The organism is Streptomyces sp. HUAS CB01 (assembly GCF_030406905.1).
GTDB classification, from domain to species: Bacteria; Actinomycetota; Actinomycetes; order Streptomycetales; family Streptomycetaceae; genus Streptomyces; species Streptomyces chengbuensis.
Window position 1 is genome coordinate 7123945 of sequence record NZ_CP129137.1, and the last position, 112932, is coordinate 7236876.

Genomic DNA, 112932 nt, shown 5'->3' on the forward strand with positions numbered 1-112932 from the left:
GGTCGAGGAACCCCGCAAGGAGTGGGAGCTGCGGATGGAGATCGCGGCCGCGCCCCGCTCGGGGTCGGTCGTGGCGACCCTCCGTGACGCGGAGGTGCGGCGGGGCGACTTCCGGTTCGGGCCGGTGTCGCTGCAGATCGACTGGGCCGACCGCGTCGCCGTCACCGGTGCCAACGGTGCCGGCAAGTCGACGCTGCTCGCCGCCCTCCTCGGCAGACTGACCCTGGACGCCGGGCACGCGGCCCTCGGCTCCGGCGTCGTCGTCGGCGAGGTCGACCAGGCCCGCCGGCTGTTCCACGGCACGGACTCGCTGCTGGACGCGTTCTGCGCGGCGGTGCCCGACACCGAGCCCGCCGACGTCCGCACCCTCCTCGCCAAGTTCGGCCTCAAGGCGGACCACGTCATGCGGCCGGCGGTGAGCCTGTCCCCGGGTGAACGGACCCGGGCGGCGCTTGCCCTGCTCCAGGGCAGGGGCGTCAATCTGCTCGTCCTCGACGAGCCCACGAACCACCTCGATCTGCCCGCCATCGAACAGCTGGAGTCCGCGCTCTCCTCGTACACGGGCACGCTGCTCCTGGTCACCCACGACCGGCGGATGCTGGACACCGTTCGCACGACCCGGCGCCTGGAAGTGGCGCACGGCAAGGTCACCGAGTCCTGAGGAAGGCCGAGCCATGACGACCGACCCCCTGAACCGGCTGCTGGAACTCCTCGACAGCCTCGAATCCGTCGACGAGGCCATCGACCTCGCGGACGCCGTCGCGGCGTCGGGCGACCGTGCGCTGCTGCCGCGACTGGAGGCGGCGCTGGCACGCTTCATCGACGAAGGGAACTTCTACGCGCGCGAGATGCTGGGCGGTGTGATCGCGTCCCTGGGCGGCGTCGTCACGCTTCCGCTGCTGCTCCGCGCCTCGGCCGTCGACCTCGGCGACGACCAGGACGGCCTGGCGACAGAGATCGTCGCCCTGGTGCAGTCCGATCCGGACGGGGCCCGCGCCCTGCTGGAGCCGCTGACGAAGGACACCGACCCGGTCGTCGCCGAACGGGCGGCCTGGGCGCTGCGCTTTCTGCCGGGGCCCTCGCACGCCTGACCGCGGGAGGGCGCCCTCCGGCGGGCAGCGGGTGGCGGTCTCGCCCTGCCGGGGGCCCGGGACCGACCGCTGCCCGTCCACGCCGGGACGCCCGTCACCGGCGGCCCCCGACGGCCCCGGCGCTGTGCAAGGCCGTGACGGACGCTCCCGGTCCCCGGACAGGACGCTGCCGACCCGCCCTGGACTGCGGAGACACGTAGCCTGATCCCGGCCTCCGGTACGGACGTGACACCCGGGCCGTACGCAGCCCCGTACAGCGGAACGCCGGGCTACGGGATCAGGCCGCCGTGGCGAGCAGTCCGCGCAGCGTGCCCCGGTGGAGGTCGGCGATCGGGGCCAGCAGGTCCGGGTGGCGCAGCAGCGGCGCCGCGCGGTGGTCGCGCTGACTGGGAACGGTCAGTCGTCGCGCGGCCCCCACCGAGCCGGCGCCGTGATGGGTGGCGGCGACGCAGACCGCCGCCGTGGCCGCGAGTTCCGCGTCGGCGAGCAGGCAGGCCGCCCAGCTGACGACGGTCTCGTCCACCCAGCTGCGCCAGACGCGTTCGGCCTCCTCCGGCGGGTGCACGTCGGCGCCGGTGATCTCGTCGAGTCGTGCGGAGCCCCCGGGACCGAGCAGGTGCATCAGCTCCGCGTCCAGCACCGTGGGGTAGCGCAGGGCGGCGGCGATGGTCGCCGCGTGTCCGGCCTGGGCCTCGGCCAGCGCACGGTCGAGCGCACCGGCCTCCGGCGGGAACGCCGAGAGCAGCCAGCGGGTGGCCGCTGCGATGACGGGGGTCAGATCACTGGGCATGCGGGGGAGACCGTCCTTGGCATGTGCTCGCCGTGGTTCTGCCGGGGCCGGCGAGCACCTCGCGCCGGGCGCGCGAGCGGCAGGCAAGCGTAAGGGCGCCGGCTCGCGGGCCGACAGGACGCAGGTCACAGCCGCCCTGCGTGCCCGTGTCGTCACGCGTGGTCGGAGGGACCGGAGGGGCGGGCGGAAGTACGTCACCCCGTGGTTCGCACCGTCGGCCACTGCCGACGTCAGGCGCGGGCCGTCGGGCATTCGCCCCGGGGGGACGCGCCCCGGCCGACCGCCGTCAGCCGGCCGGCGTCCGCGTTCCGTGCCCGGGCTGCCTTCACGGCCGACGGGCAACCGCCGTCCGTTACGTACCGGCCGCCGGGGCACCGCGTCCTGCCCCTCGCCCCAGCGAACCGGAACCGGTCCACGGGGACCGCTCCACGCCGGCGGTCCACGCGAACCTGTCCATCGGAACCGGTCCCTGCGAACCGGTCCCTGCGAACCGGTGCCTGCGAACCGGTGCCTGCGAACCGGTCCACGCGAACCTGCCCACCGGAGACGGTCCATCGGAAACGGTCCACCGAGGAAACGGTCCACCGGAACCGGTCCCTGCGAACCGGTCCCTGCGAACCGGTGCCTGCGAACCGGTCCACGCGAACCTGCCCACCGGAGACGGTCCACCGGAAAGGCGCCACCGGAACCGGTGCCGGCCAACCGTGGCCGCGCGGACCGGCCCCTGCGAACCGCTCCGCACGAACCCGTGGCCGCGTCAGCGCCCCCCGCGGCCCTTGTCGTCCAGGAGGCCGGCCCGGCGCAGGGCGTCCGCCATCGCGCTGTTGCCGGGGGGCGCCGCCTGGCGGCCGCCGCCCGTACCCGAGCCGGCACCCGCGCGGCGCTCGCGGCCGGCCTGACGCTGCTGCGGCGGCCGGCCGCCGCCCTGACCGCGTTCACGGCGCTGGCCCTGGCCGCCACCGCCGCCGGACTGCGCCGCGGCCTCGTCGTCCAGCCGCAGCGTCAGCGAGATCCGCTTGCGCGTGATGTCGACGTCGAGGACCTTCACCTTGACCACGTCGCCCGGCTTGACCACGTCCCGAGGGTCCTTGACGAACGTGCGCGACATCGCGGAGACGTGCACGAGGCCGTCCTGGTGGACGCCCACGTCCACGAACGCCCCGAAGGCCGCCACGTTGGTGACGACGCCTTCCAGGACCATCCCGGACGCCAGGTCGGAGATCTTCTCGACGCCCTCCTTGAAGGTCGCCGTCCGGAACGCGGGCCGCGGGTCGCGTCCGGGCTTCTCCAGCTCCCGAAGGATGTCCGTCACGGTCGGCAGACCGAAGGTCTCGTCGACGAAGTCGTCGGGGCGCAGCGACCGCAGCACGCCGGTGTTGCCGATGAGCGACGCGACCTCGCTGCCGCTCGTCTTCACCATGCGCCGCACCACCGGGTACGCCTCGGGGTGCACGCTGGACGCGTCGAGCGGGTCGTCGCCGCCGCGGATCCGCAGGAAGCCCGCGCACTGCTCGTACGCCTTCGGGCCGAGCCGCGCCACGTTCTTGAGCTCCTTGCGGGAGTGGAACGGGCCGTTCTGGTCGCGGTGGGCCACGATGTTCTCGGCGAGGCCCGTCCCGATGCCCGAGACCCGGGAGAGCAGCGGCGCGGAGGCGGTGTTCACGTCGACGCCGACGCCGTTCACACAGTCCTCGACGACCGCGTCGAGCGAGCGCGAGAGCTTCACCTCGGACAGGTCGTGCTGGTACTGGCCCACCCCGATCGACTTGGGGTCGATCTTCACCAGCTCCGCGAGGGGGTCCTGGAGGCGGCGGGCGATGGAGACCGCGCCGCGCAACGACACATCGAGACCCGGCAGTTCCTGCGAGGCGAACGCGGACGCCGAGTACACCGACGCCCCCGCCTCCGACACCATCACCTTGGTGAGCTTCAGCTCCGGGTGCCTGGCGATCAGGTCGGCGGCCAGCTTGTCCGTCTCGCGGGACGCGGTGCCGTTGCCGATGGCGACCAGCTCGACGGCGTGCTCCTTCGCCAGCCGTGCCAGCTTCGCCAGCGACTCGTCCCACTTGTTCGCGGGCACGTGCGGGTAGATCGTGTCGGTGGCCACGACCTTGCCGGTCGCGTCCACGACCGCCACCTTCACCCCGGTGCGGAAGCCGGGGTCGAGGCCGAGCGTGGCGCGCGTACCGGCGGGGGCGGCGAGCAGCAGGTCCCGCAGGTTCGCGGCGAAGACCCGTACGGCCTCGTCCTCGGCCGCCGTCCGCAGCCTCAGCCGCAGATCGATGCCGAGGTGCACGAGGATCCGCGTCCGCCACGCCCATCGCACCGTGTCCTGCAGCCACTTGTCCGCGGGGCGCCCGCGGTCGGCGACGCCGAAGCGCCGGGCGACCATGCCCTCGTACGTCGACGGGCCGTCCGTGGGCTCCTCGGGCTCCAGCTCCAGGCTGAGCACGTCCTCCTTCTCGCCGCGGAGCATCGCGAGCACACGGTGGGAGGGGAGTTCGGTGAACGGCTCGGCGAAGTCGAAGTAGTCCGCGAACTTCGCGCCGGCCTCCTCCTTGCCCTCACGGACCTTCGCCACCAGCCGGCCCCGGGTCCACATCCGCTCACGCAGCTCGCCGATGAGGTCGGCGTCCTCGGAGAAGCGCTCGGTGAGGATCGCCCGGGCGCCCTCCAGTGCGGCCGCGGCGTCGGCGACGCCCTTGTCGGCGTCGACGAACGCGGCGGCGGCCGCGAGGGGTTCGACCGTCGCGTCGCCGAGCAGACCCTCGGCGAGCGGCTCCAGCCCGGCCTCCCGGGCGATCTGCGCCTTGGTGCGCCGCTTGGGCTTGAAGGGGAGGTAGATGTCCTCCAGGCGGGCCTTGGTGTCGGCGGCCCGGATCTGCGTCTCGAGCTCGTCGGTGAGCTTGCCCTGCTCGCGGACGGACTCCAGGACCGCGGTCCGCCGCTCCTCCAGCTCCCGCAGATAGCGCAGCCGCTCCTCGAGCGTGCGCAACTGCGCGTCGTCGAGCATCTCGGTCGCTTCCTTGCGGTAGCGCGCGATGAACGGGACGGTGGACCCGCCGTCGAGCAGCTCGACGGCCGCCTTCACCTGCCGCTCCCGTACGCCGAGCTCCTCGGCGATCCTGCCTTCGATGGACGTCGTCACGGTTCCCGACTCGCCTTCCGATACCGGCTGTGCCTGGAGGCCGCGCGGACCGGTGCCCGCGCGATCTCTTCGGCTGCATTCTGCCGGGTGGGCGGGGGCCCTGTCGCGCGTCCCCCCTACGCGCGGCGCGTGCGTCGTCCGCGACCGGCCGCCGCGCCGCCGAAGAGTCGGGCCAGCAGTCGGAACGGGAAGGTGACGACGGCGGCGACGATGCCGCCGACGGTCCTGAGCGCGTCGGCGATGGCACGGAACACGGTTGGCCTCCTCGGTTCGGGCACGTTGTCGTGCTCGGTTCCGGGTTGCCGTGCCCCGTGCCGCCAAACGTCCTCCCGGCCCTCGCGACGGCCCGCGGCCGTGCCTGGCGTCAGCCCTTGCCGGTGAGTCCGTCGGGGAAGGCGCCGGCCGCGGCGGCCGCCATGAGGAACCCGCGGCCCAGCTCGGTGAGGCGTTCGACGCCCGCCGCGCCCAGGTGCTCGTACGGCGCGAGGTCGATCCGGTCGGTGTGCTCCTCCAGGTCGGCACGGAGCGCCGTGCCCGCCTCGGTCAGCTCGCCTCCGGCGTCGAGGAGGCCCCGCTCACGCAGCCGGTCGCAGGCGGCCTCCCAGTCGGTGCGCCGCCAGCCGCGGCTGGCGAGGATCCAGCGCGGTGACATGCCCTTGCCGGTCGCGGTGTGGCTGACCAGCGCCTCGAGCGGGTCGAGCCCGGCGGACAGCAGCGCGGTGAGATGGCCGTCGCCGCGGTGCTCGCGCAGGAGCGTCGCCGCGTGCCAGAAGGCGAGGTGCGGTGCCTCGGGCACCGGCAGGTCGGCGTGCGCGGCGTACAGCGGGCGGGCGGGCCTCGTGCAGGCCTCCGTGGCGCGCAGCGCCAGACGGGCCGCCTCCGCCATCTCCGGTGAGGCGACGGTGTCCTCGCCGAGCAGCCGGCGCAGCGTCGCGTCCACCGCCCGCAGCCGCGCGTCCAGCACCGTGGCGGGGGAGGCGGTGTCCCACACCGCGGGGAGGTGCCGGGCGATCAGCTCGTGGCTGAAGTTGTAGAACGTGGCCGCGACCGTGCCCGGTCCGACCGCGCCCAGGGCGGCGGCGCGGCCGGCGAAGTACGCGGCGCTGGTGTCCTCGACACCGATCCCCGCGAGCTCCTTCGCGTAGTCGGGCGAGAAGTACACGGTGGAGTGGAGCGGGTTGACGGCGTTGTGGCAGCGCCGCCCCGCGCGCGGTTCGAGAGAGCTCATGCCCCGCACGTTACCGACTGGTCGGTACGACGTGAAGACTCGGGTTCGCCTCCGAACCCCGATGGCAGGAAAGGTGGGGTGCTCGTCATTGCGGCCATGTGCCGGCTGCCAGGACGATGGAGGCATGCAGCAGCGAACCGTGCTCGTGGTGCTCTTCGACGGAGTGCAGAGCCTCGACGTCACCGGCCCGGTCGAGGTCTTCACCGGAGCCAACCAGGCTCCGCACGCACCGTTCCGGTACGCCGTCCGCACCGCCTCGCTCGACGGCCGGCCCGTGCGCACCTCCAGCGGGCTCACCGTCGTCCCGGACGAGGTCCTCGGCGACGGCGACCCGCCGCACACGCTGATCGTGCCGGGCGGGGAGGGCACGCGCCGGCCCGACCCCGCGCTCGTCGACTGGCTCCGCACAGACGCCCGCGGCGCCACCCGCCTCGTCTCGGTGTGCACCGGCGCCCTGCTGCTGGCCGAGGCCGGGCTGCTCGACGGCCACCGGGTGACCACCCACTGGTCCGTCTGCGACCTGCTCGCGCGTACCTATCCCGACGTGGAGGTCGACCCGGAGCCGATCTTCGTACGGGACGGTGCGCTCGCCACCTCGGCCGGGGTCACCGCGGGCATCGACCTGGCGCTCGCCCTGGTCGAGGAGGACCTGGGGCGCAGGACGGCGTTGACCATCGCCCGCCATCTGGTGGTGTTCCTGCGCCGGCCCGGCAACCAGTCGCAGTTCAGCGCCCAGTTGGCCGCCCAGAGCGCCCGGCGCGAACCGCTGCGCGACGTGCAGCAGTACATCACCGACCACCCGGACGGCGATCTGTCCGTGGACGCGTTGGCCGGCCTGGCCAGGCTCTCGCCGCGCCAGTTCGCCCGCGCGTTCCGCGCCGAGACCGGGACCACCCCGGGGAAGTACGTCGACCGGGTGCGCCTGGAGCACGCCCGCCGGCTGCTGGAGGACACCGGCCACGGGATCGAGGAGGTCTCCCGCGCCTGCGGTTACGGGACGCCCGAGGCGATGCGCCGCGCCTTCGTGAAGGCCCTCGGCACGGCGCCCGCCGAGTACCGGCGCCGCTTCCACGTACCCGCCCGCTGACCCCGCCGGCCGTCGGGACGGCGGGCACACAGGAGGACGACCACCGGACGGGCGCCGGACCGACCGCGAGAACGACCGCCCGGGCGTACCGGGATCGACCGCGAGACCGCGAGAACGACCGCCCGGGCGTACCGGGATCGACCGCGAGACCGCGAGAACGACCGCCCGGGCGTACCGGGATCGACCGCGAGACCGACCGCCGAAAGGACCCGCCATGCAGATCGCCATCGTGCTCTACGACGAGTTCACCAGCCTCGACGCCATCGGCCCCTACGAGTTGCTGTCCCGGCTTCCCGGAGCGGAGACCGTCTTCGTCGCCAAGGAGGCCGGTCCCGTGCGGAACGACCAGGGCACCCTCGTGGTGGTCGCCGACCGGGCGCTGCACGAGGTGACCGCGCCGGACATCGTGCTCGTCCCGGGCGGCCCCGGTTCACGGCGGGCCATGCTCGACGGGACCGTCCTCGACTGGCTGCGCACGGCCGACGCGACCAGCACCTGGACCACGTCCGTGTGCACCGGCTCGCACCTGCTGGCCGCCGCCGGGCTCCTCGAGGGCCGCCGGGCCACGTCCCACTGGCTCGCCCTGGACGACATCGTGCCGTTCGGCGCGGAGCCGACGGGGGAGCGCGTGGTCTTCGACGGCAAGTACGTCACCGCCGCGGGCGTCTCCGCCGGGATCGACATGGCGCTTCATCTGCTGGGCCGGATCGCGGGCGACGAGGTCGCCCAGACGGTCCAGTTGCTGACCGAGTACGATCCGCAGCCGCCGTACGACGCGGGATCGCCGGCCAAGGCCCCGGCGGGGATGGTGGCGCAGTGGCGCGGTCACGCGGGGCTGGTCCTGGGGCAGGACGCCTGAGCCCCGGCCGGGCGGTCCCGGACACCGGCCCGTCCCGGTCCCTCGCCGTCCCTCGCCTTCCCGGTCCGCGCCGTCCCGCGCCGTCCTGCGCCGTGCCGTGCGGCGCCGGTCCGTCCGTACGGCGGCCCCGCCGGATCCGGTCGTCCCGCCTCACACGCTCCAGGTGAAGCGGGGCGGCCTGCGCTCCAGGAAGGCGGCGATGCCCTCGGCGGTGTCGCCGCTGCCGCGCGCCTGCTCCGCCCAGTGGGCGTCGCGGTCGGTGCGCCCCGACGCGAACTCCTTCGCTGCCGCCTGCGTCAGCTGCGACCGGGACGCCAGGACGCGGGCGAACTCGGCCACCCGCCTGCCCAGTTCGCCCGTCGGCAGCACCTCGTCCACCAGACCGGTGCGCAGCGCACGCTCCGTGCCGATCAACTCGCCGGAGAACAGCAGGTACTTCGCGGTGGCCGGGCCGACGAGCGAGACCAGCCGCCGGGTCGAGGACGCGGGGTAGACGATGCCGAGCTTCGCCGGGGTGATCCCGAAGGAGGCGCCCTCCTCGGCGAACCGCAGATCGCAGGCGGCCGCCAGCTGGCAGCCGCCGCCCACGCAGTAGCCGCGGACAGCCGCCAGCGACGGCTTGGGGAACGCCGCGAGCGCCTCCTCGGCCCGTACGGCCAGCTCCTGCGGCGGCTCGTCCGGGGCGGGCGCGCTCAGGGAGGTGATGTCGGCGCCGGCGCAGAAGGTGCCGCCGTCGCCGGTCAGCACCAGCACCCGTACGGCCGGGTCGCGGCCCAGCCCGTCCAGCAGCCCGGGCAGTTCCCGCCACATCGCGGCCGTCATCGCGTTGCGCCTGGCGGGATGGCTGATGACGACGGTCGCGACCCCGTCCGCCACCGTGTGCCGCACCTCCGGCTCCGCCTCGTGCGCCTCGTTCGTCCGGTCCATGCGCCGGATGCTATCCGCCGGACCCGTACCTATGATCAAGAAGGGGTGCCGGCGCCGACGACCGGCGAGGGCAACGGTGATGACGGCAGTGGCGACGGAGCCGGCGCAAGCGGCGGAGACCGCGGAACCGGCGAGGACGACAGCGACCGGGGAGGGGCACGACGAGGAGGCACCCATGACCGGTCCCGCCCAGGAGGGCAGAAAGCTCCGCCGCAGCTTCGGCTGGCTGGCGGCCCTCGGGGTGATCCTCGTGATCGCCGGGATCGTGGGCCTCGTCTACGTCGGCGTCGCCACCCTCACGTCGATGCTGCTGTTCGGCTGGCTGCTGCTCGTCGGCGGGCTGGTCGGACTGCTCCACGCGATCGAGTCGCGCGGCAGCAGCTTCTTCTGGCTGGGCGTCGTCGTCGCCGCCCTGAACATCGCGGCCGGTGTGGTCGTCATCCGCCACCCGGAGGGCAGCGCCGAGGCGCTGACGATGTTCGCCGCGCTGCTCTTCCTCACCGGCGGACTGTTCCGGCTGGTGGGCAGCCTCGTCGTGCGGGGGCCGCAGTTCGGCTGGACCCTGCTCCAGGGCGCGTTCGGTCTGCTGCTGGGCATCCTGGTGCTCGTGAACTGGCCCGAGAGCAGCCGCTACGTCATCGGCACGTTCTTCTCCCTGGCCCTGCTCTTCGACGGGCTCGGGCTGATCGCCATCGGCGTGGGCGGCCGCCGGATCGCCGAGATGGTCACGGAGGGGGCAACCCAGGAAAGCCGGGGTAGCCGGGACAGCCGGTGAGGTGCCGGTTCGGCCGCCGCCGACGCGTCCGAGAGGCCGTCGGAAGAGCATCCGGATCGATCGAAGACCTGACCGGAACGCACTATCCCGGTCCGGAACTGTCGATAGAAGCTGACTTCTGGTCAGCAGCCCGGTATGGACCAGCGCGTTCCCAACACTCGTGTACACAACAGTTCCCAGCGACGTTTCACGAGGGTGGGTGCGGGACTATGGAGAGCCCCGGGAGCGTCCCGGCCCGGCCACTGTCGTACGAAGGCGTCTGGCGGTTCACCGCACCCGCACTCGACGTGTCCGTACCGCAGGCCCGGCACGCCGTCCGCGATCTGGTCCGCCGCCAGGGCGTACCGGTCCACGACGAGGTCCTGCAGGGACTGCTGCTGATCGTGTCCGAGCTCGTCACCAACGCCGTCCGGCACGCGGCCCTGCTCTCGCCGCAGGTGGCGGTCGAGGTCGCGGTCGGCCCGGAGTGGATCCGGGTGGCCGTCGAGGACAACCACCCCTACCGGCCCAAGGCCCTGGAGAGCGACTCCGCCCAGACGGGCGGCCGGGGACTGCTCCTCGTCAAGGAGATCACCCGGGAGGCGGGCGGGGAGTGCGACGTCGAGCACACGTCGAACGGCGGAAAGATCATCTGGGCCGCACTGCCGCTCGTCCCCGTGAGCGGCGCGGCACCCCTGTAGGGCGCCGCGCCGCGGGACCTCACACGGAGGTCCGGTGGGTCACCAGCCGCCGGCCGGGCCCGTGAGCTCCCTGATCGCCGGGCGAGCGGAGTCCAGCACCGTCATGAACCAGGCCGAGAACGTGTCCCGCGCATGCCGCTCCGTCAGCTCCGCCGCCGTCACGAACACCGTCTCGCCGACCTCTTCCGGGTCGGGGCGCAGCGGCGACTGCACCAGTCCCACGAAGAGATGGTTGAACTCCTGCTCGACCAGGCCCGAGGCCGGATCGGGATGGTTGTAGCGGACGGTGCCGGCCTCGGCCAGGAGCGACGGCGAGACGCCCAGCTCCTCGTGCGTGCGCCTGGCGGCGGCCGTGAACGGGGCCTCGCCCGGATACGGGTGGCCACAGCAGGTGTTCGACCAGACTCCGGGGGAGTGGTACTTGCCGAGCGCCCGCCGCTGCAGCAGCAGTCGCCCGTGCTCGTCGAAGAGGAACACGGAGAAAGCCCGGTGCAGCTGTCCCGGCGCCTGATGGGCGGAGAGCTTCTCCGCGGTGCCGATGGTTCGGCCGGTCTCGTCGACCAGTTCCAGCAAGATCGGTTGCGTGGTGCCGTTCGACGAGCTGTTCGGCGCGGTGGCGGGTGTGATCGGCATAGCCATCCTTCGCTTCGGTCCTCGGCCCTGAGGGGCGCACCCAGTCTGCCGTACAAAAGCGGCTTGTCCGCACTTCACCGCCCGTGGGCATGTCCGTGCCCGTGGTGCGGGGAGCACGACGGGCACGGACGGCGGCTCAGACCCCGAACGCCTCCGGGTACATGATCATGCCCTGTGGCGCCTCCGGGGAACCGTCCAGCACCATGGCCATCATCGCCTCGTCGGGGACCTCGAAGCCGGGTCGGATGCCGAGCCGTGAAGCGGGCCCGAATCCGAACCTCGGGTAGTACTCCGGATGACCCAGCACCACGACCAGCCGCTCACCCCGGACCCGGGCGGCGTCCAGCGCCGCCCGGATCACCGCCGAGCCCGCGCCCTGTCCCTGGTGCTCCGGGGCGGTGGCGCAGGGCGCCAGTGCCAGTGCGGGCTCGCCGCCGACCAGGCAACGGGTGAGCAGCGCGTACGCCGCGACGGAGCCGTCGGGCGCCTCGGCCACCCAGGAGAGGCCGGGGAGCCACGCCGAAGGGTCCCGCCGCAGCGCGTCCACGAGATCCGCCTCGTCCTCCGTGGGGAAGGCGGCGGCGTTGACGGCGTGCACGGCCCGTACGTCGGCGTCCGTCTCCGGCCGGACCCGCCAGCGCGGGTCCGCGGGCCGCAGCACGTAGCCGGTGTAGCCGTACTCCGCACCGTGGTCACGGCGCACCGCGATCTCCGCCCGGGTGGCCGCCAGGGCGGCGGTCGTCGCCCGCGTCGCCGTCTCCGGATCGACGGCGGCGGCCCGGGCGCCGAGCGGGCCGTAGTACTCCTGCCAGTCGCTCTCGGGCTGACGGTGCACCCCGGCGACGTGATAGCCGGCGCCGACCGCCGCGGCCGCGTTGGCCGCCGTCGTGCGCAGCGGACAGTGCTCGTCCCAGAAGGCACGGGCAGCCGGACTCGGTTCGGCGCAGGTCCACTCGCACTCGGTGAGGACCAGGACGCCGCCCGGTGCCAGCAGGCGCCGCCAGGAGCGCAGCGCCGTGTCGAAGCCGATCGCGTACGCCGAACCCTCGGCCCAGACCAGGTCGAACGACCCGTCAGGGAAGGGCGGTGCGCCCATGTCGGCGCAGACGGTACGGATGCGGTCGGCGAGACCGCGCGCCCGGGCGGCCTGCCTCAACTCGTCCAGGAACGGCTCGTGCAGATCCACGGCCGTGACCTCCGCCCCGGCCTCGGCCGCCAGCAGCAGCGCGGCACGGCCGGGGCCGCAGCCCAGGTCGAGCACCCGCGGGCGCGGAGGCACGGGGCCGGCGAGGGCCAGCAGCCGGCGGGTGGTGTCGTCGGAGCCCGGTCCCTGCCGGGGCAGCCCGTGGTGCAGGGTGAAGAAGGCGTCACGAAAAGCGTTGTCGGACAACGTGGGGAACCCTTTGGATGAGACGGGTCCCAGCCGACGTACGGATCAGGTCAGCGTACGGAGAATGACCGGTCGGGAACCCGGAGGTCGATGGTGGACGGTGCGCTGCGCGGGGCAGCGTCGACTGCGACCGTCATCAACCTCAGCTCCTCTCGGTCCCGTACGGACACGGCTGCGCCAATGTAGCAGCCCTCAGTGACAGTAGCCCGCCTCGTGCTCGGCGTGACCGCCGGGCTCCAACTGGAACGTGCAGTGCTCCACGTCGAAGTGAGAGCCGAGGCAGCTCTGCAGCTCGTGCAGCATCTTCTCGTGGCCCACCGCGTCCAGGAGGTCGGGCGCCACCACCACGTGCGCGGAGAGGACCGGCATGCCGGAGGTGATCGTCCAGGCGTGCAGATCGTGGACGTCCAGGACGCCGGGCAGGGCCTGGATGTGCTCGCGCACCTCGGCCATGTCCACCCCCTTCGGCGCCGCCTCCAGCAGCACGTTCAGCGTCTCCCGCAGCAGCTTCACCGTCCGCGGCACGATCATCAGGCCGATGACCAGCGAGGCGATCGGGTCGGCGGCCTGCCAGCCGGTCGCCAGGATGACGGCCGAGGAGATCAGCACCGCCACCGAGCCGAGCGCGTCCGCGAGCACCTCCAGATACGCGCCGTGCACGTTGAGGCTCTCCTGCTGCCCCCGCTTCAGCAGGAACAGCGACACCGCGTTCGCGGCCAGACCGACGAGGGCGAAGGAGACGGCGACCCCGCCCTTGGTCTCGGCCGGGGTGATGAAGCGCTGGATCGCCTCGTACAGCAGGAACCCGCCGACGCCGAGCAGCAGGACGCAGTTCGCGAGCGCGGCGAGGATCTCGGCCCTGGCGAGGCCGAAGGTGCGGCTCGCGTCCGCCGGCCGGTTGGCGAAGTGGATCGCGAGCAGCGCCATGGCGAGGCCCAGACCGTCCGTGGCCATGTGCGCGGCGTCGGCGATCAGGGCGAGCGAGTCCGCCAGCACACCGCCGGCGATCTCCAGGAACATCACGCCCAGCGTGATCGCCAGGGCGACGCGCAGCCGCCCCCGGTAGGCGGCGGCCGCGGTCCCCGCCGGCGGGCGACCGCCGTGCGCGTGTCCGTGGTCGTGCCCTGCCCCCATGCGACAAGCCTCCCGGATCACGGTGAACGATCTGTCCGAGTGGCCAGTGAACTACGGGTGGGGGGTACCGGGCAACATGACGGTGAACACCGTTGTCATATGCCCTGACCTGCGGATACGTCCGCAGGTCAGCGTGCCGGGCAGTCGCCGGCGCGGTCAGCGGCGGGCGGCCTCCGGGCGGTGCAGCAGCCAGCCCTCCCACGCCGACTCGACCATCTCGCGCACACCGCGCGAAGCCGTCCAGCCGAGCTCCTCGCCGATGCGCTCGACCGACGCGACGGCCCGCGCCGCGTCCCCGGGACGGCGCGGCTCGACCACCGCCGGCGTGCCGTGACCGGTCACCTCGGCGACGACACGGGCCAGCGTGAGCACCGAGACGCCCTCGCCGCGGCCGACGTTCACCGTGAGGTCGCCGGCCCCGTCCTGGCCGGCCAGCCGGCGGGCCACGGCCAGATGGGCGTCGGCGAGATCGGCGACGTGGATGTAGTCGCGGACGCAGGTGCCGTCGGGCGTCGGATAGTCGTCGCCGAAGATCCTCGGGGCGTCACCCCGGGTGATCCGGTCGAAGAACATCGGGACGACGTTGAACACCCCGGTGTCCGCGAGCTCGGGACGGGCCGTGCCCGCGACGTTGAAGTAGCGCAGACAGGCGGTGGCGAGACCGTGCGCCCGGCCCGCCGCCCGCACCAGCCACTCGCCGGCGAGCTTGGTCTCGCCGTACGGGTTGATCGGCACGGCCGGGGTGTCCTCCGTGATCAGCTCCACGTCGGCCATCCCGTACACCGCCGCCGACGAGGAGAAGAGGAACCGCTTCACGCCCGCGTCCACGACGGACTCGAGCAGCACGGTCAGCCCGTGGACGTTCTCCCGGTAGTAGCGCAGCGGCTGCTCAACGGACTCGCCGACCTGCTTCCTCGCCGCCAGGTGCACCACTCCCGTGACCGCGTGCTCGGCGAGGACGCGGTCCAGCAGCTCCCTGTCCAGCAGGGTGCCCCTGACCAGCGGCACCCCCTCGGGCAGCCGCTCCGCGTTGCCCGTCGAGACGTCGTCGAGCACGACGACCCGCTCCCCGGCGCCGGTCATGGCGTGCGCCACGTGCGCTCCGATGTACCCCGCCCCGCCTGTGATCAGCCAAGTCATGCCCGCCACCCTAACCAGGCGGCGTCCGGGGCGGCCCTGCCCCAGGGAGCGGGTTTGTGGGGTCGGCCACTGATCGACAATGATGATCTCGGTCGCGGCACCGGCGGCCGGTCCCGGTCCGGGCAAGGGACGCCCGGACCGAGGACGAGGCCGGCGGGACGAACGGGAGTGTCCTCACCGGGAAACCTCAGTGAACTCGTGCTTCCGTTCATCCGATAGCCTCAGCCGACATGCCGCCGCCCGGTCCCGGGCCGAGCCGCCGTGCCCACCCATCCGATGAGCGCCAAGGAGTGAGTCCGTCTGTCGACCGCCATCCTCACCGGTCCGCCGGTACCCGGATCGCCGCTCGAGGGCGATCTGCGGTCGCTGGGCTTCGACGTACGCATCGCCTCCGGGGCCGACGAGGCGGCTGACCTGCTCGCCGCCGTCCCGGCCGCCGAGCGGGCCGCGCTCGTGGACCCGCGCTTCGTCGGCCACCTCCACGCACTCCGCCTCGGCCTGACGGACCCCCGCTTCCCGGCCGCCGCGATCCCCGGCGCCGCCACCGCCCGGCCCGAGGCGCGCGCCGCCCTGCTCGCGGCCCTGCGGCAGGCGGCCCCGCAGTCCGCCGTGCAGTCGTCCCCCGACCCCGCGTCCCCGTCCCCCGGGGCCGCGGCCACCGACACCGTCCCCGCGGCGGCCGGCGTGCTCCCCGACCTCGTCGCCGATGCCCTCGCCGCCGAGGGCGCCGCTCCGCACCGGCCAGAGCTGGGGACGCTGGTGGCGACCGTGCCCGGCGACCCCCAGGCCCGCAACGAGGCCCGGCAGGCCGTGGCCGCCGTCGACGACGAGGACGTCCGGCTGCGCTCCGCGGTGAAGGCGCGTGACGGGTTCTTCACGACCTTCTTCATCAGCCCGTACTCGCGCTACATCGCCCGCTGGTGCGCGCGGCGCGGGCTGACCCCGAACCAGGTCACCACCGCCTCGCTGATCACCGCGCTCATAGCGGCCGCCGCCGCGGCCACCGGCACCCGGGGCGGCTTCGTCGCCGCCGGCGTGCTGCTGATCCTCTCCTTCGTCCTCGACTGCACCGACGGGCAGCTCGCCCGCTACTCCCTGCAGTACTCCACGCTCGGCGCCTGGCTCGACGCCACCTTCGACCGGGCGAAGGAGTACGCCTACTACGCGGGCCTCGCGCTCGGCGCCGCACGCGGCGGGGACGACGTCTGGGCCCTGGCGCTCGGCGCGATGGTGCTCCAGACCTGCCGCCACGTGGTCGACTTCTCCTTCAACGAGGCCAACCACGACGCGACCGGCAACACCAGCCCCACCGCCGCCCTCTCCGACCGGCTCGACAGCGTCGGCTGGACGGTGTGGGTCCGGCGCATGATCGTGCTCCCGATCGGCGAGCGCTGGGCCATGATCGCCGTGCTGACCGCCGTCACCACCCCGCGGATCGTCTTCTACGCCCTGCTGATCGGCTGCGGCTTCGCCGCCGCGTACACCACCGCCGGCCGCGTGCTGCGCTCGCTCACCCGCAAGGCCCGCAGGACCGACCGCGCGGCACAGGCGCTCGCCGACCTCGCCGACTCCGGTCCGGTGGCGGACGGCTTCGCCGCCGCGTTCAAGGGCTTCGCCCGTCGGCTGCCGTCGCTCGCACCGCCCGTGATCGCCGCGCTCGGCGCCGCGGCGGTCACCCTCACCGCGTGGCTCGCCCCCTACGGCAGCCCCTGGACGGTCGTCGCCGCCCTCGGCTACGCCCTCACCTCCGGCCTCGCCGTCGCGCGCCCGCTCAAGGGTGCTCTCGACTGGCTGGTGCCCCCGGTCTTCCGCGCCGCGGAGTACGGCACGATCCTGATCCTCGCCGCCCGGGCGGACGTGAACGGGGCCCTTCCCGCGGCATTCGGCCTGGTGGCCGCGGTCGCCTACCATCACTACGACACGGTGTACCGCATCCGCGGGGGCACCGGCGCGCCCCCGCGCCGGCTGGTCCGGGCGGTCGGCGGGCACGAGGGGCGGACCCTGGCGGTCGCGCTGCTGGCCACCCTGCTGGGCGCCCCGCAGTTCACGATCGCGCTGACGGTCCTCGCGGTCGCCGTGGCACTCGTGGTGGTCGCGGAGTCCGTCCGCTTCTGGGTCTCCTCCGGAGCACCCGCCGTACACGACGAAGGAGAACCCGCATGATCGGCCTTGTCCTGGCTGCCGGTGCCGGACGGCGTCTGCGCCCCTACACCGACACCCTTCCGAAGGCCCTCGTGCCCGTGGACGGGGACCTCTCGGTCCTCGACCTGACGCTGAAGAACTTCAGCGAGATCGGCCTCACCGAGGTCGCCGTCGTCGTCGGCTACCGCAAGGAGGCCGTGTACGCGCGCAAGGACGAGCTGGAGGCCACGTACGGCCTGAAGCTCACCCTGATCGACAACGACAAGGCCGAGGAGTGGAACAACGCCTACTCCCTGTGGTGCGCGCGTGACGTCCTCAGGCGGGGCGTGATTCTCGCCAACGGCGACACCGTGCACCCGGTCTCCGTCGAGAAGACCCTGCTCGCCGCCCGCGGCGACGGCCGGAGGATCATCCTCGCCCTCGACACGGTCAAGCAGCTCGCCGACGAGGAGATGAAGGTCATCACCGCGGACGGCCAGGGCGTCCGCCGGATCACCAAGCTGATGGACCCTGCCGGTGCCACCGGTGAGTACATCGGTGTCACCCTCATCGAGCCCGAGGCCGCCGAGGAGCTCGCCGACGCGCTGAAGGCCACCTTCGAGCGCGACCCCGACCTCTACTACGAGGACGGCTACCAGGAGCTGGTGAACCGGGGCTTCCAGATCGACGTGGCACCGATCGGCGACGTCAGCTGGGTCGAGATCGACAACCACGACGACCTCGCGAAGGGCCGGGAGATCGCGTGCCAGTACTGACCCGGCTCATCCCGTCGCCGGTCGTCGTCGACATCGGCTGCGGGGCGATGGACGACCTGGCCGGTCTCCTGGCCGACCAGCGCATCTCGGCGTCCGGCGAGCTGGCGATCGCGATCAGCAACGGCTCGGGGCAGGCCCTGCGCGAACGGCTGGCACCGGTGCTGCCCGGCGCCGACTGGTACGAGGTCTCGGACGGCACCATCGACTCGGCGGTCAAGCTGGCCGACGACATCAAGGGCAAGCGCCGCTACGACGCGGTCGTCGGCCTCGGCGGCGGCAAGATCATCGACGTGGCGAAGTACGCCGCGGCGCGGGTCGGGCTGCCCATGGTCGCCGTCGCCACCAACCTGGCGCACGACGGCCTGTGCTCGCCGATCTCCATCCTCGACAACGACAACGGCCGCGGCTCCTACGGCGTCCCCTCGCCGATCGCCATGGTGATCGACCTCGACGTGGTGCGCGAGGCCCCGGTCCGGTTCGTCCGCTCCGGGATCGGCGACGCGATCTCCAACATCTCCGCGATCGCCGACTGGGAGCTCTCCCGCAAGATCACCGGGGAGTCCGTCGACGGCCTGGCCGCCGCGATGGCCCGTACCGCCGGCGAGGCCGTGCTCCGCCACCCCGGGGGCGTCGGCGACGACGAGTTTCTGACGGTGCTCGCGGAGGCGCTGGTGCTCTCCGGCATCGCCATGTCGATCAGCGGTGACTCCCGGCCGTCGTCCGGCGCCTGCCACGAGATCAGCCACGCCTTCGACCTGCTCTACCCCAAGCGGGCCGCCAGCCACGGCGAGCAGGTCGGGCTGGGCGCCGCCTTCGCGATGCACCTGCGCGGCGCCGGGGAGGAGTCCGGCCTGTTCGCCGAGGTCCTCCGCAAGCACGGGTTGCCGGTCCTCCCCGAGGACATCGGCTTCTCCGCCGACGAGTTCGTCCGGGCCGTGGAGTACGCACCGCGGACCCGGCCCGGCCGCTTCACCATCCTCGAGCACCTCGACCTGTCCACCGATCAGATCAGGGACGCGTACGCCGACTATGCCAAGACCATCCGTAGCTGAGCTCCGTCCGGTCGTTCACCCCGCGGGCGTGAAGGACCGGCGCAGTGGCGAGCACTGGGGCGGCCGCCTGTACATGCGCGAGATCTCCCTCCGCATCACCCGCGTCCTGGTCGGCACCAAGGTCACGCCGAACCAGCTGACGTACCTGATGACCCTGGCCGGGGTCCTGGCCCTGCCGGCCCTGCTGGTGCCGGGCGTGTGGGGTGCCGTCCTCGGCGTGGTGATGGTCCAGCTGTACCTGCTGCTGGACTGCGTGGACGGCGAGGTCGCCCGCTGGAAGAAGCAGTACTCCCTGTCCGGCGTGTACCTGGACCGGGTCGGCGCCTATCTGTGCGACGCCGCGGTGCTCGTCGGCTTCGGCCTGCGCGCCGCGGACCTGTGGGGAGGCGGGCGGATCGACTGGCTGTGGGCCTTCCTCGGCACCCTCGCGGCGCTCGGCGCGATCCTGATCAAGGCCGAGACCGACCTGGTCGGCGTCGCCCGGCACCAGGCCGGGATGGAGCCGGTCAAGGACGCGGCGGCCGAGCCGCGCTCGTCCGGCATGGCGCTCGCCCGCCGGGCCGCCTCCGCGCTGAAGTTCCACCGGCTGGTCCTCGGCATCGAGGCGTCCCTGCTGATCCTGGTGCTGGCGGTCCTCGACCAGATCCAGGGCGACCTGTTCTTCTCTCGTCTGGGTGTCGCCGTGCTGGCCGGTGTCGCGCTGCTGCAGACGGTGCTGCACCTCGTGTCCATCCTCGTCTCCAGCAGGCTGAGGTGAGCCGTATGAAGCTCGGTGCCGTCATCATCACCATGGGCAACCGGCCCGACGACCTGCGCGCCCTCATCGACTCGGTCGCCAAGCAGGACGGCGACCCCGTCGAGGTGGTCGTCGTCGGCAACGGCGCCCCGGTCACGGGCGTGCCCGACGGTGTGCGCACGGTCGACCTGCCCGAGAACCTGGGCATTCCCGGCGGCCGCAACGTCGGCATCGAGGCGTTCGGCCCGGGCGGCGGCGACGTCGACGTGCTGCTCTTCCTCGACGACGACGGTCTGCTGCCGAAGACCGACACCGCCGAGCTGGTGCGCCGGGCGTTCGAGGAGGACCCCGCCCTCGGGATCGTCAGCTTCCGCATCGCCGACCCGGACACCGGCCTCACCCAGCGCCGGCACGTCCCGCGGCTGCGGGCGTCCGACCCGATGCGCTCCTCGCGCGTCACGACCTTCCTCGGCGGTGCGAACGCGGTGCGCACGAAGGTGCTGGAACAGGTCGGCGGGCTGCCGGACGAGTTCTTCTACGCCCACGAGGAGACCGACCTCGCCTGGCGGGCCCTCGACGCGGGCTGGATGATCGACTACCGCTCCGACATGGTGCTGCACCACCCGACGACCCCGCCCTCCCGGCACGCGGTCTACCACCGCATGGTGGCCCGCAACAGGGTGTGGCTGGCCCGTCGCAACCTGCCCGCGCCCCTGGTGCCCGTCTACCTCGGGGTGTGGATCCTGCTGACTCTCCTCAGGCGGCCCTCGGCCGCGGCCCTCAGGGCATGGTTCGGCGGCTTCAAGGAGGGCTGGACCACCCCGTGCGGGCCCCGCCGTCCCATGAAGTGGCGTACCGTGTGGCGACTGACGCGACTGGGCCGACCGCCTGTCGTCTGACGGTCCGGATCTGAGAGCATCGGGCGTACTCCGGGACCTGGCCGCCACCTGAGGCCCAAGCCGCGCATCTTGAACACGAAAGTCTCGACTTGTGAGTGACACAACCCACGACGGCGCGATCGCCACGAGCGCTCGGCCGTCTCCCGACGACGGTCTGACACCGGCGGAGCTGGCCGCCAAGTACGGCCTGTCGGTGAGCGGTGCCCGCCCAGGGCTGGTCGAATACGTCAGGCAGCTCTGGGGCCGCTGGCACTTCATCCTGGCGTTCTCCCAGGCGAAGCTGACCGCCCAGTACAGCCAGGCGAAGCTCGGCCAGCTGTGGCAGGTCGCGACGCCGCTGCTGAACGCTCTCGTGTACTACCTGATCTTCGGCCTCATCCTCGGCGCGGGCCGCGGGATGTCGAAGGAGGTCTACATCCCGTTCCTGGTGACGGGCGTGTTCGTGTTCACGTTCACGCAGACGTCGGTCATGGCCGGCGTCCGGGCGATCTCCGGGAACCTGGGACTGGTGCGGGCCCTGCACTTCCCCCGGGCCTCGCTGCCGATCTCGTTCGCGCTGCAGCAGCTCCAGCAGCTGCTGTTCTCGATGATCGTGCTCGTGCTCATCGTGGTGGCGTTCGGGAGCTACCCGTCGCTGAGCTGGCTGCTCGTGCTGCCGGCCCTGGGGCTCCAGTTCGTGTTCAACGTCGGCATGGCGCTGATCATGGCGCGGATGGGCAGCAAGACCCCCGACCTCGCCCAGCTGATGCCGTTCATCATGCGGACCTGGATGTACGGCTCGGGTGTCATGTTCTCGATCAAGGTGATGCTCGCGGACAAGCCCGCGTGGATCGCCGAGGTCCTCATGTACAACCCCGCGGCGATCTACATGGACCTGATCCGCTTCGCCCTGATCGACGGGTACGACTCGTCGAACCTGCCCTCGCACGTGTGGCTGGCCGGCGGGCTGTGGGCGCTGCTGCTGGGCGTCGCCGGGTTCGTGTACTTCTGGAAGGCGGAGGAGCGCTATGGCCGTGGCTGACCACCTCGAGGACCCGCGCGACGCCCGGGTGCCCACCGTCATCGCCGACGACGTGCACATCGTGTACCGCGTCAACGGCGGCAGCGGCGGCAAGGGCAGCGCGACCGCCGCGCTGAGCCGGATCGTCAAGCGCGACCGCGGGGAGTCCCGCGGCGTCCGCAAGGTCCACGCGGTCCGGGGCGTCTCCTTCACCGCCTACCGCGGTGAGGCGATCGGCCTGATCGGCACGAACGGCTCGGGCAAGTCGACGCTGCTGCGCGCGATCGCGGGCCTGCTGCCCACCGAGAGCGGCAAGGTCTACACCGACGGCCAGCCCTCCCTGCTGGGCGTCAACGCGGCTCTCATGGGTGATCTGACCGGTGAGCGGAACGTCATCCTCGGCGGCCTGGCCATGGGCATGTCGCGCGAGGAGATCCGCGCCCGCTACCAGGGCATCGTCGACTTCTCCGGCATCAACGAGAAGGGCGACTTCATCACCCTGCCGATGCGCACGTACTCCTCCGGTATGGGCGCCCGGCTCCGGTTCGCGATCGCGGCGGCCAAGAACCACGACGTGCTGATGATCGACGAGGCGCTGGCCACCGGTGACCGCAAGTTCCAGATCCGCTCCGAGGAGCGCATCAGGGAGCTGCGCCAGGAGGCGGGCACGGTCTTCCTGGTCAGCCACAGCAACAAGTCGATCCGGGACACCTGCGACCGGGTCCTGTGGCTGGAGAAGGGCGAGCTCCTGATGGACGGCCCGACCGACGAGGTCATCAGGGCGTACGAGAAGGAGACCGGGAAGTAGCCCGGTTCCCGCAGCGGGCGGAAGGGCCCCCGCCGGACCGCTCCGGCGGGGGCCCTCGCACGGCCGGCCCCCGCCGGAGCCGGCCGGGAAGCGGGGCGGACGGAGGTCCGCGCGTAGCCGACCGGCCGTCAGGTCCTGTTCCCTCCGGGGAGGTTGACGGCGCACCGCAGGTCGACTGCGGCGCGGCCGGTGCCCCGCTGAGAGTGGGGACGAGGTGGAACGTAAGCTGTACCGGTGCTGATTCACGGCAAGTGGGGCGATACGCCCTGAGGGATCCCGGCTGCCGGGCGGCGAAGCCCCTCGTCGGGACCGGCGGCGTGTCCGAAATAGGATGTATTGGGTCGGCAGTGTAGAACGGGAGATGTGACGGCCATGACGGAAGATCTCCAGCTCCGCGTGGGCAGTGCCGTCCCCGCACCTGGCAGCCCGCAGTGACAGGTACCCGGCAGGTGCGCCCCGACGCCTCCATGCGCACCACGCTCGCCAAGGCCGCGGACGAGAACTTCCCCGTGGCCCCCTTCTTCCTGCCCCGCGCCTGGCGCGACGACCTCATGGCCGTCTACGGCTACGCCCGGCTCGTCGACGACATCGGCGACGGCGATCTCGCCCCGGGCGGAGCGGACGCCCGCCACCTCGGCCTCGACCCCGCGCAGAGCGACGACCGGCTCGCGATGCTCGACGCCTTCGAGACCGATCTGCGGCGCATCTTCCCCGGCGGCGACGGAGCCCCGCGCCATCCGCTGCTGCGGGCGCTCGTGCCGACCGTGCGCCGCTGCGGGCTCACCCCGGAGCCGTTCCTCGGCCTGATCGAGGCCAACCGCCAGGACCAGCTCGTCCGCCGCTACCGGACCTGGGACGACCTCACGCGCTACTGCGAGCTGTCCGCCGACCCCGTGGGCCGGCTCGTCCTGGCGATCACCGGTTCGGCCGACCCCGAGCGGATCCGCCGGTCCGACGCCGTGTGCACCGCCCTCCAGATCGTCGAGCACCTCCAGGACGTCGCGGAGGACCTGGCCGCGGACCGCGTCTACCTGCCGGCCGAGGACATGGAGCGCTTCGGGGTCACCGAGGACGACCTGGCCGCACCGACCGCGGGCGCACCGGTACGCGCCCTGATCGCCCACGAGGCCGCGCGGGCCGGAACGCTGCTGGAGGAGGGCATCCCGCTCGTGGGCAGCGTCCACGGCCGGCTCAGGCTGCTGCTCGCCGGCTTCGTCGCCGGCGGGCGCGCCGCCCTCGCCGCGATCGAGGCCGCCGGCCACGACGTCCTTCCCGGGCCGCCCCGGCCCACCAGGCCCCGGCTGATGCGCGAAGTGGGAGCCGTCTTGCACAGAGCGCGCAGAGAGGGGTGAGCCGGGCCATGGAGGAGTTCACACACATGTCCGCGCCGGTCCGGGCCGCGTACAGCTACTGCGAGGCCGTCACCGGGACGCAGGCGCGCAACTTCGCGTACGGCATCAGGCTCCTGCCCGCCGACAAGCGCCAGGCCATGTCCGCCCTGTACGCCTTCTCCCGGCGCGTGGACGACATCGGCGACGGCCTCCTCGGCGAGACCGCCAAACGGGACCGGCTCGAGGGGACCCGCGAGCTCCTCGGCAGGATCCGGGACGGGGCGGTGGACGAGGACGACACGGACCCGGTCGCCGTGGCCCTCGCGGACGCGGCCCAGCGCTTCCCCATCCCCCTCGACGCCCTCGACGAGCTCATCGACGGCGTCCTGATGGACGTCCGCGGCGAGACGTACGAGACCTGGGACGACCTCAAGGTCTACTGCCGCTGTGTCGCGGGCGCCATCGGACGGCTCTCCCTCGGGGTGTTCGGGACCCTGCCCGGCGCGCGCGGCACCGAGCGGGCCTCCGAGTACGCCGACACGCTCGGACTCGCCCTCCAGCTCACCAACATCCTGCGCGACGTCCGCGAGGACGCGAGCAACGGCCGCACCTACCTGCCCGGCGACGACCTCGCCAAGTTCGGCTGCACCGGCGGCTTCCACCGCGCGATCCCGCCCTCGGGGGCCGACTTCACCGGCCTCGTCCACTTCGAGGTACGGCGCGCCCGGGGGCTGTTCGCCGAGGGCTACCGGCTGCTGCCCATGCTGGACCGGCGCAGCGGCGCCTGCGTCGCCGCCATGGCCGGGATCTACCGCCGCCTGCTCGAACGCATCGAGCGCGACCCCATGGCCGTCCTGCGCGGCCGGGTCTCCCTGCCCGGCCGGGAGAAGGCGTACGTCGCCGTGCGCGGCCTCTCCGGCCTCGACGCGCGGCACATCTCCCGCAAGGCCGTCAGGAGGCGCGTCTGATGGCACGGCCGACACCCCCTCGGCGCCGCACGGCCGCCGGGCCGCCCGCGGCACCCCGCCGCGCCGCGCACCCGGGTGCCCTCCCCGCCGGCGGGGAGGGCCCATGACGGACCGGGACAGCACCTCCGAGCGGCACGCCGTCGTCGTCGGGGGCGGGATCGCCGGGGTGACCGCCGCGCTCCGCCTCGCCGACGCCGGACTGCGCGTGACGCTCCTGGAGAACCGGCCCCGGCTCGGCGGGCTCGCCTTCTCCTTCCGGCGCGGCGAGCTGACCGTCGACAACGGCCAGCACGTGTACCTGCGCTGCTGCACCGCGTACCGCTGGTTCCTCGACCGCGTCGACGGCGCCCGCCTCGCACCGCTCCAGCCGCGCCTCGACGTGCCCGTGCTCGATGCCGCCCACCCCGGGGGCCCCCGCCTGGGGCGGCTGCGCCGCACCGCCCTGCCCGTCCCCCTGCATCTGGCCGCGAGCCTCGCCCGGTACCCGCACCTCTCCCTCGCCGAGCGGGCCGCCGTCGGGCGCGCCGCGTTCGCGCTGCGGGGGCTCGACCCCGCCGACCCCGCCCTCGACGGCGTCGACTTCGCGACCTGGCTGCGCCGCCACGGCCAGTCCGCGCGCGCCGTCGAGGCCCTGTGGGACCTGGTCGGGGTCGCCACCCTCAACGCCACCGCCCCGAACGCCTCCATGGCCCTGGCCGCGATGGTCTTCAGGACCGGCCTGCTCTCCGACCCCGGCGCGGCCGACATCGGCTGGGCCCGCGTCCCCCTCGGGGAGCTGCACGACACACTGGCCCGCAAGGCCCTCGACACGGCCGGCGTCCGCACCGAACTGCGCACGCGCGTCAGCGAGGTCACCCGCGCGGACGACGGGCGCTGGAACGTCACGGCAGGCACCGGCCCGCTCACCGCGGACGCCGTCGTCCTCGCCGTACCGCAGCGCGAGGCGCACGCCCTGCTCCCCGAGGGCGCCCTGGACGACCCCGACCGGCTGCTCGCCATCGGGACCGCACCGATCCTCAACCTGCACGTGGTCTACGACCGCCCGGTGCTGCGCCGGCCCTTCTTCGCCGCGCTCGGCAGCCCCGTCCAGTGGGTCTTCGACCGCACGGACGCCTCCGGCATGTCGGAGGCGGGGTCCCGGGGCGACGGCGGCGGGCGGCGGGCCGGACAGTATCTGGCGCTGTCCCAGTCCGCGGCCGAGGACGAGATCGACACCCCCGTCTCCGTCCTGCGCGAGCGCTACCTTCCCGAGCTGGAACGGCTGTTGCCCGCCACCCGCGGGGCGGAGGTACGGGACTTCTTCGTGACCCGGGAGCGCACGGCGACCTTCGCCCCCGCCCCCGGTGTCGGTAGGCTCCGGCCCGCAGCCCGTACCAACGCCCCCGGCCTCTTCCTGGCCGGGTCGTGGACCGCCACCGGCTGGCCCGCGACCATGGAGGGCGCCGTGCGGAGCGGACTGAGCGCCGCCGGTGCCGCGCTCGCAGCCCTCGGCCGCCGCCATGAACATCCGCTCGAGGAGGCGGCATGAGAACCACGTCCGGAACCAGAGGAGAGAAAGTGCCGACTGCGCCTTCGGCGAACCCGGCTGTCGACACCGCGGCCGTCACCGCGCTGCTTGAGCGTGGGCGGACGATGTCCACCCCGGTGCTGCGCGCTGCCGTTGACAGGCTCGCGCCCCCCATGGACACCGTCGCCGCCTACCACTTCGGCTGGATCGACGCCCACGGCCGTCCCGCGGACGGCGACGGCGGCAAGGCCGTGCGCCCGGCGCTGGCGCTGCTGTCCGCCGAGGCGGCCGGTGCGGCGCCCGAGGTCGGCATCCCCGGGGCCGTCGCCGTCGAGCTGGTGCACAACTTCTCGCTGCTCCACGACGATCTGATGGACGGTGACGAGCAGCGCCGTCACCGCGACACCGTGTGGAAGGTGCACGGCCCCGCCCAGGCCATCCTCGTCGGCGACGCGCTGTTCGCCCTCGCCAACGAGATCCTGCTGGAACTCGGCACGGTGGAGGCGGGCCGCGCCACCCGCAGGCTCACCACCGCCAGCCGCAAGCTCATCGACGGCCAGGCCCAGGACATCTCCTACGAGCACCGGGAGCGGGTCACCGTCGAGGAGTGCCTGGAGATGGAGGGCAACAAGACCGGCGCCCTGCTCGCCTGCGCCGTCTCCATCGGCGCGGTGCTCGGCGGCGCCGACGACCGCACCGCCGACACCCTGGAGTCGTACGGCTACCACCTCGGGCTCGCCTTCCAGGCCGTCGACGACCTGCTCGGCATCTGGGGCGACCCGGAGGCCACCGGCAAGCAGACCTGGAGCGATCTGCGCCAGCGCAAGAAGTCCCTGCCCGTCGTCGCCGCGCTCGCCGCGGGCGGCCCCGCGTCGCAGCGGCTCGGGGAACTCCTCGCCGCCGACGCCAAGGCGGATCCCGACGAGCGGCCTCCGGCCACGGGCGACTTCGACGGCTTCTCCGAGGAGGAGTTCGCCGCCCGGGCGGCGCTGATCGAGGAGGCCGGCGGCCGCGACTGGACGTCGCAGGAGGCCCGCAGGCAGCACGCCATCGCGGTGGAGGCGCTCGACCGGGTGGACATGCCCGAGCACGTCAGGGCCCAGCTCGTCGCCCTCGCCGACTTCGTCGTCGTACGCAAGAGATGAGCACCGGTGCGCGGACGGCGCCGACGGAGATGATCACGATCAATCGCATATGAGTTCGCAGTCGCCGGCCGGTGCCCTCACGGCACCGGCCGACGGCAGACCCGAAGCAGCACGTCCGACTGCACGAAGGGGAAGCCATGACAGCGACGACCGACGGAAGCGGCGGGACCCCGGCGTCCCGCGCAGCCTCGGCCAGCGAACGCACGACCGACCACCGTTCCGTTCCGGTGGACTCCGGGAGCCTCGGCACCACCGCCCTGCTGACGGCGCAGCGCTCCGTGGAGCACCTGCTCGGCAGGCAGGACACCCAGGGCTGGTGGAAGGCCGATCTCGAGACCAACGTCACCATGGACGCCGAGGACCTGCTGCTCCGTCAGTTCCTCGGGATCCAGGACGAGAAGACCACCGCAGCCGCCGCCGTGTTCATCCGGGGCGAGCAGCGCGAGGACGGCACCTGGGCCACGTTCTACGGCGGCCCCGGCGAACTCTCCACCACCATCGAGGCGTACGTCGCCCTGCGCCTCGCCGGCGACCGCCCGGACGATCCGCACATGGAGCGCGCCGCCGCGTGGGTCAGGGCGCAGGGCGGCATCGCCGCGAGCCGCGTCTTCACCCGGATCTGGCTGGCGCTCTTCGGCTGGTGGAAGTGGGAGGACCTGCCCGAACTGCCGCCCGAACTCATCCATCTGCCCTCGTGGTTCCCGCTCAACATCTACGACTTCGGCTGCTGGGCCCGCCAGACGATCGTGCCGCTCACCGTCGTCTCGGCCACGCGCCCCGTACGGCCCGCACCGTTCGCTCTCGACGAGCTGCACACGGACCGCCACCACCCCAACCCGCCCAGGCCCCTGGCCCCGGCCGCCAGTTGGGAGGGGATCTTCCAGCGCCTCGACCGGCTGCTGCACGGCTACCGCAAGGTGGCCCTGCGCCCGCTGCGCCGCGCGGCCATGAACAGCGCCGCCCGCTGGATCATCGAGCGGCAGGAGAACGACGGCTGCTGGGGCGGCATCCAGCCGCCCGCCGTCTACTCCGTGATCGCCCTCCATCTGCTCGGATACGACCTCGACCACCCGGTGATGCGCGCCGGGCTGGAGTCGCTGGACCGCTTCGCCGTGTGGCGGGACGAGACCACCGGGCCGGGCGGCCGTCCGGAGGGCCCGGCGAGGATGATCGAGGCCTGTCAGTCGCCCGTGTGGGACACCTGTCTCACCGTCATCGCCCTCTCCGACGCCGGAGTGCCGGCGGACCACCCGGCACTCGTCAGGGCCGCCGACTGGATGCTCGGGGAACAGGTCACCCGGCCCGGTGACTGGTCCGTACGCAGGCCCCGTCTCGCCCCCGGCGGCTGGGCGTTCGAGTTCCACAACGACAACTACCCCGACGTCGACGACACGGCCGAGGTCGTCCTGGCCCTGCGCAGGGTCAGGCACCCGGACCCGTCCCGTGTCGAGGAGGCCGTCGCCCGGGCGGGCAACTGGACGCTGGGGATGCAGTCGAGGACCGGCGCCTGGGGAGCCTTCGACGCCGACAACACCAGCACCTTGCCGAACCGGCTGCCGTTCTGCGACTTCGGCGAGGTCGTCGACCCGCCGTCCGCCGACGTCACGGCGCACGTCGTCGAGATGCTGGCCCACGAGGGACGGGCCCACCACCCCCGCACCCGCCGCGGAGTCGAGTGGCTGCTGCGCGAACAGGAGCCGAACGGCGCCTGGTTCGGCCGGTGGGGTGTCAACCACCTCTACGGCACGGGCGCGGTCGTCCCGGCGCTCACCGCGGCAGGGGTGCCCGCCTCGCACCCCGCGATCCGGCGGGCCGTCGGCTGGCTGGAGTCCGTCCAGAACGACGACGGCGGCTGGGGCGAGGACCTGCGTTCCTACCGCGACGAGGCGTGGATCGGCCGGGGGGTCTCCACCCCCTCCCAGACTGGCTGGGCGCTGCTGGCTCTGCTGGCGGCGGGGGAGCGGGACGGCAGGGCCGTCGAGCGGGGCATCGCGTTCCTCGCCGCCGCGCAGGGCGAGGACGGCTCCTGGGACGAGCCGTACTTCACCGGGACCGGCTTCCCCTGGGACTTCTCCATCAACTACCACATCTACCGGCAGGTCTTCCCGCTGATGGCCCTCGGCCGTTACGTGCACGGAGAGCCGTCCACCGGCCGGAGCGGGGGCTGAATGGCAGCCTCCCCGGGCACGCCGCCCGACGACGCCCCGGTCCCGCCGCTGCTGATCGCCTGCGCGCTCGGCATCGAACGGCTCGCCCTGCGCGCGGGCGGCCGGGGCGGCGCGCCGGGCCCGGTGACCGTACTCCGAACGGGTATGGGGCCGAAGAACGCGGAGCGTGGCCTCGCGCGGGCGCTGGGTGACGGCGTGGAGGGCGGGGGAGACCGTACCGGGACGGTGCCGGCGGCCGGGGTCATCGCCTCCGGTTTCTGTGCGGGGCTGGCTCCCGGGATGCACCCCGGTGACGTCGTGGTGGCCGACGAGACCCGCGGGCCCTGGGGCGTCACCCCCTGCACCGCCACGGATGTGCTGACGGAGGCCCTGGCCAGGGCGGTGCCCGGGCGGACCGTGCACACCGGCCCGCTGACCGCCTCCGACCACGTGGTGCGCGGAGAGGAGCGGACGGAGCTGGCGGCGACGGGGGCGATCGCGGTGGACATGGAGTCGGCCGCGACGCTCCGCAGTGCCCTGCGAGCCGGAGTGCGCCCGGTTGCGGCCGTCCGGGTGGTCGTGGACGCTCCAGAGCATGAGCTGGTCCGAATCGGCACGGTGCGCGGTGGAATATCAGCTTTCCGTGTCTTGTGTGCCGTAATGCCTGCTTTCTTCGAATGGCACCGTTCTTTGCTGCTCCCCAGGAGGTGAGCCAGATGGCCATGCCGCTCCGCCAGACCATCAGGGTCGGGACCTATCTCTTCCAACAGAAGCTCCGCAGGCGCGAGAAGTTCCCGCTGATCGTGGAGCTGGAGCCGTTGTTCGCGTGCAATCTGAAGTGCGAGGGCTGCGGGAAGATCCAGCACCCGGCCGGGATCCTCAAACAGCGGATGCCGGTCGCCCAGGCCGTGGGCGCCGTTCTGGAGTCCGGTGCCCCGATGGTCTCGATCGCGGGCGGCGAGCCGTTGATGCACCCTCAGATCGACGAGATCGTGCGGCAGTTGGTGGCGAGGAAGAAGTACGTCTTCCTCTGCACCAACGCCTTGCTGCTGCGCAAGAAGATGGACCGGTTCACCCCCTCGCGGTACTTCGCCTTCGCCGTCCACATCGACGGGCTGCGCGAGCGGCACGACGAGTCCGTCGCCAAGGAGGGCGTCTTCGACGAGGCGGTGGAGGCGATCAAGGAGGCCAAGCGGAGCGGTTTCCGGGTCACCACCAACTCCACCTTCTTCAACACCGACACCCCGCAGACGGTCGTCGAGGTGCTGAACTACCTCAACGACGAGCTCAGGGTCGACGAGATGATGATCTCGCCCGCGTACGCCTACGAGAAGGCACCCGACCAGGAGCACTTCCTCGGCGTCGAGCAGACCCGCGAGCTGTTCCGGAAGGCCTTCGCCGACGGCAACCGGCGGCGCTGGCGGCTGAACCACTCCCCGCTCTTCCTGGACTTCCTCGAGGGCAAGGTCGACTTCCCCTGCACCGCCTGGGCGATTCCGAACTACTCGCTCTTCGGCTGGCAGCGCCCCTGCTACCTGATGAGCGACGGTTACGTCCCCACGTACAAGGAACTGGTCGAGGACACCGACTGGAGCAAGTACGGCCGAGGCAGGGACCCGCGCTGCGCGAACTGCATGGCCCACTGCGGCTACGAACCGACCGCCGTCCTGGCCACCATGGGCTCCCTGAAGGAGTCGTTGCGCGCCGCGCGGGAAACCGTGTCGGGTAGCGGGAGCTGAGGCCGGACGGCGGACGCCGGCCGCCCCTGCCGGAGCAACGGATCAGAGAGGGGGCACGAGCGTGCCGATTCTGGAGCACATCCGGGAGCCGCGCGACCTCGAGGCGCTGACGGAAGGGGAACTCGGCGAACTGGCCGAGGAGATCAGGGAGTTCCTCGTCCGGGCCGTCGCCAGGACCGGCGGTCATCTGGGACCCAACCTCGGGGTGGTGGAGCTGACCATCGCCCTGCACCGGGTCTTCGACTCGCCGGCCGACCGGATCCTCTGGGACACCGGTCACCAGAGCTACGTGCACAAGCTGCTGACCGGCCGGCAGGACTTCTCCAAGCTGCGTGGCAAGGGGGGCCTGTCCGGCTACCCGTCGCGTGCCGAGTCCGAGCACGACGTCATCGAGAACTCGCACGCCTCGACGGTCCTCGGCTGGGCGGACGGCCTGGCCAAGGCCAACGAACTGCTGCGGAGGGACGACCACGTCGTCGCGGTCATCGGTGACGGGGCCCTCACCGGCGGCATGGCCTGGGAGGCGCTGAACAACATCGCCGACGCCGAGGACCGCCCGCTCGTCATCGTCGTCAACGACAACGAGCGCTCCTACGCGCCGACCACGGGCGGCCTCGCGAGCCATCTGGCCACGCTGCGCACCACCGACGGCTACGAGCGCTTCCTCGCCCGCGGCAAGGACCTCCTGGAGCGCACCCCCGTCGTCGGGAAGCCGCTGTACGAGACGCTGCACGGTGCCAAGAAGGGCCTGAAGGACGTCGTCGCCCCGCAGGGCCTGTTCGAGGATCTGGGCCTGAAGTACGTCGGCCCCGTCGACGGCCACGACATCGTCGCCGTGGCGTCGGCGCTGCGCCAGGCCAAGCGCTTCCGCGGGCCTGTGCTGGTCCACTGCCTCACCGAGAAGGGGCGGGGCTACCGCCCGGCCCTGGAGGACGAGGCCGACCGCTTCCACACCGTCGGCGCGATGGACCCGGCGACCTGTCTGCCGCTCGCCCCGGCGGGCGGCCCTTCCTGGACGTCGGTCTTCGGGGACGAGCTGGCGGCCATCGGCGCCGAGCGGCCCGACGTCGTGGCGATCACGGCGGCGATGCTCCACCCGGTGGGGCTGACGGCGTTCGCCGAGCGCTTCCCCGGCCGTGTGTGGGACGTGGGCATCGCCGAACAGCACGCCGCCGTCTCCGCCGCCGGGCTCGCGACCGGCGGACTGCACCCCGTCGTCGCCGTGTACGCCACGTTCCTCAACCGGGCCTTCGACCAGCTGCTGATGGACGTCGCCCTGCACCAGTGCGGTGTGACCTTCGTGCTGGACCGGGCCGGCGTCACCGGCACGGACGGCCCCTCGCACAACGGCGTGTGGGACATGTCGGTCCTCCAGGTCGTCCCCGGCCTCCGGATCGCCGCCCCGCGCGACGCCGAACAGCTGCGGGTCCAGCTCCGCGAGGCCGTCGACGTCTCGGACGCGCCGACCGTGCTGCGCTTCCCCAAGGAGTCCGTCGGGGAGCCGGTGCCCGCGCTGGAGCGGATCGGCGGGATGGACGTGCTGCACCGCGGCGCGGATCCCGAGGTGCTGATCGTGTCCGTCGGGGCGACGGCGCAGGTGTGCCTGGGGGCAGCCGAGCTGCTGGAGGCCCGGGGTCCGCGCTGCACCGTCGTCGATCCCCGCTGGGTCAAGCCCGTCGACGAGCAGCTCGCGCCCCTCGCGGCCCGGCACCGGATCGTCGCGGTCGTGGAGGACAACAGCCGTGCCGGCGGGGTCGGTTCGGCGGTGGGACAGGCGCTGCGCGACGCCGGCGTGGACGTGCCGCTGCGGACCTTCGGCATCCCCGACGAGTTCCTCGCCCACGCCAAGCGGGCCGAGGTCCTCGCCGACATCGGGCTGACCCCGGTGGACGTCGCCGGGCGGATCGCCGCCGCCCTCACCCGGGGGAAGCGGCCGGACCCACCGGTGTCCCGCCCTCGGGCCGGGACGGCTTCGCCCACGACCGGGACGACCCGGACGGCCCGGACGGCCGGGCCGACCCCCGACACCGAGCAGTCCGAGCCACCCGAGAAACCCCAGGAGCGCCGCGGATGACCACCGAGTTCGACCTCGCGAAGCTGCTCGCGGAGCGGGGCGGTGAGCGGTACGAGCTGCACGCCCGTCACCTCAACCACCAACTGCCCCGCATGCTTCGGACGATCGGCTTCGACAAGGTGTACGAGCGGGGGGAGGGCGCGTACTTCTGGGACGACGAGGGCAACGACTACCTCGACATGCTCGCCGGGTTCGGCGTCATGGGCCTCGGCCGGCACCACCCGGTCGTCCGCAAGGCGCTCCACGACGTCCTGGACGCCTCGCTCGCGGATCTGACCCGCTTCGACTGCCCGCCCCTGCCCGGACTGCTCGCCGAGAAGCTGCTGGCCCACAGCCCCCACCTGGACCGCGTCTTCTTCTGCAACAGCGGTACGGAGGCGGTCGAGACGGCCCTGAAGTTCGCCCGGTACGCGACCGGCCGGCCCAGGATCCTCTACTGCGCCCACGCCTTCCACGGACTGACGGCCGGCTCGCTCTCGGTCAACGGCGAGGCGTGCTTCCGGGACGGGTTCGCCCCGCTGTTCCCGGACACCGCGGTCGAGCTGGGCGATCTGTCGGCGCTGGAACGGGAGCTGGCCCGCGGCGACGTGGCGGGCTTCGTCGTGGAGCCGATCCAGGGCAAGGGCGTGCACGAGGCGCCGCCCGGATTCCTGCGCGCGGCGCAGGACCTGCTGCGCCGGCACGGGGCGCTGCTGATCGCCGACGAGGTGCAGACCGGCCTCGGCAGGACCGGGGACTTCTACGCCCACCAGCACGAGGACGGTGTGGAGCCCGACCTCGTCTGCGTGGCCAAGGCCCTGTCGGGCGGCTATGTTCCGGTCGGCGCGACCCTGGGCAAGGAGTGGATCTTCAAGAAGGTCTACTCGTCGATGGACCGGGTGCTGGTGCACTCGGCGAGTTTCGGCTCCAACGCCCAGGCGATGGCGGCCGGTCTCGCCGTGCTGTCGGTGATCGAGGACGAGCAGGTCGTCGCGAACGCCCGGGTCACCGGGGAACTGCTGCGGACGCGGCTGGCCGCCCTCGTGGACCGTTACGAGCTGCTCCACGAGGTCCGCGGGCGCGGGTTGATGATCGGGATCGAGTTCGGCCGGCCGTCCTCGCTCGGGCTGCGCAGCCGCTGGACGATGCTGCAGGCGGCCCGCAAGGGGCTGTTCGCCCAGATGGTGGTGGTGCCCCTGCTGCAGAGGCACCGCATCCTCACCCAGGTCTCGGGCGACCGGCTGGAAGTGATCAAGCTGATTCCGCCGCTGATCATCGGGGAGCCGGAGGTCGACCGGTTCGTCGAGGCGTTCACCGCCGTGATGGACGAGGCGCACGGCGGCAGCGGGCTGATGTGGGACTTCGGGAAGACCCTCGTGAAGCAGGCGGTCGCCAACCGCTGAGGCGGTGCGGCCGGGAGCACGACGGCACGGTCACCGGGCCGCGCACGACGGCCCGGAGCGGGCCCCGCCGCGCCGGTGTGCCGGGGGCGGCTCCCGGCCGAGCCGGCCTCCGCCGTCAGACCGTCCCGTCGACCAGGCGCTCGCGGAGCCGCTCGCGCGTCGCCGGGGTGAGGCCGAGGCCGTCCGTGAGATAGCGCTCGGTGCTGCCCCACACCTCGTCCATGGTGTCGAACGCCGCGGCCAGGTACTCGGCCCGCGCGTCGAAGAGCGGGCCCAGCAGCTCCATCACCTCGGGCGACATCCCGGCGGGGGAGCTGTCGCTGCGGCGCACCTTGTAGCGCCGGTGGGGGTCGTTCGACTTGAGGTAGTCCGCCTCGATCGCGTCCCGCTCGACTCCCACGGCCAGCAGCGAGACGGCGATGGAGAGGCCCGCCCGGTCCTTTCCCGCGGCACAGTGCATGAGAGCCGGGGTGCTGTCCTCGGCCAGCGCGTGCAGGACACGGCTGTGCTCGGCGGTGCGTTCCTTGATGATCAGGCGGTAGGAGGCGATCATCCGCCCGGCAGCCTGGCCGTCGGCGAGGATCGACTTCAGCTGGTCCAGGTCGCCGTCGCGGACCATCCGCCAGAACTCGGCCCCGTCGGCGGGGTCGGACAGCGGGATGTTGACGTTGCGCACCCCGGCGAGCTCGACGTCCGGGCCCTCCAGCCGCTGGTCCGCGCTGTTGCGGAAGTCGAAGATCGTGTGGAGCCCGAGCGAGGAGAGGAAGGCCGCGTCGGTGTCCGTCGCGTGTGCGAGGTGGCCGCTGCGGAAGAGCCGTCCGTACCGCACGCGCCGTCCGTCCACGGTCGGCAGTCCGCCCACGTCCCGGAAGTTGCGCACACCGGAGAGCTCGGGTTCGGTCGACGGGGTCTGGGGCAGCTGCTGCGTCACGGGGGCTCCTCCGTGTCTGCGGTCGGCGCTGCTCGCCGACGATGGCGCGGTGCTGACACTACGACATCGATTCCTCAGGCAATTATTTCGACCCGTCCCCGCCCGCCCGTTGCCCTGCGGCCGAACCTGCCCGATGTTGTGCCGAGTTGTTCGATTCTGATGGATCTGGATGGTCGAGACGATCGGCGCCGATCGGATCCGGCTGCTGTTCGGCAGGAGGAGCCATGACGCACTGCTCCTCACCGACCGGGACGAACTCCTCCATCCGCACCGGGAGCAGCGCATCGGCCCGGCCGACGCCGAAGGGCCGGCCGCCGACCCCCTCGCGCCGTACCGTTCGAGTCGCCCCTGGACGGGCACGAGGATTACCCGGTCGGGAGCGGCCCCCGCTTCGTACGCCGGCGCTGTCCGTGCGCACGCCCGAGCGCGTGGCACCGAGTGGCGTCTCGTCACGGCACACGGGGCCGACGGCGGGGAGGAACTGCGGCCCGACTCCGAGGGCGGGTTGCACGGGCTCGCGCTCGGCCCGCGCCACAGCCTCCGCGACGACGCGGACGTGGTCGAGCGCTGGGGCACCGTTTCGTCAGCGCGACGGCCGGGACGCTCGGCATCGGCGGCGATCTTCCCGCATGGAGCGAGGAGGAGCCGGCGGAGGGCGCGCGACTCGGTGGAGCTCCGCAAGACGATCGGGCCGCTCGTCCAGCACGGCGAGCTGTACCGGCTGCGTCCGCCGGGGGACGCAGCTGAGCGCCGTGCAGTACGTCCGCGGCGACGAGACGGCCGCCCTGGCCTGGCTGCCCTCGCAGCGTTACGGCGAGCGCCCATCGCGGCTCCGGCTGCGCGGCCTCGACCCGCGGCGGAGTACGCGGCCAGGACACGGCCGCCGCCACCGCGGCGCCGTGCCGCTCCACCACGGGCTCCACACCGGTCTCCGCGGGGACCTCGACGCCAGGGCGCTGCGCTGCCGTCGCGTGTGAGTCACGGCACGTGGTGCGGGGGCGCCGGCCGGGAGCGGTCCGGCGCGGTGTGAGCGGGTGGGATGAAATCCGGCAATTGACCCGTCGCGTGAATGGGATTCCTGCTGGACGGGCGGAAGGCGTTTTTCCGCGCCAGTCGCACCCGAAATTGCATTCCATCCATAATGGGCGATGTGTCCGAATTGGTCGCTTTCGGATAGCGCGCCCCGGTTGCAAACGAGATGGCAACCGCCCGTGAGCTGAATCATATCCGTGACGTTCCGTGGAGTGCGCGCAGGTCCAACTCCCTTGCCCGCGTGGGATGCGAAGATCCGTAGTCCACGGAGCGTGACCGGGAAATGTGCGCTGATATCCGGCAGATCGATTCAGGGGGGAAATGACGGCTTGTTCGCCCCGACCCGACTCGCTTACGGTCACCGCAATCCGGTCGGAACGCCTAATCCTGCCGCCGTCCGGAATATCGCACCCACCCACATGTGGCAGGAGCGGGGGACCCAGGTACTGCGCCGTTCCGTGACCCAGGACGGCTCGGGGTGAAGCCGTGTGCACACACGGCCGGGCAGCTCCAGCCCGAACCCGACAGCTCACCTCGCAGGCGACGGAGAGGAATGCGCCATGCCCGGTAAGGGGAAGCACCGCCGTCCGAGGACCAGCCCGTTCAAGCGCGGATTCGTCGCCGCCAGTACGGGCGGAGCCGTCATCGCCATCCCGTTCATCGGTGCCGCCGGCGCGAACGCCGCCGGGCAGTCCGTGCCTGCCGCCGGACACGCCGCCCCGACCACCCACAAGGCCCTCGTCCCCCAGGCGCCGCAGACGGGCAAGGCCGCCAAGGCCTACACCGTCGTGGCGGGTGACCATCTGTCGAAGATCGCGGCCGAGCAGCACGTCGCGGGCGGCTGGAAGAAGCTCTGGGCCGACAACCGCGCCGCCGTCGGGGAGAACCCCTCGCTGATCCACCCGGGGCTGAAGCTCAGCCTCCACGGCAAGCCGAAGGCCACGGGCGACGTCAAGCCGCAGGCGAAGGCCCAGTCGAAGCCCGAGCGCAAGGCCGACGCCCCGGTCAAGTCCGAGGCCGAGGCGCAGGCCAAGGCGCAGGCCAAGGCCCAGAAGCCGGCAGCCTCCGCCGAGCGCGCCTCCCGCACCGCCGAGCGCGGCGCCGCGGCCCCCGCGGCCGCCCCGGTCCAGGCCCCGGCCGCCGACACCGCCGTCAAGAACCTCCCCTCGGGCTACTTCGCCCCGGTGGTCGGTGGGATCAGCACCTCGTACAAGACCGCGGGTGCCATGTGGTCCAGCGGTTACCACACCGGTGTGGACTTCATCGCCTCCACCGGCACGTCCGTGAAGTCGGTCGGCCCGGGCACCGTCGTCTCGGCCGGCTGGAGCGGTTCGTACGGCAACGAGGTCGTCATCAAGCACAACGACGGCACGTACTCCCAGTACGCCCACCTCTCCCAGCTCTCCGTCTCCTCCGGGGAGGGCGTCACCGGCGGACAGCAGATCGGCCTGTCGGGCTCGACCGGCAACTCCACCGGCCCGCACCTGCACTTCGAGATCCGCACCAGCCCCGGTTACGGATCGGACATCGACCCGCTGGCCTACCTGCGCCGGCACGGGGTCTCGATCTGACGCTGCGTCGGTACCTCGCGCAGCGTCCTCCGTCCGCCGGCCCCGCGCAGGGGGCCGGCGGACGGCTTCGTGTGCCCCCACCCCGGGCCGGGCGAAGTGGGGCGCGGCACGCGACCGGTGGCTATTCCCGCTTTGCCGAAAACTGACCTGGTGGTCTATATCACGCGTCGTCAACCCCTCCCTACGGTGGCGTAGGTCACTTCGCGGGGTGAATGATGACTCGACGTGGCAGATGATTCGCGATCACGAGCAAAGGACTCCTTCGGGTCGTACGCGGCGATCGGTGACAGCTTCACCGAGGGCGTCGGAGACCCCGGACCCGACGGGCGGTTCGTCGGCTGGGCGGACCGTCTCGCGGTCCTGCTGGACGACCGCCTACCGGAACACACCTTCCGCTACGCCAATCTCGCCGTACGCGGCAGGCTGCTCGACCAGATCGTGGAGGAGCAGGTCCCGCGCGCCAAGGAACTCGCCCCCGATCTGGTGACGTTCTGCGCCGGCGGGAACGACATCATCCGGCCCGGCAGCGATCCCGACGACGTCGCCGAACGCTTCGAGCGGGCGGTCGCCGACCTGACCGCCTCGGTGGGCACGGTGATGGTGACGACCGGGTTCGACACCCGCGGGGTGCCCGTGCTCCGCCATCTCCGGGGCAAGATCGCCACCTACACGGCGCACGTCCGTGCCATCGCCGACCGCTACGACTGCCCCGTCCTCGACCTCTGGTCGCTCAAGTCGGTGCAGGACCGGCGGGCGTGGGACGGCGACCGGCTGCACCTGTCACCGGAAGGGCACACGCGCGTGGCGCTGCGGGCAGCGCAGGTGCTCCGTCTGGACGTCCCGGCCGACCCGGACCAGCCGTGGCCTCCGCTGCCGCCGCGCGGCACCCTCGAAGTCCGCCGCGACAACATCCAGTGGGCCCGCGAGCATCTCGTGCCGTGGATCGGACGGCGGCTCCGCGGCGAATCGTCGGGCGATCACGTCGAGCCGAAGCGCCCGGACCTGCTGCCGCTCTGATCGCCCGGGCGCGAACCGGGACGTGGACGCGGGCCGGAATCCTCCGGGGCCGAGCCGGGGGCCGAAGGCGGGTCCGGATCCGTCAACGGGCCCGGGCCAGGGTCCGGGGCGGAGCCCGGGCCCTGGGCGGGAGCCGGACGGGTGTGCCCCGGGCCGGGTCCGCGTCCGACGCGCCGCGCCCGGTCCGGGGCGCTCCCGCCGCCGGGAACCGGGCCGGGATACCCCGCCGGGATCCGCTCCAGGACCCCGCCCGCGAACACGTCGTACAGCGGCAGCGACTCCAGATGGACATAGCCGATGTGGCAGTCGCACACCGCGAGCGGGCAGGCCCGCGGTCCCAGCGCCGCACGGTAGGAGCCGTCGTAGAGGTTGCCCAGCCCGGAACGCACGAAATGGCAGCGCCGCACCGTGCCGTCGCCGTCCACCGAGACGACCGACTCGCCCGTACGGCAGGGCAGTCCGGCCGAACGGTGCGGATGCCGGCTGTACGGGAAGAGGGGGTCGAGCGCGGTCCAGCGGGCCGCCTCCTCGTCGGTGTAGGTACGCCCCTCCGCCGCGTTGACCCACAGATAGACGTGGTCCGGGAGGTCCGCCCGCAGTCGGCGTGCGGCCTCCAGATGCTCCTCGAAGCCGACGATCCCGACGCTGAACCTGATGCCGCGCGCGACCAGGTCCCGGCACTTGCCGAGGAAGCGGTCGTACGGCGTCTGCCCCGGGTGGTACGTGCACCACAGCGCCAGCGTCCCCGGGTCGGCGTCGTCCAGCCAGTCCGTGCGGCAGCTCAGATTGGTCTGGACGGCGACCCTGTCGATGTGCGGCAAACGGGACAGCCCGGCCAGCGTGCGCCGGTACCAGGAGCGCACCAGCGCCTCGCCCCATGGTGTGAACAGCAGTGACAGCCGGTCCTCGCCCTGCCGCTCCGCCGCCCAGCCCGCGAACCGCTCCAGCGCCGTCCGGTCGGCCCGCAACTGCTCGCGGCTGTCCCGCCGCTTGGCGAACGGACAGTAGGGGCAGTCGTAGTCGCACGACGCCAGTGGCCCGCGGTACAGCACGGTCAGATCCATCGGCGCCTCACTTCGGCTCGTACGCGGACATCGCGTCACGCACGGCGGGCGAGAACAGCTCGGGACCCAGCGCGTCCGAGTACGCCAGCCCCTCCGGCGTGAGCCGCAGCAGCCCGCCGCTCTCCTCCAGCCAGCCGCGTGCGGCGAAGGCCGCCAGTTCGCCGGGGAAGTCCTCGGCGGGCGCGCTGCCGAAACGGTCCCGGTACCCGGCCACCTCCATCCCCTGTGCCTGCAGCAGTGACTGCAGCAGATGGCGGCGCCGTGCCTCGCCGTCGTCGATCCGCCGCCCGACCTCGGCCCGGGTGAAGTCGGCCGTCTCCGTGTAGTCGTCGATGATCGTGCGTATCCGGCGCATGTCCACGGCGTAGTCGAAGGAGTAGTGCAGGCCCGAGGTGTACGAACGGGCCCCGCAGCCGAGGCCGATCATGCCGTCGGTCTGGCAGGCGTGGTCGTCGGGGCCGCGCCGCGCTTGGTCCTGTGCGCCGGTGCGGCGGAACATCCGCATGGAGACCTGCTCGTAGCCGTGCGCCAGCAGATGATCACGGCCCAGCCGGTAGAGCCGCAGCCGCTGCTCGTCCCAGGCGGCCTCCGTGTCCGCCTCCGTGCCGGCGTGCCGGCCGAGTCCGGTCAGCGGCCGCACGTAGAGCGGGTACAGATACAGCTCCTCCGGGTGCCAGGCGAGCGCCGCGTCGAGGGAGCGCCGCCAGGTCGCCTCCGTCTGGCCGTCGATGCCGTAGATCAGGTCGATGTTGAGGACCGGGACGCCGGTGTCCCGGATGCGGCCGAGCGCGGCCTCGACGTCGGCGCGCCGCTGCGGGCGGACGGCGGCCCTCGCCTCCTCGTCCACGAAGCTCTGGACGCCGATGCTCAGCCGGGTCGTGCCGCGCTCGGCGAGCACGGCGAGGCGGTCGGCGGTCGCCGTGGCCGGGGACGTCTCCACCGACAGCGGTACGGCGCGCAGTGCGGCGCCCATCCGCTTCTCGGCGATGTCGCAGAGCCGCTCCAACTCCCCGGCGGTGAGGAAGGTCGGGGTGCCACCGCCGAACGCGGCGGCCGCGAACCGGACCGGGTCCGCGTCGCCCAGTGCCTCCCGGACGGCCACGGCCTGCCGCTCCAGCGCGTCGAGGTACCGCGTCGTCAGCTCGTCGGGGGCGCCGATCCGGGTGAACAGATTGCAGAAGCCGCAGCGGACCTCGCAGAAGGGGATGTGGAGGTACAGGGAGAGCGCGTCCTTCCCCTCCCCGGCCCACAGGTCGCGCAACCGGGGCCGGTCCGGCAGCGGACGGTACGACGTCTTGTGCGGGTAGGCGTAGACGTAGCTCCGGTACGGGCGGATCCCGTGCGCCGCGCCGCTCACCGGGCGCCCTCCGGGGCATCCGGCCCGGGCAGGAGGAACTGCGCGTACGGCACCGTCCACACGACCTCGTGGCCGAGCCGGTGGCCGGTGTACCCGTCGTCGCCGTACGCCGTGCCGTGGTCGGAGCAGACGATCGCGAAGCACCGCCTGCGGCGGGCCGCCGCGGCGAAGAGCCGGCCGATGTGCCGGTCGACGTACTCCAGCGCGGCCGCGTGGGTCTCGCGGGAGTCCCCGGCCTCCCGCGTCGCGCCCGGCAGATGGAACCAGTTGGGCTGGTGCAGGGCCGAGACGTTGACGAAGAGGAACAGGCGCCGGTCCGCGGGGAGTGCCGCGACGACCTCCTCGGCCCTGGCGACCTGAGCCTCGAAGGAGGTCGGGGAGGCCACGCCGAACTCGGGCTCCCAGTGGCTCTCCTGGAACATCCCCGGCAGCACGGTGCCGAGCGGTCCCTGCCGGTTGAAGAAGCCGACACCGCCGATGCACACCGTCCGGTAACCGGCGCCGGCGAGCCCGGAGACCAGGTCGGGCGTGTCGTACACGAACGTGCCGTCGGCGGTCGTCTCACTGCCGGCGAACCGCGCGGCGAACAGCCGGGGATGGGGGCCGGGCGCGGCGGGCGTCGGGAGGAAGCCCGCGAAGATCGCCTGGTGCGAGGCCCAGGTGAAGCTGCCCGGGGCGTGCCGCCGCTCCCAGCGGCCACCCGGCAGATGACGCGCGAGGTTCGGGATGCGGCCGGCGGCCGCGAGTTCCTCCGCGACGTCGAAGCGCAGCGTGTCGAGGGTGACGAGCAGCAGGTCGTCCGTGCCGACGACCGACCGCATGTCCGGCGAGGGCGCTGCCGGGACGACGCCCGGGGATCCGGCCGGGTCCGTCGTGCCGGTCGCGGCCGCCGTACGGGCGGGCTGCGTCATGCCGGCCGGACCGGTCCGGCCGGGAGAGGCTGAGTGCATGGTGGTTCCTCATGGTGCGGATGTACGGCGGCGACCTGCGCCGCATAGGTGTCGAGGCCCTCGCTGCCGCTGCCCGGCAGTCCCGTGAGCCCCGGCAGGAGGTCGCCGAACGCGTTGACCTCGCCGACGGCGAACCGGCGCCAGCCCGTGGCCGGCAGCAGGTCGACACCGACGCACAGGGTCCCGGGGAAGCTGCGGGCCGTGCGCTCGCACAGTCCCAGCACGTCGTCGCGCCAGCTGCGGCCGGCAGCCCGCACGGCGGCCCTGGCCTCGGCCAGGTCGCCCCGCAGACCGCCCAGATGGAGATTGGTCAGCGGGGAACGGCTGGTCCGCACGACGGCGTGCGTGGCCCGTCCCGCGACCACCACGACCCGCAGGTCGGCGGCCCTTCCGTGCTGGACGGCCTTGGGCAGCCAGCGCTCGATGTGCAGACCGTCGGGCGCGAGGGCGTCCACGATGGCGGCGATCTCCTGCTCGGACGTGTAGCGGCGCAGCCTGAGCGAGTTGAACAGTCGTCCGTCCGGCGTCCGTTCCACCGACGTCGTCGCCCGGATGCGGCCGCCGCCGGCGAACTCCACCGCCAGGACCCCGGATGCCGATGAACCGTGGGCGAGCTTCACGAACGCCCGGCGGTACCCCGGTTCGGCGAGCACGGCACGGACGTCGTCCCAGCCGCGCACGGCGGGTGCCGCGGCGCCGGACGTGGGCGACGGCGGCACCGCCACGCCGGACGCCGTGAGCCGCTCGTGGCACAGGCGTTTGTCGAACAGCACGGCGAGCTCGTCCGGGTCGTCGAGCAGGGTGCCCCCCGCGGCGCGCACGGACTCCGCCACGTCCCGCACGGCGTCCGTGAAGCGCGCGTACCAGCGGCCGGTGCCCTCGACCGCGGCCGGGTCGCCGACACCGCGCAGCAGCCGGTCCACCTCCGGGTCCTCACCGGGGGAGTCGATCCGCACGGTCTCCCCGGCCTCGAAACCGGCCCGGCCCCGCAGGACGTCCAGCCACGGCACCACGCGCGCCTCGGGCAGCCCCGCCGTGCGCAGTGCCCGCTGGAAGAAGGCGACCCGGCGGTTCCCCGGGACGCCGACGACGGCGAAGCGCCGTGACGCCCCCGGTCTCACTCCGCCACCGCGGTGAACCGGCCGTTGTCCTCGTCGTCGTCCCAGGGCTCCTGCACGCCGTCGAGGTCGACACTCACCCCGGAGGGCTCCAGCGCACGGCGTATCCGCTCGGCCATCGGCTCGCTGAGGAAGTGGTGGTGCAGGTCGAGCTTGCTGAGGTGGGTGAGGGGCTGTCCCTCGAGCAGCGCCGCCGCCCCCTGGTCGCCCAGGGTGCCCATCGACAGGTCCAGGATCTCCAGCCGGGCGACGACCGGCGCCGCCGCGAGGGCCGAGGCGATCTCGTCCTGGATCTCGCTGTTGCGCAGAGCGAGACACCGGAGTCCGGGAAGGCGGGTGCCCGCGAGGAACGGCCCGAGGTCGCCGAGCTCGGCGTCCCCGCCGTAGCCGGAGGTACCGAGCCAGAGGTCCAGGTGCTCCAGGGAGGGCAGCTCGCAGGCGGCCACGCCGCGGACCACCCCGGCCGGCAGGCCGCCGCTCTCGATCACGAGGGTCCGCAGACGCTCGTGCCGGGCAGCGCCGAACACCAGGCCCATGCCGCCGCGCACCCCGAACTCCTCCAGCTCCGGGAAGGCGTCGAGCAGCGGGGTGACATCGCCCTGGTTGATCCAGGAGATCTCGCACTCCTCGAACGTGATGTCGCCGACGAACAGCGCCCGCAGCTCCGGCAGCCGGTCGCGTGCGGCGAGCAGCGCCGAGAACACCTCGTCGGGGCCGCTGTCGTACACGTCGCTCCAGGCGCCCACGATCAGGGCCCGGACCTTCGTGGTGTCCACGGCGGCGGCGAAGCGCGCGAAGGCGTCCTCCCACGCCTCCTCGCTGTCGTACGCGTCCACACCGATCCGCCAGGCGACGGACGCGGGGTCCGGCAGCTCGCCGGCCTTCGCGTCGGCGCCCGGGAAGTCGAACGCGGGCAGGCCGTGCAGCTCCTGCAGATGGACCCCAATGGTCATGACGATGCTCCAGACAGCGGACGGCGATGATCGGCTGATGTGCGAGCAGTTCTACCAAGCGCCACTGACAGGGCCCCCCGCGGGGCGTCCACAACGTCCGACGGCCGCCGGGCGGCTGGGAGACGACCGTGCGAACGCCCCCGGGCCGTGGGGAGCATGGGGTGCCGTGCGCACTCCGGGTCCGCGGGGAGCATGGGGACGGGCGGGGGCGTGCGAACCACCGCCGGGTCCCGGGGCCACAGGGGCGCGGGCCGCCCTGCCGGGACGTCCGGTGCCGGTCCGTCGGGAGCGCTTGCGTGGTTCCCGCGCGTCACGCCCGAACCGGACGCGGCCCGGCCGTCTCACGCAGTCGCAGTCGCAGTCGCAGTTGCGGCTGGGGTCCGGCCGTCCGGCCGCGCGTGACGCCCGAACCGGATTCGCGGGGGCGGCCGTCCCATGCCGTCGCCGTCCGGGCGTCGGCGCCGGTTCCGCGGTCCGGCCCACGCGCGCGAGGCCCCGCCGCCGGTTCCCTCCGGTCCGGGTGCGGCCCCGTGCCGGACCGGGCCGGGCGGGTGACGTCGCGTCATTGTCAGACCCTGCCTCTAGCTTCGATCACAGCCCGGCGCACCAGGCGCCGACGGTCGAGGGGAGAGCCATGTACCGGCAGGGAGATGTGCTGATCGTGCCCGTCGCGGAGGACGCCGTCCCCGCCCGTGCCGAGGACGCGCAGGGGGAGCCGAGGGACGGCCGCGGTCGGCTGGTCCTGGCGCTCGGCGAGGTCACCGGTCACGCCCACGCCGTGACGGGCCCGGGACGGCTCTTCCGCGACGCGGGCCCGTCCGGGCCCATGCTCCTCCATGTCCCCGAGGGCGGCCGGGTGGTGCACGAGGAGCACGCGCCGATACCCCTGCCCAAGGGCTGGTACCGCGTGGTGCGCCAGCGGGAGTACATCCCGGGCGCGGTGCGGATCGTGGCGGACTGAGTGCCGGGCAGGGGCCGGCAGCCGCGAAGGACCGGCGGGACGCGTGACGCAGTGGCGGGAACAGGACATCAGGGGGCGGGACTTCGGATGCAGTACATGGACAAGTGGCGGGCAGTGGCGGCGGCGACGGGGCCGGCCGACCGGGCCGCCGCGGAGGAGGGGATCGCGCTCGCCTACCGCACGGCCGGGCTCGCCGAGCCCGAGCGCTACGTGTGGGTGGACTCGCCCAGAGCCGCCGTGACGGCGGTGCGGTCGCTGACGGACGCCGGCCGTTCCGTGCGCGACGAGGTGAGGACCGTGCCCTGGGCCGAGGAGCGCCGCCGGGTGCACGACGCCCTCGGCCCCGCGGGCTGGACGGAGTTGTGGGGGAGGAGCGGCGCGCTGCTCTGGGACACCACGCGCGCGCTCGCCGAGCGGATACGGACGGGGGTGGCCGACGCCCTGGCCGAAGAGGCCGCCGTCCTGGCAGGGGACGACTCCGAGGCCGCGGACGCCGAACGGAAGGCGGTCCGGATGGTCCTGCTGGACGCGGTGCTGGGCCAGCACGACGCCGCCTGGCTCGCCGCCTTCGACGGCCGCAGCGACCGGCTCGCCGGCCTGACCCGGGTGGCGGAGCACGCCGGCTGGTGGTGGCCGTTCGAGAAGGCGGCGGTGATCTGCGAACGACCCGTGGAGCTCCACCGTGACGAGGCCGGGCGGCTCGACCGCGGCGACGGCCCGGCACTCGCGTTCCCGGACGGATTCGCGCTCCACGCCTGGCGCGGCATGCCCGTCCCCGCCGACTTCCTGGCCGGACTGGCCGCACTCACCCCGGAGCGCATACGCACCGAGGAGAATGCCGAACTGCGCAGGGTGATGCTGGAGTTCTACGGCTACGACCGCTATCTGACCGAGTCGGACGCCCGGCCCGTGCACCGCGACGAGACCGGTGTGCTGTGGCGGATCGCCCTCGCCGACGACGAGGACGTCACGATGGTGGAGGTGGTCAACTCCACGCCCGAACCGGACGGTACGCACAAGACGTACTGGCTGCGCGTACCGCCCACGACACGGACCGCGAAGGAGGGGGTCGCCTGGACCTTCGGCCTGGACGCCGAGGCGTACGTCCCCCTCCGTCAGACCTGAGCGGAAGCCAGGCCCTCGCGGCCGATCAGCGCAGAACTGCCGTGTCCCGTACAGGCGTAGGCACCGGCGACCGCGCCCAGCCGTGCGCACTCCTCCAGACGGCGGCCCGCCAGCCGTCCGTAGAGGAAGCCGGAGACGTACGCGTCGCCCGCGCCGTTGGAATCCACCACCGGTGTGGGCGGCACCGTCGCCGGTATCGGGCGGGGAGTGCGCCCGCCGTCGCGCGTCATCAGATACGAGCCGCCGGCCCCGGCCGTGGCGACGACGGCCTCCGCCCGGCCCTCGCGCAGGATCTCCCGCATCACCGACGCGATCCGTTCGCCGGCCCCGGCCGCGCTCAGGAACACCACGTCGGAGCGGAGCGCGAAGTCCCGGTGGTGGTCTTCCACGCCGTCCCAGTCGTGGAGATCGGTCGACACCGGCACCCCGAGCTCCGCGATGTCGTCGTACAGGAACCGGGCGAAGTGCACGATCGACAGATGGACGTGCCGGGCCCGTCGCAGATGAGGGAGGTAGAAGTCGCGAGGCATGCGCAGATCGCCCGGGTCGCGGGCGTCGTAGAACGACATCCTGCGGCCGGTGTCGTCGACCAGGTTCACCGCGCGCCGGGTTCCTGTGGGGGAGACCAGATGCTCGAAGTCCACGCCGCCGTCCGCCAGCCGCTCCCGCACCTGTCCGCCCGCGAGATCGTCGCCGATGAAGTCGAGGAAGGTCACGCCGAGTCCGAGCGCCCTGCAGCCGAGGGCCACATTGCCGCCCGTCTGGCCCGCCCACTCCCGGATCGGCGGCACTCCGACCGAGTCCGCCGGCGGCACCGGCAGCGATCCGACCCGTACGACCGTGTCGACCCCGCTGCCGCCGACCACGAGTACGTCGAGGGCGGACCGTTCCGTGCTCTGTGCCGACACCGTCTTCCTCTCCGCGCGCCCGTCCGTGCGCTAAGCACTCTGCCGGGTCAACGCCGCGCGGTCGAGCCCCAGTTCACGGGCGAGTGCCTCCTCGGCCCACTGCAGCATGCCGGCCCGGCTCAGCGAGCCCGCATACGACGTCATCTGCACGGCCAGGCCGTCGAGCAGCGCCGTCAGCCGCCACGCCGCCGCCGAAGGGTCGGCGCACCGGAACTCGCCGGCCGCCGCGCCCTCCGCGATGACCGCCGTGAGCTCCGCCTTCCATCGGCGGTCGAGATCGCGGGACACATCACGCAGGGCGGGCTCCCGCAGTGCCACCGCCCAGCCCTCGATCCACAGCCGCCACCCCTTCGCCTGCCCGGTCGGGGCGTACCAGCGCACGGCGGTCCGCAGCCGCCGCACCGCCGAGGTCCGACGGCCGAGGATCTTGCGCAGATGGGCCAGATCGCCCTCCGCCGCATAGGAGAAGGCGGCGGCGACGAGCTTCTCCTTCGAGGAGAAGTGGTACAGCACGAGGGCGTTGCTCACACCGAGAGCGGACGCCACGTCGGCGATCCGGACGGCGGCCACCCCGCGGGCCTCGATCTGCTCCACGGCGGCCCGCAGCAGTTCCTCCCGCCGCTCCGCCACGCTCAACCGGACTCTCGCCACCCGGTCACCCTACACACGCCCCGCGGACCCGAGCGGTCGCCGGTCCGTGGCGTGCGGCTGGGCGAGGTCGGGGAGTTCACCGGCGCCGCCGGTGCCGTGCGCGCAGCCGATGCCGTGCGGAGGAGGGACCGCCGAGCCCGTACCGACGGCGCCCGGGCACGGCCCTCGCCGCACTGCCCCGCCCGGACGCGTCGGCCTCACCTACCGGCCGTACGAGCCGAAGCGTTCCATGATGCGCGGCAGCCGGTCGGCCACGATCGCGTGGGCCGCGGCGCGCGGGGTCGTGCCGTCCTCCTCGGCACGCGTGAGCATCCGGTCGACCAGGGCTCGCATCGACCGCCGCGTGTGGGTGAACGCCTCCTCCGCGTCCGCACCGATGTCACCGAAGAGCGTCCACCACCACCAGGCGTTGGTCCCGGAGTTCACCACGACGTCCGGCAGCACGGTGACCCCGCGCGCCCGCAAGCGCTCCTCCGCCTCGGGAAGGACCGGCATGTTGGCCGCCTCCGCGATCCAGCGTGCCCGGATCACGGACTGGTTGGCCGGGTCGACGGCGTACGAGACCGCGGCGGGCACCAGGACCTCCGCGTCCGCGGACAGCCAGGCGTCACCGGGCAGCTCGAGGTCGCCGGGGCGCAGCGCCGAGCGGTCCACCGTTCCGAACGAGTCTCGGGCGGCGAGCAGTGCCTCGACGTCCAGGCCGTCCGGGTGGACGATCGTCCCCTTGATGTCGGCCACGGCCACGATCCGCAGACCGGCGTGCGACAGGAAGCGGGCCGCCGCCCCGCCCATCGTGCCGAAGCCCTGCACGGAGACCCGGGCCCCTTCGTGAGGGACGCCCGCCCGCTCCAGGGCCGTGAGCACGGACTCGGCGACTCCGCAGCCGCCGACCAGCTCGTCGAGCCCGATTCCGTCGACGTCGACGGCGAACGCGTCCGCCAGTCGCCGGCGCGCCGCCGACTCGTCGTCCAGCAGCGGATACACGGCCTGCACCGTCGAGACCAGCCCGGCCTCGGCGGCGGCCTCGTCGATCACGTCCTGGGTGAGCCCGAGGTCCTCACCGGTGGTCCACATGTGCTCGATGTAGGGACGCATCGCCCGCAGGTAGCGGACCAGCACGCCGTACGCCTCCGGGGCCCTCGGGTCGCAGTCGATCCCGCCCTTGGCGCCGCCGAGCGGGACGTACCTGCCCTCCGGGTCGTAGTGGAGGGCCTCCTTCATGGTCATGCCCCGGGCCAGTCCGGCGACCTCGTCCAGGGTGCAGCCCTCGCGCATCCGCAGCCCGCCGCTGCACACGCCGCGGACGAGGCGGTCGATCACGAGGTGGCCCCGCCGCCCGGTGACGTGATCGGTCCAGGTGAGCGAGACGAGCGGGCCATGTTGGGACACGGAGGCCTCCGGATAGGACTACGAACTGAACCGTCGGTCAGTATCCGGAGCTCGGCCGCGGCCTGTCAACGCGCGTCGCCCGCAGCGGCCGCCCCGGCCGGCCCGCGCCCGGGCACCTCGCAGTGGTCCTTGAACCCCTGGCTGGTCAGACCGAGCGCGGAATTCATCCGCGACCGCAGGTTCTCCACCGCGATCATCGCCGTGAGCTCCACATGGGCGGCCTCGCCCAGAGCAGCCAGCAGCCGTCCCGCCAGCTCGTCGGTGACCTGCGGCGGATTGGCCGTCATGGCCTCCGCGTACTCCATCACGTCCCGTTCCAGCGGGGTGTACACGTCACTCTCCCGCCACACCGGCACGTCGTGCACCTTGCGGACGTCCATGCCCCGACGCTGGTTCTCCCAGTACCCGAAGTCCATGCACCAGCTGCAGCCGATCGAGGCGGCCGACGCCATCACGGCCAGCGCCTTGAGGTCGGCGTCGAGCCGGTTCCACTTCGCGACCGCGAGCTCGAACCGCAGGTCGGACCTGAGCACCTTCGGATTGTGGGCGAGCGCCTTCGCCGGGTCGAGGACCTTGCCGTACGTCCGCTTCGAGTACCAGTCCACCGCGCGGGAGAAGAGCGTACGGGGCGGGGTGAGAGAAATGCGGGCCATGGCGGGGCTCCTCGATCGTCGCTGTGTGCCTTCACCGGTACGACGGACGGGGCGGCCCGGATGTGACAGGGACAGGCCTCAGCCCCGGCATTTTTCCCGGGCCCCGTTCGTTGCGGTTGCCGTGGGAGGCTCGTGCCCCCTGGTTCAGGGACGGCGGCGTCCCGTGGACATCCACCGATAATGGAACGAACCGAAGACCTCAGGAGGTCCCGTGACCGGCGCAGGTTCCCCGCCCCCGCTGCGCTCCCGGCTGCGATCGATGCGGCCCGTCGCCTTCGGGGCCGACCCCGCCGGAGAGCGGATGGAGCGGATCCGCCGCTCCCCCCATTTCGCCGACGGGGTGTTCCAGAACCCCGTGGGAGCCCGGACGAGACCGTCAGGGTCCACGCTCGAGTTCGCGAAGATCTACTTCCGGAAAGAGGCCCGCAGACGCCGCGGCCCCGCCGCCCCGATACCCCTGCACCCCACCACGCTCGAGGACCTCGCCAGGCCCCCGGCCTCCGGGCTCCGGCTCACCTGGATGGGGCACTCGAGCGTGCTCGCCGAGATCGACGGCAAGCGGGTGCTCTTCGACCCGGTCTGGGGCCGGCGCTGCTCACCCTTCGCGTTCGCCGGACCGAAGCGGCTCCATGCCGTGCCCCTGCCGCTGGCGGCGCTCGGCCCCGTCGACGTGGTCGTGATCTCCCACGACCACTACGACCACCTCGACCTGCCCAGCATCCGCGCGCTGGCCTCGACGGACACGCTCTTCGCGGTGCCGCTCGGCGTGGGGGCGCACCTGGAGCGCTGGGGCGTGTCGGAGAGCCGCCTGCGGGAGCTGGACTGGAACGAGTCGACGCAGGTGGACGGCCTGCGGCTGACCGCCACCCCGGCCCGGCACTTCTGCGGCCGCGGCCTGCGCAACCAGCAGCACACGCTGTGGGCGTCCTGGGCCGTCGAGGGGCCGTCCGGTCACCGGATCTACCACAGCGGTGACACAGGGTACTTCCCCGGCTTCCGGGACATCGGTGCGGAGCACGGCCCGTTCGACGCCACCATGATCCAGATCGGTGCCTACAGCGAGTTCTGGCCCGACATCCACATGACCCCGGCCGAGGGCATGCGGGCCCATCTGGACCTCCAGGGCGGACAGCCGTCCGGGGTGATGCTGCCGATCCACTGGGGCACGTTCAACCTCGCGCTGCACCCGTGGGACGAGCCGGGCGAGGGCACGCTCGCGGCGGCGGAGGAAGCGGGCGCGCGGGCCGCCCTGCCGCTGCCGGGCCAGCCCTTCGAGCCCACGGCGGGCGGCGTTCCCTCCGCGCCCTGGTGGCGAGCGGTGGCCCACGCCCCCGCCGCCGGCCGGCCGCTGCAGACCCCGGCGACCGGGACCCGGCACGGCGTCGCCGCCTCCGGCTCGGACACACCGGAGACGGCCCCGACGCCGTAGCACGTCATCGGACCGTGCGGGCCGGTGGCGGTCCGCACGACCCGGTACGTCCCCGTGACCGGCCTTCGGGGGTGCGGTGGCGGCATGCGCGGTGGGGCGCCGGCGTTCGCACGGTCCCTTGCGTGCCCGGTGCGCCGCACCGCGGCACGGGACGGGGACCGGCCCTGCGAACCGTCCGTGCCCGCCCGGCCCGCTTCGCCCCGGGGCCCCGTCACTGCGGCCCGGGCGCCGAACGCGCCACCGCTCGAAGGCCTTCCGCGCCCACCCGGTCCGATGCGCGTCCGGAGCCGGGAGCCGGCGTCCGGCGCCCAGTGGCCAGTGCCCCATGCCAGGAACCCGGCGTCGGGTGCCCGGCGTCCGGTCCCGGAACCCGACACCGCAGCCGGGCTCCGTGGGCGGTGCCGACGGCAGCCCTGCCCGTCGTGGCCGGGCCTGACCTTCGCGGCGTCCGGGGCCGAGCGCATTGCCTGGGGCCCTCCCGGTGCGCGCGGCCGGGCCCTGCCCTCGGGAGTCCGCCCGGGGCCCGATGACCGACTGCGCCGTCCAGCCGGTCCAGCCGGTCCAGCCGTCCCCCCAGCCGTGCACCCGCCCACCCGCCGCCCGTCACCCCCGTCCAGTGACCGGCAGGCGGCCGGTCGGCCGGGTCCCGCGCCCGGGGGATTCATCCCACGGCCGTCCCTCTCGCGAATTGTCCGGACACTCCGCCCCATCAGCCGAGGGTGTGGACGTACCCGGGCACACACCCCCGCTGTCGGCCCCGGAATTTCGGCTGTGCGTGCGAGCCCTCATACCAGAGCGGGACGCTCTACGGGGAAGTTTGTCAACTGCCCACCGCACATGAACGGTTCACGACTACCGTGTGTGTCCGGTGATCAACGGTGGGCTCTCACACACCTTGGCGCCGCGCACACCGATCGGTACACGATTCCTGGGCCACGTACCAAGGACGCTGATGTCTCAACTACGCGCACCAGCCGCGCGGCCGGACCGCCGCGAGGGCGGGCGGCACGGCCGGTCAGGCTCCCGCGCACTCTCCTCCGCGGGCAGGCCGCAGTCCACGCCGCCGAACTCCGAAGCCCGCATACGCCCCCAACTGATGCGAACCGCCGTACTGCCCGCCGTCGTCGTGTCGCTCAGCGGCGCGGCCGCGGTGCTGTTCACGATCCGTTCCACCGACGCGCGGCCGTCCGCCGCGCTGTGGGTCGCGCTCGCCGGCTCTGCGGCCCTCGCCGTCGTCGCCGTGGCGGCGGCGGCGCTGGGGGCGGAACGCACGGCCAGAACCATGCTCGACCGCGCACAGCACCTGCGCCGGTCCAGTGCCCGCAGGCAGGCCGAACTCACGGCCGTGGTCGACGGACTTCGCCGGGGCGAGCGCCCGCCGCCCCGTGAGAACCTTCCCGCCCCGGCCGCCGGCGGCGACGAACTCGACCTCCTCGCCCAGGAGCTGACGCGCTCCCACGACGCCGCGGTGACCGCCGTGGTGCAGGCCTCCCGCCTCTCCAGCAGCGTGGGCAACGAGCAGAAGGTCGAGGTCTTCGTCAATCTCGCCCGCAGGCTCCAGTCGCTGGTGCACCGAGAGATCCAGCTGCTCGACGAGCTGGAGAACGAGGTCGAGGACCCGGAGCTGCTCAAGGGCCTCTTCCACGTCGACCACCTGGCCACCCGGATCCGCCGGCACGCGGAGAACCTGGCCGTCCTCGGCGGTGCCATCTCCCGTCGCCAGTGGTCCAACCCGGTCACCATGACCGAGGTCCTGCGCTCCTCCATCGCCGAGGTCGAGCAGTACCCCCGGGTCAAGCTGGTGCCGCCGATCGACGGCACCCTGCGCGGCCACGCCGTCGCCGACGTCATCCACCTCCTCGCCGAACTGGTCGAGAACGCCACCCTGTTCTCCGCCCCGCACACCCAGGTGCTGCTGCGCGCCTCGCACGTCACGGCGGGCCTGGCCGTGGAGGTCGAGGACCGGGGCCTCGGCATGCCGCTCTCCGAGCAGAACAAGATGAACGCCCTGCTGGCCGATCCCGACCAGGTCAATGTCGCGCACCTCCTGCAGGACGGCCGCATCGGACTGTTCGTGGTCTCGGCGCTGGCGCGCCGGCACGGCATCGCGGTCCGCCTCCAGTCGAACATCTACGGAGGCATCCAGGCGGTCCTGGTGCTGCCGCAGGGGCTGCTCGGCGCCGAGCCGGGCGCCCACGGCGGCGCCGAGCAGCAGGGTGCCCAGCGCCACGCCGACCATCCTCCGGCCGCGGCCGCCGCGGTGGCGGGCGGGGTCGCCGGCCGGGAGCGGGCCGCCGCCCCAGGGGGCGCCGCTCCCCACCCCGCCGCCGAACCGGCGCACGCCGCGGACCTGCACCACACCGGCGGTCAGCGCACCCTCACCTACGCGACCAGCATGCCGGGCATGCCGCATCAGCAGTCCGCGGCGGACTCCGCCGCCACGGGGCCGCTCCCGGTGCGCGGCGAGCACCCGGACCGGCCCAACCCGGCCACCGTCCGTACCGGTACGGCTCACCCTGCCGCCCCGCCGCCGCCCGTACAGACACCCGCGCAGCCACCTGCGCCCCGTCACGCGTCCCCGCCAGCCGACTCCCAGGCCGTACGCGGCACCATGGGCCGCCCGCAGCTGCCCAAGCGGCGCGCCCAGGAGCACCTGGTGCCCCAGTTGCGGGACGAACCCGCCCCGCGCAGGCCCGAGGAGCAGGCACTGCACGACCCCGGGCTGATGGCGGCCTTCCAGCGGGGCATCGGCCTCGCGGAGTCGGGGACACCGGGAGAAGCGGCTCCGGCCCCGCACGAACCGCAGCAACAGGACGAAACCCACAAGGAGTAGATGCACCATGGCGAGCGATGTGCCCACGGGCCATTCCTCGGATCTCGACTGGCTGCTCAGCGGTCTGGTCCAGCGAGTGCCGTACACCCGCAACGCGGTTCTGCTCTCCTCCGACGGCCTGGTGAAGTCCGTGCACGGCCTCGACGCCGACAGCGCCGACCACATGGCCGCGCTGGCGTCCGGGCTGTACTCGCTCGGCCGCAGCGCCGGCGCCCGGTTCGGCGACGGCGGGGAGGTCCGCCAGGTCGTGGTGGAGCTCGACTCCACCCTGCTGTTCGTGTCCACGGCCGGTTCGGGCACCTGTCTCGCCGTGCTGGCGGGGCGGGAGGCGGACGCCGCGGTCCTCGGGTACGAGATGGCGATGCTGGTCAAGAGCGTACGGCCGTATCTGGTCACACCGGCCAGACAGGCCGCCGGGGCGCCGAGCGCCACGGGGCTCTGACCGTGCCGTCCCCCAAGGACGGGCCGTGGCTGGACGATGCGGCAGGCCGATTGATCCGCCCGTACTCGGTGATCGGGGGCCGTACCCGTCCGACGGCGGCCCTCGACCTGCTGTCCCTGGTGATGGCCACCGGCACGGTCCCGCACGGGGTGCTCGGACCCGAGCACGCGCTGGCCCTGGGCCTGTGCGACGGCCCGACGTCGGTGGCGGAGATCTCGGCGCACTTACGGCTCCCGGCGGTCGTCACCAAGGTGCTTCTGTCCGATCTCGTGGACTGCGGGGCGGTCACCGCACGGGCGCCCCGCTTCCAGGAATCCCCGACCGACCGTTCCCTGCTGGAGGCAGTGCTCGATGGTCTACGACGACGGCTCTGACCACCGCCCTGACCACACCCCCGAGCAGGGCCAGGGCCCGCGTGACCCCTTTCCCACCGCCCTGAAGATCCTCGTCGCGGGCGGTTTCGGGGTGGGCAAGACGACCTTCGTGGGCGCGGTGAGCGAGATCGAGCCGCTCAGTACCGAGGAACTGCTGACTGCGGTCAGCGTCGGCACCGACAGCCTGGCGGGCGTGGAGTCCAAGACGACGACCACGGTGGCGATGGACTTCGGCCGGATCACCCTCGACGACCGCCATGTGCTGTACCTCTTCGGCACACCGGGCCAGGAGCGCTTCTGGTTCATGTGGGACGAGCTGTCCGAAGGTGCGCTCGGCGCGGTGGTCCTCGCCGACACACGACGGCTGGAGGACTGCTTCTCCGCCGTGGACTTCTTCGAGCGGCGCGGCATCGGATTCGTCGTCGCCGTCAACGAGTTCGACGGCTCCTACCGCTACGAACCGGAGGAGGTGCGGGCCGCGATCGACCTGAAGCGGGACGTCCCCGTCGTGCTGTGCGACGCGCGGATCGCCGGCTCAGGGATCGGCACCCTGGTCACCCTCGTCCAGCATCTGCTCACCACCACCCCGGCACCGGCAGCGGCGCCGAGCTACGGAGCTCAGTCATGACGTACGACCCGACCGGCCATCTCCTGCTGACACCCGTCGACCGGGAGGCCCCCGCCCGGGTGCGGCGGCTGCGTCAGCTCGGGCTGGGGGAACGGCCCGAGCCGGCCTTCGACGAATTCGCGCACAAGCTCGCGGAGGTGACCGGAGCGCCCTACTCGATGGTCAACTTCATCGACGAGCACCGGCAGTTCTTCGCGGGCCTGCACACTCCCGCGGGCACCCATGCGGGCGGAGGCGACCTCGCGGCGGCCGGCGGCGGGGACGTGGGCCGCTTCATGGCGCGCGACCACGGCTACTGCCCGCACGTGGTCGTACGGCGCAAGGCGCTCGTGCTGGAGGACGTGTGCGACTACCCCCGGTTCGCGGGCAATCCGGTCGTGGACGAGATCGGCATCCGCTCGTACCTCGGGGCACCGCTGATCGACCGCACGGGCATCGCCCTGGGCACGATCTGCGTGGTGGACACCGAGCCGCGGCCGTGGGGCCGACCGGGACTGGAGACCATCAAGTCGCTCGCGGCGGAGCTGGTCGAGCAGATCCACCGCCGCGAGGACGGGCTGCTGTGACCGTGGCGCGGTGACGTCCCCGGGACCGCCGTACGGCTCCCGGGGACGTCGTGTGTTCGCGTCCCACGTGCGGGACTCCTTTCGCCCGCCCCGAGGTCAGACCAGGGCCTCCATGCACGTCAGCTCGGCCAGCCGCTCCGACCACTGTCCCTTCGACTGGCCCAGGGCCACCTCGGCCAGTCTGAGCAACTGGATGTCGGAGGTGCCCGCGGGCGCGAAGATGTGGTGCGCGTCGCGGAGGTAGCGCTCGATCGGGCGCTCGGTGAACAACCCGGACGCGGCGTGTACCTCCATCGCGTTGCGCGCCGAGTCGAGCACGGACTCGACGTTGACCAGCTTGGCGTTCATCAGTTCCGCGTCGCAGGCCAGCCCCTGGTCGAGCAGATGCACCGCGTGGTACGCGGCCAGCCGTGCCGTCATCAGCCGTGACTGCAGCTGTCCCAGCTTCAGCTTGACGGACGGCAGTTCGTGCAGCGGCTTGCCGTAGCGGTGGCGCTCGGCGCAGAACCGCGTGGTCTCCTCCAGGATGGCCCGGTGTATGCCGAGCGCCACGGCGGTCAGGTTCGCGCGTCCGTAGAGCACGCTGGAGGAGTAGGCGACCGCGAGGCCGTCACCCTCCTCGCCCAGCCGGTTGGCCGCCGGCACCCGGCAGTCCTCGAACAGGAGCTCACCGAAACTGAAGCCGTGCAGCCCCATGGTCGGCTTCTGCTCTCCCGTGCGGCACCCCGGGCGGCCGGACTCGACCAGGAAGGCCGTGAGCCCCTTGGAGCCCGGTCCGGTCCGGACGACGACACCGTGCAGATCACCGACATGGCTGTTGCCGACGTACACCTTTCGGCCATTGATGACGTAGTCGTCGCCGTCACGTACGGCGGTGGCGCTCATCCCCAGCACATGGCCGCCCGACTCGGGTTCGGTGACCGCGATCGTGGGCAGGCACTCGCCCGCCGCGATCAGCGGGAGCCAGGTCTTCTTCTGCTCCTCGCTCCCGAAGTGGACGATCTTGGCGACGCCCAGCTGGGAGGCCTGGACCATGGCTCCCATCGCGGCGCTCACCCGGGACAGTTCCTCGATGATGATGGTCTTGGCGAGATGGCCGACGCCCATCCCGCCGTGGCCCTTGCCGATCGTCGCTCCGAGCCAGCCCTGCCGTGCGATGAGCCGCGAGAGTTCGCGGTGCACCGTACGGGCCGCCTCCATGGCCGGAATGCGCGGGCGGACCTCGCACTCGGCGAAGTGCCGGACCTGGTCCCGGAGCTGATGATGAAGTCGACTGGCGAAGTACCCGTCCATCGCGAGCCCTCCTCTGCGAAACGCCTGCTCGCGCGAGTGTTCGAGCAGGTGGTGCATCGGCATGGTCCCGTCCCGTACAGGCCGACCACCTCATGGTGTTGATCGCTAACAGGTGGTACAACTCGGTGGCCAACTTTGGCCGAAATGCAAGCCATTGACGTGTGATTGACGCTGTGGCCCTGGTGGTAGCGGCCCGTCCGGTTCGCCCGCAGGCATGCCCACGGGTCTTCTTTCTGCCACATGCCTTCGGCAACGGTTTCCGCGGCATATGGCACCGAGGGACAGCATTCCGCTTCCGGTGGCGGACGACCAGGCCTCAGGAGTACGGAATTGCCCGCAACTCATCCGGATTCGACGGTTGTTGAGCGCACGTCTCGACCGGCGTACAGGGGCGCTGACCGGCGCACGCGCCCCACCGGGTGCACGCCCCCGGAGCCGTGCGGCGGCACCCGCGGGCCTCCGGGCACCTCCACGGCACCACCCGCCGGCTCATGCGTGGCGCTCCAGCACATGCGGCGAGGCGGCGAGCCCCAGATCCGAGTCGGTGGGGCCCGAGCCCATCAGCCGTACCCGCAGCCTCCGCGAGCGCGCAGAGCCTGCGGGACAGACTGAGCACGTGCCGGGCGCACGCGGCCGAACGCGTACGAGGGCGGTACGCGACGGAACCCAGGGGCGCGGTGGGCGACTGTGACCGCACCGCGCCCCCGGCCCCGAGGCCCGTGACGGCCGGCTTCGACCGAATCCCGTATCTGGGATATCGTGCCGGATATGAGAGAGGGTGCGGAATGCGGGCCACGCGACCCCGTCGATGTGCGACTGGCCGAACGGCTCGCCGGACTGCGGGCCGAGCGCGGCTGGTCGCTGGACGAACTGGCGCGCCGCAGCGGGGTGAGCCGGTCGACCCTGTCGCGGGCGGAGCGGGGCGAGATCAGCCCCACCACCTCGCTGCTCGGCAGGCTGTGCGCGGTGCACGGCAGGACGATGTCCCAGCTCCTCGGTGAGGTGGAGGCCGAGCCCGCGCAGCTCGTCCGGGCGGGCGACCAGACGGTCTGGACGGACGAGACGGCCGGCTTCGTCCGCCGGTCCGTCTCGCCGCCGCACACCGGCCTGCGCGCCGAGATCGTCGAGTCCCGGCTCGCGCCGGGAGCCGACCTCGCCTATGAAGCACCCCCGGTGCCCGGTATGGAGCAGCACATCTGGATGCTCGACGGCACGGTCGAGATCACCGTCGGAGAGGCGACGCACGAACTGCGGGCCGGCGACTGCCTGCGATTCCGTCTCCGGGGCTCGACGCGCTTCCGCTGCCCCGGCCCGGACGGCGCCCGCTACGCGGTGGTGGTGGTGCCGTGACCGGGTTCACCGTCTTCCGGCTGGACGCCGGCGAACTGGCCCGCACGGCACCGCGGCTGGCCGATCTGCTTCTCGACGCGGTCGACGGCGGTGCCTCCGTGGGCTTCCTCGCCCCGCTCGATCGCGCCGACGCCGAGAGGTGGTGGCACGAGCACGTCCCCGCGGTCGCCGAGGGAGGCCGCGCCATCTGGGCGGCGCGCGACGGCGAGCGTGTCGTCGGCACCGTGAGCGTCGGCTTCACGGCGTACCCCAACGGCCGCCACCGCGCCGAGATCGCCAAACTGCTGGTCCACCGCGAGGCCCGCGGACGGGGGCTGGGCCGGGCCCTGCTCACCGCGGCGGAACGCGGCGCCGCCGAGCGCGGCGCCACCCTCCTCGTCCTGGACACCGAGACGGGCAGCCCCGCCGAGGGGCTCTACCGCTCGGCCGGGTGGACGGCCGCCGGGGTCATCCCCGGCTTCGCCGCCGACCCGGCAGGGACCCTCCGCCCCACGACACTGTTCTACAAGCAGCTCGTCGCCGAGGCCCGCCTCGCCACCGCGCCCGCGGTGCGCTGAGACGGCGCGCGGAGGCGCCGCGCGGAGACCTCGCGCGGAGACGCCGCGCGGAGACGCCGCGTGGAGCCCCGTACCGGCCCCGCCGACTCGGCCGCTTCCCGATCGCCGCCACCCCGGCCGGGATCGAGTCGTGCGCGACGTTCGTGACCTTGGAGAAGACCAGGACCCGGTACTCGGCCGCCTCCTCGGCCCGCGGCGTGGCGGTGAGGCCGAGTCCGAGGACCGGCGCCGGCAGGGCCGTGAGGACGGTGACGGGGGACGGAGTCCTTCGACTGCTCATGGCGCTCCCGGTTGCTCGCGGCGCTCCCGGTGCTGATGAGACGGCTGGGGGGCGTCGTGTCCAGAAAGTGCTTTCTGAGTGCGTCGCACAGCGTGGTCTCGGGGTTCACAGGGGGTCAATGGGTCGGGAGCGACCGGTGCGGCAAGCGCATTCGGAGTCCGGGGGGTGTGACCGGCGGCGACCGGGGGAGGGACCCCCACGTACCCGTGACCGTCCGAACGAGGAGGCCGGCCCCCATGACCGCGACCGCATACCGCCCCGGACTGCTGGACGCCGCCGACGGCGTGCAGATCGCCACGTACTCCTGGCTACCGGAGAGCGGGCGTCCCCGTGCCCTGGTGCAGCTCGTCCACGGAGCGGCCGAGCACGCGCTGCGGTACGACCGGTTCGCCCGCCACCTCGCCGCCCACGGCTACGGCACGATCGCCTCCGACCACCGGGGGCACGGGGCGACGGCCCCCTCCACCGGCGGTTACGGCGTCGCGGAGACGCCCGGCGCCGCGCCGGCCGACGACTACGACAGCTGGCGCGCCATGGTCGAGGACATCAAGGCGGTCGGTGACCAGGCCCGGCTGCTCCACCCGGGTGTTCCCGTGGTCGTCCTCGGGCACAGCCTGGGCTCCATGCTCGCCCGCGACTACGTGCAGGAGTACCCGGACGACCTCAGCGGCCTGATCCTGTCCGGCACCTTCCGCTCGCTGCCGGGTGCGGACATCGAGGGCTCCCTCGCCCGCCTCGGGGAGCGGGCGGCCACCGAGGGCCGCGCCGCCCCCTCCACGTACGTCTCCGAGCTCTTCGCGTCCTTCAACGACCCGTACCCGCACCGGACGGGCTTCGAGTGGCTGTCCCGTGACGAGGACGAGGTCGACGCCTACGCCGTGGACGAGCGCTGCGGCTTCCCCTTCAGCACCGGCCTCGTCCTGGACTGGCTGCGCGCCGTGCGGAAGATCAACGACCCGCGCAACCTGGCCCGTGTCCCGGCCGACCTGCCCGTCCACGTCGCCGTCGGTACGGAGGACCCCTGTCACCAGGGGATGACCCTGGTCCACGAACTGCTCGAGGACTTCCGCTACATCGGCACCGAATCGCTCACGTGGAAGGCGTACGAGGGCGCGCGCCACGAGATCCTCAACGAGACCAACCGCGAGGAGGTCCAGCAGGACCTGGTGGCCTGGCTGGACAAGCGGGTCTGACCGGAGGCGGCCCGAGCCGTGGGGCGGGTGCGAGCGGAATGCGGGCGCGGCGGCGCCCGCCGCCCTCGGGCCCCCGTGCCGCCGTGCCGCCGCTGTCCTCGGGCCCCCGTGCCGCCGCCGCCCCGTGGCTCCCGGGCGTTGTCGGTGGGGCGTCGTACCGTCGGAGGATGGCCACTGCCGACGACGTACGCAGGATCGCGCTCGCACTGCCCGGCGCGGTGGAGAAACTCGCCTGGGGCATGCCCACGTTCCGGGCGGGTGAGGGCGGGAGGATCTTCGCCTCGCTCGACGACGACGATCAGGTGATCGGGGTCAAGTGTCCCAAGGGGGACCGCGAGGAGCTGATCGCCGCGGAGCCGGACAAGTTCTTCATCCGCGCGGGGCACGACGACAACCACGCCTGGCTGCGGGTGCGGCTCGGCGCGCTGGACGACGAGGAGGAGCTCCACGCCGTCCTGCTGGACTCCTGGCGGCAGGCGGCTCCGCGAAGGCTCCTCGAAGCCCATCCCGAGCTGGGTGGGGTGTCCGGTCCCTGAGCCCGGCCGCCCGGTGGAGGGGCTCGACCGCCGCGGTGCGCGGCGCACGGGTGCGGGAGCGCGGGGCACCGAGGCACGGCGGGCGCACACCGGGGCGCCGGTGCACGCCGCGCACGAGCACGCGGGATCCGCGCGCGGGCCGGTGCACGCCTGTCACGCACGGTGATTCCGTGTGTGCGGCTCACGGACGGGCGTGACGCACGGTCATGACACGTACGCGGGTGACGGAAGTGTGTGACACATGGTCATGGCGTGTACGCGGAGGAGACGCGCGCGTGACGGACGGTCATGGCGTATGTGCGCGCGATCACCGGTGATGGCTCAACTCGCCCGTCTTCACGGGATGTTCACAACGGTCTACACCAATCAGTGCTCTCATGAGGGAACCCCACGCATTCCCCCATCCGTCTACCGATGGGGCGATCCTGTGGGGTCCGTCCGCTGTGACGACATTCACTGCCAGCACGGCCGGAAGTAACGGATAGTAATGAGTGCCCTACATCATCGGCACGTACTGTTACGTGTGCCCAGACAGTCGACGAAGGAGACTCATGCGACCGTTCGTACTGAACTACGTACTTCCGGCCGAGAGTCCTGCGGTGACCCTGCCGTACACCTACGACTCCGCCCTGCAGCTGAACGTGCTGCCGGACGGGCGGCCGGCCATCGTCGACCGCGATCTGATCCTGGTCACCGGCACGACGACGTCCACGGCCGGCTCCAAGACGCACTTCGACGACTGACGGACCGGCGCAGCAATGACCGTACTGATACTGACGTGCCGTCAAGACGTCACCGCGGACATGGTGATCGCCAAGCTGCACGACCGGGGGGTGCCGCTCGTGCGGCTCGACCCCGCCGATCTGCCCGGCGAGGCCGCCCTGTCCGCCGAGTACGTGCACGGTGACTTCTACGGTCATCTGTCGACCGACGGCCGGCTGCTGAGCATGGGCGCCCTGCGGTCGATATGGGTGCGCAGACCCGGGGAGCCCGCCGCCCATGCCGAGGAGCCCTCGGCGTGGCTGACGGCGGAGACCGAGCAGGCCCTGTACGGCATGCTGTACTCGGCCACCGCGCGCTGGATGAACCACCCGTGCGTGTCCGCGCAGGCCCGCTGCAAGCCCTGGCAGCTCAGCCTCGCGCACCGCAGCGGCTTCGCCGTGCCCCCCACCGTCATCACCACGTTCCCGCGCGTGGCACGGCAGTTCGCGGCGCAGTACCAGGACATCGTCGTGAAGTCCGCCTCCGGGCCGCCGCCCGGCGATCCGCCGGTGTCCCTGCCCACCACCCGCATTCCCCCCGACACCGACTTCTCCGGGGTGGCCGCCGCGCCCACGCTGCTCCAGCAGTACGTTCCCAAGCAGGCCGACATCCGTCTGACCGCCGTGGGCACCCGCCTGTTCGCCGCCCGGAAGCTCTCCGCGGACGGACAGGTGGACGGACGGTACGGCGACACCGGTCAGCCCTGGAAGGCCGTCGACGTACCGGGGCGCATCACCCGGTCGGTGCGGGAGTACATGAGCCACTCCGGACTCGCCTACGCGGCGTTCGACTTCGCCGAGGACGAGGAGGGGCTGTGGTGGTTCCTCGAGTGCAACCAGGGCGGCCAGTTCGGGTTCATCGAACTGGAGACCGGTTTGCCCATCGCCGAGGCCGTCGCGTCCTGGCTCGCCCCGACGGTCAGGGAGCAGGGGTGACGGGGAGGGTGAGGGCCAGGGGGAGGCCGTGCCCCCGGGGCTCGTCCTGACGATCTCCACGTCGGCGGGCCCGTGTCCGGACGCCCGGCCGACCGTGGGACGGCCCTCCCCGCCAGTGGTGCCGCCTCGTCCGGGTGCCCGGGCGCGGACGGTCCGGTCGCTCGCGAAGCGGGGCACGAGCGGCCGCGGCCCCGTCGGTGCCGGTCCGGCGACCACGTCGATCGCCGACCGCTCGCGGAGGGCGACCGCGCCCCGCGTCACCGGCGCCATCAGGCATTCCAGGCCCTGGTGGTCGTGCCCGCGGCCACGCCTCGCGCTGGGCCCCGTGATCGCATCGGGCCCACCGCGCGACCTCAACCACACTTCAGGTCCTCCGGCAATCGGTTCGTGACCACCCGGCGAAGTGCGGTATGGTTCTCGTGCGCGTTCGGCCGGGGGAAATCCCAGGTCAGACGGGCACCGGGACGTGGCGCAGCTTGGTAGCGCACTTGACTGGGGGTCAAGGGGTCGCAGGTTCAAATCCTGTCGTCCCGACTTTTGAAGTCGCAGGTGAGAGGCCGTGTCGGAGGGATCCGACGCGGCCTCTCGTCGTCTTTCGGTGCCCTGCGGTGTCCGTCGGCGCCTCACGGTGACCTTCGGCGGCTCCCGCCCGGCCCTCGATCGACCAAGGCTTCCGGCCCTGAGCCGGCCCGGCTCGGCCCTCGCGCCCGGTGCCGTGTTCGTCCTGGTGGAGCGTGCCGTCATGGCGCAGGGTCCTGATCTGCATGCCGGCCTCGTCCACCACCGCGGGCCGGGCCGCGGCCGGTGGCACGTACAGGACCGTCCGCCGGCGCGAGTCCGCGGCGGTCCGCCCCGTCCGCGGGCCGAGGGGCCGCGGTGCGGTCCCGCATCGCGGCGTGCGGTGATCGTCACGCCGCCGCGGTGCGGTCCCGCATCGCGGCGTGCGGTGATCGTCACACCGGGCAGGGCGCCGCGCAGGCCCGGCAGGGCGCCCCCCGGCGGCCGCCTCAGCCGGCCGCCGGACCGTCCGCCGGTATCGCCGGCGGCCTCAGCCCCGGCCAGGCGGTCAGCGCGGTGGCCAGCTGCGCCCGCGAACGGACGTCCAGCTTCTGGTAGATGCGGGTCAGCCGGGCCTCGACCGTCTTCACGCTGAGATACAGCCGTGCCGCCGCCTCCTGGTTGCTGGCACCCTGCCCGACGAGCAGCGCCAGATGCAGCTCCGCCTCCGTCAGGGACGACAGCGCCCCGTCACGGGAGGGCGCCGGCTCGGCCGCGCCCGACGGCGTCTCCGACGCCAGCGCCAGCCAGGGGGTCGCGCCCGACCGCTCGAAGACCGTCGCCGCCGCCTGCAGCGCCTGCTGGGCCGCCGAGCGCCGCCGCCGGCGGCGCTCCACCCGGGCGAGGGCGATCAGCGCCCGGCCGCGCTCCAGCGGCAGCCCCGCCTCCTCGAACCGGTCGGCGGTGTCCGCCAGCAGTTCGGCCGCCTCGTCGGACTTCCCGCCGGCCGCGAGGCACAGCGCGTACACCCGGGCACAGCCGAGCAGCACCGTGGTGCGGCCCAGTCGTTCAGCGACCGGCCGGACGTCGGACAGCACCCCGGCTGCCTCCTCCGGGGCGTCGTTGGCGAGCAGCGCCTCGGCCAGCTCCTCGTGCCAGCGCAGCATGGACGGGTCCACGGCGGACTGGGCCCGCTCCCCGGCCTGGACGCGCCGCAGGGTCTCCAGGGCGTTGGCCACGTCGCCGGTGACGAGCTGCACCCGGCCGAGCGCGTAGAGGCTGCGGGACAGGAAGACGTGGTCGCCCTCCTCCTCGGATGCCTGGGCGCTGCGGCGCGCATAGCCGGCGGCGCGGGCGAAGCTGCCGCCGGCCGTCTCGGCGAGGGCCAGCGAGTACCAGGCGGGCCCGGGGGAGAGGCCCGCCTCCAGGGTCAGGGCCAGCGACCGCCCGGCGTGCGACAGTGCCGCCGCGCACTGGCCCCGGCGCGCCTCGACCTCGGCGGACGTGTTGAACAGCTCGATGGCGTCCTCGACGGTGCCGCGCCGCTCGACCAGCGGCAGCAGCGCGTTGAGCTGGTCACGGGCGTCCCCGAGCCGGTCGTCGAACAGGGCATGACGAATCGTCAGTATCTGGGCGGCGTTGCGGACTCCGAGCGGCCGCTCGACCATCTCCAGCGCCCGCGCCTCGGCGAGCACCCGTTCCGCGTCCGGCGACCCCAGGAAGCGCTCCATTCGCGCCCGGACGGTCAGTGCCCTGGCCGCCGTCTTCCCGTCGCCGACCGAGGACGCCAGCTCCGCCGATTCGACGGCGGCCGCCCGTGACCGCACGGGATCGCCGTCGGCGAGCACGTACTTCACCGCGAGGCGGAGTTGGACGGCGGCCCGCAGCGCGGTGTCGCCCTCGGAGTCCTCCATGGCGTGCACATAGATCTCGTCGAGACCGGTGAGACCCTGCCCCGCGGTGTCCAGCACCGCGAGCCGGGCACGGACCCGGTCGGCGGGGGCTGCGTCCCGGGAGAGGAGATCCGTGGCGGCCCGCACCGCCAGATCGGCCCGCGCGGCACGGGCGGCCTCCTCCGCCGCGTCCACGAGCCGGGCGATCCGCTGCTTGCCCTCCCGTCCCGGGGTGGACTCCGCGGCGAGCAGGGCGAGTTCGGCCGCCAGGGCGCTGTTGCCGCGGCGCCGTGCCGCGTCGGCAGCGTCGGCCACCTCGGCCGCCAGCCGTTCGTCGGGGACGTCCGTGGCGAGTGCCCGGTGCCGTACCTCCTCCACGGGATCGTCCACGACCCCCGCGAGTGCCGCGTGCCCTTGGCTGCGCTCGATCCAGCAGGCGTCGTGCACGAGTGTCGACGGCAGCACACCGGCCGTGAAGGCCACCGTCCCGTCCTCGGTGAGCGTGATCAGCCCCGCGCGCTCCGCCGTGGCCAGATCGGACTCCGCGGTCGGGCGGCCCGCCCGGCGGATCAGCGACGCCGAGGGCCGCAGTGCGAGCGCGGCGAGCAGCAGGGTGGCCCGCACATCGGGGGAGGCCACGCCGAGCAGCTGGCGGGCGAGGTCGCGGGCGCGGCCCGACAGGGACAGCGCCTCGGCGTGGTGCACCGGCGTCCGCGCGTCGGCGAGGGAGCGGCCTATGGCGAGCGCGAGCCGGGGGTTGCCGCCGCTGGCCCGGTGGATACGGCCGGCCATCCGGGACGGGAGCCGGTGGTGGATGAGGAGTTCGGCGATCTCGTCGGCGTGCAGCGGAGCCACGTTCAGCACGTCGGCCTCGGAGGGAACCCACAGCGGTTCCGGGCCGTCGGCGGGGGAGCCGGGGGCGTACGCCTCCGCGTCCGGGGTCTCCACGGCGATGACCCGCAGCGCCGGTGGGGCGAGGTGGAGCGCGAAGCGCAGCAGGTCCGCGCTCTCCGGATCCATCCGCTGGACCCCGTCGACGACGAGAAGGACGGGACTGCGGGCGGCGAGCGTACGCAGGATCCCGGCGAGGGCGAGGCGCAGGGCGATGCGGTCCCAGCCCTCCTCGGGCACGGGCGCCTCACGGCACAGCATGGCGACGGCGGCTCGCTGGGGGCCGGGCAGCGCCCGGAGGGCGTCCTGGTCCGCGGCCGTCCTCCGGCCGTTCGCCGCGGGGGCCGTCTGAGGCCCGGGGTCGGTCGCCGACGCGGCCACCGACGCCACGAGCGCGGCCGCGGCCGCGCCGGGGATCCCCCGGTCGGTGGGGAGCGTGGCGAGCCACAGCACGTGCTCGCCGCGTGCCTCGGCGCGCGCCGCGATGGCCAGCGCGACCTCGGACTTGCCGACCCCCGCGGGGCCGGTGAGGAGGGCGCGTCCGCGGGTGTGCAGGACGCGGTCGAGGCGGTCGAGGAGTTCGGCCCGGCCGACCGGTACCGGGGGTCCCCCCACACCGGCGCGGGGGAGGTACGCACTGACGTTCACGTACCCACCACCACCTTCCGGCGTGCGCGGGCCCCCTGCCCGTTCGAGCAGAGGATACGAATCAGATCGGCCCCGTCCAGGCCTCGTGTCCGGCATGCGGACAGGTCTGGACCGGGCCGACAGCGGGGCGCGCCCGCGGATCATGCCCGCGGACGCGCCCCTGACCTGCATGGATGCCGGTCGCGCCGGTGTCTCAGAAAGTGAGACTCCAGCTGTCGATGTAGCCGGTGTCACCCGATGCCACGTCGCGGACCTGCAGCTTCCAGGTTCCGTTGGCGACCTCGCTGGAGGCGTCGACCGTGTACGTCGCGAGGACGTTGTCCGCGCTGTCCGAGCCGGACGAGGCCTTCAGGTTGCGCACGGTCCCGTCGGGGGCGACCAGGTCGACGACCAGGTCCCCGCGCCAGGTGTGCTTGATGTCCACGTCGACCTTGAGGGCGGCGGGGGCGTTGCCGGTACGGCCGGTGACGGCGATCGAGGACGAGACGGTCGAGTTGTCCGCGATCGTGACGTTCGTACCGTTGGTGAAGGTCGTACCGCCGGGCGTGGTGCCGCTGACCGCGTTGACGGTCTTGGTGGCGTCGGCGATTCCGGTGCCGCAGCCGCCGGTGCAGGTGCCGGGCAGCGGACGGGCGTTGGCCTTGATCGCCGACTCGATGTCGGCCGGGGTCAGCGTCGGCTTGACGGACTCCAGCAGGGCGGCGAGACCGGCGATGTGCGGCGCGGCCATCGAAGTGCCCTGGTAGGGCTTGTAGTTCTCGCCCGACTGGGTGGTGGTGCCCGAGTTCAGCGTGGAGAGGATGCCGTTCTCGGGGGTGGTGACGGTGCCGGGCGTGTCGGTGGCACGGCGGGTCTCGCCGCCGGGAGCCGCCACGTCGACGATCGAGCCGAAGTTGGAGTAGAAGGACCGGTTGCCCTCGCGGCTCGTCGAGGCCACGTTGATGATGTTGGCGCAGTTGGCGGGGGTGAATCCGGAGGCGTTGGCGTTGCTGTTGCCGGCCGCCACGACCACCGTGGTGCCGCGGGACACGGCGCCGTTGATGGCGTTCTGGTAGACGCTCGGGCAGGTGGAGCTGGCGCCGCCGAGGCTCAGGTTGACCACCTTCGCCGGGGTCGGGTTGGCCGGGACGCCCGGGACGCTGCCGCCGGACGCCCAGGTGATGGCGTCGGCGATGTCCGAGGACGAGCCACCGCACTTGCCGAGCACCCGCACGGGCTGGATCTTCGCGTTGTACGCGATGCCCGCGACACCCTTGCTGTTGTTCGTGGTCGCGGAGATGGTGCCCGCGACGTGCGTGCCGTGCCACGAGGAGTCGCCGGCCTTGGAGCCGAGGCCGCACTCGTTGTCGGTGGCGTTCCAGTCGCCCTCGTCGTTGGCGTTGCTGTCACGGCCGTTGCCGTCACGGGCGTCCGCGGAGCTGGAGATGAAGTCGTAGCCGGAGACGACGTTGGCGGCCAGGTCCGAGTGGGCGGCGTAGCCGGTGTCGATGACGGCGACGGTGACACCGCTGCCCGTGGTCTTGTCCCAGGCGCCGGGGACGTTCATGCCGCCCGTGGCCTCGAACAGGTCCCACTGCTTGGTGTAGTCGGTGTCGTTCGGGGTGACGGCCATCGCGTACGCGCGGATGTCCGGCTCGACGGAGGCGACCGAGGGGTCGGCGCGGAACGCGTCCATGACCTCGGCGACGTCCTTCTTCGATGCCTCGCCGCCCAGGTCGACCAGGGCGGCACCACCGGCGAGCCGGCGCTCGAAGCGCAGGTTCTCCCCGGTCTCGGAACCCTTGGCCTTGGCGTCCCCGGCAGCGGCGGTGTTCGAACCCGCCTCCGCGGCCTGGGACTTGTAGGTGACGATGACCTTCTCGACGGGCGAGGAGGGGATTGCGGTCATCGACTGCGAAGCCGGTGCGGGCTTCGGCGAGGGTTCCCCCGAGGCGGCGGCGAACGCCACGGAGGAAGTGGCGGCGGCACCCAAGATCGTGGCGCTCGCGGCCACGACGGATATGAGTCTCCGTCCGGAACCGTTCAAGATGATCCCTTTCAACTGACGGTGCGGAACGCAGAGGGGCGGCGCATGGGTCCCGCGGTTCGCTGTGGGGGTGCGATCCGTGGTGCCCCGGGCCGGGTGTGCCCGTGCGCCGCCTCCTGCGCGACGGCCCCTGGTCAAGAGCCGCCACCGGACGTCACCCAGCATTAACATGCACCTGACATTCAGGTCAGTTGGCCGGGATTCGCCGGTGCGGCAGACAGTAGGGAACGACGGGGTGAACCCGATACGGGGAAAACCCTTGTCACCCCCCGCCTGGCCCCCACAGCCGATCCGGGCTCCTCCTGTCCGCCCCGCTGACCTGCGGCGATGCTCCGACCTGATCGTTGCTCCGGGCCGGTGGACAATGGAGGCGGAGACCATCGCTCCGTCGAAACCCGGGAGGCAGGCATGGATGTCCTGGTCCTGATCGGGCGCATCCTGTTCGCGATCGTGTTCCTCTCCTCGGCGGTCGGGCACCTCACCCAGCACAAGCAGTTGGGTGCCTACGCCGCGGCCAAGGGCGTGCCCGCCGCGGAGGCCTCGACCGTGCTGAGCGGAGTGGTCATGCTCCTCGGCGGCCTGAGCATCGTGCTCGGCGTCTGGGCCGACCTGGGTGCCCTGCTGATCGCGGTCTTCGTCTTCCCCACCGCGCTGATCATGCACGCGTTCTGGAAGGAGTCCGACTCCCAGACGCGCCAGACGGAACAGATCTCGTTCCTGAAGGACACCGCCCTCGGTGGCGCGGCGCTGGTGATGCTGGCCTTCTTCGCGTACGCGGGCCACGACCTCGGACTGACGCTCACCGGGCCCCTGTTCCACCTCGGCTGAGCGCGGACGCGAGTGCCGGGCCTGCCGGGCCGCACTCGCGGACGGACGGCGCATCCCTACGTCGGTGCGGTCTCCCGTACGCCGGTCCGGTTTCCGGCACGTCGGCCCGGTTGCGCCTACGTCGGTGCGGTCTCCCGTACGCCGGTCCGGCCCCTGGTGCGGGCCACCCGGATTTCCGTGACCAGCCGCCGGGATTCCGTGACGAACGGGCCGGTCCCGTACGGATGGTCCGGCTTCCGGAGCACCCGGGCCGCCGGAGGGGTACAGGAGCCCCCACCCCGGGCCCGTCCCCTCGGCCCGTCCCCTCGGCCCGTCCCCTCAGCCGGGCCCCTGCGCCCGGACGAGCACCTCGCCCGCGGCGGTACGGCGGTAGAGGACGGACCGTCCGTCGCGACGGCGAACGGCGAGACCGGCGTCGAGCAGCACCCTCAGATGGCGGCCCACCGACCCCAGCCCCTGACCGGTCAGCGCGACCAGCTGCGTCGTGCTCTTCGGCGTGCCGAGCAGTACCAGGACCCGCGCACGGGCCGGGCCGAGGAGCCGCCCCAGCGCCTCGGGCACCGGGGAGCGGTCCTCGCCGGCCAGCACGCCCGCGCACGGATAGACCACCGCGTAGCGGTGCGGGTGCTCCCACGCCACCCAGCCGTGGTCCTGGGTGACCGGCACGAACAGCAGCCGCGCCCCGGCGATCTCCCGCGGCGGACGGTCGTGCGTGTTGATCTGCAGCCTCCCCCCGCCGAGCCACACCAGCCCCGGGCGCATCCCGCCGATCACCGCGGCCCAGCCGCCCCGGCTCAACCGTCCCGCACGGGCCACCACATCGGCCTCGAGGACCCTCCGCCGACGGGGCCAGTACGGCAGCACCGTCCGCTCCCAGACCCACTCCAGCAGACCCGCCGCCCGTTCGGGCAGATCGTCACGGAGCAGCGGACCCGGCAGGGGACCGCCGAGCGACACCTCCAGATCGGCCCGTGCCGCGGCCGCCGGGGTGTCCCGTATCCGCTCCAGCTCCTCCTCGAACACCGGGTCGACGACCGCTCCCGGCGCCGGGGTGAGGAAGTCCGCGATCCAGGAGCGGCCGAGCGCGGCCCGTACGAGCTGGGACGTGACCGGATCGGCCTCCAACCGCTCCCGGTAGGCGGGCAGATGGGTCTCGAGCCAGGCCCGCCCACCCGGATGCCCCGAGGTGCGCCGGGCCAGGGACATCAGGCTCGCCGTCGTCTCCGCCAGCGGCGACACGACGAACCGGCTCTCCGCGAGCGTGTCCGCGCCGACCTGCCACCAGCCCATCGTTTCGCCTCCCCGCGAAACAGTAACGCCGCCGGCGCGGTCCGCTCAGACTCCGCCCATGCGTACCTACCGAGAGCTCTTCCGCGCACCGGAGTTCACCCCGCTGTTCCTCGGCACCACCGCGCAGACCGCCGCCTCGACCACGGGCGGCCTGGCGCTGGGCACACTCGTCCATGCCGCGACCGGCTCCCCGCTGCTGTCCGCCCTGGCCGTGTTCGGCCCCTCGCTCGCCCAGGTGATCGGCGCGACGACCCTGCTGTCCGCCGCCGACCGGCTGCCGCCGCGCGCCGCGCTGACGGCGCTTCCGCTGCTGCTCGCGCTCGGTACCGCGGCCATGGCCGTACCCGGACTGCCGGTGTGGGCGGTCTTCGCCGTGCTGTTCGGCCTCGGGCCGCTCGCGGCCCTCGGGGGCGGGGTACGCGGGGGACTGCTCCACGAGACGCTCACCGCCGACGGCCATCTGCTGGGCCGCTCGGTGCTCAACATGTGCGTCGGCGCCATGCAGATCTGCGGATTCGCGGCAGGCGCCGCACTGCTCACCGTGCTCTCGCCGCGTGGCACGCTCCTCGTGGCCGCCGCGCTGTACGCCGTCGCCGCGGCCGTCGCCCGCACGGGGCTGACCCGCCGGGCGCCCCGGGCCGCCGGGCGGCCCTCGGTGGCCGAGACCTGGCGGAACAACGCACTCCTGTGGTCCTCCGCCCCACGGCGCCGTGTCTACCTCGCGCTCTGGGTGCCCAACGGTCTCGTGGTCGGCTGCGAAGCACTCTTCGTGCCGTACGCGCCCCGGCACGCCGGACTCCTTTTCGCGGCGGGCGCGTTGGGCATGCTGGTGGGCGACACCGTCGTCGGGCGTTTCGTACCGCCCGGGCTGCGCCGCCGGCTCGGCGCCCCGCTGCGGCTGCTGCTGGCCGCGCCGTACCTGCTGGTCGCCCTGCACCCACCGCCGGCGCTCGCCGCCGCTGCCGTGGCCCTCGCCTCCACCGGCTTCGCGGCGAGCCTGCTGCTCCAGGAGCGGCTGATGGCACTCACCCCGGACGATCTGCGCGGCCACGCCCTCGGGCTGCACACCTCCGGCATGCTCACCGTCCAGGGCCTCGCGGCCGTCCTCGCGGGCACCCTCGCCCAGCACACGTCGCCCGCGACCGCGATGGGAGTGATGGCCGCGGCCTCGGTCGCCGTCACGCTGCTCCTCGCGCCGGGCCTCGTGGTGCGGGACCCCGAATCGGACGCCCCGGACGCCCCGGACGCCCCGGACGCCCCGGACGCGGCGGACGCGGCGGACGCGGCGGACGCGGCGGGCCGACGGTCCCGGCAGGCACGGTGACGGTACGCCGCGGGCGTGAGCACCAGGAGAGGCCGTGAACGCGGCCGACCACGCGGTGGTCCTCCGCGCCCGCGTCCCGCCGGACCACGCGGTGGGCCTCGGCCCGCGTCCCGCCCGAGCCGTGCGGTGGTCCTCACCGCGCGCCCGCGTCCCGCCCGACCACGCGGTGGGCCTCCGCGCCCGCGTCCCGCCCGAGCCGTGCCGCGCGGAGCGTCAGATGGTGCCGTTCCGGCAGGCTCGTCGTACGGGCCGCCGCCGCACGGTAGTCACGCGCCGCCCCCGCGCGGTCGCCGGCCATCTCCAGCAGGTGCGCCCGTACCGCGTACAGCCGGTGATGACCCGTCAGCCGACCGCTCGCCTCCAGATCGGCCACCATCCGCAGGCCGGTCTCGGGACCGTGCACCATGGCCGCGGCGACGGCGCGGTTGAGCCGCACAACGGGACTGTCCGACAACTGCTCCAGCACCCCGTACAGCGCGAGGATCTGGGGCCAGTCCGTGTCCTCGACCGTCTCCGCCTCGTCGTGCACGGCGGCCACGGCCGCCTGCACCTGGTACGGCCCGAGCCTCCCGCGCGGCAGGACCTCGGTGATCAGGGCCACGCCCTCGGCGACCGCAGCCCTGTCCCAGAGCGTCCGGTCCTGTTCGCCGAGCGGGACCAGCTCGCCGCCGGGCCCCGTACGGGCCGCGCTCCGAGCCTGGGTGAGCAGCATCAGCGCCAGCAGCCCCGCGACCTCGTCGTCCTTCGGGAGCAGCCGGTGCAGCGCGCGGGCCAGCCGGATCGCCTCCACCGAGAGTTCGACGCGCTGGAGATCGTCGCCGGCGCCGGCCGCGTACCCCTCGTTGAAGATCAGGTACAGCACGTGCAGCACGGCGTCGAGCCGGCGCTGCCGGTCCTCCCCTCCGGGCAGGCGGAACGGCACCCCGGACGCCCTGATGCGCTGTTTGGCCCGGCTGATCCGCTGGGCCATCGTCGCCTCCGGCACCATGAACGCCCGTGCGATCTCCGCCGTCGTCAGTCCGCCGACCGAACGCAGGGTCAGCGCGATCGCCGCGGAGGGCGTGAGCGCCGGGTGACAGCACAGGAACAGCAGGGTCAGGGTGTCGTCCCGGCCCGTCGCGTCATCGTGGTCCGCCCCCGGCGCCGTCCAGTGGTCGGCGGGTTCGCGGACCGCGGCGAGATCCTCCCGGCGGCGCCGCGCCTGCTCACTGCGCACCTGCTCGGTCATGCGCCGGCTCGCCACCTGGATGAGCCAGCCCCGCGGATTGCGTGGAAGGCCCTCTTCGGGCCACTGCACCGCGGCCGCGAGCAGCGCTTCCTGGACGGCGTCCTCCGCGGCGGCGAAATCCCGGAAGCGCCGCGTGAGCACACCGACGACCTGCGGCGCGAGCGCACGCAGCAGGTCCTCGGCGTCGTGTTCACCGACCGGCGCGCCCGCGCCGGCCGCGTCCCCGGTCACCGGCGCGCCCGCGCCGGCCGCGTCCCCGGTCACCGGCTCGTCCGCGCCGGCCGCGTCCCCGGTCACCGGCTCGTCCGCGCCGGCCGGAACACTCACAGGTCCTCGGACGGCGCGGACATCACCTGGCGCACCTCGATCGGCATGTTCAGCGGAGCGCCGCCGGGCCCGGGAGCGGACGACACATGGGCCGCCAGCTCCACCGCCCGCTCGGGCGTCTCGCAGTCGACGATCCAGTACCCCGCCAGGAACTCCTTGGTCTCCGGGAACGGTCCTTCGGTCACCACCGGCGCGACGCCCCCGGACCCGGCGCGGACGATCTTCGCGGCCTCGGGCATCGCCAGGCCCTGGCCGTCCACCCACTCACCGCTGTCCGCGAGCCTCTTGTTCACGTCGTTCATGAACTCCATGTGCGCCCGGATCTCCCCGGGGGTCCAGGCTTCGATCCGGGGAAAGTCGACGGTCGACTCGCTGAACTGCATCAACAGCATGTACTTCATGGTCCGCTCCTTGTCCTGCGGGCGCCCCTGCGACGCTCTCACGGGTAGGTAGAAGCAGGCGCCGCGTTCTCGACGTCCCGACGCGCCTTTCTCGCAAGATCTTTTCGCGCGTCCCTCCCCGTGAGCCGGACGCCGGTGGCGACGGGGGCCGCCGGCCGGGCCCGGGGCGGCGGGCCCGGCCGGCGACGTCAGCCGAGCTTGTCCACCGCCGTGCGCGCGGTCCTGCGGAACGCCGCGACCGGGGCGTCGTCGAAGTCGCCCATGCCGCCCCAGGTGACCACGGTGACGGTCCGCCCGTCCCGGCCCACCGCGAACAGATGGACATCGGTGGCGCCGAAGTCGTGCGCCGTGTGCACCCCGTACAGCCGGGCGCCGTCCTCCACCGGTACCCGGCCGTAGTTCCTTCCCTCGGCCCGGGTCCGCGGATCCTGCTGCTCGACCCGCGCGGCACAGCTGCGAACGGCCTTGTGCCACAGGGCGACCAGCGAGCGGGCACGGGCCGCGTCGCGTTCCACGACGACGACCTGGGAAGCGCCCGCGTCCAGTTCGGTGCGGAACACACGATGGCGGGCGATGGACGCGGGCAGGGCCTCACCCACGCAGAACGGCAGCGGGTCCGGTACGCCCGCCGTCACCGGCCCGGCCGTCCAGGGGGACGACGGGTGCGGCGGCAGGTCACGGGGCTCGAGGAACGCGGGGTGGGCACGGGCCGGGGTCGCACGCTCCGGTGCGACGGCGGACGCGGGCGCCGCCGCCAGGGCGAGCAGGGCGGAGGCGAGGGCGAGGGCTGCGGCGGATCTCATACGGGTCTCCGTTCGGCGGGAGGGGCATGCGGCACGGGCTCCCCGGATCGGTCCTCGGGTACGCACGGATCGGTCCTCGGGTACATATACCGACACATCGGCATGCCGCGCGGTTGTACGGAGGAGTGTCGACCGGGTCCCCGGAGTGACGACTCAGCCCGCCCGCAGCCGCGGCGCCCGGCCCGCCGCCGGCACCGGGCTCCCGTCCCGCCCCAGCTCGTCCCGTAGCGCCGCCGCCCAGCGGGTCAGCCCGCCGACGTCGATCCCGTACGGCCGCCCGGTCGCGTACGGGGCGAGCGAATCGGCGCCCCGGGTCAGCAGCGCGGCGCCGCCCGTGCGATTGCCGCGTGCGGCGTGGGTCAGCCCCACCGCCAGCTGCGCCAGCCCCCGCCACAGCCCGCGCTCCTCGTCCGGCCCGGACTTCCAGGCGTCCTCCAGCACCTCGTGGGCGTGGAACGGCATGCCCGCGTCCAGCAGTCGCTGGGCCTCGGCCAGCGTCTGCTCCGGCGTGCGGACCACCCCTTCCGGCTGCCGGTCCACCCCTTCCTCCCCGTACGGAAGCGGCCGGCCCAGCGCGTCCCGAGGACGCGCGTTGCGCGCCCGGCCCTCGTCATCGCGATCCCTCGACGTCCTGGTCACGCCCCGATTGTCACTCCTCACCGGCCATCGGGCCCAACGGGCGGGCCCGCGGCGCACGGCGGGGCCCGTGTCCTCGAGCAGGGCGCGGATTGGGGTAATGTTCTCTTGCGCGCTCGGCCGGGGCCCAGCCCCGGGGATGCACGCATCGGGACGTGGCGCAGCTTGGTAGCGCACTTGACTGGGGGTCAAGGGGTCGCAGGTTCAAATCCTGTCGTCCCGACTTTTCGAAGTCGGCGTCGCTGTTCGGCGACGAGGAGGCCGCTTCCGGAGTTCGTCCGGGAACGGCCTTCTGCCGTTCCCGGTTCCTGTGCCGTGCGTTCCCGGTTCCTGTGTCACGGCGAGGGCGGGAGGATCCCCGGGGGAGCCCGCGTCCCAGGTGATCGACGGGTCCGGGCGGCCGGGCGGCGGCGCCGCCCGCGCGACGGGCACTCCGGCCCCGAACTCGCGGGACCGGCCCCGTGTCCGGCCGGCCGCACCGTCAGCGCACGATCGCGACCGCCGTGACCACGAGCCCCGACTCGACGAGCCAGCGTCCGTCGAAGCCCGTGAGCGGACGGCCGTCGACGACCGGGCCCTCGACGAGCAGCCGCGCGTGGAACGTGGCGTCGTCGGGGTCGATCGTGAGTGCCGCCTCCTCGAAGTCCAGCCATCGCCGGGCCAGCGGGTACCAGGCCTTGTAGACGCTCTCCTTGGCGCTGAACAGCAGCCGGTCCCAGCAGACTTCAGGGCGAAGGGCGCTCAGCCGGTCCAGCGCCGCGCGCTCCCCGGGGAGGGTGACCAGGTCGCGGACTCCCGCGTCGGGCAGGGGCAGATGGGGCTCGGCGTCCAGGCCGATCGTCACGACGTCGGCGGCACGTGCGACCGCCGCCGCCCGGTAGCCCTGGCAGTGCGTCATCGCGCCGACCGCGCCGGCCGGCCACTGCGGAGCCCTCGCCGCTCCCGGCAGGATCGGCCCCGGGGCGAAGCCGAGTTCCTCGAGCGCCCTGCGGGCGCACGCCCGTACCGTGCCGAACTCCCGCTGCCGTTCGGGCACGGCGTTCGCCACGACCGCACGTTCCTCGGGGTACATCTCCGACACCTGCGGGTCGCCGAACACCTCGCAGACCGCGATCGGCGGGGGCAGCAACTTGCCGATCATGCGCACGCTCCGTCCGGCACCAGCGGGAAGACCTCCACGGGACGCCCCGGCGTACCCGGCCGTTTGCGCCACTCCCGCGGATAGCCGAGGGACACCTCCTGGTGCGGCACGCCCTCCCACCAGACCAGCCGGGGGATGTGCAGATGGCCGTGGACGACGGCGGCCGCACGGAACCGGCGCGGCCAGTCGGCCGTCGCCTCCGTCCCGCACCACAGGGCGAACTCCGGGTGCCGCAGCACCCTGGTGGGCTCGCGCACCAGCGGAAAGTGATTGACCAGCACGGTCGGCAGCTCCGGCGGCACATCGGCCAGCCTGGCCTCCGTGATCTCCAGCCGGGCCCGGCACCAGGCGTCCCGTGACGGATGGGGGTCGGGGTGCAGCAGGAACTCGTCCGTGCACATCACACCGGCCCGCTCCGCGATCGCGAGCGCCTCCGCTGCGGAGCGCGCTCCGGCGGGCCGGAAGGAGTAGTCGTACAGCACGAACAGCGGGGCGATCGCCACCGGTCCGCCGGGTCCCTCCCAGACCGGGAAGGGGTCCTCGGGAGTGACCACCCCCAGCTCCCGGCAGAGCCGCACCAGGTGCTCGTAGCGCTCCTCGCCGCGAAGCCGCACCGGGTCGCCGGGGGGCGTCCACAGCTCGTGGTTGCCCGGCGTCCAGACCACCTTGGCGAAGCGCCCCGCCAGTAGCTCCAGCGCCCGGCGCACGTCCTCGACGTGCTCGCCGACGTCACCGGCGACCAGCAGCCAGTCCTCGTCCGACTCGGGGCGCAGCCTCTCGACGATGCCGCGGTTCTCGGCGAAGCGGACATGCAGATCGCTGACGGCCACGAGCCTGGGGCCGCCCCGAGTGCCGTGCCCGGCGCCGGTCTCCGCGGCCACCGCCGGGCCGCCACGGACCTCATAGCTCACGGTGCACTTCCCAGCTCCTCGGCGACACGGCGGTACGACGGCGGTACGGCGGTTCAACGCCGGCGGTACGGCGGCTCAACGACGGCACGCGCCGGGCCGGTTCCCCGGAACGGCGGCGCACACCGGGGTGCGTCCCGCAGCGGGTGCGGTCCGGCGCCCGGAGTCAGGATAATGCGATCAGTTCACGGTGTGAGACCGCTGCCGTACGGGGCGTACAGATCCAGCAGCCTCACCCGGGCCGAGTGCAGCCGATGCGCCAGGACGCGGCCGACCCACTGGCCGATCGCCGAGCCGAACGCGGGGTCGGCGTCCATCAGCATCCGGACGGGGACCGCGTCGAACTCCTGGGCGCGTACCGGGGTCATGGCCTCGGCGCCCAACTGCCAGACGTACGGCGGGAACAGCCATGACCACCCCACGAGTTCGCCGAAGCCCAGGTTCTCGATCACGGCGGGTCGGCGGCCGGGAACGCGGATGTCCAGTGTGACGGTGCCGGACCGGATGATCCAGAACCGGTCGGCGAGGCGGCCCTCCTCGAAGACACGGGCCCCTTCGGGGAACTTGACGTCCCTGGCCATCTCCATCAGCCTGCCGCGGTGCTCGGTGGACAGGGCGGCTGTGATCCGTATCGAAGAGCTGCTCATCGCGGTGCCTCCGTTCGCCTCAAGCCCATCGTGAGGCGTCCGGGCGCCGAACGCACGGCCTGCCGCCGGAACCCCCGGCCCGCGGCCCGAACCTCCTGCCCGCTGCCGGGAACGTCGGCCGTCTGCGGGGAGCGTCGGCCGTGGACGGATCCACGGGCCGGGGGCCCGACCGCACCGGAACCGACGCCGCAACGACCTGCGGTGTCGGCCCGCGGCCCGTTGCGGGTGCCCGGGAGGCACCGAGGTTTTCCCCGCGCGGCCGCCCGCTCGTGGGGCGGTCGATCACTGGACGGCCGCGTCCCGGAGCGCGTCGAGCAGACCGCGCAGCGCCGGGGTGTCCGGCGCCGTGTCGCGGACGGCCGCGTGGACGGCGCGCACCGGCTCGGGCCGCCGCACCTTCCGGACCACGACACCGGGGTGGGGGGAGCGCAGTCCGGTCAGCGGGATCATGCCGATGCCGAGGCCGGCCGCCACGAAGCCCTGCGCCGTGGCGTAGTCCTCGCTGTCCACGACGAAGTCCGGGCGGAATCCGGCGGTGGCGCACGCGTCGACCACGGCGTCCAGGCACGGGCCGGGCCATTCGCTGCGGACCCAGGGCTCGTCGGCGAGCTCGGTGAGATCGACGACACGTCTCGTGGCCAGCGGGTGCCCCTTGGGCAGCACGGCCCGGTACGGGTCGTCGAGCAGATGCTCCAGGCGGACGCCGTCCACGGACCCCTCGTGCGGACGCACCACGAGGGCCAGATCGGCCTCACCCCGCACGACCTCCGGCAGGGGGTCCGACGAGCCGGTCAGCCTGAGCTCCACCCGGACGCCGGGGCGGTCGCGCCGCAGCCGGGCGAGGGCGGGCGCGACCAGCGGCGCGCCGACCGTGGCGAAGTAGCGCACGGACAGCCGGCCCGTGCGGCCCTCCCGCAGATCGGCCAGGGCCGTCTCCGCCTCCGCGACCTGGCGTCCGATGGCTGCGGCGTGCTCGGTGAGCAGCAACCCGGCCGCCGTGGGCCGTACGCCCCTGCCGACGCGTTCGAGCAGTGCGATGCCTGCCTCCTTCTCCAGGGTGGCGACCTGCTGGCTGACGGCGGACGGCGTGTATCCGAGCCGTGCGGCCGCGGCAGTGACCGAACCGCTGCCGACGACCGCCCGCAGGATCTGCATGCGCCTCACATCAAGCATGCAGTACAGGTTAATGGTGTGTGCACGACTTTTCACTTTTCCTGTCGAAAGGGAGGGAGGACCGTGGTGGTGGGCGACAGGGAGCACCGGCGAGGGGAGACGGGACATGACGAGCGGTGGACGGGGCGCGAGCGGACCGGGCGGCCCCGGACGGGGCGGTGCCGGGCGATGGACGGCGGGACGGTGGACGACGGCACGAGCAGGAGCCGGCCGACGGACGACCGGGCTCGGCGGAGCCCGGTGGGGCTCACCCGCTCGAGGGGCCACCGGTGGCGGGGCGATGGGTCGGGCGGCGGCCCTGGTCGGCGGCGCCCGGCGGGGCTCATCCGGTCGAGACGCCACCGGTGGAGGCGCCACCGGTGGAGGCGCCACCGGACGCGGCGCCGCAGCACGGCACACCGGCCGTGGTGACGGCATCGGGACCGTCGTGCGGATGGCGCTGCTGGCCCTCCTGTGGGGCTCGGGCTTCCTCTGGATCAAGATCGCGCTGAACCACGGTCTGTCCCCGCTCCAGATCACCGTGGCCCGCTGTGTCCTCGGCGCCGCCGTCCTGCTCGCCCTGGCCTTCGCCTCCGGCCGGCGGCTGCCGCGGGACCGGGGCACATGGGGACGGCTGGTCGTGGCCGCGTCCCTGTGCAACGTCCTGCCGTTCCTGCTCTTCGGCATCGGCGAGCAGACGGTCGACTCCTCCGTCGCGGGCGTGCTCAACGCGACCACACCCCTGTGGTCCCTGCTGATCGGCATCGGGCTCGGGACGGAGCGCGGACTCGGCCGCGTCCGGCCGGCGGGGCTCCTCCTCGGCTTCGTCGGGACGGTGCTGATCTTCGCCCCGTGGCGGGAGTCCGGACTGGTCGGCCCGGGCGCCCTCGCGCTGCTCGGCGCCGCGCTGAGCTATGCCGCCGCCTTCGCGTACATGGGCCGCACCCTGACGGGCCGGGGCATCGACCCGCTGGCCCTCGCCGCAGCACAGCTCGTCACCGCGAGCGGTCTGAGCCTGCTCGCTCTCCCGGCGACGGGCGCGCTGACGACGCCCGTGCGGGCCGATGCCACCGCGTTCGCCGCGGTCGCGGTGCTCGGGATCCTGGGGACCGGGCTCACCTTCTTCCTCAACTACCGGCTGATCGCCGACGAGGGCGCCACGGGCGCGGCCACCGTCGGGTATCTGCTGCCCGTGGTGTCCGTGGCGCTCGGCGCGCTCGTCCTCGGCGAGGACATCGGGCCCCGGGTCGTCCTCGGGATGGCCGTCGTCCTCGCGGGTGTCGCGATGACGCGCCGCACGCGCCGCGCGGTGCGTGGGGAGCCCGCCGCCGTACCCCCGCGGGACGACCCGGCCCGGCGGCACGGTGCCACGGCCTCGTGCCGGTGAGCACCCGCGCGCGCGGGGTCAGTGCGGCCAGTCCTTGGTGATCTCGAAGCTGTGCGACTCGCAGCCGAGGATCCGGCCCTCCTTGTCCGCGAAGGTGCCGGTGACCTGGTAGACGTCGCGGGCCATATGGCCGATCGGCAGCCGCTCCGGCGGCAGCACGATCTCGTACGGGCCCCCGCGGCGGTAGTCGCCGAGCAGGATCTCCTGATGGCCGACCGTCATGCCCTGCCGGGTCCGTTCGTCGATGAACCGCAGACCCTCCAGGTCCCGGCCCGCGCCCACGGCGAACTCCAGCCGCACCCGGAACTCCGACCCCTCCCGCAGTACCAGCGGTGCGGGGGGCGGCTCGGCACCCGGCCCCTGAGCGGGCGCCAGTCGTACGGGCATGTCGGGGCGGCCCTCCACCTGGATCGTCACGCCCAGCAGCTCGAACTCGGAGGTTACGTTCATCGCATGCGCCAGCTTTCGCCGCTCGTGAGAAGAACCGACGGGTATTTCAGCCTAGCCAGGCGAGCGCGGGGTAGTCGCCGCGTGGGGACCCGAAGCGCCCGGCGATGACCGAGGAGGGCCCGGACGGCCGCGCACCGCGTTGCGGCCGCCGAGCCTGAGCGAGGTGGGGGGAGGCAGTGCCATAGTCGGGGTCACCGGCAGGGACGGACGGAGAACCGGCAGGGACGGACGGAGCACCGGCAGGGACGGACGGAGCACCGGCAGGGACGGACGGAGAACCGCGCATGGTGTCAGCACAGGACGGTTGGCCCGGCAGCAGCAGCGGCGGCGGCCGGTTCACGGTCACGGCCCGGCCGGGCCCCGAAACGGGGATCGTGGTCGTCGAGATCTCCGGAGAGCTCGACCACGACACGGCGGAACCGCTGCGCACGGTCCTGGACGAGGCGGTCGCCGGCGGGGCGCGGCGGATCCTGGTGGACTGCGCGGAGCTGCTGTTCTGCGACTCCACCGGGTTGAACGTGCTGCTGCGGGCGAGGCTCGCCGCACAGGGCGGCGACGCACAGGTGGAGCTCGCCGCGCTGCGCCCGCAGGTCGCCCGCATGCTCGCCATCACCGGTGCGGGGGCGGTCTTCCCCCGGTACGCGAGCCTCGGCGAGGCTCTCGCGGGCCGACGGCAGGAGTAACCGTGAGCGCGGCACTTCCCCAGCAGGGCCAGACCCGTCGCCTCGGCATCTCGGGGACGAGGGGCGTGGTCGGCCGCTGCCGGGACTTCAGCGCGACCGCCCTCGCCGACTGGGAATGGCTGCCTCCGGACGGTCTCGCCAGGCCCCCGGGGGACGATCCGTACGCCTGGGACACGAGCACCGACACCGCACCGGACTGGGACGAGGAACGGCGGGCGGTCGCCGAGGACGTCCTGATGGTGGTCTCCGAACTGGTCACCAATGCCTGCCTGCACGCCGGAGGGCCGCTGGAGCTCGTCCTCAACTGCACGTCGGAGCGGCTCCGCATCGAGGTCAGCGACGCCAGCCCCGTACCGCCCCGGCCGCGTCCGCACGCCGACCCCGCCGTGCCCGGCGGGCACGGTCTCGTGGTGCTGGGCCGCCTCGCCAGGGCGTGGGGCTCGGCCCCGCGCGACGCGGGAAAGACGGTGTGGGCGGAGGTCTCGGCCCCCCGCCGGCCGTGAACGGGCACGGGGCGCCGACCCGGGCTGCCCGTGCGACAGTCGGAAAGGAGGCCGGGACCGGCGGATCGCACGCCGGGCGGGGCCCCGGCCACGGGACGCAGCACGAATCGGCACACGAGGTCGGCCATGGATGAACCCGGACACACTCGTCCCTCCGCGGGGCGCGAGTCCCTGGAAGAGGTCCGGCCACCGGCGGAACTGAGCGAGGAAGGGCTCAGGAAGCTCCTGGCCGGGCTCACGGCCGTGCGCGACGGCGACTTCTCCGCGCGGCTCCCCGAGGAAGCCCACGGGATCATGGGCGAGATCGCCGCCGTCTACAACGGCATGGCCGACCAGCTGTCTCTGGTCACCTCCGAGGTCACGCGGGTCGCGCGCGAGGTCGGCGGCGAGGGCCGGCTCGGCGGGCACGCCCGGGTGAAGGGCGTGGGCGGCGTCTGGCAGGAGCTGACCACCGGCGTGAACACCATGGCCGACAACCTCACCTCGCAGGTGCGGTCGATCGCCCAGGTCGCCTCCGCGGTCGCCCGGGGCGACCTGACCCAGAAGATCCGGGTCGATGCGCGGGGCGAGATCCTGGAGCTGAAGGACACCATCAACACGATGGTCGAGCGGCTGTCCTCCTTCGCCGAGGAGGTGACCCGGGTGGCCCGTGAGGTGGGCACCGAGGGCGATCTGGGCGGCCAGGCCACCGTCCGCGGGGTGTCCGGCACCTGGAAGGACCTCACCGACAACGTCAACTCCATGGCGAACAACCTGACCAACCAGGTCCGGAACATCGCCCAGGTCACCACCGCGGTCGCCCAGGGCGACCTCACCCGCAAGATCGACGTGGACGCGCGGGGGGAGATCCTGGAGCTGAAGACGACCATCAACACGATGGTCGACCAGCTGTCGTCGTTCGCCGCCGAGGTCACGCGGGTCGCGCGGGAGGTGGGCAGCGAGGGCCGGCTCGGCGGGCAGGCGGAGGTCGAGGGCGTCTCCGGCACCTGGAAGCGGCTCACGGAGAACGTGAACGAGCTGGCCGGGAACCTCACCCGCCAGGTCCGCGCCATCGCCGGCGTCACCAGCGCCGTCGCCGAGGGCGACCTCACCCGCTCCATCACGGTGGAGGCGCCGGGCGAGGTCGGCGACCTCAAGGACAACATCAACATGATGGTGGAGTCCCTGCGCGCCACCACCCGCGCCAACGAGGAGCAGGACTGGCTCAAGACCAACCTGGCACGGCTCGCCGGACTGATGCAGAGCAGCCGCGACCCCGTCCAGGTGGCCCACGTGATCATGGAGGAGCTGCCGCCGCTGGTCTCGGCCCAGTACGGGGCCTTCTTCCTGGCGGCGACGGGCGACGGCGAGGGCGACGGCGAGGGGCGGGCCGGGACCGAACTCGTCCGGATCGCCGCCTACGGCGCACCGCCCGCCGGCCCGTCCGGGGCGCCCGTCCGCTTCCGGCTCGGCGAGTCCCTGGTGGGTCAGGCCGCGCTCAGCCGCCGCACCATCGCCGTCGACGACCTGCCGCCCGGCTACGTCACGATCTCCTCGGGACTCGGCGCCGGAGCCCCCGGAGCGCTGATCGTCCTGCCGATCCTCGTCGAGGACCAGGTCCTCGGCGCCGTGGAACTCGCCGCGCTTCGGCCCTTCTCCGGCCTCCACCGCGACTTCCTCGACCAGTTCATCGAGTCGGTCGGCGTCATCGTGAGCTCCCTGATCGCTCACGCCCGCACCGACGAGCTGCTCGAGCAGTCCCAGCTGCTGACCGCCGAACTCCGCGCCCGCTCACAGGAACTGCAGGTGCGTCAGGAGGAGTTGCAGAGCTCCAACGCCGAGCTCGCCGAGAAGGCCGCCCTGCTGGCCGACCGGAACCGCGACATCGAACGAAAGAACCTGGAGATCGAGCAGGCGCGTCAGGAGCTCGAGGAGCGGGCCAAACAGCTCTCCCGTACATCGATGTACAAGTCCGAGTTCCTCGCCAACATGAGCCACGAGCTGCGCACCCCGCTCAACAGCCTCCTCATCCTGGCCCAGTTGCTCGCGCAGAACCCGGAGGGGAACCTGACGGAGAAACAGGTCGACTACGCGGAGGTCATCCACTCCGCGGGCTCGGACCTGCTGCAGCTGATCAACGACATTCTCGATCTGTCGAAGGTCGAGGCGGGGAAGATGGACATCCACCGCGAGCCGTTCGCCCTGGGCCAGTTGCTGGAGTACGTCGAGATGACCTTCCGCCCCCTGGCGACCGAGCGCGAACTCGAGTTCCGGGTCGTCACCGTGCCCGGGGTACCCGCCGAGATCACCACGGACGAGCCGCGGCTTCGGCAGGTGCTGCGCAACCTTCTCTCCAACGCACTGAAGTTCACCGAGCGCGGCGGAGTCGAACTGCGGGTCCAGAAGGCGTCCGACGACGAACTCCCCGAGCAGATGCGCGGCATGTCCGTGGTGGCCTTCCGGGTCCGGGACACCGGCGTCGGGATCGCGCCGGAGCACCTGGACACCATCTTCGGCGCCTTCCAGCAGGGAGCCCTCGCCATCGGGCGCCGCTACGGCGGTACCGGACTGGGGCTCTCCATCAGCCGCGAGGTCGCCCAGCTCCTCGGCGGGGTGATCGTCGCCGAGAGCAGGCTCGGCGAGGGCAGCGAGTTCACCTTCTACGTGCCCGTCGGCGGCACCGTGCCGCGCGGCGCGGCGTCCGGGGTCCCGCAGGGGCCGCCCGCACCCGCCGGGGAGACCTCGGCCGCACCCGGTGGATCGCTCGCCGGACGTGTGGTGCTGATCGTCGACGACGACGTACGGAACGTGTACGCGCTCACCGAGATCCTGGAGGCGGAAGGAGCGCACGTGCTCACCGCCGCAGACGGGCGCTCCGGCATCGAACTGCTCACCGCCCACCGGGAGGTGGACCTCATCGTGATGGACGTGATGATGTCCGGCATGGACGGCCACACCGCCACCGCCGCGATCCGCGACATGCCGGGCTTCGACGACGTGCCGATCATCACGGTCACCGCGAAGGCGATGCCGGGAGACCGTGCCATGAGCCTGGAGGCCGGGGCGAACGACTACATCACGAAACCGGTCGACGCCCACGACCTGGTCGAGCGCGTACGGCACTGGCTCGACCGCGACTGACCGCGACTGACCGGGGCGAGGCGGGGCGGGCCGGGGCGACGGCCGACCGAGCCGCTCGGCGAGCGCCGACATGTCGGTGGACGGCGGGCGAGGGCCGTCGGACGCGGACGCGAGCGGGTCGGCGGTGGCCGACCGGAACCGCCCCTGCCCGCAGGGCATCCCAGGTCTCACGAGACCCTGACGACCACCAGGCTCGTGTCGTCCTCCGTGTCACCGGTGACCGCGGCCAGCAGCGCGTCCGCCTGCTCGTCCAGACCGGCCGGGTCGAGCCGTTCCACCGCCCGCCGCAGTGTGTCCAGGCCCTCGTCGATACCGGTGTGCCTGCTCTCCACCAGCCCGTCCGTGTACAGCATCAGCGTGTCCCCGGGCTCCAGCCGTGTCACCGTCTCGTCGTACGCGGCGGCCGGCACGGCGCCCAGCAGGATGTTCCGCGGCGGTTCGAGCAGGTCGGCGACTCCCTTGCGCAGCAGTACCGGCGGCAGGTGACCTGCGCTGGCCCAGCACAGCGAACGGTCCGACGGGTCGTACAGGCCGCAGACGGCGGTGGCGGTCGGATGCCCGTGCGTCTGCAGCGTGACCTCGTTCAGCCAGGACATCAGCCGGCCCGGGGTGTGGCCGGTGAACGCCAGTCCCCGCAGAGCGTTGCGCAGCGCCACCATGCCCGTCACCGAGTCGATGCCGTGCCCCGCGATGTCCCCGGTGGCGACGAGCACCCGGCCGTCGGGCAGCGGCAGCACGTCGTACCAGTCACCGCCCACCCGGTACTCCTCGGCGGCCGGACGGTAGCGGGCCGCCACCTGCAGCCCGGGCAGCCGCTGCAGTTCCGGTACCTCGGGGACGATCGCGTGCTGCAGCTGGAGGACGAGCTGGTGCCGCAGCGCGGCCTGGGTCTGGGCGGCGGTCAGCCGGTCGAAGGTGGCGCTCAGCGCGATCTCCGTGTGGTGCTGCGCCGAGACGTCCTGGTACACGCCGGTGATCCCGGTGAGCACACCGCCCGTCATCAGCGGCTCCGCGGCGATCCGCACGTGGCGCAGCCCGCCGTCCTCGCGGACCGCCCGGACCACGGTGTGGGCGCCTTCCCCTCGCTGGGTCAGTTCCATCAGCAGTTCGTTGAGCTTGCCGGTGTCCTCCCGGTGCAGATGCGGGGCGAGCCGCCGCAGCGGCACCGGGGACGTGCCCGGCTCGAGCCCGAAGATCCGGAACGCCTGCTCGCTCCACCGGGACTTCCCCGTGATCAGGTCGTCCTCGAAAGCGGCCACGTTCTCCAGCCGGCCCAGCACCCGGCTGAGGGCCAGCCCGGGATCCGTGGCGCCGTGCCAGAACACCACCGTGCGGTCGGGGCCGACGGGGAGCACGCGTACGTCGTGCAGGGGGTCGGGGTCGCCCGAGCGGTGCTCGACGGGCACCCGGGCCGCCCGCTGCGGCGCCGCGGACTCCCGCGCGGTGCGCGCGAGCCGTACGAGGTCGGCATGCATGGCGGGGAACACCTCGGCGAGCGGCCGTCCGGCGGGACCGTGCACCTGGCGGGCCGAGTCCAGCGCCGAGCGGTTGAGGTGCTCGATGTGCAGGATCCCGCTCTCCGGGTCGGCGCGCAGGGCCATCGCGGGATGCGTCAGCAGATCGAGCAGCGGGGCGAGCACCCCGGGCTCGGGGGTGCCGGGAGCGCCGGCGTCCAGGATCCGTGCCGCCGGTACGGCGAGCCCGGTCAGCGCCCGCCGGACCGCGTCGTCCAGGGGCGCGGGGCCGGGCCAGTCGACGAGGGCGAGCCCGGTCACCGCACCTCGCTGCCGCAGCGGCAGCACCGCCCGCGCGGATCCGGGTGCCGGACCGGGCAGCGCCTCGGCCGCGGATGTGCCGTCGGGCAGCCACAGCGGCGTGCCCTCGCTCAGCACACGGTGCAGAGTGCTGCCGGCCGCCGGCGGCACCCAGCGCCAGTGGGCCGCCTCCAGCCGGTTCACCCCGGCCTGGCCGGCCAGTTCCAGGCAGTCCGTCTCGGTACGGCGGAACAGCCACAGTCCCCGGGCTCCGAGCGGGCGCATCCCGCCGTTCAGCAGGGTCGCCGCGATCTCGTCGACCGTGCCGCCCGTCTGCGCCGCCGCCTCGGCCGCCGCCTCGACGAACCGCGCCTTGCGGCCCGCCGTCCCGCCCACGTCGGCTGCGGCCCGCGCCGCGTCCGCCGCCCGAGGGCCGGCGTCGCCTTCCGTCCCCGGGCCGGTGCTCCCTTCCGTGCCCGGGCCGGTGCCGCCTTGGGACGCCGGACCGCCCGCCGCGCCCGATGGGCCGGTGGCTCCGTTGACGATGTCGGCGGCGAGGTCCTCCGGGCCGACGTCCATGGTCTCGGCCAGCTGGGCGAGGTGGTCCGCGGCCTCTCCCGGGGTGAGGGTGTGCTGTGCGACGAGCACCCCGCAGGCAAGGTCCAGCAGATGACGGCGGGCGACATCGCGGCGCAGCGCGGCCAGTTCGGCGGTGAGCTGCGTGACGGCGTCCGTCAGCCGGTCGGGCCCCGGCTCGACCGGCCCTTGCTCGGGCATGGTCATGTCGTCTCCAGCGTGACGAACCGGATTCTACCCGTGCACAACGCCCGGGGCCTCGGGCGGGCGGGCGGCGGACGGCCGCCGAACCCGATGGCGGGTCCGGCGGCCGTCACCACGGCGGTCAGGTGCCACGCGGCCGGTCCGCCCGCCGGCCCTGCGGCCCCTGGGGGCCGCGCCGCTGTGGCCGGTGTGTCTCCTGTCGCGCGTGCGGCGGCGGCCTCTCCCCGGCGCCTTCGCCGGTGTCGATCCGGCGGCGCAACTCCTCCGCCCTGCGATGCAGCCGTTCACGGTGTTCGGGGTCCTTGCAGCGCTCCGCGCCGCGGGTGAGCTCGTCGGCCATGAGCCGGAGCTCCTCCGACGTCCTGACCGGTTCGCGTGCTGTGCTCATGGCTCCTCCTTCCGGGCCCGGCTGCCTGAGGGCGCCGGGCCAGGGGCCATGTGTCAGGCAAACACGGCGGGGCCGCCGCCGCATCCGCTTTCGTCACCGGGTGTGACGAAAGCCCCGTCTGCCTGCGGTGTTCCTCCTCCGGTCGGGCCGGCCGCCCGTCGGGTCCCGGGGAAGATCCCGTACGGCCCGCTCGGGCGGCTCCCCGCCGCGGACAACGGGGCCGTGTCCGATCCCCAGGGCATTCCGAGGGCCTCGGGGCCTCGGGGGACTTCGGGCAGCTCGGGGACTTCGGCGCCCTCGGGGACGGAGGCACGGCCGGCGCGGCGCGTCGGCTGCCCGGCCCGCTCCCGGACCCTCCGCGCCCGCGTGCTTCGGTCCCGTTCGCCGGCCATGACTCCCCGGCTTCCCGCCCTTTTCCGGGATAACCGGGAGGAACCCGGGCAGGCGCGGGGTGTCAGGGAAGGGAGTTGGGTCATGACACAGCTGGTGAAGGACGTGATGACGACCGGAGTGCTGACCCTCCCGCCCGAGGCGTCGCTCGTGGAGGCGGCCCGGCTGATGCGTGACATGGACGTCGGGGACGTCCTCGTCGCGGACCAGGGCCGGCTGCTCGGGATGCTGACGGACCGGGACATCGCGGTGCGGTCGGTGGCCATGGGCCACAACCCACACGTCATGCCGGTCCGCTCCGTCTGCACCCCCGACGTTCTCACGGTCGCTCCGGACGCCGACGCCTCCCAGGCGATGAAGGCCATGAGGGATCACGGGGTGCGCCGGCTCGCCGTGGTGGAGGCCGGCCATCCGGTCGGTGTCGTCAGTCTGGGAGACCTCGCACGGGCACGGGAGCCGGGATCAGCCCTCGCCGGGATCAGCGCGGCACCGCCGAACAACGGGGCCTGAGCCGTCGCGGAGGCGGTGGCCCGGGCGGGGAGTGGGGCGATGGCCCCGGCGGAGAGCGGAAGGAAGTCCGGCCGGACTCCTCGGGGGTCCGGCCGGACTCCTCTCGTGTCGGCGCCGGGGTCCTCTGGCGTCTCGTGTCAGCGCCGGGGTCCCCTGGCGTCAGCGCCGGAGCCGTTCCTCCCGCGACAGCGCGGGTGCGTCAGGGATGTCGAACTCGTCTGTCACATGTGCCGGTTCGCGTAGTGCTGCTCGACGAGCCGGACCGTGGCGGGATCGTCGGCGTACCGCCCCTGCTCGAAGTCCGGCGCCTCCTTGATCTGCTGCTTGGAGCAGTCGAGGTGCACCACTTCCTGTTCGCGGTCCACGCGCGAGACGACGCCGGCCGGGATCAGCCGGCGGTGGCCGAAGATCCATGGCCCGGTGTCCACGACGATGTGGCAACGCCCCACGTCCTCGGAGTGCTTGTCGACCCTGCCGACGGATCCGTCGGTGGCCTCCACGCGGTATCCGACGAGCTCCGCGCCGGGTGCGTGTCCCGCGCTCTCCGGGAAGCCCCACATGTCCGCGCCCATGACGCCGTCCTTTCCGCCGGGGCCGCGAGTCCCCGAACTGGGTGGCCCCGCGCGGGCCGGCCGTGAGCAGGCGGACGCTCCCTCGGTGCTCCGGCGTTCAGTGTCCCGGCTTCCCGTCGTCCGCGAGCAGCGCCTCGCGCAGATCGGCCAGGACGCGGGCCAGCAGCCGGGATACGTGCATCTGCGAGATGCCGAGCCGTTCGCCGATCTCGGACTGGGTCAGGTCCTCCCCGAACCGCAGGGACAGGATGGTGCGTTCGCGTTCCGGCAGCCGGGCGATCAGCGGCTTGAGGCACTCCAGGCACTCGACGACGTCCAGGGCCGGGTCCTCCTGGCCGAGGCGCCGGGCGAGCGGGCTCTTGCTCTCGTCGTCCTCGAGCGGCTCGATCGAGCGGGCGACATAGCCGTTCGCGGCCTGCTGGCCCTCGACGACCTCCTCCTCCGCGAGGCCGAGATGGGCGGCCAGTTCAGCCGCCGTGGGGGCGCGGCCCAGGTCCTGCTCCAGGACGTCGTACGCCTTGGCGAGGTCCAGCCGGAGCTCCTGGAGGCGTCGCGGCACGCGCACCGCCCAGCTGGTGTCGCGGAAGAAGCGCTTGATCTCACCGACGACGGTGGGCAGCGCGAAGGAGGTGAACTCGACCTGGCGCTCCACGTCGAAGCGGTTGATGGCCTTGATCAGGCCGACCGTGCCGACCTGGACGATGTCCTCCATGGGCTCGCTGCGGCCCCGGAACCGGCCGGCGGCGTACTTCACGAGGCTCAGGTTGAGCTCCACCAGCGTGTTGCGGACGTACGAGTACTCCGCCGAGCCCTCGTCCAGCGTACGGAGCCGCCCGAACAGGGCGAGCGAGAGGGCACGCGCGTCCAGCGCGCTGATCTTCCGGAAATCCGGGATCTCCGGAAGATCGTCGAGCGCCGCCGGCCGGCTCGGCCGGGCGGCACCGACGTCGGGTTCACGGGTGATCGGGAAGCTGGACATGAGCGTCCTTCGACGGAAGGGGGCCGGCGCCACTGGCTGCGGCGGGACCGTCGGTCGGGCTCTGTCGGCCTGATACCCAAATGTGCCTATTTTGACTCATTCGGCGTTCGGGCATCCCTTTTCGATGCCCGAAACCCCTGAGAAGCGGCCATGCGCCTACGTGCGGTGAGGGATCGTCCACCGTCGGTGGAGGCGACGTCCGCGAGCGGCCCGCCGTCAGGGCAGGTAGCGCTCGAGCGCGGCCGCGCCCTTCTCCGCGATCTCCTTGCGGGCACGGGCCACGTTCTCGGGCGTGCACTCGCGGCCGGACGCCATCACCAGGTCCTCGGGGTCGAAGGGCCGTTCCGATCCGGTGAAGAGCTGAACCGGCCGCTGCCTGCTCTCGGGCTGCTGCTCTCCGGTGTTGTCCTGCTTCATGATCTGCCTCCGGGCGAATCCCGTAGCGGGGGACTGAATACCAGCATCACGCGGTATCCGGCGAGGTGCAGCCCGGCAGGCGAAACGGGCCGGGAATCCGGCCCGTTGTGAGCGGACGGCTACGCGGAGCAAGGGGGCGGCGGGTCCCGTCCGGTCGGTCCCGGGGAGGGTGTTCCGGTCCGGGAGCGCGTCCCTGCCGTCCGGCGTGCGTCAGGCGATCGACGCCGAGACGATCGCCGCCACCGCGAGGTTGCACGACGCCGTGACCCAGACCGCCGGGTGCGGCTCGGGCTCGACCAGCGTCGCGCCGAGCCTGCCCGGCGTCACCAGGTCCACCACCAGGAAGGCCACGGCCATCAGCACGAGCCCCAGCACACCGAACGCGGCCGTCGACACCAGGCCCTTGCCGAAGTCGTCGTACGTCGTCCAGATCGAGGTGAACACGATCCCGCCGATCCCCAGAAGCGCAGAACTCAGCAGTACCGCCGCGTTGCGGTTGCGCTCCTCCCAGATCTGGCGGCCGAGCTTGCCGGGCGTCAGTACGTCCACCAGCACGATGCCGAGGATCAGCAGCACGACGCCGAGGGCGCCGTAGGCGGTGGCCCGGCCGAGTCCGTTGACTATGTCCGTCATGGGGAAGGCTGTCTCCGTCGTCCGAGAATGATCGTGGTCAAGGCGCGGCAAAATGTATCGCACGCACCTCGTGGCGGGGACGGACTCCGCCCGGGCGGGCGCCGCCCGAGAGGCAACGGGCCCGGTGGGCGAGAGCCCCGCACGCCGTTGTGGCCAGGAGGCCCCGGACGCCGTTGTGGCCGGGCGGGCACGACGTCCGGAGCCGTGGAGTACCCGCGCCCGGACAGGGAGCCGGCCGGTCGTGGGTACGTGCCCCACCAACGCCCGCGCGGCCCACGACGTCACCCCCGGCGACCCGTTCCTGCGCCGCCGCGTTCGTGACCTGCGTCTCCTCCCCGCCCAGGTGCGCTAATTCAGTACGCAAGTGCCCTTCCCGCAGCCGAGAATCAAGGCTCACGAACGGGAGGACACATGAGCCAGGCGCACCTGACTCTTCATGAGCTGCTGCCGCCGCAGGAACTGGCCGCTGCCATCGACGCGGGTCACGTGACCCGCAAGAGCCACCCCCGGCTGCCGCTGTCGATCTACACCTACACGAGGACGTGCCAGTACGAGCGGGTGTGGAACCGGGTGACCACGCGCTGCCGCGGTCTCGTCGCCGACGACGAGACCGGTGAGGTCGTCGCACTGCCGCTGCCCAAGTTCTTCAACGTCGGTGAGCACGAGGCCGGTCAGCCCTACGCGCCCGCTCTCCCGGACGAGCCGTTCGAGGTGTACGAGAAGGTCGACGGAAGCCTCGCCGTGGTGTTCCACTACGCGGGGCGCTGGCAGGTCGCGTCCAAGGGGTCGTTCATCAGCACCCAGGCCCGCTGGGCCCAGCGGCTGCTCGACGGCAAGGACACCTCGGCGCTGGTGCCGGGAGTGACCTACCTCGCCGAGATCCTGTACCCGCAGAACCGGATCGTCGTCGACTACGGCGACCGACGCGACCTGGTGCTGCTCGCCGCCTTCGCCCACGACGGCCGCGAGATCCCGCTGGACGAGGCAGCCGCCGGCTGGAAGGGCATCGGCTCCGTCGTCACCGTGTGGCCCGCGATGCCGCTCGCCGAACTCCTCGCGCTGGCCGACTCCAACCGGCTGCCCGGGGGCCGGACGGCCACCGGAACCGACGCCGAGGGCTTCGTGCTGCGCTTCGTCTCGGGTGTCCGCGCCAAGGCGAAACTGGCCGAGTACGTACGGCTCCACAAGGTGCTCACCGGTGTGACGGAGCGGGACATCTGGCGCGGCCACGGCATCCAGCGCTTCGCCGGCCGTCCCGCGAAGCAGCTGGCCCAGGCGCTCAACTGCTCCCCGGCCGACATCGAGGCGTCCGGCGGCAGGCCCCTGGACGCACTGCTGGAGCAGGTGCCCGACGAGTTCGACGCCTGGGTGCGGGAGGTGATCGCGCGGATCGACACCGAGGTGGCGGAGCGCGAGCACGCCATCGACGAGGCGTACCGCTCCCTCGCCCATCTGGCCGGGGACCGGGGCGCGTTCGCGCGCGCCGCGAAGGCACTGCCCGACGCCGCGGTACGGCCCGCCGTGTTCCAGCGCCTGGACGGCCGCCCCACCGACCTGATGACGTACCGGTCCGTCCGGCCCCAGGCGTCCGACCCGTTCACGTCCGACGAGGAGAACTGAAAGTGCCCGTAGTACACGTCATGACCGGACTTCCGGCCTCGGGCAAGACCACCGCGGCGCGCGAGCTGCAGGCCGGGGCCGAGGGCAGGATGCGCCGCGTCAACCTCGACGACCTGCGGCGGATGCTCGACGTTCCGGCACCCGAGCGCGGCCGGTCGCACGCCCATGAGCAGACCGTGCTGGCGATCCAGGACGCCGCGGTGCGGGCCGCCGTGGAGGGCGGCTTCGACGTCGTCGTGGACAACACCCATCTGACGCCCCACATCCCCAAGCGGCTGAAGGCGGCGGTCGCCGGGCAGGCGACCTTCGTCGTGCACGACTTCACCGACGTGCCCGTGGAGGAGTGCGTCCGGCGTGACGCCGGGCGGGAGCCGGCGGTGGGCGAGGAGATCATCCGGATCCTCGCCGACAAGCACACCAAGGCCACCCGGGGCGGCTGGCGGCTCACCGCCGAGTGGCTGAACGACGAGCCGGCGGTCGAGCCGTACGTCCCCGACGCGGCGCTGCCGGCGGCCGTGATGTGCGACATCGACGGCACCCTCGCCCTCCGCGGCGACCGCGGGCCCTACGACTTCACCCGCTGCGAGGAGGACCTGCTCAACGTGTCGGTCCGCAACGCCCTGGGCTCCTTCCGCCGTGCCGACGGCGACGTGATCGTGCTGCTGTCCGGCCGCGGAGAGGAGCACCGGGAGCGGACGGAGGCGTGGCTGGAACGGCACGACGTGCCCTACGACGAACTGTGGATGCGCGCGGCGGGCGACCCGCGGCGCGACGACGTGGTGAAGGCGGAACTCTTCGACCGCCACGTCCGCAGCCGGTTCGCCGTACGGGTCTCGCTCGACGACCGCGACCGTGTCGTCGCCGTCTGGCGGCGTATGGGCCTGCCCACCTGGCAGGTCAACTACGGCAGCTTCTAGCCCGGGCCTTCACCGACGGCAAGATCTCCTTCGCCTTCGACGCCGAGGTCGCCGAACTCCACGAGGAGAACGGCATGCGGTACCCGGCCCTCGTCCGACGTCGTCGCGCCGCGGCTCGCGGTCCGGTGACGTCGTCGGCGGACGTCCTGGGGCCGCCGGCCGGCCGCCGGCCGGCGGTGGGCGCCCGGTCGGCCGTCCCGGTCGTCCGGCCGGCGGCCGTCAGCGGCGGCCCGTGTGCCGGCAGCCGCCTGTCCACGACGAGCGCCGGTGCCGGAGACGGCCGTCACCGGCTCCTGCGGCCGTGCGTGCGTTCGTGGACGGGCGGGGCCGGGGAGGACGCCGCGCGTGGTGTGTCCTGCGACAGTGCGTGCGTTCGTGGACGGGGCGGAGGCCGCCGGCCGGCGGCTGCCCGCCGGTGGCCCTTCGGCGCACGGTCGTCGGCCCGGGCCGGGCATGGGCGACCGCCCTACGCCCGGCCGTCCACGGGCGTTGGAGCCGCCGGATGACCTGCGGCGCCACCGCCCCGCGGCGGTCAACCGCGCTTCCTCCGGCGGCGCGCCCCGAAGAGCACCAGCCCGGCGGCGACGATGCCGCCCGCCGCCAGGGCCGTGCCGGGCCGCTGCCGTACGGCGGTGGCGAGGGTACGGGCCCGCCCGCCGGGTCGTGTGTTCAGGTTCTGCGCCACGGCCGCCGTCCCGTGCCGCGTCGCGGTCCGGGCCGCGACGGACTTCTCGCGTGCCCGCGCGGTCGCCCTCAGCGCCTTCTCCTTGGCCTGCGCGGCGACCACCGAGGCCCTCGCGCTGATCCGGGACTTCGCATCCATCCTCGCCGTCGATACCGCCACGGTGTCACCTGCTTTCGTCGGAATCCGAGGTCGTCCCCGGTCGGTTACCCGCCCCCGACCGACGCACACGGGCGCACACGGGGACGTCTCCGGCGGGTGCCCACGGGGACCGACCCCGGGGGGTTGCCGTCCGTGGGGCGGCTCCTGACCGTCGGTCGGGCCCGTACGAGCCCCCGGCCGCAGGACGCTCAGCAACCCGCCCGGCGCTCGTCCTCCTCGCTCCACGCCGAGGTGTCCCGGGGCTCGACGTACAACTCCGCGTCCTCAGGACGACCGCCGGCGATCGCCCGCCGGCGCGCGAGTTCGGCGTCGAACTCCAGCCCGAGCAGGATGGCGAGGTTGGTGATCCACAGCCACACCAGGAAGACGATGACGCCGGCGAGGGCCCCGTAGACCCGGTCGTACGAGCCGAAACGTGACGCGTACAGCGCGAACCCGCCCGATGCCGCCAGCCAGATGAGCACGGCCAGGGCGCTCCCCGAGGTGACCCACTTGAAGCCGTGGGCGCGGGCGTTGGGTGCCGCCCAGTAGAGAAGCGCGATCATCAGCGTGACCAGGACGACGAGCACCGGCCACTTCGCGATCGACCAGACCGTGACCGTGGTCGCCTCGATGCCGAGCGCCTCCCCGGTCCTGCGGGCGAGACCGCCGGTGAACACGACTATCGCGCCGCTGAGCACGGCGAGCACCATCAGGACGACCGTGAGGGCCAGCCGCAGCGGGGCGATCTTCCACAACGGCCGGCCCTCGGGCACGTCGTACACGGCGTTCGACGCGCGGATGAACGCCCCGACATAACCCGACGCCGCCCACAGCGCGGCGGCGAGGCCGATGACGGCCAGCGCCGACCCCAGCCCCGTGTGCGCCTGCAACTGCTGCACCGCGCCGGTCAGGATCTCCCGCGCGGGGCCCGGGGCCAGCTTCCTGAGCATGCCGAGGATCTGGGTGGTGAGCCGCTCGCCCGCGGCACCGAGCAGAGCCACCAGGAGGAGCAGGGCGGGGAACAGCGACAGGATCCCGTAGTAGGTCAGCGCCGCCGCCCGGTCGCCGAGCTCGTCCGCGCGGAACTCCTTGATCGTCCCGCGCAGTACGGCCGCCCAGGACTTCCGCGGCGTCCCGGTGGGCTTGTCCGGCGCCCGGCCTCGTGCGGCCTCCGGCCCCTGAGGTCCCCGGTGCTCACCGCCCTCGGTTTCGCGTCCCGCTTCGTCCGGCGCACCCGGCCCCGATATGTGTGTCATATCCCGCAAATAACCGGCACTCAGGACCGCAAACGGCAACGCCGTCGGCGGATCAGTGGATCACGGGGCGTGCGGCCCGCTGTGCCTCTCGTGCGAGAACCGCCGCCCGATGACGAGCAGGTCCACCGCCGCGACCAGCGCGAGGACACCGCACACGACGGCCAGTGCGACGAGCACCGCCGGTCCGGGGGAGTCCAGGGGGCCGGACGTGCCGGCCCAGATCGCGAACAGGACGGTTCCCGCGACGAAGACGGGCAGGGCGACGAGGGAGAGCACCAGGCGCAGGGTCAGTGCGCTCCGGGCGGTGACGGGCTCCGTTCCGGTCCGGTGCGACATGGGGCCTCCCACACTGGTACGGGGCGGATGTCGCGCCGGGCGAGGCCCTCGCGGCCGGCCCGGCTCGTTCCTCCCCCTCCCGGACGTACCCGCCGGGCGCCGCGCCGACACGGTGACGGGCCCGGTCGGCGACCTCGTACCGAGGGCTCTCCGTCCGTGTCCCGGATGACACGGGCAGCGACGACCGTACGCCCGCCCCGGAGCGGTTGTACGGTGAAGGGAACTGCTTGCCGTGCGCCGCCGGAGGTCGCGGAGGGGGACCGGTCGGGGCGCCGATCCGAGCGCCGTCCACGGCAGGTGCGAACAGCGGCACCCCGGGTGTTGGTCCTCCGGCCGAAGCGAGGCGACTTTCGATGTTGATGGCACACCCTGCGGTCCTGGACCACCTCGTGGAGCAGTACGAGACGCTCAGACTCCTGCACGCCGAGAACGGCAACGAGGCCGTGCGCCGACGCATGGACGACGTGGCGTACACCCTGTGCGTGTCCACGGGGACGAGCGACGTCGACGCGGCGCTGATCGCCGCGCGGTTCCACCTTCCCGGGGCCCGGCCGGAGGACGACTCCGTCCTGCCCGCCTGACCGCACCCGGCACGGCACTGCCCGCCGAGAGGCCCGCCCGGGCTGGATCGCCCGGCACCGGCCGTCGGCGTACCGTCGGAAAGAGGGCATACGGGGTGCAGCTCCGTCCGCCGCGGCGAGGTGGGGACGGGACGGCCCGGCGAAGTGAGGCGAAACGCGATGAGTGCCATCAGCCGCGACGATGTGGTGCGCAGTGTCTTCTCGACGACGGACGCGGAGCAGGGCAGGGAGTATCTGGCCTCCGCCTACGGTGCCGACATCCGCATGGGAACGCCGTCCTCCGCCGATGCGCCGTTCCGGCACGAACGGCGCGCGACGGCCGGACTGTCCCTGGACACGGTGCGGATACCCGCGGAGGCCCGCTACTTCCTGGAGCCCGTGCGGCAGCTGCTGATGACCGAACTCCTCTCGGGCCGTCAGGACGTCGAATGCGCCGGCAGCGACAGCAGGTGGCTGCCGGGCGACGTCATGCCCGCCGGCCGGCCGGAACTGCCCCACTTCACCTACGCCGACCACGTCGAGACGCGTACCGCGCGGATGGAGCCCGAACTGCTGCGCGACGTCGCGGGCTTGGGCGAAGAGGAACCGCGCGAGCCGATGCGGATGTCGCGGCCCCAGGCGCCTCCGCCCGCGGCCGGGGCGGCCGTCTGGCACGCCGCGACGCGCCGGGCCTGGGACCTGTTCGGCGAGGACAGCGTCGCCGGCACACCGCTGTCGCGCGACGCGGCGGCGCGCATGGTCGCCGCCGTGGCACTGTCGATGTTCCCGAACAGCTACACCGAGCACGACCCCCTCGCCTCCGGCACCGGCAACGTCGGGGAGGCGACGGTCGACCGGGCGGCACAGTACATCCACGACCACGCCGACCGTCCGATCTCGCTCACGGAACTGGCCGCCGCGGCGGGGGTGTCCGCCAGGACCCTCCACGACGGCTTCCGCCACTTCCACGACACGACCCCGATGGGCTACCTGCGCCGGGTACGACTGGAACGCGCACACGGCGAACTCCAGGCGGCCGAGCCGGGGTCCGGTGAATCGGTCGGCACGATCGCCGCACGCTGGGGCTGGGACGACCAGGGCACCTTCTCCGCCGCGTACGGCCTGGCCTACGGGATCCCCCCGACCCGGACACTGACAACCGCGGGCGCGCCCGGCGGGGAGGCACGGTGACGGAGGGGCGGCATCGCCGGGCCGGAGGCGGTCACAACGTCAGCCCGCCTGCCGCCAGTCGATCACGCACGTCGCTCACCAACCCCTTGCCCGCACTGTCAGTTGGGGTGAGCAGTTCTTCGAAGGCCCGAAGGCGACGGAACGTCACTGCGTACACCGTCTGCTTCTCCAGGGGAAGCCGGAGCATCTGGAGACGCCGGATGCCGACCCTCGACGAGCTGATGGCATGGGTGCCGGCCTGGCGCCCGTTGGCCGGCGCGCACAGACAGCCGGCCAGGAAGTGGGCTTCCAGCTTCTCCGCATCCACCCGCAGGAGGTAGAGCTGAGGGCCCAGGGCCATCGGCGGTCCTTCGTGGACCCACGCCTTGAAGGCGCGAGCCACTCCGGTGACCACGACGTCGCCCTCCTCGGCGATGGCCGGGGCCGAGCCGGTGGGGACCACCCCGCTGGGAGTCCCGTTGTGCAGAAGGTCGGCGATGGTGAGCAACGGGACGGCGGCCCCGCGAGCCGCTGCGGCCGACTCCGGCGGCTGCTGGCCGGCGCGCAGTGTCAGTGCCCCGGCTTTGACGAGGTCCCCCACCGTCGTGGTGGTCTGTGAGGTCCCGGCCTCTCGAGTGCGGACAGATGCCGCGCATGATCGGCCATGTCGGTCAGCAAGGACCCGAACTCGTCCCACTTGCCGATGAGTTCCCTACGGGACGGTATTGGTGTTCTCGTTGGTGTCACGCTGCCAGGGTGAGTGCGGGTCGCAGAAGTAGATCGTGAAGCCGGTCAGCTCTTCTATTTCCTCGTGGTGGTACAGCTCACGGCCCTGGTCCCGGTGAGTGTGCGCCGCAGGGAGGCGGGCCATCCGGCGGTCTGGGAAGCCCCGTACAACCGGGTCCGCAGCCGTCTACCCACTCCCTACCGCGAGCACGACGTACGGCCGTCGTTCCTGGTCAGCGGGCCATCCGCCCTGTCAGGCTGACACTGTGACCCACCATCAACTCACCGACGAGGCGAAGCCACCCCTCACTTCCGTCCGCCAACTGACCCTGCGTTTCAGCAGCACGAGACGCGGCGCCCGCCTCGCCCGCCAGCTCGCCGCCCAGCAGTTCACGGAGTGGACGGGACTCTCGTACGACTGCGACCCTGCCAGTGCCGTCGCCCTGGTCACCGCCGACCGTTGGGGATGCGCCGTCCGCGACGCGCATACGAAGACGGTCTGGGCGGAGATGCCGCTCCGCACCACGGGCTCGTGAGGCCGGCCCACCCCTCGTCCGGGACAGGCCCGGCGGAAGCCGCCGCGACGCCTACGAAGGCGACCCGTCAGTGACCGGCGTAGTGCTCCGCTAGCTTCTCGATCTCCCGGGTCCACAGCAGCAGGTTGTCCCCCGACCGCTTGTACGGTGCGCGCCGGGCCAGCTTGAAGAAGCCGCCGGACGGCCAGCCGCTGTCCTTCAGCACCACGAGCGCCGACAGCAGGGGTAGCGATCCGTCCGGGCTCTCCCGGACGGAGGCGTCCTCCAACAGGTAAGGCATGGGGCCCTCGTAGGCGGGGACGTGATGACCGAGCCGCGTCAGTTCGCTGCTGAGATCACCGTACGGAATGGGCACCGCGCCCTGGCGTGCTCGTGAACGCAGGATCTCGATCACGGCGTCCAGAGCCTGCTCGTACTCAGGCGTGCCCTTCTGCATGTCCTCTCCCGACCTCGAATTCCGATGACTGTCGAACCTATGCCACCGGCGGTGCGAGCACGGCTCGAATGCGCGAAGTGCAGCATGCGGCCCTTGTGAACTGAGTGCATGGGTCCCATGCTGATGGCGATCGACCGCCGCCCACCCTCTCGGCGGGCAGGCGCGCGTGGCCGGGGGGAATGCGTGAACGGGTGGCGCGGCCTGGCAGCGTGTGCGCTTCCCCGCTCCGCAGCGATGGCACCGGCTGCCGGGCGCCACGGTGCGGCAGGCCAGGAAGTCGGGTCGGGCCCGAGTTGCGCCGGCCGACGACGCCCCGGCCCGAAGAGGTTCCGAACCATGAGGAACTGGTGTCTGCTTGGACCTCGACTCCACCTCGGCGAACGGGAAGCGTGCCCTGGCCCTGTCCGGGCCGGCACCTGACTCTCCCGCATCGGGAGACCTCGGCCGTGCCCGGCGATCGCCGCACGCACCCCGACCAACCACAACTGCGACAGGCGACTTCAGGAGCGGGCGATGGACAACGAGATCCAGCTGGTCAGCGACGATGACGGACTGATGGTCATCGGGAACGCGGCCGATGTCGACCGCTTCCTCATCTCGGAGGGGCTGTCGTCGTCGAAGGATCTCGGGCCGCAATGGCTCAGGTCCGTCTTCGGTGCCGGAGCCGCGGTCGCGCAGGCGGGTTCGGAGTTCGCCGCGGAATCCGGTCGCTGGGTGAAGCTGACTCCGAAGTCGGCACAGCTCGTCAAGAAGTACGGGCTGAGGGAAAGCGCGAAGACCGGCTTCGGTACGGGTGTGGTGAAGGGGCAGAAGGGCCAGATCAGAGGATTCGTGGAGTTCGTGAAGGGACCCCGATCGTTTCTGACCAACCCGGCGGCTCTCGCCAACGCCGCGAAGCTCATGTCGCAGGTTGCGATGCAACAGAGCATGGACGAGATCACCGACTATCTCGCCGCGATCGACGCGAAGGTCGAGGACGTGTTGCGCGCCCAGAAGGACACGGTGTTGTCCCGCATGATCGGAGTGGGCATCGTCATCGACGAGACCATGACCATCCGCGAGGTGAGGGGCAGGGTCGACGAGACCATGTGGTCGAAGGTGCAGGACGCGCCGACGTCGATCGCGGAGACCCAGGTGTACGCCTTGCGTCAACTCGACGCGATCGCGGAAAAGATGGAGCGGCAGTCCAAGATCGGTGGTCTCGCCGCGACGGTCAGGGAAGCCGAGTCCCCGGTTCGGGAGTGGCTCGTCGTTCTGGCTCGCTGCTTCCAACTGCAGGACGCGATCGCCGTGCTCGAACTCGACCGGGTGCTGGACGCCTCCCCGGAGGAGCTGGACGGTCACCGCCTCGGACTGAAGGCCGCCCGGCAGGACCGGCAGGAACTCATCTCGCGGAGCACCGAGCGGCTGGTGGCGCGGATGGATGCGGTCGCCGGCACGGCCAACGCGAAGGTGCTTCTGCACCCGGCCAAGTCCCCGGCTGTGGTCCAGTCGAGCAACCATGTCTCGATCGGCGTCCATGACTTCCACGAGCGGCTCGGGATCGAGTCCGGTCGCCGGTCGTCGGAGGCGAGACGATGGGTGGACGCGGCGGCCGAAATCAGGGACAAGGCGCTCGAGACAGGAGCGAGGGGTGTCGATGCCGCCAGAAGCCGCGGCAAGGTGACCCTCGACCGGGCCAACTCGGTCACGGGGCAGACTCGCCGGCGGGATCGCCGAGCGAGCGCGCCGTCGGCGCGGGGGCGAGGCGGACGGGGACGAGCAAGGCTGAGTGAGCGCCGCCCGACTCGTCGGGCGAGCTGACCTGCTGACCCTCGCGGTGCCGAAATCCCGTCGAGTTCCTCCCGGGCGGCGCGTACCCTGCCGACATGTCCCACGCGAAGACCTCGTACGTCTGCCTGCCCTGCCGGGCCTCGTACAAGCAGCCGTACGACCGTGACAGGGAGCGGATCTGCCCCCGCTGCACGAAGTCACTGATCCACGTGGGCTCCGCTTTCGCCGCGCCCCGCCGCCGGGACACCGCGGCCTGGCGGACGCTGTCGGTGCTGCTGCACGCCGGCGTCCGCTTCCACAAGAGTTGTTGCGGCGGTCCCGGCTACCGCCCCCGCACGGTGAGGGAGGTCCGCGAGCGGATGACGTACGCCCGGCGCAGCGGCGAGCCCTTCGCGCGGTCGCTCGTACGGTACGACGTGCCCTCATCCCCACCGCACAGTTGAGACGAGCAGGCGCGGGCGGGGACCGAGCCATGCGTGCGGAGGCTGGTTCTTCAACCGACCGGCACAGGGAGCGAGAAGGCGACCCTGTGGTCGAGCCCGCGGATCGTGGGCGGCGCCGTGAGCGGGCCGATTGACCGGATCAGCTTGTTCCGGGTTGCGGCGGCCGGCGCGTGCGGCAGGACCTCGTGATGGACAGTTGGGAAAGCGATTTGGCTGGACCGGAGGTCCTGGAGGCGATCCTTCTGGCAACGGACCGACCGTGCCCGCATCGGTCACGGAGCCGGTCCGCCGCAACACCCGGCGTCGGGCACCCCCGGCTCGGACCGCGCAGCCCGGTCGCCGAAGGAGCATCAGCCACGCTGGATCGAGGTGCGGCGTCACCCGGCGATCAGGACTGCTGCCTGCGACGGGCCCGAGAGGCGCGCAGATTGACGGCGTTGCCGCACACGCGTACGTCGTGCCAGACCCCGCTGTTGTTCCGCGAGCGGTCGAAGAAGGCAACGGCGCACTTCTCGTAACGGCAGGTCTTCAGCCGCTGCCAGGTGCCGTTGCGCTGCGCGTCGTACATCTCGCCCAGCAGGGCCGAGGCGACCCATCCGACGCCGCGCCCTTCCGGGTGCGCCTCGATCCGGCCGTCGGAGCTCAGGCTGAGCCGCAGCGAACCGGTCGGCCCCGGGATCGGACCGGACGGGCCGTGGTGTTCCAGGATCCCGCGCAACCGGTCACGGAGTGCGCGCAGCCGGGACAGGTCCCGCTCCGTGAGCGCGATGTCGTGCGGAGGACCGCTGCCGGTCGCCTTCGTCCACTGCTCCAGTGCGGCGTTCAGCCACTCCTGGGCGCACTCCACCTCCCCCAGCAGGTCCGGGTGGCTCGGCCCACCCACACCGATGGTGTTGAGCAGCTCCTGCACCAGGGCGAGCCCGTCGGGAGCGGGTTCCATGCCGAACCGTTCAGTGGCCGTGTAGGACATAGGCAAAGCCTAATCGGTTGCGTTGCACTTCACGTTGCATGACATAGGTAAAAGTCTTACGGTTATGTCGAGTGGGGAGGGGCGGAGCGGCAACGCCGCCGCTCCGGCCGACCGCATCCCGCCGAACGAACGGACACGTCATGCCGGTACAGCCGCAGGATCCGCACGTCAGGCAGCTGCTGCGCGAGGTGCTCTCGGCGCACGGAGGGCTGGAACGCTGGAGCCAGGTGCGCACGGTGCGGGCCACCATCGTTACCGGCGGCTCGCCGTGCGGGATGGAGGGCTTGATGCAGGACCGCGTCCGCGGGAGATGACGGTCTCCGCCCCCACCCAGCACGCCTCCGTGCACCCGTTCGGCGCGCCGGACCAGCGCACCGACTTCAGTCCGGGCCGCATCGCGATCGAGAAGCTGGACGGCAGGACCGTGGCGGAGCGCACCGACCCGAGGGCGTCCTTCGACGGCCATGGGATGCGCCGCCCTGGGACCCCCTGCACCGTGCCTACTTCAACGGATACGCGCTGTGGACCTGGCTGACCACGCCGTTCTTCCTGGCCATGCCCGGCCGCCTACCTGGGCGACGCGAACGGATCACCCGTCCACACCGAACTGCTGGTCGCGATCGACATCGGCGACCTACAACTCGAAGGAGTGATACAACCTCATGAACACAACTCTGGGAACCGCTCTGATCACCGGCGCATCCTCCGGCATCGGCGCGGTGTACGCCGATCGCATGGCCCGGCGCGGACACGACCTGATCCTGGTGGCGCGCAACCGGGAGAGGCTGGAGGCAGTCGCTGAGCGGATCACACGCGAGACCGGCCGCTCGGTACAGGTGCTGACCGCGGACCTCGGCCGGGCCGAGGACCTGCGTCGCGTCGAGCAGGTGCTGCGTGAGAACGAGGACATCTCGGTGCTGGTGAACAACGCCGGGTTCGGCGCGGTGGCACCGCTCGTGGATTCGGACGCCGACTCCATGGAATCGATGATCGCCCTCAATGTGACCGCGCTGACGCGGCTCACCTACGCGTTCGCGCCCGCCGCGGCGTCCCGGGGCGGTGGCACCGTGATCAACATCGGCTCGATCGTCGCCGTCGTCCCCGAACTGCTCAACGGCGTCTACGGTGCCTCCAAGGCGTTCGTGCTCGCGCTCAGTCAGTCGCTGCACCACGAGCTCGGGGAGAAGGGGCTGAAGGTGCAGGTCGTGCTGCCCGGGGCCACCGCGACGGACTTCTGGGAGATCGCCGGCAACCCGGTGGAGAACCTGCCGAAGGAATGGGTAATGGATGCCGAAGACATGGTCGACGCCGCGCTGACCGGTCTGGACTTCGGCGAGTTGGTGACCATCCCGGGACTGCCCGACGTGGCACTGTGGGACGCCTACCAGTCCGCACGACAGACGCTGAGCGGCAACCTCTCCAGCTCGCGGCCGGCGGAACGGTACCTGCGCACCCCCGCCGCGCACTGAGGCTCCCACCCGGTCCACCCCGGCTGCGGTGCAAGGACCCACATCTGGGTCGGCAGGGGCGGGTCGTCGCGCAGCAGGATCATCTGCTCGCGCGGCGCCACCTCCATGGTTTCCGCAGGTCAGAGCACTCCTCCAGCAAACGGTCAGCATCGGGGGCGGGAGTGTCCCAGCTCTGCCGACCTGGTGCCCTTCCGCTCCGGCCATCGCGGCCTCGCCCGCTCCGGGGGCCTTTTCGTCCGCTGCGGCGCCATGGGCGGCTTCGACACCGTCGTCATTCCAGACACGGAGACCGAAGCCGCAGCCGACTCACCCCGGCGGTGGCCCTCCGCGTGACCTGATGCGTCATGATCACCTGTGCCCGCGAGGCTGGTGGTGGTCGTGGGTCGGCAGGGTGGCCAGCTGCCCCGCCACCTGACGCTGCACGGGTAGGCCATGGTGCCCTGGGTGCCCTCTGGGGGAGATGGCCGAGGGATGGTCGGGCGGCGCCGGCCCGCACGTACGACAAGGAGCTCCGTATCCGCCATGCTGCTGCTTCCGAGCAGCGATACTGGATGCATGGACACGACGTTCACGGACCGCTCCGAGGTGCTGCGGGACCGCTACCGCAGCCGCCTGCCCGAGCGCTTGCAGGAGCTGGCCGGGCCCGTCGAGGGCAACGTGGACCTGCCACTTCACATCGTCTGGTCCGGGCGGACGAGCTACAGCCTGGACCGTCCGAAGTCGCGGATGACGCTCCACCGCACCGTCCTCGCCGAAGGACTGGGTGAGGACCTGGTGGTTCTCCTGCACCACCGGCTGCTCACCGAGCAGTGGGCCGTGCTGCGGCGCTTGATCAGTCCCTACATCCGCGAGGTCTGGGAGGACGCCTTTCCCGAGCTGCTCGGCACCGCTCCGGCCGACACGACCGCCGCGTGAAGCTCACTCCGCTCCACGAGCGTCTCCTCGCCGACATCCTCGATCTCGGTTCCCCCTACCCTCTGGTCCTCACCGGCGGATACGCCGTGCAGGCCCACGGCCTGGTTGAACGCTTCAGCCGCGCCTTCGACGTCGCCACTGAGAACCCCGCTCCGATGCAGGAGATCGTCGCCTCGCTCACAGCGGGTCTCAGCGCGCGCGGATGGCGGACCACGCACGTGCAGACCGATCCGCTCAGCGGCCGGTCCTCGTCACCGATCCGGGCACCGGCGAGGAGTGCGAGGTCGACGTCCTCAAGGAGGCGTTCTGGGCTCCGCCCGCCCAGACCCCCTACGGCCCCGTTCTTTCCCTCGACGACGTGATCGGCACCAAGGTCCGTGCCCTCGCCGACCGCGGCACCGTCCGCGACTTCATCGACGTCCAGGCCGCCTCCCGCCACCGCTCCACCGCCGACCTCGAATCCCTCGGGCGCCGTCGCGCCCACGACGAGTTCAGCCTCGAGACCTCCGGGACCGGCTCATCGGCGCCGACTGGTACGAGGATGAGGACTACGCCGCGTACGGGCTGACCTCCCGGCAGATCGAAGAACTCAAGGCGTGGGCGCTGGAGTGGGCGGAGGATCTGGGTGCGCGGATCCATGACGAGAACGCCTGAGAGGCGGTCACGCGTCCATCCCGTCTACCGCCGTAGCAACGAGAGGATGCGGTGCAGCCGGCAGGCTGCAACCCGGAGCCGTCCACGGTGGTGGCTGCCCTGCACGGCGGATGTGTAGGTCGGGAGTTTCCGCAGGCCAGGGCCCTGATCGCCGCCTCCGGTGGAGCAAACGGTCTGCATCCGGCCGGACGGTGCGCGGCTTGCTGTTCTCCGCCGGGGCAGTGGCCTGCTTGGGGGCCCGGCGCCCTGCTCGGAAGGCTTGGTGCGGGGCACTGCTTGATCGACGGCATCGGCGCACCCGCAACGGAGTCGTGTGCCTGTTTCGCCCGGCTGCCGCACGAAGTCCGGCCCCTGTGAGCGGGGGAACACGGCCCTATACTCCCCACCGTGCCATCCATCGGGGACTTGTCGACGCACGGCACTCCGCTCCGGTTCGCCGTGCTCGGTCCGCTCCAGGCCTGGCGCGGCGACGTGCGGCTGGACCTCGGTCCGGTACGCCAACAGGCCTTGCTGACGGCGCTGCTGCTGCGGCTGGGCACCACCGTCAGCCGGCAGCAGCTGCTCGACGGTGTATGGGGCCCGGAGCCGCCGGGCACCGGGGCCAAGGTCATCCCGGTCTATGTGCACCAGCTGCGCCGGCGTCTGGCCCCGGAAGCAGGGAGTACCTCCGGGTCCGTGATCGTGACCGACCGGGGTGGCTACCGCTTGGATGCGCGCAGCGTCCGGACGGACGTGGCCCGACTGAGGGAGATCGTCGAAGAGGCCCACAGCGCGAGGGATTCCGGTGATCCGGCCGCCGCGGTGACTGCGTGGTCCGCCGCTTTGAACCTGTTCCACGGTGAACCCCTGGCGGCGCTCCCCGGGCCGTTCGCCGAGGCGGAGCGTCTACGGCTGTCGGAGTACAGGCTCGTGCTGGTGCGGGACAAGGTGGAGTGCCAGCTGCGGCTGGGCCGGCACTCCGAGGTCGTCGCGGAGCTCTTCGCTCTGTCCGCGACGCACCCCCACAACGAGTCTGTGGCCGCCCTGTTGATGCGCGCCCTCTACGCCGCCAACCGGCAAGCCGATGCGCTCTCCGTCTTCGCCAGGGTGCGCCGCCGTCTGGTGGAGGAACAGGGGGCGGAGCCGGGCGGTGAACTGCGGCGGGTGCACGAGGCAGTGCTGCGCGCTGACGAAGTCCTCCTCGTCGGCGCACCCCCGCCGGCAAGCCGATCGACGGACCGGCGGCCGCCGGCCGCGCGCCCCCGTCGGCGCATGCGGGACGAACTACCGGTCGACGTCGGAGGTTTTACCGGACGCAACCACGAGCTGGACGCGCTCCTCGCGCCGATGGACGAGCAGGCGGTGACAGTCCGTGCGGTGGACGGCATGGCCGGAGTCGGCAAGACCGCGCTCGTGGTGCGCGCCGCGCGGGCGGTACGCGACCGGTTCCCGGACGGCTGCTTGTTCGTCGACCTCAACGGTCACCGGCCGGGACGGGAACCAGCTGTGCCGGAGCGCGTGCTGCGCCGATTGCTGCGGGCGGTCGGCGACCTCACGGAGGGCGACGACGATCCTTCGGGGGACGTCGAGGGCCTGGCGACGTCCTGGAGAGCGGCCACCGCCTTCCTCCGGCTCATCGTGGTGGTCGATGACGCACGCGCCGCACAACAGGTGCGCCCACTGCTGCCCGCCGGTCCGGGCAGCCTCGTGCTGGTGACCAGCCGCCGGCGGCTGACCGGGCTCGACGTCGATCGCAGGATTTCGCTGGCGCCGCTGGAGACGGACGAGGCGGAGGCCTTGCTGACCGGTGTCGTCGGCGGCACGGCGTCCGATCCGGAGCGTGCCGCGGTGCGCGAACTGGCCCGCCTGTGCGACCGGCTGCCGCTGGCTCTGCGGGTCGTCGGAGCCCGGATGCAGAGTCGCCCGGTGTCGGCGCTGGAGCGCATGGTGGTCCGGCTGACCGACGACGAGCACCGTCTCGCCGAACTCGCGGTCGAGGACCGCAGTGTGGAGGCGGCCTTCCAGGTCTCCTACGATCAGCTTCCCGACGTGCAGGGTCGGGCGTTTCGTGTACTGGGCCTCTCGCCCACCGTGAGTTTCGACCGGCTGACCCTGGCCGCCCTGCTCAGCCTCACCCCGTCCGCCGCCGAGCGCGTCCTGGAGAGCCTGGTCGAGGCGAGTCTCGTCCAGGAGGCCGTCACGGGACGCTACCGCCTGCACGACCTGGTCGCGGTCTACGCCCGGCGCGTAGCCGCCGCGCACCCCGCAGAAGTCGCCGCGGCGCGGGCCGGGGTCTTCCGGCTCTACGTGGCCGCCGCCCGCCGTGCGAGCGACTGGGGCCCCGTCGCGTTCCCCACCGGCCCGAGGGCCGACACGGCGCCCTTCGCCCACGGGGAGGAGGCGACGGAATGGCTGGATGCGGCGGGCGGCGAACTGGTCGACGTGGTCGCCCAGGCGGCGGCCGTGGGCCACGTGGACGACGCCGGCCGGCTCGCCGAGGGATTGTGCGACTACTTCACCCGGCAGGGCCGGTACCACGAGTGCCGGGCCGCCGTCGAGATCGTGCTGCCTCTCACGGAGCAGCTCACCGACCAGCGCATGGTCTCCCAACTGCGCACCTGCATGGGCATCGCGTACGGGCTGCAGGGGCACTACGGGCAGGCGCGCCGCTGGCTGGGCGAAGCGCTTCGGATCAGCCGCCGCACCGGGGACGTCCTCGAGCAGGCACGGGCTCTGGGTTCCCTCGGCATTTTCGCGAACGCGGCAGGGGAGCCGGCCGAGGCCGTTGCGCTCCTGGCCGAGTCCGCTGACCTGACCCGGGCGGTGGAGGACGACTGGCTCGCCGTGATGTACCTGGCCAATGTGGGCGCCGTCCACCACCAGGTGGGAGAGACGGACAAGGCACAGGAGTGCTACGCGGCAGCGGTCGGTCTCGCCGAGAGGATCGGCAGGCCCCGGATCCTGAGCAAGACGCTCTTCCGTATGGGGACGCTCCAGCTGGACCGCGGGCACCACGTGCAGGCCGCCGACGCTCTGACCAGGGCAGCCGAACTCGCCGAGCGCGTGGGGGACACCCCCCTCTTCGCTGCGGTCCTCGGCAGACTCGCCGCCGCAGAGGAGTGCCTGGGCAACCCGGCCGGAGCGGCCCACTTCCACGCCGAGGCACGCGCGGCGGTCGGCGGACGGCCCGGCGCCGGGCTGAAGGCCGAGATCCGTAACCGGTTGGGCTGGCACCAGGCCGCGACGGAGGACCTCCTCCAGGCGCGCGACCGGTTCGAACGGGCCGTCGCCCGCTCCCGCACCGCATCCGGTGAACTCGCGTAGGACCGCATCCGTCACAGACGGCTGTTCCTCATCGCCCCGCCGCACCGCTGCCCTCGCATCCGGCCGATGAACCGGATTTCATCCGTATTTCAACGCCCCTGGCCAGCATGGACTCATCGCTCATCGTGTGAGCCGCGCCTGCATCCACAACGAAGAGGACACATGGGGCTGTTACATGCCTTGCGTATGCAGAAACTCGTTTCGGACGCCCGAACCGCCTATGGCAGAGGCGACGCGCTTTTCGTCGCCGGGTTCGACATCGACAGCCGGGCCAGGGTGTCCATGAAGGCGATCCGCAAGGAGATCAACAAGATCATCGCGGCCGTGGAGCCGATCGGCTGGGAGTGCGTCAGCGTACAGCCGTTCCTCGCGTCGGTTGAGATCGACTTCATGCGCCGAGAGTGAGCACGAACCCGGAGACCTCCCCTACGGAGGAAGCGAGCCCCCGAACAGTAGGAAGCGAAGGAGACGAACGATGACAACGCGAGACGCCGGCGCACCCTGGGGCATCACCCGCATGGCACCGTATGCCGAGACGCGGCCGGTTCCCCCGTGCACCGCGGTGATCGACCCGGAGACCCAGATCGCCGTCGTGATCGACGAACACGGCCAGGCGGTCGAGCTCCACCACCAAACGGGCAGCGGCACGTCGAGCTCCACGAGCACCGGCTTCGCCGACAGCTATGACTCGGACAGCTCGTCGGACTCCGACCACGACTGATGACGACACGCCCGCTCGGGCCGGTGCTGGTACTGACCAGCCTCCACGACGTGACCGCAGACGTGGTCCTGCGCATCCTCGCGGAACAGCAGGTCCCGGTGGTCCGTCTCGACCCCGGCACAGACCTGCACACAGGTGCCGCGCTCACCGCCACGTACCGTACTGGTGATCAACGCGGCACCTTGCGCACGCCGACCCGCGAGCTCGACCTCACCGAGGTGCGCTCCGTCTGGACGCGGCGTCCCTCCCCCTACGAGGGGCCGCCCGACCTGGGCGGCCAGGAGCGCCGGTTCGCTGCCTCCCAGTCCCTGTGGGGCGTCGGCGGCATCCTGGCGTCGCTTCCCGGAGCCCACTACGTCAACCACCCGTGGAGCAACCGGGCGGCCGAGTACAAGCCGGCCCAGCTGGCCACAGCACAGCGCAGCGGCCTGTCCGTCCCGTCCACACTGATCACCAACGACCATGAACGTGCCCGTGAGTTCGCCGCCCAGCACTCCGGTGCCGTGGTCTACAAGCCGTTGTGGAACACGCCCTGTGCGATCGACGGCAGGGCACAACAGGTGTGGGTTCGCGAAGTGCGCCCGCACGAGATCACGCGCGCCGTGGCCGTCTGCCCGCATCTGTTCCAGGCCAAGGTGGAGAAGGCGTTCGACGTACGCATCACAGCTGTCGGCAGCCGGGTGTTCGCGGTCCGCATCGACAGTCCGGACCTTGACTGGCGGCAACGGCAGTCCCTCATGGAGTGCACGCCGATCGCCGTCCCCGCCCGGATCGCGCGCTCGGTGTCCGCGTACCTCAACACCTTCCGGCTGGTCTTCGGCGCCTTCGACTTCGCCGTCACGCCCGCCGGCGACTGGTACTTCCTCGAGTGCAACCCCAACGGACAGTGGGCGTGGCAACCCACTCCGGTGACCGACTCGATCGGCCGTGCCATCGCCGACGAACTGCAAAGGGCCTTGGAGCATGAGCCGGCCCGTGCCGACAACGGTGCGGAGGCGCGCCCCCGGCGGCCAGGGTCGCTCCCGCCGTATACGTCGAGCGGTGATCAGCCACCGGTCACCGTGCAGGAGTACGGCGACGTTCCGGAGCCGCTGTGGCCTTCGACGTTCATGTAGTGGGTGCCCGTTCCGCCCGCCGTTCCCCGGCCCAAGAACACCAACGCTCCCTTCCGCGGCCTCGGCACCAGCAAGGACACCTCCCGCACGGCGCCGGCGGCAAGTCCCGAAAGGCCGGCGAGGCCCGCAAGCTCGCCGAGGCCCGCAAGGCCGCCCTCGTGCGTCGCAACGGCTGAGAGTCGTTGCCCTGTCAGCGAATCTCCTGGTCACGGGACCGACAGCCCCCGGCCCGGCCCGAAGCCCGTCCTGTGCCCCCACTACGCAGCGAACGCCCTCGGCCGCGAGAGGGACACCCGCCGAACGGAGCAGGATGATGTTGCCGGCACCCGCACTGTGCCCGGCATGACAAGCTGTGCTGGCCCACCCCCGAACCCAGGAGGTCCCCATGACCGCAGAGCCCGTAACGACGGAAGGTTCGGAGCCGGCTGCCCCCGAGACGTCCTCTCTGGCGCCGGACAGCGACGGCAACTACGACCTCAAGCGCAAGTTCCGCGAAGCCCTGGCCCGCAAGCGCGGTGCGCAGGCGGACGCGGCCGATGTTGCCGCCAACCCGGA

Annotated in this window: 103 protein-coding genes, 2 tRNA genes, 6 pseudogenes and 1 riboswitch (2 of these 112 cut by a window edge); of the genes and pseudogenes, 66 read left to right on the forward strand and 45 right to left on the reverse strand. The window is 72.7% G+C overall.

What is annotated here, in order from left to right:
- On the forward strand, positions 1–661 hold the 3' end of the coding sequence (locus QRN89_RS31045) for an ABC-F family ATP-binding cassette domain-containing protein (RefSeq protein WP_290352736.1). It extends 977 nt beyond the left edge of the window; the window shows 661 of its 1638 coding nt (coding positions 978–1638); its start codon lies beyond the left edge, outside the window; it ends in the stop codon at positions 659–661.
- 13 nt (positions 662–674) lie between these two features.
- Positions 675–1091 (forward strand): hypothetical protein, encoded by a 417-nt coding sequence (locus QRN89_RS31050; RefSeq protein ID WP_290352737.1) that lies wholly within the window; start codon positions 675–677, stop codon positions 1089–1091.
- A gap of 277 nt (positions 1092–1368) precedes the next feature.
- Here QRN89_RS31050 and QRN89_RS31055 read toward each other — a convergent pair whose 3' ends face one another.
- From QRN89_RS31055 to QRN89_RS31070, 4 genes are all read right to left on the reverse strand, one after another.
- Positions 1369–1881 (reverse strand): hypothetical protein, encoded by a 513-nt coding sequence (locus QRN89_RS31055; RefSeq protein WP_290352738.1) that lies wholly within the window; start codon positions 1879–1881, stop codon positions 1369–1371.
- A gap of 757 nt (positions 1882–2638) precedes the next feature.
- Complete coding sequence (locus QRN89_RS31060) at positions 2639–5029, reverse strand: Tex family protein (protein WP_290352739.1); 2391 nt, start codon at positions 5027–5029, stop codon at positions 2639–2641.
- 116 nt (positions 5030–5145) lie between these two features.
- A complete protein-coding gene (locus tag QRN89_RS31065) occupies positions 5146–5283 on the reverse strand; it encodes an LPFR motif small protein (protein ID WP_290352740.1) in 138 nt (45 codons plus the stop codon).
- A 110-nt stretch (positions 5284–5393) separates the two neighbouring features.
- Complete coding sequence (locus tag QRN89_RS31070; protein WP_290352741.1) at positions 5394–6257, reverse strand: SCO6745 family protein; 864 nt, start codon at positions 6255–6257, stop codon at positions 5394–5396.
- 124 nt (positions 6258–6381) lie between these two features.
- Between QRN89_RS31070 and QRN89_RS31075 the strand changes: the two genes are divergently transcribed.
- Together QRN89_RS31075 and QRN89_RS31080 are read left to right on the forward strand one after the other, a co-directional pair.
- Positions 6382–7344 (forward strand): GlxA family transcriptional regulator, encoded by a 963-nt coding sequence (locus QRN89_RS31075; RefSeq protein WP_290352742.1) that lies wholly within the window; start codon positions 6382–6384, stop codon positions 7342–7344.
- A 214-nt stretch (positions 7345–7558) separates the two neighbouring features.
- Positions 7559–8203 (forward strand): DJ-1/PfpI family protein, encoded by a 645-nt coding sequence (locus QRN89_RS31080; RefSeq protein WP_290352743.1) that lies wholly within the window; start codon positions 7559–7561, stop codon positions 8201–8203.
- 150 nt (positions 8204–8353) lie between these two features.
- Here QRN89_RS31080 and QRN89_RS31085 read toward each other — a convergent pair whose 3' ends face one another.
- The gene (locus QRN89_RS31085; protein WP_290352744.1) at positions 8354–9130 is read right to left on the reverse strand and encodes an enoyl-CoA hydratase/isomerase family protein; all 777 of its coding nucleotides are present in this window, start codon (positions 9128–9130) and stop codon (positions 8354–8356) included.
- Between the two features lie 175 nt (positions 9131–9305).
- Here QRN89_RS31085 and QRN89_RS31090 point away from each other — a divergent pair, with 175 nt between their 5' ends.
- Together QRN89_RS31090 and QRN89_RS31095 are read left to right on the forward strand one after the other, a co-directional pair.
- The gene (locus tag QRN89_RS31090; protein WP_290352745.1) at positions 9306–9905 is read left to right on the forward strand and encodes an HdeD family acid-resistance protein; all 600 of its coding nucleotides are present in this window, start codon (positions 9306–9308) and stop codon (positions 9903–9905) included.
- A gap of 209 nt (positions 9906–10114) precedes the next feature.
- On the forward strand, positions 10115–10585 hold the full coding sequence (locus QRN89_RS31095; RefSeq protein ID WP_290352746.1) for an ATP-binding protein: 471 nt from the start codon (positions 10115–10117) through the stop codon (positions 10583–10585).
- Between the two features lie 39 nt (positions 10586–10624).
- Here QRN89_RS31095 and idi read toward each other — a convergent pair whose 3' ends face one another.
- From idi to galE, 4 genes are all read right to left on the reverse strand, one after another.
- Entirely contained in the window at positions 10625–11218 is a 594-nt protein-coding gene (gene idi / locus QRN89_RS31100; RefSeq protein WP_290352747.1) for an isopentenyl-diphosphate Delta-isomerase, read from the reverse strand.
- A 136-nt stretch (positions 11219–11354) separates the two neighbouring features.
- A complete protein-coding gene (locus QRN89_RS31105; RefSeq protein ID WP_290352748.1) occupies positions 11355–12608 on the reverse strand; it encodes a bifunctional class I SAM-dependent methyltransferase/N-acetyltransferase in 1254 nt (417 codons plus the stop codon).
- 192 nt (positions 12609–12800) lie between these two features.
- Entirely contained in the window at positions 12801–13742 is a 942-nt protein-coding gene (locus QRN89_RS31110; protein ID WP_290352749.1) for a cation diffusion facilitator family transporter, read from the reverse strand.
- A 156-nt stretch (positions 13743–13898) separates the two neighbouring features.
- Entirely contained in the window at positions 13899–14882 is a 984-nt protein-coding gene (gene galE / locus QRN89_RS31115) for a UDP-glucose 4-epimerase GalE (RefSeq protein WP_290352750.1), read from the reverse strand.
- A 300-nt stretch (positions 14883–15182) separates the two neighbouring features.
- Here galE and QRN89_RS31120 point away from each other — a divergent pair, with 300 nt between their 5' ends.
- The 16 genes from QRN89_RS31120 to QRN89_RS31195 all read left to right on the forward strand — a co-directional run bounded on the left by QRN89_RS31120 (position 15183) and on the right by QRN89_RS31195 (position 34567).
- Positions 15183–17045: a DUF5941 domain-containing protein gene (locus QRN89_RS31120; protein WP_290353930.1), complete on the forward strand. Its 1863-nt coding sequence runs from the start codon at positions 15183–15185 to the stop codon at positions 17043–17045.
- On the forward strand, positions 17042–17779 hold the full coding sequence (locus tag QRN89_RS31125; protein ID WP_290352751.1) for a phosphocholine cytidylyltransferase family protein: 738 nt from the start codon (positions 17042–17044) through the stop codon (positions 17777–17779). The genes QRN89_RS31120 and QRN89_RS31125 overlap by 4 nt, the downstream gene beginning before the upstream one ends.
- Positions 17767–18831 carry an iron-containing alcohol dehydrogenase family protein gene (locus QRN89_RS31130; protein WP_290352752.1) on the forward strand — a complete coding sequence of 355 codons (1065 nt, stop codon included), beginning with the start codon at positions 17767–17769 and terminating at the stop codon, positions 18829–18831. The genes QRN89_RS31125 and QRN89_RS31130 overlap by 13 nt, the downstream gene beginning before the upstream one ends.
- Positions 18809–19588 (forward strand): CDP-alcohol phosphatidyltransferase family protein, encoded by a 780-nt coding sequence (locus QRN89_RS31135; RefSeq protein WP_290352753.1) that lies wholly within the window; start codon positions 18809–18811, stop codon positions 19586–19588. The genes QRN89_RS31130 and QRN89_RS31135 overlap by 23 nt, the downstream gene beginning before the upstream one ends.
- Before the next feature lie 5 nt (positions 19589–19593).
- Positions 19594–20466, forward strand: coding sequence for a glycosyltransferase family 2 protein (locus QRN89_RS31140; RefSeq protein WP_290352754.1), 873 nt, complete (start codon positions 19594–19596; stop codon positions 20464–20466).
- A gap of 91 nt (positions 20467–20557) precedes the next feature.
- Positions 20558–21487, forward strand: a complete 930-nt coding sequence (locus QRN89_RS31145) for an ABC transporter permease (protein ID WP_290352755.1) — start codon at positions 20558–20560, stop codon at positions 21485–21487.
- Positions 21474–22274 carry an ABC transporter ATP-binding protein gene (locus tag QRN89_RS31150; protein ID WP_290352756.1) on the forward strand — a complete coding sequence of 267 codons (801 nt, stop codon included), beginning with the start codon at positions 21474–21476 and terminating at the stop codon, positions 22272–22274. Before QRN89_RS31145 ends, QRN89_RS31150 begins: the two co-directional genes overlap by 14 nt.
- Before the next feature lie 431 nt (positions 22275–22705).
- On the forward strand, positions 22706–23626 hold the full coding sequence (hpnC, locus tag QRN89_RS31155) for a squalene synthase HpnC (protein WP_392855034.1): 921 nt from the start codon (positions 22706–22708) through the stop codon (positions 23624–23626).
- Between the two features lie 8 nt (positions 23627–23634).
- Complete coding sequence (gene hpnD, locus QRN89_RS31160; protein ID WP_290352757.1) at positions 23635–24573, forward strand: presqualene diphosphate synthase HpnD; 939 nt, start codon at positions 23635–23637, stop codon at positions 24571–24573.
- Between the two features lie 103 nt (positions 24574–24676).
- Complete coding sequence (gene hpnE / locus QRN89_RS31165) at positions 24677–26101, forward strand: hydroxysqualene dehydroxylase HpnE (RefSeq protein WP_290352758.1); 1425 nt, start codon at positions 24677–24679, stop codon at positions 26099–26101.
- The gene (locus tag QRN89_RS31170) at positions 26098–27225 is read left to right on the forward strand and encodes a polyprenyl synthetase family protein (RefSeq protein ID WP_290352759.1); all 1128 of its coding nucleotides are present in this window, start codon (positions 26098–26100) and stop codon (positions 27223–27225) included. The genes hpnE and QRN89_RS31170 overlap by 4 nt, the downstream gene beginning before the upstream one ends.
- A 137-nt stretch (positions 27226–27362) precedes the next feature.
- Positions 27363–29393, forward strand: a complete 2031-nt coding sequence (gene shc / locus QRN89_RS31175; RefSeq protein ID WP_290352760.1) for a squalene--hopene cyclase — start codon at positions 27363–27365, stop codon at positions 29391–29393.
- Entirely contained in the window at positions 29394–30083 is a 690-nt protein-coding gene (locus QRN89_RS31180; RefSeq protein ID WP_290352761.1) for a phosphorylase family protein, read from the forward strand.
- A 5-nt stretch (positions 30084–30088) separates the two neighbouring features.
- Positions 30089–31111 (forward strand): adenosyl-hopene transferase HpnH, encoded by a 1023-nt coding sequence (gene hpnH / locus QRN89_RS31185; RefSeq protein ID WP_290352762.1) that lies wholly within the window; start codon positions 30089–30091, stop codon positions 31109–31111.
- 61 nt (positions 31112–31172) lie between these two features.
- A complete protein-coding gene (gene dxs / locus QRN89_RS31190; RefSeq protein WP_290352763.1) occupies positions 31173–33185 on the forward strand; it encodes a 1-deoxy-D-xylulose-5-phosphate synthase in 2013 nt (670 codons plus the stop codon).
- Complete coding sequence (locus tag QRN89_RS31195) at positions 33182–34567, forward strand: aspartate aminotransferase family protein (protein ID WP_290352764.1); 1386 nt, start codon at positions 33182–33184, stop codon at positions 34565–34567. The genes dxs and QRN89_RS31195 overlap by 4 nt, the downstream gene beginning before the upstream one ends.
- A 115-nt stretch (positions 34568–34682) precedes the next feature.
- On the opposite strand, the gene QRN89_RS31200 is transcribed toward QRN89_RS31195, so the two are convergent.
- Positions 34683–35498 carry a tyrosine-protein phosphatase gene (locus QRN89_RS31200; RefSeq protein WP_290352765.1) on the reverse strand — a complete coding sequence of 272 codons (816 nt, stop codon included), beginning with the start codon at positions 35496–35498 and terminating at the stop codon, positions 34683–34685.
- A gap of 552 nt (positions 35499–36050) precedes the next feature.
- On the opposite strand from QRN89_RS31200, the pseudogene QRN89_RS31205 reads away from it, so the two are divergent.
- From QRN89_RS31205 to QRN89_RS31215, 3 genes and pseudogenes are all read left to right on the forward strand, one after another.
- Positions 36051–36475: pseudogene (locus QRN89_RS31205) on the forward strand (GH36 C-terminal domain-containing protein); the annotation flags it as partial.
- A gap of 451 nt (positions 36476–36926) precedes the next feature.
- Positions 36927–37086: riboswitch (cyclic di-AMP (ydaO/yuaA leader) on the forward strand.
- A 4-nt stretch (positions 37087–37090) separates the two neighbouring features.
- Positions 37091–38101, forward strand: coding sequence for a M23 family metallopeptidase (locus QRN89_RS31210; RefSeq protein WP_290352766.1), 1011 nt, complete (start codon positions 37091–37093; stop codon positions 38099–38101).
- A gap of 225 nt (positions 38102–38326) precedes the next feature.
- Positions 38327–39118 (forward strand): SGNH/GDSL hydrolase family protein, encoded by a 792-nt coding sequence (locus QRN89_RS31215; protein ID WP_290352767.1) that lies wholly within the window; start codon positions 38327–38329, stop codon positions 39116–39118.
- Positions 39119–39288: 170 nt separating this feature from the next.
- On the opposite strand, the pseudogene QRN89_RS31220 reads toward QRN89_RS31215, so the two are convergent.
- From QRN89_RS31220 to QRN89_RS31240, 5 genes and pseudogenes are all read right to left on the reverse strand, one after another.
- Positions 39289–40182: pseudogene (locus tag QRN89_RS31220) on the reverse strand (STM4011 family radical SAM protein); the annotation flags it as partial.
- A gap of 7 nt (positions 40183–40189) precedes the next feature.
- A complete protein-coding gene (locus QRN89_RS31225) occupies positions 40190–41539 on the reverse strand; it encodes an STM4012 family radical SAM protein (RefSeq protein ID WP_290352768.1) in 1350 nt (449 codons plus the stop codon).
- A complete protein-coding gene (locus tag QRN89_RS31230) occupies positions 41536–42360 on the reverse strand; it encodes an STM4013/SEN3800 family hydrolase (RefSeq protein ID WP_290353932.1) in 825 nt (274 codons plus the stop codon). Before QRN89_RS31230 ends, QRN89_RS31225 begins: the two co-directional genes overlap by 4 nt.
- 86 nt (positions 42361–42446) lie before the next feature.
- Entirely contained in the window at positions 42447–43610 is a 1164-nt protein-coding gene (locus tag QRN89_RS31235; RefSeq protein WP_290352769.1) for an STM4014 family protein, read from the reverse strand.
- Complete coding sequence (locus tag QRN89_RS31240; RefSeq protein ID WP_290352770.1) at positions 43607–44560, reverse strand: STM4015 family protein; 954 nt, start codon at positions 44558–44560, stop codon at positions 43607–43609. Before QRN89_RS31240 ends, QRN89_RS31235 begins: the two co-directional genes overlap by 4 nt.
- 634 nt (positions 44561–45194) lie before the next feature.
- Here QRN89_RS31240 and QRN89_RS31245 point away from each other — a divergent pair.
- Together QRN89_RS31245 and QRN89_RS31250 are read left to right on the forward strand one after the other, a co-directional pair.
- The gene (locus QRN89_RS31245; RefSeq protein WP_290352771.1) at positions 45195–45521 is read left to right on the forward strand and encodes a DUF8820 family protein; all 327 of its coding nucleotides are present in this window, start codon (positions 45195–45197) and stop codon (positions 45519–45521) included.
- 87 nt (positions 45522–45608) lie between these two features.
- Positions 45609–46646: a DUF6745 domain-containing protein gene (locus QRN89_RS31250; protein WP_290352772.1), complete on the forward strand. Its 1038-nt coding sequence runs from the start codon at positions 45609–45611 to the stop codon at positions 46644–46646.
- On the opposite strand, the gene QRN89_RS31255 is transcribed toward QRN89_RS31250, so the two are convergent.
- The 4 genes from QRN89_RS31255 to QRN89_RS31270 form a co-directional block, all read right to left on the reverse strand.
- Positions 46637–47554 carry a carbohydrate kinase family protein gene (locus QRN89_RS31255; protein WP_290352773.1) on the reverse strand — a complete coding sequence of 306 codons (918 nt, stop codon included), beginning with the start codon at positions 47552–47554 and terminating at the stop codon, positions 46637–46639. The genes QRN89_RS31250 and QRN89_RS31255 overlap by 10 nt on opposite strands.
- Before the next feature lie 30 nt (positions 47555–47584).
- Positions 47585–48205: a TetR/AcrR family transcriptional regulator gene (locus QRN89_RS31260; protein WP_290352774.1), complete on the reverse strand. Its 621-nt coding sequence runs from the start codon at positions 48203–48205 to the stop codon at positions 47585–47587.
- A 201-nt stretch (positions 48206–48406) separates the two neighbouring features.
- Positions 48407–49594, reverse strand: a complete 1188-nt coding sequence (locus tag QRN89_RS31265; protein WP_290352775.1) for a glutamate dehydrogenase — start codon at positions 49592–49594, stop codon at positions 48407–48409.
- A gap of 65 nt (positions 49595–49659) precedes the next feature.
- Positions 49660–50247: a carboxymuconolactone decarboxylase family protein gene (locus QRN89_RS31270; RefSeq protein WP_290352776.1), complete on the reverse strand. Its 588-nt coding sequence runs from the start codon at positions 50245–50247 to the stop codon at positions 49660–49662.
- A gap of 211 nt (positions 50248–50458) precedes the next feature.
- Between QRN89_RS31270 and QRN89_RS31275 the strand changes: the two genes are divergently transcribed.
- The 6 genes from QRN89_RS31275 to QRN89_RS31300 all read left to right on the forward strand — a co-directional run bounded on the left by QRN89_RS31275 (position 50459) and on the right by QRN89_RS31300 (position 56519).
- Positions 50459–51676 (forward strand): MBL fold metallo-hydrolase, encoded by a 1218-nt coding sequence (locus QRN89_RS31275; RefSeq protein WP_290352777.1) that lies wholly within the window; start codon positions 50459–50461, stop codon positions 51674–51676.
- A gap of 952 nt (positions 51677–52628) precedes the next feature.
- Positions 52629–54509, forward strand: a complete 1881-nt coding sequence (locus QRN89_RS31280; protein WP_290352778.1) for a sensor histidine kinase — start codon at positions 52629–52631, stop codon at positions 54507–54509.
- A gap of 7 nt (positions 54510–54516) precedes the next feature.
- Complete coding sequence (locus tag QRN89_RS31285) at positions 54517–54951, forward strand: roadblock/LC7 domain-containing protein (RefSeq protein ID WP_093661476.1); 435 nt, start codon at positions 54517–54519, stop codon at positions 54949–54951.
- 2 nt (positions 54952–54953) lie between these two features.
- Positions 54954–55325, forward strand: a complete 372-nt coding sequence (locus tag QRN89_RS31290; RefSeq protein ID WP_290352779.1) for a DUF742 domain-containing protein — start codon at positions 54954–54956, stop codon at positions 55323–55325.
- A complete protein-coding gene (locus tag QRN89_RS31295) occupies positions 55303–55953 on the forward strand; it encodes a GTP-binding protein (RefSeq protein ID WP_290352780.1) in 651 nt (216 codons plus the stop codon). The genes QRN89_RS31290 and QRN89_RS31295 overlap by 23 nt, the downstream gene beginning before the upstream one ends.
- On the forward strand, positions 55950–56519 hold the full coding sequence (locus QRN89_RS31300) for a GAF domain-containing protein (protein WP_290352781.1): 570 nt from the start codon (positions 55950–55952) through the stop codon (positions 56517–56519). The genes QRN89_RS31295 and QRN89_RS31300 overlap by 4 nt, the downstream gene beginning before the upstream one ends.
- A gap of 96 nt (positions 56520–56615) precedes the next feature.
- On the opposite strand, the gene QRN89_RS31305 is transcribed toward QRN89_RS31300, so the two are convergent.
- Positions 56616–57812 (reverse strand): acyl-CoA dehydrogenase family protein, encoded by a 1197-nt coding sequence (locus QRN89_RS31305; RefSeq protein WP_290353933.1) that lies wholly within the window; start codon positions 57810–57812, stop codon positions 56616–56618.
- Between the two features lie 768 nt (positions 57813–58580).
- Here QRN89_RS31305 and QRN89_RS31310 point away from each other — a divergent pair.
- The 7 genes from QRN89_RS31310 to QRN89_RS31340 all read left to right on the forward strand — a co-directional run bounded on the left by QRN89_RS31310 (position 58581) and on the right by QRN89_RS31340 (position 63959).
- Positions 58581–59162: a helix-turn-helix domain-containing protein gene (locus tag QRN89_RS31310; RefSeq protein ID WP_290352782.1), complete on the forward strand. Its 582-nt coding sequence runs from the start codon at positions 58581–58583 to the stop codon at positions 59160–59162.
- A complete protein-coding gene (locus QRN89_RS31315) occupies positions 59159–59719 on the forward strand; it encodes a GNAT family N-acetyltransferase (protein ID WP_290352783.1) in 561 nt (186 codons plus the stop codon). The genes QRN89_RS31310 and QRN89_RS31315 overlap by 4 nt, the downstream gene beginning before the upstream one ends.
- Positions 59720–60235: 516 nt before the next feature.
- Positions 60236–61192: an alpha/beta fold hydrolase gene (locus QRN89_RS31320; protein WP_290352784.1), complete on the forward strand. Its 957-nt coding sequence runs from the start codon at positions 60236–60238 to the stop codon at positions 61190–61192.
- Between the two features lie 167 nt (positions 61193–61359).
- On the forward strand, positions 61360–61728 hold the full coding sequence (locus QRN89_RS31325; RefSeq protein WP_290352785.1) for an MmcQ/YjbR family DNA-binding protein: 369 nt from the start codon (positions 61360–61362) through the stop codon (positions 61726–61728).
- A gap of 551 nt (positions 61729–62279) precedes the next feature.
- Positions 62280–62471 carry a putative ATP-grasp-modified RiPP gene (tgmA, locus tag QRN89_RS31330; protein WP_138051927.1) on the forward strand — a complete coding sequence of 64 codons (192 nt, stop codon included), beginning with the start codon at positions 62280–62282 and terminating at the stop codon, positions 62469–62471.
- Between the two features lie 15 nt (positions 62472–62486).
- Positions 62487–63425 (forward strand): ATP-grasp ribosomal peptide maturase, encoded by a 939-nt coding sequence (gene tgmB / locus QRN89_RS31335; RefSeq protein ID WP_290352786.1) that lies wholly within the window; start codon positions 62487–62489, stop codon positions 63423–63425.
- A 460-nt stretch (positions 63426–63885) separates the two neighbouring features.
- A tRNA-Pro gene (locus tag QRN89_RS31340) sits at positions 63886–63959 on the forward strand.
- Between the two features lie 473 nt (positions 63960–64432).
- Here QRN89_RS31340 and QRN89_RS31345 read toward each other — a convergent pair.
- On the reverse strand, positions 64433–67354 hold the full coding sequence (locus QRN89_RS31345) for a LuxR family transcriptional regulator (RefSeq protein ID WP_290352787.1): 2922 nt from the start codon (positions 67352–67354) through the stop codon (positions 64433–64435).
- A gap of 193 nt (positions 67355–67547) precedes the next feature.
- Positions 67548–69242: a S8 family peptidase gene (locus tag QRN89_RS31350; protein ID WP_290352788.1), complete on the reverse strand. Its 1695-nt coding sequence runs from the start codon at positions 69240–69242 to the stop codon at positions 67548–67550.
- Between QRN89_RS31350 and QRN89_RS31355 the strand changes: the two genes are divergently transcribed.
- Both QRN89_RS31355 and QRN89_RS31360 read left to right on the forward strand, forming a co-directional pair.
- The gene (locus tag QRN89_RS31355) at positions 69205–69399 is read left to right on the forward strand and encodes a hypothetical protein (RefSeq protein ID WP_290352789.1); all 195 of its coding nucleotides are present in this window, start codon (positions 69205–69207) and stop codon (positions 69397–69399) included. The genes QRN89_RS31350 and QRN89_RS31355 overlap by 38 nt on opposite strands.
- A gap of 389 nt (positions 69400–69788) precedes the next feature.
- A complete protein-coding gene (locus QRN89_RS31360; RefSeq protein ID WP_290352790.1) occupies positions 69789–70208 on the forward strand; it encodes a DoxX family protein in 420 nt (139 codons plus the stop codon).
- A gap of 318 nt (positions 70209–70526) precedes the next feature.
- Here QRN89_RS31360 and QRN89_RS31365 read toward each other — a convergent pair whose 3' ends face one another.
- Complete coding sequence (locus QRN89_RS31365; RefSeq protein ID WP_290352791.1) at positions 70527–71498, reverse strand: ArsR/SmtB family transcription factor; 972 nt, start codon at positions 71496–71498, stop codon at positions 70527–70529.
- 58 nt (positions 71499–71556) lie between these two features.
- Between QRN89_RS31365 and QRN89_RS31370 the strand changes: the two genes are divergently transcribed.
- Positions 71557–72822, forward strand: a complete 1266-nt coding sequence (locus QRN89_RS31370; protein ID WP_290352792.1) for an MFS transporter — start codon at positions 71557–71559, stop codon at positions 72820–72822.
- A gap of 133 nt (positions 72823–72955) precedes the next feature.
- Here QRN89_RS31370 and QRN89_RS31375 read toward each other — a convergent pair whose 3' ends face one another.
- From QRN89_RS31375 to QRN89_RS31390, 4 genes are all read right to left on the reverse strand, one after another.
- Positions 72956–74281, reverse strand: coding sequence for an RNA polymerase sigma factor (locus QRN89_RS31375; protein ID WP_290353934.1), 1326 nt, complete (start codon positions 74279–74281; stop codon positions 72956–72958).
- 92 nt (positions 74282–74373) lie between these two features.
- Entirely contained in the window at positions 74374–74778 is a 405-nt protein-coding gene (locus QRN89_RS31380) for a YciI family protein (protein ID WP_290352793.1), read from the reverse strand.
- Between the two features lie 188 nt (positions 74779–74966).
- The gene (locus tag QRN89_RS31385) at positions 74967–75581 is read right to left on the reverse strand and encodes a hypothetical protein (RefSeq protein WP_290352794.1); all 615 of its coding nucleotides are present in this window, start codon (positions 75579–75581) and stop codon (positions 74967–74969) included.
- Positions 75582–75734: 153 nt separating this feature from the next.
- Positions 75735–76220, reverse strand: coding sequence for a DUF309 domain-containing protein (locus QRN89_RS31390; RefSeq protein ID WP_290352795.1), 486 nt, complete (start codon positions 76218–76220; stop codon positions 75735–75737).
- 146 nt (positions 76221–76366) lie between these two features.
- On the opposite strand from QRN89_RS31390, the gene QRN89_RS31395 reads away from it, so the two are divergent.
- Positions 76367–76440, forward strand: a tRNA-Pro gene (locus QRN89_RS31395).
- 258 nt (positions 76441–76698) lie between these two features.
- Here the strand turns inward: QRN89_RS31395 and QRN89_RS31400 are convergent.
- From QRN89_RS31400 to QRN89_RS31415, 4 genes are all read right to left on the reverse strand, one after another.
- On the reverse strand, positions 76699–77358 hold the full coding sequence (locus QRN89_RS31400; RefSeq protein WP_290352796.1) for a 4'-phosphopantetheinyl transferase family protein: 660 nt from the start codon (positions 77356–77358) through the stop codon (positions 76699–76701).
- A complete protein-coding gene (locus QRN89_RS31405) occupies positions 77355–78269 on the reverse strand; it encodes a metallophosphoesterase family protein (protein ID WP_290352797.1) in 915 nt (304 codons plus the stop codon). The genes QRN89_RS31400 and QRN89_RS31405 overlap by 4 nt, the downstream gene beginning before the upstream one ends.
- Positions 78270–78451: 182 nt before the next feature.
- A complete protein-coding gene (locus QRN89_RS31410) occupies positions 78452–78913 on the reverse strand; it encodes a cyclic nucleotide-binding domain-containing protein (RefSeq protein WP_290352798.1) in 462 nt (153 codons plus the stop codon).
- 282 nt (positions 78914–79195) lie between these two features.
- The gene (locus tag QRN89_RS31415) at positions 79196–80086 is read right to left on the reverse strand and encodes a LysR family transcriptional regulator (protein ID WP_290352799.1); all 891 of its coding nucleotides are present in this window, start codon (positions 80084–80086) and stop codon (positions 79196–79198) included.
- 433 nt (positions 80087–80519) lie between these two features.
- Between QRN89_RS31415 and QRN89_RS31420 the strand changes: the two genes are divergently transcribed.
- The gene (locus QRN89_RS31420; protein ID WP_290352800.1) at positions 80520–81452 is read left to right on the forward strand and encodes a DMT family transporter; all 933 of its coding nucleotides are present in this window, start codon (positions 80520–80522) and stop codon (positions 81450–81452) included.
- 18 nt (positions 81453–81470) lie between these two features.
- On the opposite strand, the gene QRN89_RS31425 is transcribed toward QRN89_RS31420, so the two are convergent.
- The gene (locus QRN89_RS31425) at positions 81471–81902 is read right to left on the reverse strand and encodes a rho GDP-dissociation inhibitor (RefSeq protein WP_290352801.1); all 432 of its coding nucleotides are present in this window, start codon (positions 81900–81902) and stop codon (positions 81471–81473) included.
- Between the two features lie 284 nt (positions 81903–82186).
- On the opposite strand from QRN89_RS31425, the gene QRN89_RS31430 reads away from it, so the two are divergent.
- The 3 genes from QRN89_RS31430 to QRN89_RS31440 all read left to right on the forward strand — a co-directional run bounded on the left by QRN89_RS31430 (position 82187) and on the right by QRN89_RS31440 (position 86208).
- Complete coding sequence (locus QRN89_RS31430) at positions 82187–82585, forward strand: STAS domain-containing protein (protein WP_290352802.1); 399 nt, start codon at positions 82187–82189, stop codon at positions 82583–82585.
- A 65-nt stretch (positions 82586–82650) separates the two neighbouring features.
- A complete protein-coding gene (locus QRN89_RS31435) occupies positions 82651–83088 on the forward strand; it encodes an ATP-binding protein (RefSeq protein ID WP_290353935.1) in 438 nt (145 codons plus the stop codon).
- A gap of 126 nt (positions 83089–83214) precedes the next feature.
- Positions 83215–86208, forward strand: a complete 2994-nt coding sequence (locus tag QRN89_RS31440) for a HAMP domain-containing protein (RefSeq protein ID WP_290352803.1) — start codon at positions 83215–83217, stop codon at positions 86206–86208.
- 167 nt (positions 86209–86375) lie between these two features.
- On the opposite strand, the gene QRN89_RS31445 is transcribed toward QRN89_RS31440, so the two are convergent.
- Together QRN89_RS31445 and QRN89_RS31450 are read right to left on the reverse strand one after the other, a co-directional pair.
- Positions 86376–88745 carry a SpoIIE family protein phosphatase gene (locus QRN89_RS31445; RefSeq protein ID WP_290352804.1) on the reverse strand — a complete coding sequence of 790 codons (2370 nt, stop codon included), beginning with the start codon at positions 88743–88745 and terminating at the stop codon, positions 86376–86378.
- A gap of 118 nt (positions 88746–88863) precedes the next feature.
- Positions 88864–89130: a DUF6381 family protein gene (locus QRN89_RS31450; RefSeq protein ID WP_290352805.1), complete on the reverse strand. Its 267-nt coding sequence runs from the start codon at positions 89128–89130 to the stop codon at positions 88864–88866.
- Positions 89131–89604: 474 nt separating this feature from the next.
- Between QRN89_RS31450 and QRN89_RS31455 the strand changes: the two genes are divergently transcribed.
- A complete protein-coding gene (locus QRN89_RS31455) occupies positions 89605–90030 on the forward strand; it encodes a CBS domain-containing protein (protein ID WP_290352806.1) in 426 nt (141 codons plus the stop codon).
- Between the two features lie 221 nt (positions 90031–90251).
- On the opposite strand, the gene QRN89_RS31460 is transcribed toward QRN89_RS31455, so the two are convergent.
- The 4 genes from QRN89_RS31460 to QRN89_RS31475 form a co-directional block, all read right to left on the reverse strand.
- The gene (locus QRN89_RS31460) at positions 90252–90602 is read right to left on the reverse strand and encodes a PRC-barrel domain containing protein (protein ID WP_290352807.1); all 351 of its coding nucleotides are present in this window, start codon (positions 90600–90602) and stop codon (positions 90252–90254) included.
- 97 nt (positions 90603–90699) lie between these two features.
- The gene (locus QRN89_RS31465; RefSeq protein ID WP_290352808.1) at positions 90700–91581 is read right to left on the reverse strand and encodes an RNA polymerase sigma factor SigF; all 882 of its coding nucleotides are present in this window, start codon (positions 91579–91581) and stop codon (positions 90700–90702) included.
- Between the two features lie 216 nt (positions 91582–91797).
- Positions 91798–91998: a hypothetical protein gene (locus tag QRN89_RS31470; protein ID WP_093661412.1), complete on the reverse strand. Its 201-nt coding sequence runs from the start codon at positions 91996–91998 to the stop codon at positions 91798–91800.
- Positions 91999–92208: 210 nt separating this feature from the next.
- Positions 92209–92631 carry a DUF350 domain-containing protein gene (locus QRN89_RS31475; protein ID WP_290352809.1) on the reverse strand — a complete coding sequence of 141 codons (423 nt, stop codon included), beginning with the start codon at positions 92629–92631 and terminating at the stop codon, positions 92209–92211.
- 411 nt (positions 92632–93042) lie between these two features.
- On the opposite strand from QRN89_RS31475, the gene QRN89_RS31480 reads away from it, so the two are divergent.
- Both QRN89_RS31480 and QRN89_RS31485 read left to right on the forward strand, forming a co-directional pair.
- Entirely contained in the window at positions 93043–94251 is a 1209-nt protein-coding gene (locus QRN89_RS31480) for an RNA ligase (RefSeq protein ID WP_290352810.1), read from the forward strand.
- 2 nt (positions 94252–94253) lie between these two features.
- A complete protein-coding gene (locus QRN89_RS31485; protein WP_290352811.1) occupies positions 94254–95168 on the forward strand; it encodes a phosphatase domain-containing protein in 915 nt (304 codons plus the stop codon).
- A 532-nt stretch (positions 95169–95700) separates the two neighbouring features.
- On the opposite strand, the gene QRN89_RS31490 is transcribed toward QRN89_RS31485, so the two are convergent.
- The 3 genes from QRN89_RS31490 to QRN89_RS31500 form a co-directional block, all read right to left on the reverse strand.
- Positions 95701–95991 (reverse strand): hypothetical protein, encoded by a 291-nt coding sequence (locus tag QRN89_RS31490; protein WP_290352812.1) that lies wholly within the window; start codon positions 95989–95991, stop codon positions 95701–95703.
- A 209-nt stretch (positions 95992–96200) separates the two neighbouring features.
- Entirely contained in the window at positions 96201–97250 is a 1050-nt protein-coding gene (locus tag QRN89_RS31495; RefSeq protein ID WP_290352813.1) for a YihY/virulence factor BrkB family protein, read from the reverse strand.
- Between the two features lie 60 nt (positions 97251–97310).
- Positions 97311–97586 (reverse strand): DUF6343 family protein, encoded by a 276-nt coding sequence (locus QRN89_RS31500; protein WP_290352814.1) that lies wholly within the window; start codon positions 97584–97586, stop codon positions 97311–97313.
- A 353-nt stretch (positions 97587–97939) separates the two neighbouring features.
- Here QRN89_RS31500 and QRN89_RS31505 point away from each other — a divergent pair, with 353 nt between their 5' ends.
- Both QRN89_RS31505 and QRN89_RS31510 read left to right on the forward strand, forming a co-directional pair.
- Entirely contained in the window at positions 97940–98167 is a 228-nt protein-coding gene (locus QRN89_RS31505; protein WP_290352815.1) for a DUF5133 domain-containing protein, read from the forward strand.
- A gap of 159 nt (positions 98168–98326) precedes the next feature.
- Positions 98327–99337: a helix-turn-helix transcriptional regulator gene (locus QRN89_RS31510; RefSeq protein WP_290352816.1), complete on the forward strand. Its 1011-nt coding sequence runs from the start codon at positions 98327–98329 to the stop codon at positions 99335–99337.
- 31 nt (positions 99338–99368) lie between these two features.
- On the opposite strand, the gene QRN89_RS31515 is transcribed toward QRN89_RS31510, so the two are convergent.
- Positions 99369–99917: a hypothetical protein gene (locus tag QRN89_RS31515; protein WP_290352817.1), complete on the reverse strand. Its 549-nt coding sequence runs from the start codon at positions 99915–99917 to the stop codon at positions 99369–99371.
- A 123-nt stretch (positions 99918–100040) separates the two neighbouring features.
- Positions 100041–100162, reverse strand: a pseudogene (locus tag QRN89_RS31520) (IS30 family transposase); the annotation flags it as partial.
- 146 nt (positions 100163–100308) lie between these two features.
- Here QRN89_RS31520 and QRN89_RS31530 point away from each other — a divergent pair.
- Positions 100309–100578, forward strand: coding sequence for a hypothetical protein (locus QRN89_RS31530; RefSeq protein ID WP_290352818.1), 270 nt, complete (start codon positions 100309–100311; stop codon positions 100576–100578).
- 67 nt (positions 100579–100645) lie between these two features.
- Here the strand turns inward: QRN89_RS31530 and QRN89_RS31535 are convergent, their stop codons facing one another.
- On the reverse strand, positions 100646–101014 hold the full coding sequence (locus tag QRN89_RS31535; RefSeq protein WP_290352819.1) for a hypothetical protein: 369 nt from the start codon (positions 101012–101014) through the stop codon (positions 100646–100648).
- Positions 101015–101527: 513 nt separating this feature from the next.
- Here QRN89_RS31535 and QRN89_RS31540 point away from each other — a divergent pair.
- Positions 101528–102785: pseudogene (locus QRN89_RS31540) on the forward strand (hypothetical protein).
- Between the two features lie 97 nt (positions 102786–102882).
- On the forward strand, positions 102883–103230 hold the full coding sequence (locus QRN89_RS31545; protein ID WP_290352820.1) for a deoxyxylulose-5-phosphate synthase: 348 nt from the start codon (positions 102883–102885) through the stop codon (positions 103228–103230).
- Positions 103231–103618: 388 nt separating this feature from the next.
- Here QRN89_RS31545 and QRN89_RS31550 read toward each other — a convergent pair whose 3' ends face one another.
- Positions 103619–104200 carry a CGNR zinc finger domain-containing protein gene (locus QRN89_RS31550; RefSeq protein WP_290352821.1) on the reverse strand — a complete coding sequence of 194 codons (582 nt, stop codon included), beginning with the start codon at positions 104198–104200 and terminating at the stop codon, positions 103619–103621.
- A gap of 140 nt (positions 104201–104340) precedes the next feature.
- On the opposite strand from QRN89_RS31550, the gene QRN89_RS31555 reads away from it, so the two are divergent.
- The 10 genes and pseudogenes from QRN89_RS31555 to QRN89_RS31600 all read left to right on the forward strand — a co-directional run.
- The gene (locus tag QRN89_RS31555) at positions 104341–104514 is read left to right on the forward strand and encodes a hypothetical protein (RefSeq protein ID WP_290352822.1); all 174 of its coding nucleotides are present in this window, start codon (positions 104341–104343) and stop codon (positions 104512–104514) included.
- A 348-nt stretch (positions 104515–104862) separates the two neighbouring features.
- Positions 104863–105669 carry an SDR family NAD(P)-dependent oxidoreductase gene (locus tag QRN89_RS31560; protein ID WP_290352823.1) on the forward strand — a complete coding sequence of 269 codons (807 nt, stop codon included), beginning with the start codon at positions 104863–104865 and terminating at the stop codon, positions 105667–105669.
- A gap of 555 nt (positions 105670–106224) precedes the next feature.
- On the forward strand, positions 106225–106584 hold the full coding sequence (locus QRN89_RS31565) for a hypothetical protein (protein ID WP_290352824.1): 360 nt from the start codon (positions 106225–106227) through the stop codon (positions 106582–106584).
- A pseudogene (locus QRN89_RS31570) lies at positions 106581–107238 on the forward strand (nucleotidyl transferase AbiEii/AbiGii toxin family protein). Before QRN89_RS31565 ends, QRN89_RS31570 begins: the two are co-directional and overlap by 4 nt.
- Positions 107239–107625: 387 nt before the next feature.
- Positions 107626–110541, forward strand: a complete 2916-nt coding sequence (locus tag QRN89_RS31575; RefSeq protein ID WP_290352825.1) for an AfsR/SARP family transcriptional regulator — start codon at positions 107626–107628, stop codon at positions 110539–110541.
- A 186-nt stretch (positions 110542–110727) separates the two neighbouring features.
- Positions 110728–110946 (forward strand): hypothetical protein, encoded by a 219-nt coding sequence (locus tag QRN89_RS31580; protein ID WP_290352826.1) that lies wholly within the window; start codon positions 110728–110730, stop codon positions 110944–110946.
- A gap of 70 nt (positions 110947–111016) precedes the next feature.
- Complete coding sequence (gene tgmA, locus QRN89_RS31585) at positions 111017–111262, forward strand: putative ATP-grasp-modified RiPP (RefSeq protein ID WP_290352827.1); 246 nt, start codon at positions 111017–111019, stop codon at positions 111260–111262.
- Entirely contained in the window at positions 111262–112377 is a 1116-nt protein-coding gene (gene tgmB, locus QRN89_RS31590; RefSeq protein WP_290352828.1) for an ATP-grasp ribosomal peptide maturase, read from the forward strand. The genes tgmA (QRN89_RS31585) and tgmB (QRN89_RS31590) overlap by 1 nt, the downstream gene beginning before the upstream one ends.
- Before the next feature lie 15 nt (positions 112378–112392).
- A pseudogene (locus QRN89_RS31595) lies at positions 112393–112553 on the forward strand (DEAD/DEAH box helicase); the annotation flags it as partial.
- A 209-nt stretch (positions 112554–112762) separates the two neighbouring features.
- A protein-coding gene (locus QRN89_RS31600; protein WP_290352829.1) for a DUF5302 domain-containing protein crosses the window boundary here: on the forward strand, positions 112763–112932 show its 5' portion. 73 nt of this gene lie beyond the right edge of the window; 170 of the gene's 243 nt are visible here — the first part of the coding sequence; the start codon lies at positions 112763–112765; its stop codon lies beyond the right edge, outside the window.

Excerpts from the sequence above, each read along its gene's own strand:
- QRN89_RS31360 (WP_290352790.1), top strand. The coding sequence starts at position 69,789 with ATGGATGTCCTGGTCCTGATCGGGCGCATCCTGTTCGCGATCGTGTTC.
- QRN89_RS31080 (WP_290352743.1), top strand. The coding sequence starts at position 7,559 with ATGCAGATCGCCATCGTGCTCTACGACGAGTTCACCAGCCTCGACGCC.
- QRN89_RS31355 (WP_290352789.1), top strand. The coding sequence starts at position 69,205 with ATGACCTTCTCGACGGGCGAGGAGGGGATTGCGGTCATCGACTGCGAA.
- QRN89_RS31460 (WP_290352807.1), bottom strand. The coding sequence starts at position 90,602 with ATGGGCGCGGACATGTGGGGCTTCCCGGAGAGCGCGGGACACGCACCC.
- QRN89_RS31580 (WP_290352826.1), top strand. The coding sequence starts at position 110,728 with ATGCAGAAACTCGTTTCGGACGCCCGAACCGCCTATGGCAGAGGCGAC.
- QRN89_RS31135 (WP_290352753.1), top strand. The coding sequence starts at position 18,809 with ATGCCAAGACCATCCGTAGCTGAGCTCCGTCCGGTCGTTCACCCCGCG.
- QRN89_RS31380 (WP_290352793.1), bottom strand. The coding sequence starts at position 74,778 with ATGAAGTACATGCTGTTGATGCAGTTCAGCGAGTCGACCGTCGACTTT.
- QRN89_RS31195 (WP_290352764.1), top strand. The coding sequence starts at position 33,182 with ATGACCACCGAGTTCGACCTCGCGAAGCTGCTCGCGGAGCGGGGCGGT.
- QRN89_RS31385 (WP_290352794.1), bottom strand. The coding sequence starts at position 75,581 with ATGAGATCCGCCGCAGCCCTCGCCCTCGCCTCCGCCCTGCTCGCCCTG.
- QRN89_RS31480 (WP_290352810.1), top strand. The coding sequence starts at position 93,043 with ATGAGCCAGGCGCACCTGACTCTTCATGAGCTGCTGCCGCCGCAGGAA.
- hpnE (WP_290352758.1), top strand. The coding sequence starts at position 24,677 with ATGACGGACCGGGACAGCACCTCCGAGCGGCACGCCGTCGTCGTCGGG.
- QRN89_RS31420 (WP_290352800.1), top strand. The coding sequence starts at position 80,520 with ATGGCGCTGCTGGCCCTCCTGTGGGGCTCGGGCTTCCTCTGGATCAAG.
- QRN89_RS31510 (WP_290352816.1), top strand. The coding sequence starts at position 98,327 with ATGAGTGCCATCAGCCGCGACGATGTGGTGCGCAGTGTCTTCTCGACG.
- QRN89_RS31230 (WP_290353932.1), bottom strand. The coding sequence starts at position 42,360 with ATGCGGTCGGTCGTCGGCACGGACGACCTGCTGCTCGTCACCCTCGAC.
- QRN89_RS31280 (WP_290352778.1), top strand. The coding sequence starts at position 52,629 with ATGTCTCAACTACGCGCACCAGCCGCGCGGCCGGACCGCCGCGAGGGC.
- QRN89_RS31545 (WP_290352820.1), top strand. The coding sequence starts at position 102,883 with ATGTCCCACGCGAAGACCTCGTACGTCTGCCTGCCCTGCCGGGCCTCG.
- QRN89_RS31055 (WP_290352738.1), bottom strand. The coding sequence starts at position 1,881 with ATGCCCAGTGATCTGACCCCCGTCATCGCAGCGGCCACCCGCTGGCTG.
- QRN89_RS31505 (WP_290352815.1), top strand. The coding sequence starts at position 97,940 with ATGTTGATGGCACACCCTGCGGTCCTGGACCACCTCGTGGAGCAGTAC.
- QRN89_RS31350 (WP_290352788.1), bottom strand. The coding sequence starts at position 69,242 with ATGACCGCAATCCCCTCCTCGCCCGTCGAGAAGGTCATCGTCACCTAC.
- QRN89_RS31250 (WP_290352772.1), top strand. The coding sequence starts at position 45,609 with ATGCAGTACATGGACAAGTGGCGGGCAGTGGCGGCGGCGACGGGGCCG.
- QRN89_RS31325 (WP_290352785.1), top strand. The coding sequence starts at position 61,360 with ATGGCCACTGCCGACGACGTACGCAGGATCGCGCTCGCACTGCCCGGC.
- QRN89_RS31400 (WP_290352796.1), bottom strand. The coding sequence starts at position 77,358 with ATGATCGGCAAGTTGCTGCCCCCGCCGATCGCGGTCTGCGAGGTGTTC.
- QRN89_RS31075 (WP_290352742.1), top strand. The coding sequence starts at position 6,382 with ATGCAGCAGCGAACCGTGCTCGTGGTGCTCTTCGACGGAGTGCAGAGC.
- QRN89_RS31470 (WP_093661412.1), bottom strand. The coding sequence starts at position 91,998 with ATGAAGCAGGACAACACCGGAGAGCAGCAGCCCGAGAGCAGGCAGCGG.
- QRN89_RS31430 (WP_290352802.1), top strand. The coding sequence starts at position 82,187 with ATGGTGTCAGCACAGGACGGTTGGCCCGGCAGCAGCAGCGGCGGCGGC.
- QRN89_RS31500 (WP_290352814.1), bottom strand. The coding sequence starts at position 97,586 with ATGTCGCACCGGACCGGAACGGAGCCCGTCACCGCCCGGAGCGCACTG.
- QRN89_RS31310 (WP_290352782.1), top strand. The coding sequence starts at position 58,581 with ATGAGAGAGGGTGCGGAATGCGGGCCACGCGACCCCGTCGATGTGCGA.
- QRN89_RS31370 (WP_290352792.1), top strand. The coding sequence starts at position 71,557 with ATGCGTACCTACCGAGAGCTCTTCCGCGCACCGGAGTTCACCCCGCTG.
- QRN89_RS31550 (WP_290352821.1), bottom strand. The coding sequence starts at position 104,200 with ATGTCCTACACGGCCACTGAACGGTTCGGCATGGAACCCGCTCCCGAC.
- QRN89_RS31495 (WP_290352813.1), bottom strand. The coding sequence starts at position 97,250 with ATGACACACATATCGGGGCCGGGTGCGCCGGACGAAGCGGGACGCGAA.
- QRN89_RS31050 (WP_290352737.1), top strand. The coding sequence starts at position 675 with ATGACGACCGACCCCCTGAACCGGCTGCTGGAACTCCTCGACAGCCTC.
- QRN89_RS31090 (WP_290352745.1), top strand. The coding sequence starts at position 9,306 with ATGACCGGTCCCGCCCAGGAGGGCAGAAAGCTCCGCCGCAGCTTCGGC.
- QRN89_RS31490 (WP_290352812.1), bottom strand. The coding sequence starts at position 95,991 with ATGGATGCGAAGTCCCGGATCAGCGCGAGGGCCTCGGTGGTCGCCGCG.
- QRN89_RS31140 (WP_290352754.1), top strand. The coding sequence starts at position 19,594 with ATGAAGCTCGGTGCCGTCATCATCACCATGGGCAACCGGCCCGACGAC.
- QRN89_RS31415 (WP_290352799.1), bottom strand. The coding sequence starts at position 80,086 with ATGCTTGATGTGAGGCGCATGCAGATCCTGCGGGCGGTCGTCGGCAGC.
- QRN89_RS31560 (WP_290352823.1), top strand. The coding sequence starts at position 104,863 with ATGAACACAACTCTGGGAACCGCTCTGATCACCGGCGCATCCTCCGGC.
- galE (WP_290352750.1), bottom strand. The coding sequence starts at position 14,882 with ATGACTTGGCTGATCACAGGCGGGGCGGGGTACATCGGAGCGCACGTG.
- QRN89_RS31300 (WP_290352781.1), top strand. The coding sequence starts at position 55,950 with ATGACGTACGACCCGACCGGCCATCTCCTGCTGACACCCGTCGACCGG.
- hpnD (WP_290352757.1), top strand. The coding sequence starts at position 23,635 with ATGGAGGAGTTCACACACATGTCCGCGCCGGTCCGGGCCGCGTACAGC.
- QRN89_RS31110 (WP_290352749.1), bottom strand. The coding sequence starts at position 13,742 with ATGGGGGCAGGGCACGACCACGGACACGCGCACGGCGGTCGCCCGCCG.
- QRN89_RS31410 (WP_290352798.1), bottom strand. The coding sequence starts at position 78,913 with ATGAGCAGCTCTTCGATACGGATCACAGCCGCCCTGTCCACCGAGCAC.
- QRN89_RS31085 (WP_290352744.1), bottom strand. The coding sequence starts at position 9,130 with ATGGACCGGACGAACGAGGCGCACGAGGCGGAGCCGGAGGTGCGGCAC.
- QRN89_RS31365 (WP_290352791.1), bottom strand. The coding sequence starts at position 71,498 with ATGGGCTGGTGGCAGGTCGGCGCGGACACGCTCGCGGAGAGCCGGTTC.
- tgmB (WP_290352828.1), top strand. The coding sequence starts at position 111,262 with ATGACGACACGCCCGCTCGGGCCGGTGCTGGTACTGACCAGCCTCCAC.
- QRN89_RS31475 (WP_290352809.1), bottom strand. The coding sequence starts at position 92,631 with ATGACGGACATAGTCAACGGACTCGGCCGGGCCACCGCCTACGGCGCC.
- QRN89_RS31245 (WP_290352771.1), top strand. The coding sequence starts at position 45,195 with ATGTACCGGCAGGGAGATGTGCTGATCGTGCCCGTCGCGGAGGACGCC.
- QRN89_RS31150 (WP_290352756.1), top strand. The coding sequence starts at position 21,474 with ATGGCCGTGGCTGACCACCTCGAGGACCCGCGCGACGCCCGGGTGCCC.
- tgmB (WP_290352786.1), top strand. The coding sequence starts at position 62,487 with ATGACCGTACTGATACTGACGTGCCGTCAAGACGTCACCGCGGACATG.
- QRN89_RS31180 (WP_290352761.1), top strand. The coding sequence starts at position 29,394 with ATGGCAGCCTCCCCGGGCACGCCGCCCGACGACGCCCCGGTCCCGCCG.
- QRN89_RS31565 (WP_290352824.1), top strand. The coding sequence starts at position 106,225 with ATGGACACGACGTTCACGGACCGCTCCGAGGTGCTGCGGGACCGCTAC.
- QRN89_RS31170 (WP_290352759.1), top strand. The coding sequence starts at position 26,098 with ATGAGAACCACGTCCGGAACCAGAGGAGAGAAAGTGCCGACTGCGCCT.
- QRN89_RS31305 (WP_290353933.1), bottom strand. The coding sequence starts at position 57,812 with ATGGACGGGTACTTCGCCAGTCGACTTCATCATCAGCTCCGGGACCAG.
- QRN89_RS31240 (WP_290352770.1), bottom strand. The coding sequence starts at position 44,560 with ATGACCATTGGGGTCCATCTGCAGGAGCTGCACGGCCTGCCCGCGTTC.
- QRN89_RS31095 (WP_290352746.1), top strand. The coding sequence starts at position 10,115 with ATGGAGAGCCCCGGGAGCGTCCCGGCCCGGCCACTGTCGTACGAAGGC.
- QRN89_RS31450 (WP_290352805.1), bottom strand. The coding sequence starts at position 89,130 with ATGAGCACAGCACGCGAACCGGTCAGGACGTCGGAGGAGCTCCGGCTC.
- QRN89_RS31125 (WP_290352751.1), top strand. The coding sequence starts at position 17,042 with ATGATCGGCCTTGTCCTGGCTGCCGGTGCCGGACGGCGTCTGCGCCCC.
- QRN89_RS31425 (WP_290352801.1), bottom strand. The coding sequence starts at position 81,902 with ATGAACGTAACCTCCGAGTTCGAGCTGCTGGGCGTGACGATCCAGGTG.
- QRN89_RS31555 (WP_290352822.1), top strand. The coding sequence starts at position 104,341 with ATGCCGGTACAGCCGCAGGATCCGCACGTCAGGCAGCTGCTGCGCGAG.
- QRN89_RS31445 (WP_290352804.1), bottom strand. The coding sequence starts at position 88,745 with ATGACCATGCCCGAGCAAGGGCCGGTCGAGCCGGGGCCCGACCGGCTG.
- QRN89_RS31465 (WP_290352808.1), bottom strand. The coding sequence starts at position 91,581 with ATGTCCAGCTTCCCGATCACCCGTGAACCCGACGTCGGTGCCGCCCGG.
- tgmA (WP_290352827.1), top strand. The coding sequence starts at position 111,017 with ATGACAACGCGAGACGCCGGCGCACCCTGGGGCATCACCCGCATGGCA.
- QRN89_RS31455 (WP_290352806.1), top strand. The coding sequence starts at position 89,605 with ATGACACAGCTGGTGAAGGACGTGATGACGACCGGAGTGCTGACCCTC.
- shc (WP_290352760.1), top strand. The coding sequence starts at position 27,363 with ATGACAGCGACGACCGACGGAAGCGGCGGGACCCCGGCGTCCCGCGCA.
- QRN89_RS31295 (WP_290352780.1), top strand. The coding sequence starts at position 55,303 with ATGGTCTACGACGACGGCTCTGACCACCGCCCTGACCACACCCCCGAG.
- QRN89_RS31320 (WP_290352784.1), top strand. The coding sequence starts at position 60,236 with ATGACCGCGACCGCATACCGCCCCGGACTGCTGGACGCCGCCGACGGC.
- QRN89_RS31535 (WP_290352819.1), bottom strand. The coding sequence starts at position 101,014 with ATGCAGAAGGGCACGCCTGAGTACGAGCAGGCTCTGGACGCCGTGATC.
- idi (WP_290352747.1), bottom strand. The coding sequence starts at position 11,218 with ATGCCGATCACACCCGCCACCGCGCCGAACAGCTCGTCGAACGGCACC.
- QRN89_RS31070 (WP_290352741.1), bottom strand. The coding sequence starts at position 6,257 with ATGAGCTCTCTCGAACCGCGCGCGGGGCGGCGCTGCCACAACGCCGTC.
- QRN89_RS31270 (WP_290352776.1), bottom strand. The coding sequence starts at position 50,247 with ATGGCCCGCATTTCTCTCACCCCGCCCCGTACGCTCTTCTCCCGCGCG.
- QRN89_RS31285 (WP_093661476.1), top strand. The coding sequence starts at position 54,517 with ATGGCGAGCGATGTGCCCACGGGCCATTCCTCGGATCTCGACTGGCTG.
- QRN89_RS31440 (WP_290352803.1), top strand. The coding sequence starts at position 83,215 with ATGGATGAACCCGGACACACTCGTCCCTCCGCGGGGCGCGAGTCCCTG.
- QRN89_RS31210 (WP_290352766.1), top strand. The coding sequence starts at position 37,091 with ATGCCCGGTAAGGGGAAGCACCGCCGTCCGAGGACCAGCCCGTTCAAG.
- tgmA (WP_138051927.1), top strand. The coding sequence starts at position 62,280 with ATGCGACCGTTCGTACTGAACTACGTACTTCCGGCCGAGAGTCCTGCG.
- hpnH (WP_290352762.1), top strand. The coding sequence starts at position 30,089 with ATGGCCATGCCGCTCCGCCAGACCATCAGGGTCGGGACCTATCTCTTC.